At 58.9% G+C, this 93,909-nt stretch carries 74 protein-coding genes and 3 pseudogenes (1 of these 77 only partly in view); 31 read left to right on the forward strand and 46 right to left on the reverse strand.

What is annotated here, in order from left to right; all coding sequences use genetic code 11:
- From KGA89_RS30095 to KGA89_RS30110, 4 genes are all read right to left on the reverse strand, one after another.
- Positions 1–155, reverse strand: partial view of a DUF6644 family protein gene (locus KGA89_RS30095; protein WP_223473251.1) — the beginning only. The gene continues 328 nt to the left of window position 1, outside the view; 155 of the gene's 483 nt are visible here — the first part of the coding sequence; its start codon is at positions 153–155; its stop codon lies beyond the left edge, outside the window.
- Between the two features lie 21 nt (positions 156–176).
- Positions 177–1,685, reverse strand: coding sequence for an alpha/beta hydrolase domain-containing protein (locus KGA89_RS30100; RefSeq protein ID WP_223473252.1), 1,509 nt, complete (start codon positions 1,683–1,685; stop codon positions 177–179).
- A gap of 224 nt (positions 1,686–1,909) precedes the next feature.
- Positions 1,910–2,674, reverse strand: a complete 765-nt coding sequence (locus tag KGA89_RS30105; protein WP_223473253.1) for a hypothetical protein — start codon at positions 2,672–2,674, stop codon at positions 1,910–1,912.
- A 75-nt stretch (positions 2,675–2,749) separates the two neighbouring features.
- Positions 2,750–3,133 carry a DUF6152 family protein gene (locus KGA89_RS30110; protein ID WP_223473254.1) on the reverse strand — a complete coding sequence of 128 codons (384 nt, stop codon included), beginning with the start codon at positions 3,131–3,133 and terminating at the stop codon, positions 2,750–2,752.
- A 237-nt stretch (positions 3,134–3,370) separates the two neighbouring features.
- Between KGA89_RS30110 and KGA89_RS30115 the strand changes: the two genes are divergently transcribed.
- Positions 3,371–4,708, forward strand: coding sequence for an alginate export family protein (locus tag KGA89_RS30115; RefSeq protein ID WP_223473255.1), 1,338 nt, complete (start codon positions 3,371–3,373; stop codon positions 4,706–4,708).
- A 95-nt stretch (positions 4,709–4,803) separates the two neighbouring features.
- Here KGA89_RS30115 and KGA89_RS30120 read toward each other — a convergent pair whose 3' ends face one another.
- From KGA89_RS30120 to KGA89_RS30130, 3 genes are all read right to left on the reverse strand, one after another.
- Positions 4,804–5,367: a cytochrome b gene (locus KGA89_RS30120; protein WP_223473256.1), complete on the reverse strand. Its 564-nt coding sequence runs from the start codon at positions 5,365–5,367 to the stop codon at positions 4,804–4,806.
- Between the two features lie 98 nt (positions 5,368–5,465).
- Positions 5,466–6,920, reverse strand: a complete 1,455-nt coding sequence (locus KGA89_RS30125) for an aldehyde dehydrogenase family protein (protein WP_223473257.1) — start codon at positions 6,918–6,920, stop codon at positions 5,466–5,468.
- A gap of 44 nt (positions 6,921–6,964) precedes the next feature.
- A complete protein-coding gene (locus tag KGA89_RS30130; protein ID WP_223473258.1) occupies positions 6,965–8,338 on the reverse strand; it encodes an aspartate aminotransferase family protein in 1,374 nt (457 codons plus the stop codon).
- Positions 8,339–8,552: 214 nt separating this feature from the next.
- Between KGA89_RS30130 and KGA89_RS30135 the strand changes: the two genes are divergently transcribed.
- The 6 genes and pseudogenes from KGA89_RS30135 to KGA89_RS30160 all read left to right on the forward strand — a co-directional run.
- Entirely contained in the window at positions 8,553–9,521 is a 969-nt protein-coding gene (locus KGA89_RS30135) for a helix-turn-helix domain-containing protein (protein WP_223473259.1), read from the forward strand.
- Positions 9,522–9,578: 57 nt separating this feature from the next.
- Complete coding sequence (locus KGA89_RS30140; protein ID WP_223473260.1) at positions 9,579–10,319, forward strand: IclR family transcriptional regulator; 741 nt, start codon at positions 9,579–9,581, stop codon at positions 10,317–10,319.
- Between the two features lie 205 nt (positions 10,320–10,524).
- A complete protein-coding gene (locus KGA89_RS30145) occupies positions 10,525–11,973 on the forward strand; it encodes an APC family permease (protein WP_223473261.1) in 1,449 nt (482 codons plus the stop codon).
- Between the two features lie 120 nt (positions 11,974–12,093).
- On the forward strand, positions 12,094–12,816 hold the full coding sequence (locus KGA89_RS30150; protein WP_223473262.1) for a haloacid dehalogenase type II: 723 nt from the start codon (positions 12,094–12,096) through the stop codon (positions 12,814–12,816).
- Between the two features lie 339 nt (positions 12,817–13,155).
- A complete protein-coding gene (locus tag KGA89_RS30155; RefSeq protein ID WP_223473263.1) occupies positions 13,156–14,046 on the forward strand; it encodes a universal stress protein in 891 nt (296 codons plus the stop codon).
- A 22-nt stretch (positions 14,047–14,068) separates the two neighbouring features.
- A pseudogene (locus KGA89_RS30160) lies at positions 14,069–15,391 on the forward strand (heavy metal translocating P-type ATPase); the annotation flags it as partial.
- Positions 15,392–15,423: 32 nt separating this feature from the next.
- Here KGA89_RS30160 and KGA89_RS30165 read toward each other — a convergent pair.
- Positions 15,424–16,128 (reverse strand): helix-turn-helix transcriptional regulator, encoded by a 705-nt coding sequence (locus KGA89_RS30165; RefSeq protein WP_039012114.1) that lies wholly within the window; start codon positions 16,126–16,128, stop codon positions 15,424–15,426.
- A 2-nt stretch (positions 16,129–16,130) separates the two neighbouring features.
- On the reverse strand, positions 16,131–17,063 hold the full coding sequence (locus KGA89_RS30170) for an NAD(P)-dependent alcohol dehydrogenase (protein WP_223473264.1): 933 nt from the start codon (positions 17,061–17,063) through the stop codon (positions 16,131–16,133).
- 437 nt (positions 17,064–17,500) lie between these two features.
- On the opposite strand from KGA89_RS30170, the gene KGA89_RS30175 reads away from it, so the two are divergent.
- The 3 genes from KGA89_RS30175 to KGA89_RS30185 are packed head-to-tail and all read left to right on the forward strand — an operon-like array spanning position 17,501 to position 19,702.
- Positions 17,501–18,196, forward strand: coding sequence for a type 1 glutamine amidotransferase domain-containing protein (locus KGA89_RS30175; protein ID WP_223473265.1), 696 nt, complete (start codon positions 17,501–17,503; stop codon positions 18,194–18,196).
- Positions 18,197–18,228: 32 nt separating this feature from the next.
- The gene (locus KGA89_RS30180) at positions 18,229–19,263 is read left to right on the forward strand and encodes an amidohydrolase family protein (protein WP_223473266.1); all 1,035 of its coding nucleotides are present in this window, start codon (positions 18,229–18,231) and stop codon (positions 19,261–19,263) included.
- A 52-nt stretch (positions 19,264–19,315) separates the two neighbouring features.
- Positions 19,316–19,702, forward strand: coding sequence for a putative quinol monooxygenase (locus tag KGA89_RS30185; protein WP_052239522.1), 387 nt, complete (start codon positions 19,316–19,318; stop codon positions 19,700–19,702).
- Between the two features lie 74 nt (positions 19,703–19,776).
- Here KGA89_RS30185 and KGA89_RS30190 read toward each other — a convergent pair whose 3' ends face one another.
- The 3 genes from KGA89_RS30190 to KGA89_RS30200 form a co-directional block, all read right to left on the reverse strand.
- Entirely contained in the window at positions 19,777–20,826 is a 1,050-nt protein-coding gene (locus KGA89_RS30190; protein WP_223473267.1) for an NAD(P)-dependent alcohol dehydrogenase, read from the reverse strand.
- Positions 20,827–20,851: 25 nt separating this feature from the next.
- Entirely contained in the window at positions 20,852–21,088 is a 237-nt protein-coding gene (locus KGA89_RS30195; RefSeq protein ID WP_223473268.1) for a superoxide dismutase, read from the reverse strand.
- 93 nt (positions 21,089–21,181) lie between these two features.
- Positions 21,182–21,751 carry a flavodoxin family protein gene (locus KGA89_RS30200; protein ID WP_039012103.1) on the reverse strand — a complete coding sequence of 190 codons (570 nt, stop codon included), beginning with the start codon at positions 21,749–21,751 and terminating at the stop codon, positions 21,182–21,184.
- Between the two features lie 190 nt (positions 21,752–21,941).
- On the opposite strand from KGA89_RS30200, the gene KGA89_RS30205 reads away from it, so the two are divergent.
- From KGA89_RS30205 to KGA89_RS30230, 6 genes are all read left to right on the forward strand, one after another.
- The gene (locus KGA89_RS30205) at positions 21,942–22,883 is read left to right on the forward strand and encodes a LysR family transcriptional regulator (RefSeq protein ID WP_052239521.1); all 942 of its coding nucleotides are present in this window, start codon (positions 21,942–21,944) and stop codon (positions 22,881–22,883) included.
- An 80-nt stretch (positions 22,884–22,963) separates the two neighbouring features.
- Positions 22,964–23,353, forward strand: coding sequence for a putative quinol monooxygenase (locus KGA89_RS30210; RefSeq protein WP_039012101.1), 390 nt, complete (start codon positions 22,964–22,966; stop codon positions 23,351–23,353).
- 74 nt (positions 23,354–23,427) lie between these two features.
- Positions 23,428–23,823 (forward strand): DUF1330 domain-containing protein, encoded by a 396-nt coding sequence (locus KGA89_RS30215; protein WP_223473269.1) that lies wholly within the window; start codon positions 23,428–23,430, stop codon positions 23,821–23,823.
- A 16-nt stretch (positions 23,824–23,839) separates the two neighbouring features.
- Entirely contained in the window at positions 23,840–24,754 is a 915-nt protein-coding gene (locus KGA89_RS30220; RefSeq protein WP_223473270.1) for a LysR family transcriptional regulator, read from the forward strand.
- 293 nt (positions 24,755–25,047) lie between these two features.
- Entirely contained in the window at positions 25,048–25,791 is a 744-nt protein-coding gene (locus KGA89_RS30225) for an SDR family oxidoreductase (RefSeq protein WP_223473271.1), read from the forward strand.
- A gap of 112 nt (positions 25,792–25,903) precedes the next feature.
- Positions 25,904–26,728, forward strand: coding sequence for an NmrA/HSCARG family protein (locus KGA89_RS30230; protein WP_223473272.1), 825 nt, complete (start codon positions 25,904–25,906; stop codon positions 26,726–26,728).
- A gap of 82 nt (positions 26,729–26,810) precedes the next feature.
- Here the strand turns inward: KGA89_RS30230 and KGA89_RS30235 are convergent, their stop codons facing one another.
- The gene (locus KGA89_RS30235; RefSeq protein WP_223473273.1) at positions 26,811–27,185 is read right to left on the reverse strand and encodes a winged helix-turn-helix transcriptional regulator; all 375 of its coding nucleotides are present in this window, start codon (positions 27,183–27,185) and stop codon (positions 26,811–26,813) included.
- Between the two features lie 102 nt (positions 27,186–27,287).
- Here KGA89_RS30235 and KGA89_RS30240 point away from each other — a divergent pair, with 102 nt between their 5' ends.
- On the forward strand, positions 27,288–28,406 hold the full coding sequence (locus KGA89_RS30240) for an NADH:flavin oxidoreductase (protein WP_223473274.1): 1,119 nt from the start codon (positions 27,288–27,290) through the stop codon (positions 28,404–28,406).
- A 208-nt stretch (positions 28,407–28,614) separates the two neighbouring features.
- Here KGA89_RS30240 and KGA89_RS30245 read toward each other — a convergent pair whose 3' ends face one another.
- Positions 28,615–29,217: a helix-turn-helix domain-containing protein gene (locus KGA89_RS30245; protein WP_223473275.1), complete on the reverse strand. Its 603-nt coding sequence runs from the start codon at positions 29,215–29,217 to the stop codon at positions 28,615–28,617.
- A 161-nt stretch (positions 29,218–29,378) separates the two neighbouring features.
- Between KGA89_RS30245 and KGA89_RS30250 the strand changes: the two genes are divergently transcribed.
- On the forward strand, positions 29,379–30,074 hold the full coding sequence (locus KGA89_RS30250) for a B3/4 domain-containing protein (RefSeq protein ID WP_223473276.1): 696 nt from the start codon (positions 29,379–29,381) through the stop codon (positions 30,072–30,074).
- A 238-nt stretch (positions 30,075–30,312) separates the two neighbouring features.
- On the opposite strand, the gene KGA89_RS30255 is transcribed toward KGA89_RS30250, so the two are convergent.
- From KGA89_RS30255 to KGA89_RS30270, 4 genes are all read right to left on the reverse strand, one after another.
- The gene (locus tag KGA89_RS30255) at positions 30,313–31,335 is read right to left on the reverse strand and encodes a transketolase family protein (protein WP_223473277.1); all 1,023 of its coding nucleotides are present in this window, start codon (positions 31,333–31,335) and stop codon (positions 30,313–30,315) included.
- Positions 31,332–32,180, reverse strand: coding sequence for a transketolase (locus tag KGA89_RS30260; RefSeq protein ID WP_223473278.1), 849 nt, complete (start codon positions 32,178–32,180; stop codon positions 31,332–31,334). The genes KGA89_RS30255 and KGA89_RS30260 overlap by 4 nt, the downstream gene beginning before the upstream one ends.
- Positions 32,181–32,196: 16 nt before the next feature.
- Complete coding sequence (locus KGA89_RS30265) at positions 32,197–33,498, reverse strand: MFS transporter (RefSeq protein ID WP_223473279.1); 1,302 nt, start codon at positions 33,496–33,498, stop codon at positions 32,197–32,199.
- A 95-nt stretch (positions 33,499–33,593) separates the two neighbouring features.
- Positions 33,594–34,343, reverse strand: coding sequence for an SDR family NAD(P)-dependent oxidoreductase (locus tag KGA89_RS30270; RefSeq protein WP_223473280.1), 750 nt, complete (start codon positions 34,341–34,343; stop codon positions 33,594–33,596).
- A gap of 189 nt (positions 34,344–34,532) precedes the next feature.
- Here KGA89_RS30270 and KGA89_RS30275 point away from each other — a divergent pair, with 189 nt between their 5' ends.
- The 3 genes from KGA89_RS30275 to KGA89_RS30285 all read left to right on the forward strand — a co-directional run bounded on the left by KGA89_RS30275 (position 34,533) and on the right by KGA89_RS30285 (position 37,316).
- Entirely contained in the window at positions 34,533–35,450 is a 918-nt protein-coding gene (locus KGA89_RS30275; RefSeq protein ID WP_223473281.1) for a LysR substrate-binding domain-containing protein, read from the forward strand.
- A gap of 269 nt (positions 35,451–35,719) precedes the next feature.
- Complete coding sequence (locus KGA89_RS30280; protein ID WP_223473282.1) at positions 35,720–36,037, forward strand: helix-turn-helix transcriptional regulator; 318 nt, start codon at positions 35,720–35,722, stop codon at positions 36,035–36,037.
- Positions 36,030–37,316 (forward strand): type II toxin-antitoxin system HipA family toxin, encoded by a 1,287-nt coding sequence (locus KGA89_RS30285; protein WP_223473305.1) that lies wholly within the window; start codon positions 36,030–36,032, stop codon positions 37,314–37,316. The genes KGA89_RS30280 and KGA89_RS30285 overlap by 8 nt, the downstream gene beginning before the upstream one ends.
- 654 nt (positions 37,317–37,970) lie before the next feature.
- Here the strand turns inward: KGA89_RS30285 and KGA89_RS30290 are convergent.
- The 7 genes from KGA89_RS30290 to KGA89_RS30320 all read right to left on the reverse strand — a co-directional run bounded on the left by KGA89_RS30290 (position 37,971) and on the right by KGA89_RS30320 (position 46,508).
- On the reverse strand, positions 37,971–38,432 hold the full coding sequence (locus KGA89_RS30290; RefSeq protein ID WP_092250107.1) for a type II toxin-antitoxin system YhaV family toxin: 462 nt from the start codon (positions 38,430–38,432) through the stop codon (positions 37,971–37,973).
- Positions 38,432–38,749 (reverse strand): type II toxin-antitoxin system PrlF family antitoxin, encoded by a 318-nt coding sequence (locus KGA89_RS30295; protein WP_092250104.1) that lies wholly within the window; start codon positions 38,747–38,749, stop codon positions 38,432–38,434. The genes KGA89_RS30290 and KGA89_RS30295 overlap by 1 nt, the downstream gene beginning before the upstream one ends.
- A 167-nt stretch (positions 38,750–38,916) precedes the next feature.
- Positions 38,917–40,083, reverse strand: a complete 1,167-nt coding sequence (locus KGA89_RS30300) for a Wadjet anti-phage system protein JetD domain-containing protein (RefSeq protein WP_223473283.1) — start codon at positions 40,081–40,083, stop codon at positions 38,917–38,919.
- The gene (locus tag KGA89_RS30305; protein ID WP_223473284.1) at positions 40,080–43,526 is read right to left on the reverse strand and encodes an SbcC/MukB-like Walker B domain-containing protein; all 3,447 of its coding nucleotides are present in this window, start codon (positions 43,524–43,526) and stop codon (positions 40,080–40,082) included. Before KGA89_RS30305 ends, KGA89_RS30300 begins: the two co-directional genes overlap by 4 nt.
- Positions 43,523–44,200 carry a DUF4194 domain-containing protein gene (locus KGA89_RS30310; RefSeq protein WP_092250095.1) on the reverse strand — a complete coding sequence of 226 codons (678 nt, stop codon included), beginning with the start codon at positions 44,198–44,200 and terminating at the stop codon, positions 43,523–43,525. Before KGA89_RS30310 ends, KGA89_RS30305 begins: the two co-directional genes overlap by 4 nt.
- A 2-nt stretch (positions 44,201–44,202) precedes the next feature.
- A complete protein-coding gene (locus tag KGA89_RS30315; RefSeq protein ID WP_223473285.1) occupies positions 44,203–45,690 on the reverse strand; it encodes a Wadjet anti-phage system protein JetA family protein in 1,488 nt (495 codons plus the stop codon).
- On the reverse strand, positions 45,672–46,508 hold the full coding sequence (locus KGA89_RS30320; protein ID WP_223473286.1) for a helix-turn-helix transcriptional regulator: 837 nt from the start codon (positions 46,506–46,508) through the stop codon (positions 45,672–45,674). The genes KGA89_RS30315 and KGA89_RS30320 overlap by 19 nt, the downstream gene beginning before the upstream one ends.
- A gap of 399 nt (positions 46,509–46,907) precedes the next feature.
- On the opposite strand from KGA89_RS30320, the gene KGA89_RS30325 reads away from it, so the two are divergent.
- The 4 genes from KGA89_RS30325 to KGA89_RS30345 all read left to right on the forward strand — a co-directional run bounded on the left by KGA89_RS30325 (position 46,908) and on the right by KGA89_RS30345 (position 56,466).
- A complete protein-coding gene (locus KGA89_RS30325) occupies positions 46,908–49,163 on the forward strand; it encodes an AAA family ATPase (protein ID WP_223473287.1) in 2,256 nt (751 codons plus the stop codon).
- Positions 49,160–51,547 carry a UvrD-helicase domain-containing protein gene (locus KGA89_RS30600; protein WP_317846348.1) on the forward strand — a complete coding sequence of 796 codons (2,388 nt, stop codon included), beginning with the start codon at positions 49,160–49,162 and terminating at the stop codon, positions 51,545–51,547. Before KGA89_RS30325 ends, KGA89_RS30600 begins: the two co-directional genes overlap by 4 nt.
- Positions 51,548–51,595: 48 nt before the next feature.
- The gene (locus KGA89_RS30340; RefSeq protein WP_223473288.1) at positions 51,596–52,027 is read left to right on the forward strand and encodes a hypothetical protein; all 432 of its coding nucleotides are present in this window, start codon (positions 51,596–51,598) and stop codon (positions 52,025–52,027) included.
- 383 nt (positions 52,028–52,410) lie between these two features.
- Positions 52,411–56,466, forward strand: a complete 4,056-nt coding sequence (locus tag KGA89_RS30345) for an NACHT domain-containing protein (protein WP_223473289.1) — start codon at positions 52,411–52,413, stop codon at positions 56,464–56,466.
- A gap of 651 nt (positions 56,467–57,117) precedes the next feature.
- Here the strand turns inward: KGA89_RS30345 and KGA89_RS30350 are convergent.
- The 4 genes and pseudogenes from KGA89_RS30350 to KGA89_RS30360 all read right to left on the reverse strand — a co-directional run bounded on the left by KGA89_RS30350 (position 57,118) and on the right by KGA89_RS30360 (position 59,772).
- Positions 57,118–58,020 carry an FRG domain-containing protein gene (locus tag KGA89_RS30350; RefSeq protein WP_092250827.1) on the reverse strand — a complete coding sequence of 301 codons (903 nt, stop codon included), beginning with the start codon at positions 58,018–58,020 and terminating at the stop codon, positions 57,118–57,120.
- A gap of 203 nt (positions 58,021–58,223) precedes the next feature.
- A pseudogene (locus KGA89_RS30605) lies at positions 58,224–58,310 on the reverse strand (type 1 glutamine amidotransferase domain-containing protein); the annotation flags it as partial.
- A gap of 20 nt (positions 58,311–58,330) precedes the next feature.
- Positions 58,331–58,522: pseudogene (locus KGA89_RS30355) on the reverse strand (transposase); the annotation flags it as partial.
- Positions 58,523–58,857: 335 nt separating this feature from the next.
- On the reverse strand, positions 58,858–59,772 hold the full coding sequence (locus KGA89_RS30360) for a LysR family transcriptional regulator (RefSeq protein WP_223473290.1): 915 nt from the start codon (positions 59,770–59,772) through the stop codon (positions 58,858–58,860).
- A 257-nt stretch (positions 59,773–60,029) separates the two neighbouring features.
- Here KGA89_RS30360 and KGA89_RS30365 point away from each other — a divergent pair, with 257 nt between their 5' ends.
- From KGA89_RS30365 to pgm, 4 genes are all read left to right on the forward strand, one after another.
- Positions 60,030–61,055, forward strand: coding sequence for a zinc-dependent alcohol dehydrogenase family protein (locus KGA89_RS30365; RefSeq protein WP_223473291.1), 1,026 nt, complete (start codon positions 60,030–60,032; stop codon positions 61,053–61,055).
- A 680-nt stretch (positions 61,056–61,735) separates the two neighbouring features.
- Positions 61,736–63,226, forward strand: a complete 1,491-nt coding sequence (locus KGA89_RS30370; protein WP_223473292.1) for a hypothetical protein — start codon at positions 61,736–61,738, stop codon at positions 63,224–63,226.
- Between the two features lie 96 nt (positions 63,227–63,322).
- Positions 63,323–64,720: a PLP-dependent aminotransferase family protein gene (locus KGA89_RS30375; RefSeq protein ID WP_013693445.1), complete on the forward strand. Its 1,398-nt coding sequence runs from the start codon at positions 63,323–63,325 to the stop codon at positions 64,718–64,720.
- Positions 64,721–64,811: 91 nt separating this feature from the next.
- Positions 64,812–66,458 (forward strand): phosphoglucomutase (alpha-D-glucose-1,6-bisphosphate-dependent), encoded by a 1,647-nt coding sequence (pgm, locus tag KGA89_RS30380; protein WP_013693444.1) that lies wholly within the window; start codon positions 64,812–64,814, stop codon positions 66,456–66,458.
- Positions 66,459–66,592: 134 nt separating this feature from the next.
- On the opposite strand, the gene KGA89_RS30385 is transcribed toward pgm, so the two are convergent.
- Positions 66,593–67,288: a pirin family protein gene (locus KGA89_RS30385; RefSeq protein ID WP_223473293.1), complete on the reverse strand. Its 696-nt coding sequence runs from the start codon at positions 67,286–67,288 to the stop codon at positions 66,593–66,595.
- 238 nt (positions 67,289–67,526) lie between these two features.
- Here KGA89_RS30385 and KGA89_RS30390 point away from each other — a divergent pair, with 238 nt between their 5' ends.
- A complete protein-coding gene (locus tag KGA89_RS30390) occupies positions 67,527–69,998 on the forward strand; it encodes a UvrD-helicase domain-containing protein (RefSeq protein WP_223473294.1) in 2,472 nt (823 codons plus the stop codon).
- Between the two features lie 47 nt (positions 69,999–70,045).
- On the opposite strand, the gene KGA89_RS30395 is transcribed toward KGA89_RS30390, so the two are convergent.
- A complete protein-coding gene (locus KGA89_RS30395) occupies positions 70,046–70,483 on the reverse strand; it encodes an Lrp/AsnC family transcriptional regulator (RefSeq protein WP_003202176.1) in 438 nt (145 codons plus the stop codon).
- A gap of 133 nt (positions 70,484–70,616) precedes the next feature.
- Between KGA89_RS30395 and KGA89_RS30400 the strand changes: the two genes are divergently transcribed.
- Complete coding sequence (locus KGA89_RS30400; RefSeq protein WP_003202174.1) at positions 70,617–71,510, forward strand: DMT family transporter; 894 nt, start codon at positions 70,617–70,619, stop codon at positions 71,508–71,510.
- 19 nt (positions 71,511–71,529) lie between these two features.
- Here the strand turns inward: KGA89_RS30400 and KGA89_RS30405 are convergent, their stop codons facing one another.
- The 15 genes from KGA89_RS30405 to KGA89_RS30475 form a co-directional block, all read right to left on the reverse strand.
- Entirely contained in the window at positions 71,530–73,155 is a 1,626-nt protein-coding gene (locus tag KGA89_RS30405) for an NADP-dependent glyceraldehyde-3-phosphate dehydrogenase (RefSeq protein WP_223473295.1), read from the reverse strand.
- Between the two features lie 284 nt (positions 73,156–73,439).
- Positions 73,440–74,354: an autotransporter outer membrane beta-barrel domain-containing protein gene (locus KGA89_RS30410; RefSeq protein WP_223473296.1), complete on the reverse strand. Its 915-nt coding sequence runs from the start codon at positions 74,352–74,354 to the stop codon at positions 73,440–73,442.
- A 294-nt stretch (positions 74,355–74,648) separates the two neighbouring features.
- Entirely contained in the window at positions 74,649–77,072 is a 2,424-nt protein-coding gene (locus KGA89_RS30415) for an autotransporter outer membrane beta-barrel domain-containing protein (protein ID WP_223473297.1), read from the reverse strand.
- Between the two features lie 179 nt (positions 77,073–77,251).
- Positions 77,252–78,016, reverse strand: a complete 765-nt coding sequence (locus tag KGA89_RS30420; protein WP_263292988.1) for an endonuclease/exonuclease/phosphatase family protein — start codon at positions 78,014–78,016, stop codon at positions 77,252–77,254.
- A gap of 237 nt (positions 78,017–78,253) precedes the next feature.
- Positions 78,254–79,018: a PIG-L deacetylase family protein gene (locus tag KGA89_RS30425; RefSeq protein ID WP_003202164.1), complete on the reverse strand. Its 765-nt coding sequence runs from the start codon at positions 79,016–79,018 to the stop codon at positions 78,254–78,256.
- Positions 79,019–79,270: 252 nt separating this feature from the next.
- Positions 79,271–81,430: a glycogen debranching protein GlgX gene (glgX, locus tag KGA89_RS30430; RefSeq protein ID WP_003202162.1), complete on the reverse strand. Its 2,160-nt coding sequence runs from the start codon at positions 81,428–81,430 to the stop codon at positions 79,271–79,273.
- Between the two features lie 243 nt (positions 81,431–81,673).
- Positions 81,674–81,997 carry a DUF2934 domain-containing protein gene (locus tag KGA89_RS30435; RefSeq protein WP_013693441.1) on the reverse strand — a complete coding sequence of 108 codons (324 nt, stop codon included), beginning with the start codon at positions 81,995–81,997 and terminating at the stop codon, positions 81,674–81,676.
- 20 nt (positions 81,998–82,017) lie between these two features.
- The gene (locus tag KGA89_RS30440; RefSeq protein ID WP_223473299.1) at positions 82,018–84,804 is read right to left on the reverse strand and encodes a malto-oligosyltrehalose synthase; all 2,787 of its coding nucleotides are present in this window, start codon (positions 84,802–84,804) and stop codon (positions 82,018–82,020) included.
- Positions 84,801–86,879 (reverse strand): 4-alpha-glucanotransferase, encoded by a 2,079-nt coding sequence (gene malQ / locus KGA89_RS30445; protein ID WP_223473300.1) that lies wholly within the window; start codon positions 86,877–86,879, stop codon positions 84,801–84,803. The genes KGA89_RS30440 and malQ overlap by 4 nt, the downstream gene beginning before the upstream one ends.
- Positions 86,876–88,678: a malto-oligosyltrehalose trehalohydrolase gene (gene treZ, locus KGA89_RS30450; RefSeq protein WP_223473301.1), complete on the reverse strand. Its 1,803-nt coding sequence runs from the start codon at positions 88,676–88,678 to the stop codon at positions 86,876–86,878. Before treZ ends, malQ begins: the two co-directional genes overlap by 4 nt.
- A 7-nt stretch (positions 88,679–88,685) precedes the next feature.
- Positions 88,686–90,257, reverse strand: a complete 1,572-nt coding sequence (gene glgA / locus KGA89_RS30455; protein ID WP_003202154.1) for a glycogen synthase GlgA — start codon at positions 90,255–90,257, stop codon at positions 88,686–88,688.
- Between the two features lie 633 nt (positions 90,258–90,890).
- On the reverse strand, positions 90,891–91,853 hold the full coding sequence (locus KGA89_RS30460) for a D-2-hydroxyacid dehydrogenase family protein (protein ID WP_013693437.1): 963 nt from the start codon (positions 91,851–91,853) through the stop codon (positions 90,891–90,893).
- A gap of 11 nt (positions 91,854–91,864) precedes the next feature.
- Positions 91,865–92,896 carry an alpha/beta fold hydrolase gene (locus KGA89_RS30465; protein WP_027911539.1) on the reverse strand — a complete coding sequence of 344 codons (1,032 nt, stop codon included), beginning with the start codon at positions 92,894–92,896 and terminating at the stop codon, positions 91,865–91,867.
- An 85-nt stretch (positions 92,897–92,981) separates the two neighbouring features.
- Positions 92,982–93,416, reverse strand: a complete 435-nt coding sequence (locus tag KGA89_RS30470) for a YqaA family protein (RefSeq protein WP_003202147.1) — start codon at positions 93,414–93,416, stop codon at positions 92,982–92,984.
- Entirely contained in the window at positions 93,416–93,862 is a 447-nt protein-coding gene (locus tag KGA89_RS30475; protein WP_013693435.1) for a DUF411 domain-containing protein, read from the reverse strand. The genes KGA89_RS30470 and KGA89_RS30475 overlap by 1 nt, the downstream gene beginning before the upstream one ends.
- Positions 93,863–93,909: the final 47 nt, after the last annotated feature.

The following is a 93,909-nucleotide window of genomic DNA, read 5'->3' on the forward strand; positions in this document are numbered from 1 at the left end:
GCCAGGCGCAGATCGGAGATCACGGCGGCGCCGAAGATCACCGCGATGGCGACGATATGCACGCTCTGGATGGTCGGCACGACCCAGGACAGGTCCCTGATGGCGGTGCTCAACGGTGATGCATAGATCCAGGCGATGATGAGTTCTGATGACATTTGCTTTGCTTCCGCATGGGGTTAGAAGTCTTGGGGTTTTGCGATCGGACGCAGGCCCGTTGCATCTTCCGGCAGGAGATAGCCTTGCTTGATCGAGAGGCGCTTGGCGTCTTCGAATGCCTGTTCGTAGTGACTGAAGCTGCCGTAGCGTTGGCGCAGCACGTCCTTGGAATAGGGCTCCTTGGTGTCATAGATCAGGCCGCAACCGGTCTCCTGGTCCGTGAGGTAGGCCGCGCTGGGCACCTGGATCCACGGCGGACGCACGCCCCCTTGCAGGTTGCCGCTGGCGGGGTCGCGCACGGCGGCCTTGCCCTCGCGCACGACCCGCGGCGCCTTCGGCATGGTCTTGCCCTCGCGCACCCATTGGTCCATGCCGTCAAGGAGCGCCGAGACGACCAGTTCCGCGGGTTCGTCGTACAGCGTCCGGCACCGTGGGTCGTCGCCCTTGCCGATGTCGGCGGCAAACAGTTCGGTATGTTCCGTACCGAGGTCGGCCAGCCGCAGATGCGGCATGCCAGTCACTTCGTAATAGCGAAGCTGCGGGCTGTCGCTGTCTGGCGGCAGGTCGATGCCTTCGATCACGTCGTGCATCAGTTCGGATTGGCTGTAGACGGTCACGAACGGCACGCCGTCGGGCATCTTGCGGGGTAGTCGGATGACGTCGCCACCCACCTCGCCATAGGCCATGCGCCCGGTCATGTAGGCATCGATCAGCGGCCTTGCGTCGGGCATGCGCCATTGCTGGTGGCGGCCCTGGTCGAGGTAGTCCATCCAGACTTGCGCGGTCACGGCCCAGCTATTGACGTAGACGCGTTGCACGTCGAGGCTGGCCAGCGGCCCTTGCGCTGCATTGGTTTTGAGCAGCAACGCCAGCTGCGCCGCGATCCCCTGTGACTGTGGAACGAACGGATCGGGGCCTTCACCGCGGGTAAAACGCTCCGGATCGTAATAGCTGCCCAGTGGCGCATAGCGTGCATAGTCGAAGCGGCGCATGAACTCGAAGTTGACGATCCGTCCGTACTGGGCGATCTGCTCGGCCTCGGCGACCGGGGTGTCCGAGATGAACTTGGGATCGACGGCCGGCTTGTTCATGTTCAGCGTGTAGCCGACGTACGCGTAGCCACGCCGTAGCAAGTAATCGCGGGTCAGGATCCATCCGGCGCCGCGCTCGCCAAACCAACTGAACGGCTCGATCACCACCGTGCCGTTGAAGCGCGCCGGGTCCGCCGGTTTGCGCACCAGGATGCGCGTGGTGTAAGGCGCCTCGAAGAGGGGCTTGCCCGCGGCGGTAATGGCCGGGGCGACACCTTGCAGGTAAAACTCCTCTTCGATGTAGCCGTACTTGTCGAGGTCGCTGTGTTCGGTGCCCGGACGCTTCGCCGACGACAGCGGTGCCACGCTGGAGGGCGGCACGGCGATGGCCGTGGGCATGCGGGGCACCTCGGCGAACGTGTTCGCGGTGAGAGTCAGCGACAGCAGGGCGCCTTGCAGCGTCGGCCGCAGGAGGCTGATCGTTATTGGTCGTTCCATCCGGTCACCTCCAAGGGAGCAAAGTCAGTCTGGTTTGGGGGCGCTTCGCACCCCAGCGGGAGCAAGCTCCCTCGCCACGGTTTTGTGTTTGGCTGGGTGGTGTGGGGTATTCAGGCATCCATGATGTTGCTCACCAACCTGTGGCAAACGCCGCCCTTTGTGGCGAGGGAGCTTGCTCCCGCTGGGCTGCGCAGCAGCCCCAACACTGACCTCGCGGCGGGGCTTCACTCACGGCTCAGGGACGCCTTGCCTTCGCTGTCGATGACGATCTGGTTGTTCTCGCAGACATACTCTTGGATGGCGTAGTTGGAGCGCTTGTAGTCGAACGTGAACCGATACGGGGTGTTGAGCACCTGCGGGTCCTCGATCACCACCTGGTCTTCCAAGTGATTCGGCCCGCGTAGCCTGATGCGTTCGGTGATCTTCATCTCCTCACTGTGGGGAACGTCATAGAAGGTCACGTCCGTTCGCACGCGTTGTGTCTCTACCACGAGCGTGTCGCCTTCCCAGTGGCCGCGCGAATGGCCCTGGTACTTGGGGTCGAGCTTTTCCTTGGGCGGCAATGCCTGGTTCAGGAGAATCCGGCGCACCTGCTGGAGGTACTCGCCGAGGACGATCACTTGCTTGTCGTCGTGAATGATCTGGATCGGGAAGAGCGCCGCCATCAGCGTCGGCATTCCCTCGGGCAGGCACTTGGAGCTCGTCGTGGCCAGAGGCGTCCCGGCTTCGTTCGCTGCGGCTTGTTTCTTCTTCAGCGCGGCGTATTGGCGGGCATAGGGTTCCTTCAGGTCCATCGGCCCGCCCGGGTGCACCGGATCGTCCGGGTTCTCACCGAACCAGTCGTCCGGGGTTCTTTCCCAGGTGCCGCTGATGTCCGCACGTGCGTTGTTCTGGGTCTTGGACGATGCCGCGTTACACCCCCCGGCGACGGTCACGAGGACCACGCCAAGGAAGAGCGTTGCGGCGCTCAAGGTTCGTGTCGGTTTCATTGAAACGTCTCCACGCTGCTGGCCTGTTTGGTTCGGTTTGATTCGAAGCTCATGAAACTGGGGGAGGGGCTTGGCCTATCCGCCGCCCGAGAGCACGACGTCACCGATCTTGATCTCCACGAGCAGTCCGCCCGGGTCACCGTTTTTCAGCGGCCTGAAGGACACCTCGGCACTCTCGCCAGCCTTGACCGAGTCGGCGCTCCAACCCGCGCGCTGCAAAGCGTTGACGCTGCCGGTCTCGATCTTGAAGCGCTGGGCCGGCGGGCCGGGCGTATCGAGGTAAATCGTGATGTGCGGATTGGTCCAGGCGAAGCGCTCGACGACGCCCTGGACCGTGACCGTCTTGGTCTGGTCGAACAGCGCGAATGAATGGTGGGCAGTGGCCAGGGATGGCAGGGCGCTGCAGGCGGCGAGCATCAGCAGGCAAAGCCCCTGACGTAACGGCGGTAATGGGGTCATGACGGATGCCTCGTTCTTATGCGTTCTTATGGCTCCAGCATAGGGGCGACGCATGGGCAGGCCGTAGCCCAAAACGGCAACCGTTCAAGTCCCTGGACATGTTTTTCGGTGGGGAGAAATGACGCCAGGGAAATGCGCGGCCAACCCTTTGCACATGCTGATTTGGGCTACCGCATGGGCGACCCGAATCGGAACACTCATGACTCGCCTCATAAATATAAGAACAGGAGAGACGTCATGCGCACCCCCCATTACGCCCCATTACTTTCGCTGGTTGCACTCTGCACATTGGAGCCGCAGGCGCAGGCCTATGAGCTCTACAACGAAGACGATGGCGCGACCGTCCTGAATGCCGATCTCTGGGCGGGGTTTGGCTGGTTCGGCAGTGAAAAGAACTACCTCGCCAACCCGCAGGAGGAGCCCGGCAGGATGCGATGGCAGGAAGGCTTCGCCAAGTACGGCGTAAACGGTACGACGGACAAGATCGGTGCAGGTTCGGTCTACGGTGGGTTCAGCCTGATCAGTACAGGGTCATGGGGAGATGGGGACGCGGGAGCAGTCACCGCCGGGAATGAAAGAAGAACGGCAGTGGAAGACGCCTATCTCGGTTGGAAGTCGGGTGACCTGATTCCTGCCTTGGGCGTGGATGGCGTGGACTTCTCCTTTGGCCGGCAGCTGGTGACGGTGGACGGCTTCCTGATCACCGACGACGGGTTCGCGCCCGGAAAGGCCTTTAGCCCCATCCCGGGCGTCGCGGACGGCCGGTTCAATCGCGGCGGCGCCTTTTATCTGGGCCCGCGGTTGGCGTTTGGGAATACGGCAGTGTTGAAGCTGGGCGGTACACAGGGTCTTCACGGCAGCCTGATGTGGCTGAAGTCGGATAACCCCGGACAGTCGGAGACCGAAGTGGCGGCCGCCACCGTCGACTACACGACGCCCATCGGCTCGATCGGCTCGACGTACGTGCATGGCCTGGATGTCAACGAGCGATATGTCTTCGCTGATCGGGGTGAGCGCAAGGGCATGGATATCTACAGCATTCGTGGCCAGGGCAATGCGGGTATCGACAATGCCGATTTCGCGTTCGAGGTGGCGCGCCAGGAAAAGCGTTCAGGGTCGCAGCGGGCGATGTTCTTCGACGCTGGCTACACCTTCGCCGACGTCAAATGGCAACCGGCGGTGAGTTACCGGTATTCGCGTTATTCCGAAGGCTGGGACTTCCTGTTTCAGGGCGGTTTTCGCAAGCGCTACCAAGGTGAAGTCGCAGCGAACTATGCCGGCTCCGTCACCTCGAACATGCAGATCAACGATGTGTTGTTCTCGGTCCAGCCAACCGACAAACTGACGCTTAACGCGATGTATTTCCACTACCACCAACTCGCCGACCGGGATGCCCAAGACTTCAGTGCACGGGAGGTCGACCTGTATCTGGATTGGATGGTGACCGATAACGTCACGCTTTCGCCGCTGGTTGGTCTTTATAAGCCCAGGAAGTGGCTCGGGGATGGTGGCCTGCAGAGCGGGAGCGCCTCAACCAACACTTACTTGCAATTCATCGTGTGGGTGACGTTCTGATACGCCGCTCGCGGCATCTGTTGCAGATAACTTGATCCGGAGGCGCCACCAGCGGTGGCGCATTCCCGGCGGGAGAGGTGATTAATCAGGGGCTGTCACAGCATACGGCGCAGGACGTCGCTTCGAGGGTCCCGGTCGAAGAGCCGGTGTTTGAGGGCACCGGCAATATGCACCACGATCAGGCCGAGCAGGGTGTAGGCGAGCACTTTATGCAGCCATTGGAAGACAACGAACCAGTCGTCATTCTTGCTCAGCAGCTCGGGAAGGTTCACCCCAAAAAAGAACACCCCGTCACTCATCGTGTAGGTGCTCGACATCGAATAGCCCATCAGTGGCACGATCACCAGCAGTGCATACAAGGTGCGGTGCGCAAGCCATGAGCAAACTCTTTCGTAGCGCGCCAGCGTCTCCGGCGGTTGCGGCAGCCTGGGGGTGCGCACGCGCAAGGTGAGCTGAATCAGGGCCAGCAGGAACGCCAACACCCCGAAGGATTTGTGCCACGGGTAATAGAGCTCATATTTGCTCGCCACTTCGTCATCGAGCCCGGTCATGTGCCAGCCTGCCCAGAGGAGGCCGGCGATGAGCACGGCGCGCACCCAGTGCAACATACGCAGGGACGTCGGATACCGATCAATTATTGTTTGATTTTCCGGATTCATCGCGGTCTCTCCATCGATCATCAAGGTATCGAAAATGCACGTTTGAACGGCCACCCTCTATGACACAGGGGTGGTCCGGTCAGTGCGGTTTTTTGTTCTCAGTTGGGTAGCAATACGGTAATGACTTTCTCTTCGGTATAGGCCAACGCGCCGCTAAATCCGCCTTCACGGCCAACGCCACTGGACTTGACGCCGCCCCAGGGCAAGTTGGCGTCCAGCGGGCTCCAGCAGTTGATGCCCACGGCACCGGCCTTGACTGCTGCGGCGACGCGGTGTGCTCGCACCAGGTCGCTTGTCCAGACCGTGGCCGCCAGGCCGTAGTTGGAATCGTTGGCCAGTGCGATCGCCTCGTCCTCGCTGTCGAACGTGATCACCGTGCCGACGGGGCCGAAGATCTCGTCCCGGGCGATCGCCATGTCATTGCTGGCATTGGCGAAGATCGTCGGCCGGACAAACCAGCCCCGCTCAGGGCTCGATACGCCGCCGGCCAACAGGGTGGCACCTTGGTCTATGCCCAGTTGGATGTAACGGTTGACGCGATCCAATTGCGCCTTCTTGGCCACCGGTCCCATCTGTACGTCGGGTTGCCGAGGGTCACCGACCTTGACGGCTCGCGCGGCATCGGCAAGCGCTGCGGCGAAGCGATCAGCGATGTTGCGTTGGACCAGGATGCGCGAGCCAGCCGCGCAGATCTGTCCCTGGTTGGCGAACAGGCCGAGCGAGCAGCCGAACAGCGCGTCCTCGAACGAGGCGTCGTCGAAGACGATCTGTGGGCTTTTGCCGCCCAGCTCCAGTGCCACGTGCTTGAAAAGCACGCCGGCGGTGCGCTGGATCTCGCGTCCGGCCTCGGGGCTGCCGGTGAAGCTGATCTTGGCGACGTGCGGGTGCTCGCACAAGGCGCGCCCCACCTCGGTGCCGTAGCCGGTGACCACGTTGATCACGCCGTCAGGGAAGCCCGCTTCCTGAGCCAGCGCCGCCAGGTGCAAGGCCGACTGTGGCGTCTCTTCCGAAGGCTTGATGACCACGGTGCAGCCGGCCGCCAGCAAAGCGGCGAGCTTCCAGACTGTGATCATCAGCGGCGAGTTCCAGGGAACGATGGCGCCAACCACGCCCACCGGCTCCCGGATCGTGTACGAGAGGGCCTTGGTGCCGAAGTAGCCGCCGGTGGGAATGGTGCGGCCCTCCAGCTGGTTGGCCCAGCCGGCGGCGGCGCGCAGGTTGGCGATGGCGTTGGGTACGTCCAGCCGGCGCGGCTCGATCGGTGAGCGCCCGATGGCATTGGCGTCCAGGTCAGCCAGCACGTCGGTGTCGCGCTCCACCAGGTCCGCCAGCTTCGACAACAGCCGGCCACGCTGGGCGCCGTCGAGCTGGCTCCAGGCGCCACCTTCAAGTTGGGTGAGTGCCGCCGCTACGGCACGGTCCACGTCCTCGACGGTGCCGCGTGCGGAGCTGCCGTAGATCTGTTCTGTCACGGGGTCGACGAGTGTCATGCGACGGCCGTCGGAGGCCTCGAAGGACGCGCCTTCGATGAAGTGGTTCAGGTGTTGAGTCATTTTGCAGTCCCTGATTGATGTGGAGTAGTCGGGGTATACACACCTCATCCCTTGAGGGAGGCCAGGGCGTCGCCAAAGATGTCCAGTGCCTTGAAGAACAGCGCGCGCGAGATCGTCAGCGAGGGCATGACGCGCATCACGTTGCTGTAGCGACCGCAGGGAATCATCAGCACCCCGTGGTTCAACAGGTAGCCCATGAGTTGGCCGATCTTATCCGGTGCCAGTGGCGCCTTGGTGACCGGGTCCTCGACCAGCTCGATCCCGATCATCAGGCCGCGACCACGGACTTCACCGACCAGCGGGCTGTCGAAGCCACGGATACGTTCCTGCGCTTGCAGCCCCAGCGTGTGGGCGCGGTTGAGCAGATCGAGCTCCGGGTCCTGGAGGATGCTGATGTTGGTCAGCGCCACGGCTGCGGACAACGAGTTGGCGGCGAAGGTGTTGGGCATCGATCCGTCAGGAATCTTGGCTGCCAGGTCTGAACGCATGATCAGGCCCGCCATCGGCAGGTCGCTGCCGATGCCCTTGCCGAAGGTGAGCATGTCGGGCTTCACGCCCGAGTGCTCGACCGCCCACATCTTGCCGGTACGCCCCGCGCCGGACTGCACTTCATCGACGATCAGCAGCGCGCCGCTGCGGTCGCAGGCCTTGCGCAACAGTTGCAGGAACTCGGGTGAGGGGGGCACGTAACCGCCTTCGCCCTGCACCGGTTCGACGATCACGGCGGCCACGTCATCGGCGGCGGTGTAGGGGGTGTTCAGCAGGTAATCCACGTAGTCGCCGGCAATCTGCTCGGCGCTTTTGTCCGTGGTGTCGAAGGGGAAACGGTAGGCATAAGGGTAGGGCGCATGAATGACCCCGCCCATCTGGGCGCCATAGCCCTTGCGGTAGGCCGTGCCTGTGGTCAGCGCACCGGAGGCGTTCCACACGCCGTGGTAGCCGCCGTGGAAGGCGATGATCTGGTGCCGTCCGGTGACGCGTTTGGCGAACTTGATCGCCGCCTCCAGCGCATCGCTGCCGCTTTGCGTGAAGAAAGTGATGCAGTCGCCGCGCAAGCCGTCGGGTGCGATCTCGGAGAGCTTGGCGGCCAGTTCGGTGCGCCGGGTGCTGTTGACTTCCAAGGCATGCATCAGCACTTCGGATTGCTCGCGAATGGCCTGCACCACCTTCGGATGGCAGCGGCCTACGCTGCTCACGCCCACGCCAGCGGACAGGTCGATGTAGGTGTTGCCATCGGCGTCCTTGAAGGTCGCGCCGAAGGCCCGGTCCATGGCGACGGGCATGCGTCCGCCGCCGCGAGCCATCGACTCGGTACGTGCCGACAATGCCAGGGCCTCGGTGGCCCTGGGGCCAGGAATGGCGGTGTTGATCCGCGGGGCATCGGCGAAATGGAGGGATTCTAGTTTGGCTTCACTCATGACGGTCTCTCAGGATGTCGGTTTCAGTGTCCCGATCATCCTCGTGGCCCGTTCCAGGCCGGTAGCCCGAATCGGCACATTGGGCGGGCCGCCTCGAGCGTCAGCACCAGAGCACTGCCATGATCAAAGAGAATTTGCATAATTCTCTTAATGTGAGAATATCGCGCAACAAGGCATTCTAAGAACAAGAATATTGGCCGAGGCTCTCGTCATCATGAAAAATCAGAACATCAGCCATTTTCGTGACATCCACGTCCACGCCGCCACCGTCCAGGAGTGGAACCAGGACTACAACCAGCTAACCGCCGGTACGGCCGAGAGTTCGCTCATCCAGTTGACGACGGGGCGTTGCCACGTATTCCGCGAGCAGATCAACCAGCGCGTGGTGCAGCATGGCGTGGCCCCCCGAGGCAAGATGTGCTTTGCCGTGCCGATCACCGTCCCGGGTTCGATTCGGATGCAGGGTCGAGAGGTGGACGAGAGCAGCCTGTTCTTTCTTCATGGCGGTGAGGAGTTCATGTTCCACATGCCGATGGGCATGGAGCTGCTAGCCATTACCTTCGAACGCGAATTGTTCGAACAGGCGTTGGCGCAAACCGCGTCGGCCAAGGAAATCAGCCAGTTACTCCGTCAGCCAGTGATCAGGCTCCCCCCGCAACGCTACGCTGACGCTCGACGTCGGATGCTGGCTGCATTCTCCCAGGCGCTCTCGAACGAAGAACTCGACAATGGGCAGGACCGGGAGCTGGCATTTGAACAGGCCATGCTCGACGAGTTGCTGCAACTCATGACTGACCCGGCCTGTGACAAGCAGCAGCGTTCGCCAAGCTCCACGCGCAGCTTCATTGTCGAGAAATGCCATCGCCTGGCGACCGCGGAACTGAACAACGTGCCCAGCGTCGACGAGTTGTGCCAGCGACTCCAGGTGAGTCGACGTACCGTGCAGAACAGTTTCCGCTCGGTTGCCGAGACAACCCCGATCAATTACTTGCGCTCCGTGCGGCTCAACGGTGTACGCCGGACCTTGATGACCACCCAGGCGTCGCGTCTTTCGATCGGCGATGCCGCCGCCCAATGGGGTTTCTATCACCTCAGCCATTTTGCCGCGGAATATCAGGAACTGTTCGCCGAACTGCCGTCTCAAACCGCGCGTGCTGCCATCAGCGATTGCGTGCTTGCTTGAATATCTGCCTGCTGCACTGCGCACGGGCTGGCTTGATTTCACAAGGATGTAGAAACGATGAATAGCCTTCGGCGCCTGCTCAGAGTCTTCGACTTGTTTCGCCCTGAGCAGCCGGTCATCGATGTGGACATCATTTGCCAGGAGCTCGGCTACACGCCTGCCACCGCCTATCGTTATCTGCGCGAGCTCGGCGACGCGGGTTTCTTGAAGCGGTTGCCGCGCGGCTACGCACTCGGCCCTCGAATCGTCACGCTGGAACATCAGATGGCGAACTACGATCCGTTGCTGGCGTGCAGCCGGGACCTGGTCGACAGGTTGGTCGACGATACCGGCCTGGATGCGCTGGTCAGTGAGTGGCATGGCGATTCAGTGGTCAACGTGCTGATCCAGCGGGGTTCCGATGTCGGCCCGGTCGGTGGCGACAGGGGGCGGCCGATCGACCTTTTCCATAGCGCCACCTCGCGGGTCGTGTTGGCGTATCTGCTGCCGCGCCAGATCCGACGCATCTATGACACTCACGCGATCCCGTCCGGATTGTTGCACCTGGGGTTGGCGTGGAAGCCGTTCACCAAGAGCCTGCTCGCCATCCGCAAGCAGGGCTACTGTATCAGCGAAAGCGAGTTGCACCCGGGACGCAGTGGCGTTGCGGCGCCGATCTTCGACGAAAAACGGCGCGTCCTTGGAAGCATGACCCTGGTCGGGCGCAGTGAACGGTTCCGGGCGTTTCAACCGGGCTACCTGTGCGACCTGGTTACCGGCGCGGCATCGGAACTGACGGCACGTATCGCCTTGCAATGAGGGGGTAGGGGGGGATGGATGATGACCCGCCCGGTTTTTTCCGAGCGCAGGTCTCTGGTTACCGATTTGGGATAGTGGGAGGTTCAGGGAGAGGCATAGGATCGAATCCAGCGTGCGACAAGAACAATAACGCTATCCGGTGACGGTGAGCGGTTGACTGCATCGATCCTACAACACCTGCCTCATACAATAAGGTCAAGAAAACATGAGTGTACCTCTCCCGGTCAACAGCTCCACGGAGCTCAAGCGTGGGGCCCTGGGTGTCGGCTTCATCATCTTCTTCGTGGTTTCGGCGGCGAGCCCCTTGAGTGTCATCGCCGGCGGCTTTCCCATTGGCATCATGCTGGGCAACGGTGCCGGCACACCGGCGTTGCTGATCCTGGCCCTGCTGGTGTTACTGGCGTTCTCGGTCGGCTACACGACCATGTCCCGGCACGTCACCAACGCCGGCGGTTTCTATGCGTTCACCTCGCGCGGCCTGGGTGGCCTGGCCGGTGGCGCGGCGGGGGTGCTGGCGATGTTTGCCTACAACATCCTCCAGGTCGGCCTGTATGGCATGTTCGGTGGGGTGGTCAGCGGCACGATGGAAAGCGTGTTCGGCCTGGTGTTGCCTTGGTGGTCGTACTCGCTGATGGCGATGGCCAGCGTTGCGATTCTCGGCTATCGCAAGATCGACCTGTCGGCGCGGGTGTTGTCGGTCATTGTGATCGCCGAATATCTGGCGATCCTGCTCCTGGACTTCGCCATTCTCAGGACCGGCGGCGACAGTGGCATCAATCTCGACGCGTTTGCGGGCCGCCACGTGTTCAGCGGCACCCCGTCGATCGGCCTGCTGTTCTGTTTCGCCGCGTTCATCGGCTTCGAGGCCACCACCATCTACGGCGAAGAGGCCAAGAACCCGCAACGTACGATCCCGATTGCCACCTACTGTTCGGTCTTGCTGATCGGTGGGTTCTACGCGCTGTCGGTCTGGTCGATGGTGATTGGCGTCGGGGCGGACAAAATCGTCTCCACGCTTCAGGCCTTGCAGGACCCGACGACGTTTATCTATGGCATGTCCGATCACTTTGTCGGCCCGCACCTGACCCAGGTCATCCGCGTGCTGTTCATGGTCAGCATCTACGCCGGGCTGCTGGCGTTCCACAATGCCGCGGCCCGTTATTTCTACGCCATCGGGCGTGACGGCTTGCTGCACAGCCGGTTGGGGACCACCCATCGCGTCCATCAGAGCCCGCACATGGGCTCGGCGCTGCAGAGTTTGATCTCCGCCGTGGTCGTGCTGATTTTCGCCGCGATGGATGCCGATCCGATCCTGCAACTGTTCGCCTGGCTGTCCAACCTGGCGACGCTTTGCGTGATTTTGCTGATGGCGCTCACGTCCGCCGCGGTATGGGCCTTTGCCCGGCGCCACCCCGAGCTCAAGCTGGGGATCTGGCGTGGGCGGATTTTCCCGGGGTTCTCTTGCATCGCGCTACTGGCGGTCCTGTTTATCGCGGTGGTGCATTTCGATGTGCTGACGGGCGCGAGCAAGGCCTTGTCGTACGGCCTCTGCGCCATCATTCCCGCGGCCCTGCTGGCTGGCGTATTCCTCGCGGCGCGACTGCGCAAAGTAGCGCCGCAACGGTATCGGGTGTTGGGCAGTCACAAGCTATAGGCGCCTGCGCAGTATCGATGGCGCTTGACGAGGATAAAGCTAAGCTCATTGATTCCTGCGTTCCAGTGCCCCAGAGGTCGGTGTGCCAGGCTGGGCCGCAAATAGCAGAGGAGTCTTGCGATGACGCTTCCACGAGCGTTGGCATTCGATGTGTTCGGTACCGTGGTTGACTGGCATTCAGGCATCGCACGTGAGGCGAGTACATTCGTGTCGACCTACCTGCCCGCTGTCAGCCCCGCCGAATTTGCAATGCAATGGCGCCGGTTGTATGCGCCAGCGCTGCGCGAGTGCATCAAGGGGCATGGAGGCTTCGTCGTGCTGGACACATTGCACTACGAGACGCTGGTCCAGTTGTTGACAACTTACGGCCTGGAAGTCGACCAGCTTGCCCCCGAGGCATTGCACACGCTTGCCCATGCCTGGCGCCGCCTGGACCCCTGGCCTGACGTGGCCGAGGGCCTGGCCCTGCTGCGCCGACGCTTTGCGGTGGTGACCTTGTCCAATGCCAATGTGGCCTTGATGATCGCTATGAACCGCTACAACGGTTTGCAGTGGGACGCGCTGCTGGGGGCGGAATTCGCGCAAACCTACAAACCGGATCCTGGCGCCTACCTGTCCACGGCAAGGGCGCTGGATCTCAAACCCAATGAACTCTGCCTGGTGGCCTGCCACCACAGCGATCTCGCGGCCGCCAGGGATTGCGGGCTGATGACGGCCTATATCGACCGGCCCATGGAATATGGCGGAGCGCCTGCACCCGATGCAGCCCAAGCCCAGGATTGGGACTGGCAGGCGGACAGTTTCATCGATCTTGATCGCAAGCTTCAGGTGATGTCTACCTGATCAAGCGGTGACTCAAGGGGAGGGAGCGGGTCCTTGAGTCCACATGCCCACAGCTCGAAGTCTCTACCTGTAGCGCGTTGCCCCCTCAGCGGGCGGCGCCATGGCGCACCACCTCAATGCGATCCTTCTCTTCGAAGACGAGGGCGAACCAATAGCCCTTTGGCTTCGCATGCGTCGTTGAATGCCTGACCGACGAAAGTACTTGATATATATCAACGCCACGGGTGCCCTGACAGAGGATGGTGGATCTACAACGAAGGTGCCCGTTGCAGCGGCAGATACGCCAGTGGCCCGCCGTGGCAGGCAGAGACAAACGTGCAAGTTCCATGGAGTCCGATCATGAGCCAGTATCAACGGTTATTGCTGATCATCAACCCGGCCCTGCGCCACTCCCATGCCTTGGGACACGCCGCGGCCCTGGCCAAGGCCTGCGGTGCGAGCTTGCACATCGCCGCCTTGATCCCTTCCTGGAAACTGTTGTCACTGCTTGAAGAAGGTGACCGGGAACAGGCGCGCGAAGGCTACCTGCAAGACCATCGCGATTGGCTCAAGAACCAGGCGAATCACCTGCGCGACACAGGCATCGACGTGACGACGGAGGTGACCTGGGCCGATGACATGCAGCAAGACATCCTCGATCACGTCGCCGAAATGCAGCCTGACCTGCTGATCAAGCAGGTGCGGCACGAATCAGCGTTCAAGCGGGCCTTTCTCACCCCGCTGGACTGGCGCTTGCTGCGGCACTGCCCGGTACCGGTGTACCTGCTGAGTGAAGGTGACCTGCCCTTGCCGCGCAAGGTCGTGGCGGCGGTCGATGCGTCCAATACCCTGGCGCAGGACAACGAGCTCAATGAGCGGATCATCCAACAGGCATGCGGGCTCGCCATCCAATGTGATGCCGAGTTGCACTTGCTGTACGCCTGCGACATCTCGATGGTGTACATGGGCGATATGGGCGGCGGCGGTCTAGCACTCTCGGACCTCGGCGCGCAGTTGCGCAAAGAACATGAAACATCCTTTTTCGACCTGGCTGACCGATATGGCGTGGCTGCTGAGCGACGTCATTTCATTGAAGGGCACCCAGTGGCGGTGTTGAGTGCGTTCGCTGATGAGCAGCATATGGATGTGATTGTGATGGGCAGGGTCCAGTCCCATGGCCTGGAGAAGCTTTTGGGCAGTACGACTGAACATACCCTCTACCAGGTGCCTTGCAGCGTTCTAGCCATCTAGCGCGGCCAGGATCGTCCATAACGAAAGCACTTATGCCGGGATCGTGCGCCTGGCCGAGGCGGCACGCCGTTCTCGCGCGCCTTTCGTACGCCTGGCTGACCGTTACGCACTGTTCTTCATCCATGCCCGCTTGCAGTCGATCGAGACGAACGGCCCCATCGATCCGCAACGCCTGCTTGGCCTCGCCGCTTCGCTCGCGCAGGCTTCAACGCATCCCATCTCCCAGGCCATCGTCGACGCGGCGCATCAGTGCAAACTGCCACTCTGCGTCCCGCAAGGGGTAGAGGAGAGTCCCGGTGCAGGGCTGTCTGGGCAGGTCGACGGGGGTAACGATGCGCCCATGACCGACTGGGCCACCACCATGCTGCGCCACATGGATTACCAGGCATGCAGCGCAAGCTTCATTGCAGTGGATGGCGAGCTCGCTGGCCTGCTGGTCTTCCTCGACACCGTTCGGCGCGAAACCCCGCAAACCCTGCGTCGACTGCGCAATAGAGGGATTGAACGGATCGTCATGCTCACCGGGGATCGCCTGGAAACTGCCGAAATGATTGCCCTGTCCGCCGGGATAGATGAACTGCGCGCCGGGTTGACCCCCGAGGACAAAGTGCAGGCTGTACAGCAGGGTTGCCAGCGCGCCAGCACATTGATGGTCGGTGATGGCATCAACGACGCCCCGCGCTGGCGGCGGCCAACGTTGGCGGTCGAGGCATTGGACATCGCCCGGCATACCCGTTTTATCGCCCGCCAAGGCGTGCTGGTGGGGATGGGAATGTCCTTGCTGGCCATGGCGCTGGCGGCCCTCGGTTATCTACCGCCGTTGATCGGTGCCGTGGTGCAGGAGGGCATCGATGTGGTGATCATCGTCAACGCCTTGCGCGCCTTGGGGCCGTTCTGGGCGCAGGGGAAAAGAAAGCTGGCCGCTGAGCATATTGATCACCTGCAAGCTGAACACCAGCAACTCGGTGCCCTACCGAGCGATCTGCATCGACTGGCCAACGACTTTGCCCGACGAGCGCCTGAGCAGGCGCGGACTGACCTGTCGGAGTTGGTCAACCACCTGCAGACCTCACTGGCGCAGCATGAGCGCGAAGATGAACAGACACTGTATCCACTGCTGGTGCGAAACATGACAGGTGAGGACCCGCTATCGGCCATGAGCCACGTCCACCGGGAGATTTTCCGCCTGATTCATTTGCTGGCGCGCATGAGTGACGACTTCAGTTGTGCCCCCGCCACGGCAACTGCCGATGAGATCCAGCATCAACTGATCCGCCTGGACATCTTGGTGCAACTGCATTTTGAACAAGAGGAGGAGCTGTTTCGTTATCTGGATTGGCGTTAGCGCTCAGGACCACTCCGGCGATGTAGGCCGGATCAGCACACCTCGCCATGGCCGTTACAAGGCAGGATCTCCTGCGCACGCCATTCCTTAATAAGCTGGCGCCGGTTACGACTGTAGCGCTCGACATGTACCTCCAGTTGAGCGATGTCATCCAAAGCAATCACTCGGAACTTATCGTCTGCCTCACACCAGGCCGCCAGGAAGCGCTTGGCGTCGATAAAGCCCAGCATAATCGGCCAGATAACTTGTTTGTCTACAGGGGCATTGGCCGTCGACAAAGTGATAAGCAGTTTGCGCTGGTCGCGCAAGGCAAAGCGGATTTCACTTAGGTCGATTGAAGTGCAGGGGGTGGCGTGGGCGCCTACGTAGAATGTTTCATCTTCGAAGGTGTGACGCATATCCAAAGGCAAGACGGCGTTAATTTTGGCCAAGGCGTTTTTCACGGCGAAGGCAAATTTATCGTCTGTCTGACGACTGACCCACTGAGCACCGACTACAAGTGCCTGTATTTCTTCTTCTGTGAATGAAAGCGGGGGTAGAAGAAATCCGGGCTTCAAAATATAACCCAACCCCGGCTCACCATCGATGTCCGCGCCCATTCCCTGCAATGTCAATACGTCGCGACGTATGGTGCGAAGTGACACCCCCAGCTCCTGGGCAAGTGTTCGCCCCGATACCGTCCTGCGATGTCGGCGAAGCACTTGCATCAGCTCAAACAATCGGTCACTTCTGGCCATTCCTACTCCATCTCGATCACGGCCTTGCCGCCGAGTTTTCGACCTTTTTCGAGTTCCCCGATCAGTTTTCCAGCATCGTTCAGGGAAACAGTTTCTGCTACCGGGATTCTGAAGCGATGCTCACTGGCGGCTTTTGCAAGCTTATCCAGGATTTCACCGCGCGGCGATCCGATAACGGGTTTGAGTCTGCGATCAAAAATAGCTCGAACAAACTTACCCAGGCCGGGGTTCAGGTCCAGAAACACGCCTCCTGCCCGCAACATCGCAACGCCTGTCGAAACCGATAGCGTTGCCGCCGTGTCGTAAACCACGTCGAATCGGGTGGAGATACTCGATGCCTGGGTGTTTCGATAATCATAAACGGTCTGCACACCCAATGACTTTGCTCGCTGGATGTCCTTGGCGCTGCAACTGCCCGAGACTACAGCGCCATGCATCAGCGCAATTTGTACGGCCGCTTCACCAACGGCTCCCGCACAACCATTGACGAAGACGTGCTGGCCCGCTTGAAGCTTAGCCTTGTCTATCAGACCGTTCCAGGCGGTTACACCAGGCGTACCCAGGCAGGCGGCATCCTCGAATGAAACGTCATCAGGCTTACCGGCTAAAAATGCCTCTTTTGTGATAACGGCTTGGCCAAACGCGCCGCTTTCTTTAAATCGGGCGAGTCCAAACACTGGATCTCCGACCTTAAACCGGGTGACCCCCGCGCCGACCGATACAACTGTGCCGGAGAAATCCATACCCATTGCGCGAGGGAATTTCCGACCGGTGACAATTTTCATTTGTCCGATGCGCAGCTTCCAGTCAATTGGATTGATTGCTGCAAACTTGACGCTCACACCGACCTCACCTTCGGCAGGGGAATCCAGCTCAAAGTCATCAATTCGCATGACCTCGGGCCCGCCATACTTGCTGTACTGAATGCGTTTCATGAACTGTCTCCAAACACCAGCATAAGATTAGGGTGATCACGGGCAGAATCTACAGAGCTTGGCGGACAGTTTTTGTCACCATTGATCAGCTAGCGGGCAGTTAGCACCGCCATGAGTGAATCCTAGAAAGCGACCGCCAGGGTTCCCGGGGGCAGCGACGCGTTATGGTGAGAGGACATCAGCGATTTTGCTACATGAATAAAGTGTGTTCACTGGGTATTAGCAAGCGCTGCTTTCTTGCTAAGCATTAATTGTCATCTTGAGCGCTACATAATCAGGATGAACTTTCCCCAATGTTCAATAGCGTTCTACTATAAAGTCTTCTTGTTTGCTGGAAATTAACTGCGTGTTGAATGGGTAATATCGAGCTATCGATATAGGCCGTATTGTTGCGCTGAACATAACCACTGTGCTGTCTTTAAATATGAGCATTCCAAATGACTATTGAAGCATCTCAGCTCAAGCCTGTACTTTTTGTGGTCACCAGTAATAGGTTGAAGGGGGCAACCGGAATTCCGACTGGCTTCAACTTGGCAGAGGTGACGCACCCGCTGGAAAAGCTGCAGACAGCGGGTATTCGTGTAGAGATTGCATCGATTCTGGGGGGCGCCGCGCCTCTGGACGGCCTGGAGGATATGACTGATCCGGTTATTGCTCGCTATTGGGCTGACAGCGATTTTCGCCATGCGTTGGCGAATACGTTAAACATCGGTGAGATAGACCCTTGGCGTTATTCTGCGATTTTTTTCGCCGGCGGCCACGGCACGATGTGGGATTTCCCCGACAACATCGCCGTACAAAACGCCATCCAGAAAATTGATGAGGCCGGTGGCATTGTTTCGGCGGTCTGTCATGGTCCGGCGGCCTTCGTCAACGCGCGCCGTGCCGATGGCACCTTGCTTTTGGCAGGCAAACGCTTGGCTGCGTTTACCGACGAAGAGGAAGAGGAGGTGCAGTCCACTCACGTCGTACCTTTCTTGCTCGCCACAACGCTCAAGTCACGCGGTGCATTGCATCAAAGCGCAGCCAATTGGGCTGATAACGTAGTTGTCGACGGTCGGCTCATTACTGGTCAGAACCCGCAATCAGCAGCGAGCTTGGGAGAAGCGCTGAGAGACGCATTGCTTGCATGATTGACCTCGAGTTTGGGCGTAGGAGCATTCATATGAAGTTAATTTGTGTCGAAGAACATGTCTTGAATCCCGCTATCGGTGCGGCAGCCCAGACGCTTGTGAGCGCAGAAGCCCCCTATCTCTCCGATTGGGGCAGCCGGGTAGTGGATGGCATAAGCACAGTGACTGACCCAAGCAGGCCTCATGTCATTGCGCCTAGCGAGTCTGCTCGCAAAGGGTTCGAGATGGGGGCATCACGCCTTGCTGATATGGATTCAGCCGGCATCGATATGCAAGTCCTCTCCTATGGTGGCTTCCCTCAACTGCTTCCAGCGCAAAAGGCCATTGATTTATGCCGCGCGGCGAACGACAAACTGGCGGACGCAGCGCATGCCAATCCGGAACGCTTCGCAGGTTTTGCCACACTTCCATGGCAGGCGCCGGAGGCGGCAGCGATCGAGTTGGAAAGGGCGGTGACAGAACTCGGCCTGAAAGGCGCGTTGATCAATGGTCGACCTGGCGAAACCTTTCTGGACGACCCGCGTTACACCCCGATACTCGATGCCTTCAATGAGTTGAATGTTGCGCTGTACCTCCATCCAGGCCTTCCGCTGCCCGCTGTACAAGCACCGTATTACGGTGGTTTTGAGCGCGAGCTCAGTGCTCGGCTATCCATGTTTGCGTGGGGGTGGCACAACGAAGCGGGGATCCAGGTAGTCCGTATGCTATTGGCGGGTGTATTCGACCGCTATCCCTCGCTGCAAGTGATCAGCGGCCATTGGGGAGAGATGGTGCCTTTTTTCCTGCAGCGACTTGAAGATTCGATTCCGCAAGAAGCTTCGGGTCTTAAACGGCCGATCGTTCAGACCTATCGTGAGCATGTGTATGTTTCGCCCAGCGGCATGCTGACCATCCCGCATTTTCAATTTATTTATTCGTTGATGGGGGCGGAACGCATCTTGTACTCCATCGATTATCCCTACCAGAGCCTGGACGGTGCGCGAGCATTTATTGAGAACCTGCCAATCAGAGAGGCAGAGAAAGCGCTGATTGCCCACGGCAACGCCGAGAGGCTGCTCAGGCTTTGAATCTGGCCTTGCCAATGCGCGCGTCAATGCCCGAAATCATCGAGGGTTTAAGATGTCTGCCAAACCTCCCGCCACCGACCCAATGCCTCAAGTTGATCATGGCGACAAGGCGCTCGCACCTCTTATTCGTATTGCCCAAATCCAGGTAGATCCCAAACAGCTGGAGCAATACCGGGAGGCTTCCAGGCGTATTGTGGAAGACTCGGTCGCCCAAGAGCCTGGCATCCTGGCTTTTTACGCATTGGAGCGACGCGATGTGCCCGGCAGCTTCTTCGTCGTGGAAATCTATTGCGATGACGAAGCGTATCGGGCGCATCTAGAGACGCAATCGTTCCAACACTACAAGTCGACGGTAGTGGGCATGGTCCAGTCTCTGGAGCTGATCGATACAGACGTTGTAGCGCTGGCAACGAAGCCGTTCAGCCTTGATCAAGTTTGACGAAGCGACCGCTTCCGGCCGCAGCGTATCCGAGTCACCAGGGAATGCGTTTGGCATCCCCAGGAGCCTCTTCTTCACGCGTTCAAGGAGGCCATGTCGATGACGAAGCGATATTTGACGTCGCTCTTCAACATTCGCTCGTAAGCCTCGTTTATCTTTTGAATCGGGATTATTTCGATGTCAGAGACGATCCCGATTTCGCCGCAGAAATCGAGCATTTGCTGGGTTTCTTTCACCCCGCCGATAAAAGAGCCTGTAATGGCTTTTCGACCGCTTACCAGCAAGCCCGCGTTTACAGATGTAGACAGTGGCCCCATATAACCCACTAGAACCAATACGCCTTCCAGCGCAAGGGTGGGTACGTAAGGATTGATGTCGTGATCGTAGGGCACGGTGTCGATGATCACGTCGAATTGGCCAGCCACAGCGCGCATCTGTTCTGGATCGCTCGATACCACGACATGGTCGGCGCCCAGTCGAAATGCATCGTCGGATTTTCCCTCGGACCGGGTGAGCAGACTGACATCTGCACCCAGTGCCTTTGCGAGCTTCAATGCCATATGACCGAGCCCGCCAAGGCCAATGACAGCGACCTTGCTGCCGACACCGACATTCCAGTGCAGCAGCGGTGACCACGTCGTGATACCTGCGCAAAGTAACGGGGCAGCCCCTGCTGGATCGAGGCCAGGGGGAAGGGACAGCACGAATTCTTCGCGTACTACGATGGCCTGCGAATACCCGCCAAAGGTCACGCTGCCATCGCGCCTGTCCTTGCTGTTGTAGGTAAAGGTCGATCCTTCCAGGCAGTTCTGTTCCCACCCGTGCAGGCAGGGCTGGCATTGCTGGCACGAGTCGACCATGCAACCCACCCCGACCAACTGGTCAACTCGGACGCGCGATACCTGTGCGCCGACTTGGCGTACACGGCCGATGATCTCGTGGCCTGGCACGATGGGGTAGGTGGTGAAGCCGCCATGGTTACGGGCCAGGTGCAAGTCGGTGTGGCACACGCCGCAATACAGAATATCGATGATCACATCGTCTTCTCGCAGGGCGCGTCTTGTGAGGGAAAACGGCTCAAGTGACGCTGTGGCCGAGTGAGCTGCGTAGCTCAATACGTTCATGTTGATAATCCTGTTCCGTAGGCGATCAGGCGAGTTGCGGGTCGAACAACGCTTCCCAATTCGTGAAGGGGCCCAGTGGGATTACTTCCCAGCCAATCAAGCCCGCGAGCGCAAGGGGGAATTCGGCAAGTGCGGTCCTGGCAGCTTCAATGGTTTCAAACTCGGCAATGATCGCAACACCCGGCCGATCCTGGCGGAAATAGATGTCACGGATGGCCCCGTCCTTGTAAAACTTCCAGCTGTGACGGACTTCATCTTTCATGTAGGGCTCATACTGGGCCAAGGTAACGCCAGGCTGGGGAACGTCTAGGCAAAGCAGCTTCATGATCTGTGTCCTTAATCGATGATGGAGGGGTTAAACCGGTAGAAAACGAGCGGTAATTTGCGCTACGCGTCGCCCGAAATATTCGGCGGTGCGCAGGTCGCTGTCCGGTGGGGAGAGTTCGGGAGCTTGATCCGTATTGGCTTGGGTCATTACGCCCAGCCAACTGCCCAACCTGTTCAGGTCGGTGGTGGAGCCAGAGCTGCTGCTGTTACCTGGCATCAGGTCGAGTCCAACCCAGATCATTCCATGCTGGGCGGCGAACAGGGCCATCGACACCAGGGAGTTGAGCTTGTCTCCATGTTGAGCTCCGGAATTTGTGAAGCCGGCGGCAATCTTGTTGCGCCACTTCTGTTGAGTCCAGGCGGTCTTGGTGGAGTCTTCGAAAAACTGCTTCAGCTTCGCGCTGATAAGCCCGTTGTAAGTCGGGGAGCCAAAGATAATCGCGTCGCTGTTTTCAAGACGTTCCCAATCGGTAAACCCTTCGCCGACGGCAATAGCCTTGACGTCGCTTCCTTCAACTTGCAGCGCGCCATTGACCACGCGCTCTGCCACGCGCTCGGTATGTCCGTAGCCGCTGTCATACACGATCGTAATATTCATCTGCCGCCCTTGTTTGTGCGATGCGCCTGGCCAAAAAAACCAATAGCGACACGCTGCACGTTAAATGGGAGAAAGCATTTGTTGCTTGTTTCATGCTTACTATAAAGTAGAATTTTGATAACCATTGCTGGCTATTATTCTCGTTAATGGTTCCGATAACTCTACAGTCTGGGCGTTCTGAGGGCTTGCTATGCGGGATATGTTCGATGGTGTGCAATTGTTCGTTGAGGTGGTTGAAGCCGGCGGTTTTGCAAAGGCTGGCGAGCGGTTGTCACTCACGCGCTCAGCCGTCGGGAAGTCCATCGCGCGCCTGGAGGAGCGGCTGGGCGTCCAGCTTTTCAAGCGCACTACCAGGACCCAATGCATCACCGAACACGGTCAGCAGTATTACGAGCAGTGCGTTCGAGCAATAGAGGCGCTGCGCTCTGGCGAGATCATGCTGGAGACAGGTCGTAGGGAAGTGGTCGGTAAGTTGCGAGTGTCGCTTCCGGTGCTGTTCGGACGGTACTGCGTTGCACCGATTCTGCTAGGGTTTGCTCGCGAGCATCCAGGGCTGGAGATCGAACTCAGCTTCAGTGATCGCCAGATAGATCTCGTGTCCGACGGTTTCGACCTGGCAGTGCGCAGTGGCACTCTGGGGAATGGGGCTACATTGCGAGCACGCCGACTGGTCAGCCAACCCAAGTTACTGTGTGCTTCCCCTTTATACCTGACTCAACGTGGGACGCCGGAATCAATTGCAGATCTGTCGAGCCATGAATTGCTTCCCTATTGTCGCAACGGACAGGCGCTACCTTGGAGACTGCCCGACGCAGCCGGTGTTCTGGTCGAGGTTGCCGTGGGTACGCGGGTACGGCTGGATGATCTTGAAATCATCGCCGATGCCGCCGTCTCAGGTATGGGTATTGCCTGGCTTCCATACTGGCTGATTCGACAACGGATTCATCGCGGTGAGCTGGTCGAGATATGGGCCGATCGACCTCGGGCAGTGATGGAGTGCAACGTTGTCTGGCCAGACGCTCAACACCTTCCGTTACGCTCACGACTGGCAATCGACGTGCTTGCCCTTGAACTTCCCAAAAGCCTCGAAAGTCACGCTTCAAATAGCTCGGCATCGCACGCGCACTCATAACAGTTATCTGGTTCGCTCATGAGTGCTCATCGAGCGCGCGCTGTAGCATGACTTCGCTAATAGCCATCAGAGACATATGAATGCGGATTTCAATCCTGTACGCCCCTGTTGTCATGAGTTGTCTTTGGCTGGGCTCAGTGTCCGCCGCGGAGCCGACAGAAAAGGTCGTGCGTATTGCACAACTTGTGATTGATCCGGCTCAACTGGCGGCCTACCAAGTTGCAGTCAAAGAGGAAATGGCCGAGTCCATTCGTATTGAGCCGGGTGTGCTGGCTATTTATTCGGTCGCGGAAAAAGACCACTCCAATCGGCTGCACTTCTTCGAAATCTATGCAGATGAGGCGGCGTATCGAAACCATATTGCCTCCGCACATTTCCAGAAGTACGTGACAACGACCCAGTCGATGATCATGTCCAGAGTGTTAATCGAAACCGATCCGGTTCAACTCAGCACTCAACCCGGTCGATGATCGATTTTCAGTAGGTGGCTGGTCGGTACGCGATTCTCACGCTGAGCAAACTGGTTTTTCAATGGAGGACAGTGATGAAAAATGTGAAGGTGATGGCTGTTGCAATGGTGGGCCTGGCTTTTTTTGCGGCAGGTAGCGGCCGGGTAATCGCATCAGAAGTCCCGTCGGCAACACCCCCAGCCTATTATGTAGCCGAGTTTGAGGTGACCGATCCTGAGGGAATGAAGCCTTACAGTGCACAGGTTGAGGCAACCTTCAAACCCTATGGCGGGCATTTCATTGTCCGTGGCGGCGAGACTATTTCGCTTGAGGGTGTGGCGCCAAAGCGTCGCCGTGTTGTCATTGAGTTTGCGAGCCTCGGAAAAGCCCAGGCTTGGTATAACTCTGTGGAGTACACCCAATTGCGGAAAATTCGCCAGCGTTCAGCCAGGACAGATGTCTATTTGATCGAGGGGGTATCGGCACAATAGTTAAGGAGTTACACGCATGCTGCGCGAGAACGCGAACGACCTACTGGTCTTCATTGCAGTGGCTCGAGAAAGAAGTTTCACGAAAGCGGCTGCACAGCTTCGCGTCTCTCAATCGGCGATGAGCCATACCATCAAGGCGTTCGAAGAAAGGTTAGGGCTGAGGCTTCTGACCCGCACCACGCGCAATGTCACATTGACCGATGCCGGACAGGCGCTTTACGACAGCATGAGCCCTCACTTCGAGGCTATGGAGGTCAATTTCCAGGCACTGTTGGGCCTTCGAGAAAAGCCAGCCGGCACGATACGGATCACCGCAGCGGACTTCAGCTTTCATACGGTGCTATGGCCAGTGCTGGAAACGTTTCTGGCTCGATACCCGGACATCAACGTAGAGGTGAACTGTGACTATCGCCTGGTCGACATCGTTGCCGACCGTTATGACGCAGGCGTCCGGTATGGCGATACTGTGGGGGAGGGGATGATCGCTACACGGATTGCTCCTGACATGCGCATGGCCGTTGTAGCGACGCCAGACTACTTCGCGGCACATGTGCCTCCTGGTGAACCCCACGAGCTTGTCCGCCATAACTGCATCAACATGCGATTCCCCACTCACGGTGGTATCTACACTTGGGAGTTCGAAAAAGAAGGTGTCATCAAGAATGTTCAGGTCAGTGGGCAACTCGTCGTCAATGGCGTTTATCAGACACTTGATGCCTGCCGGAGCGGGGTTGGGTTGGGTTATTTGCCGGAAACACTTGTGCAGCAGCACATCGACACGGGTGACTTGATTCGCGTGTTGCAAGACTGGTGTCCGCCGTTCGCCGGATTTCACCTGTATTACCCCAGTCGCCTTCAATCTTCACCGGCGTTCAGCCTTTTGGTTGAAGCACTACGCTATCCCCGGCGCGTCCAGGGGGGCGAAGATTGAATACCGTCGTGCTGTCACTCATCACTGTCTCCAGCTCAACCAGTGGACTGCGCAGCGTGACTATTGCCAAACACAGCAATTGGTTGTGGTCGGCCAATCAACTCGATAATGTATAGGCTGTCGAAAGAGTGCTGGCCGGATGGTAGCCCGGTCGCCGTTCCACCGAACGGCAACTCCTCCCCCTTAGGGTATCCGCGACACCAAGCCCGGCTTGCCGGTTGCGAAGGTGTGTCCGCTGATTACCTTACGATCGCCGACACCCCTTCCTTAATTAATATGGAAGGAAGACGACGATGAAACTCACCGGCAATACCATTCTGATTACTGGCGGCGCAACAGGCATAGGCTTGGCGCTTGCGAAGCGCTTTTCCAGCGAAGGCAATCAGGTCATTATCTGCGGCCGCAACGAGGCCAGTTTGCAGCAGGCGAAGGCCGAAGTGCCGACGCTGATCACTCACACCTGCGACGTGGCCGACGCGATCAGCCGCCGTACAATGGTTCAGTGGTTGAAGACCCACCATCCGGCGCTGAATGTCCTGATCAACAATGCCGGCATTCAGGCGCGTCGCGATTTCACCACCGATCCTGCAATGGAAAGCCTGGATCAGGAGGTGGCTATCAATTTCACCGCGCCGATCCATCTGATCGCTGACTTGCTGCCTGTGCTCAAGCAACAGGCCCAAGCCTATGTCATCAACGTCAGCTCGGGATTGGCCTTCTCACCCATGGCCGACGTACCGGTCTACTGCGCGACCAAGGCTGCGATCCATTCCTTTACGCTCAGCCTGCGGCACCAACTGAAGACGACAGACATCCGAGTGATGGAGATCGCCCCACCGATTGTCGATACCGGTCTTGGCGGTGGCACCCGCAGTGAAGGCACTGTCAATCACGCGATGATGGTCACCCCTGACGACTTTGCCAAGCAGGCGCTTGAACAGCTAGCCGAAGGCAAGGATGAAGTGTTGATAGGTGTTTCGGCCAAGACACGCGAGCTTGGAGAAGCCATGTTCGAAAGAATGAACAGCCATGGCTGATTCGCACCGAAGACAGCTGTGAGCGATCGCGGCTGCTTGTCGACTCCAGGTCGCGGCCAGGCTCATGCTGGCCCCGACAACAAAATCGAATACGAACTTGGAGAGTATGCTCATGACAATTCTTGTCGTCGGTGCAGCGGGCGAAACCGCAGGCTTGGTCATTCCAGCCCTTATTGAGCGCGGGACCGTCGTCCGCGGGCTTGTCCGTAAGCCTGAACAGATCCCGCGGGCAAAGGCCCGGGGCGCAGCTGAAGTCATGATCGGGGATCTCACAGATCCCGAAAGCCTCGATGCTGCCCTGGTTGGTATTGAGGGCGTGTTCCACATAGGTCCCGTATTCGCGCCGCACGAGGTACAAATGGGTCTGAACATGATTCAAGCCGCGCAGCGCGCTGGAGTGGAGACGTTCGTGTTTTCGTCGGTGATTCACCCCATCCTCGACCTGCCCAACCATGCCGCCAAGGCGCCAGTGGAACGCGCGCTGGTGAGTTCCAAGATGAAGTACACGATCTTGCACCCGACCATGCTGTTTCAGAACTACGCCCAGTCTTGGGGGAAAATTCTGGAGGGGGGGATTCTTGCTGAACCTTGGGCCCCCAAAACTCGCTTCAGCCGTGTGGACTATCGCGACGTTGCCGAAGTGGCGGCCATTGCGTTGACTGAGGATCGACTGGCATACGGTACCTTCGAACTGTGCGCGCCAGGCATCCAGTCTCGCTCCGAAGTCGCCGCGATACTGAGTGAGGTCCTTGGACAAAATATCGGGGTGGGTACGATCGACCGCGCAATGCTCACTGACTCGCCGAGAGATATGATCAGCATGTTCGCGCACTATGATCATGCAGGTCTGCTCGGCAGCGCATTGCCCCTGCGGACGATCCTCGGTCGTGAGCCGCGCACGTTGCGGGCGTACTTTGAAGAACTGGCCCGCCAATAGTACATTCCTGCGAAAGCCGGATTTTCATTAATTACCCCACCTCGCTGCTATAAAGTGACTTTCGCTCGCACTCCTTGATGAGTCAGCTTACCTCCGCAGCCTCGTCAAACTTCAACCGGGCCGCTTCAACCTCAGGCAATTTGTCGAGCGTCCATTTATGCAATTCGCGAAATGGTTGTTGCAGTGTTCGACCAAGTGGGGTGATCTCATACTGGACTGCCACAGGCGAGAACGAGATGACCTTGCGCGAGACGAGGCCATTTCGTTCCAGCCGCCGCAGGCACTGTGTAAGCGCCTTCTGAGTGACGCCTTCCAGACGACGCCTGATGGCGTTAAAGCGATGCGGCCCGTCATCCAGCACCGCCAGAACCATCATGGACCACTTATCTGCGATCTGGTCGAACAGCGCCCGGCTTGGGCACTCCGACGAAAAACATTGTGGCTTTAATTCCAGCATCGAAGTTTCCTCGTGTATACCTAGGCGACTCTAGGTGCCTAATTGACATTTGGTTTACAAAATATACTTATATGGCCTCCCAAAGCAAATGGAGTCCATCCGATGTCAAACCCTGATACCAGCATTTTATTTCGTCCTTTTTCCGTCGGGTCGCTTGAGCTGAAAAACCGGATTGTCATGGCGCCGATGACACGGCAATTTTCGCCGCAGGGCATTCCCGGAGAAGGGAGTGCTGCGTACTACCGGCGGCGGGCTGAAGGTCGGGCCGGATTGATTTTGTCAGAAGGGACCGTCATCGATCGTCCTGCTTCACGTAACGGTTCCGGCATTCCTTATTTCCACGGTGAGGCGGCGCTGGCCGGATGGAAGAACGTGATCGATTCTGTTCACAGTGCTGGTGGTCGTATGGGGCCGCAACTCTGGCACACCGGTGCAGTGCGTGACGTCAGCGGCTGGGAGCCTGATGCGCCAGTTGAAAGCCCATCTGGCCTCGATTCGCCAAACGAGCCGCGCGGTGTGGCAATGAGCGAAGAGGATATTGCTGACACAGTTGCTGCTTTTGCCAAGGCAGCGGCGGATGCCAAGCGCCTGGGTTTCGACACCGTTGAGATCCATGGGGCTCATGGGTATCTGATCGATCAGTTCTTCTGGGCCGGCACCAATCAGCGCACCGATCGTTATGGCGGACCGACGATCAAAGAGCGCTCGCGTTTTGCCGCTGAGATCGTGTCTGCCGTTCGTCATGCGGTTGGCCCCGAATTTCCTATCATCATGCGCGTCAGCCAATGGAAGCAGCAGGACTTTGGGGTGCGCCTCGCCGAGACCCCTGCACTGATGGAGGACTGGCTGCTGCCGTTGGTCGAAGCGGGTGTTGATGTTCTGCATTGCTCGCAGCGACGCTTCTGGGACCCTGAGTTTCCCGAAATTGATGGTGAGAACGGACTGAACTGCGCAGGCTGGGCGAAGAAAGTCACTGGGGCCACAACCATTAGCGTCGGTTCGGTCGGGCTGGATAACGATGTTACTCACGCATTCGCCGGCAAGGGCTCAACCCCTGCGAGCCTGGAGCGGCTCGTCGAGCGTATGGAGCGCGAAGAGTTTGATCTGATTGCTGTAGGGCGTGTTCTGCTGAGTGACAAGGACTGGGTCGCCAAAGTGGAAAAAGGCGATTACGCGGATCTGAAGGGCTTCAATCCGGCATCTTTAGCTGAATTGGTTTGAGTCTGAGTGGAGAGTGTGATGCCACAAAGGTTCTAATCTGAAGGGATCAGAGGTCTGGCCTCGGGTGTTGCGAGGCCGAGATCGTAACCCGCGCAAATAGGATTGTGTTGCAGTGTGGCCCGGGCATTTATGCGCAGGCCACACAGCGTCCCACCCACTGGTTCGCCCACCATACAGAATGTTCGCTGACTGCCAGTCCACCGAGTATCTACTGATGCATCTCCGTCACGGACATGGTGAATACCAACTTGGATCTGCCTGCGTTGGAATAGGAATGAGGTACGTCGGTCTTAGCCACTGCTGAGCTTCCCGCCGGGATGACTAGCTCTGTTTCCCCTACCACGCATTTCAGCGTGCCTTTTTCCACATGAAACAGCTCAAGCGTGCCTTGAGGGTGCCCAGGTGACGCGAAGGATTCGCCAGGATGCATTTCCCAGCGCCACAGTTCGATCATATTGGGGCCGGAAGTGCCCGCCAGAAGTCGCGCCGTCCCTCCCAGGTCCCCGGTCCAGAGAGTGGGGATGTCTTGACTGTCGATGATATGGGCAGATGGGGCTTCGGTCACATTGACGATGTCTGCAACGGACAGGCCCAGTGCGGCTGCGATTTTGCAAAGGATGCCGATGCTGGGATTCGCCGTACATTTTTCTATTTCGACGACCATTCCTTTGCTCACTCCAGAGCGACGGGAAAGCTCATCCAGCGTGATCTTCTGTGCCTTGCGTGCCTGTTTGAGTGTGCGTGCGACAGCCAGGCTGACGGCTTGAGCATCAGCACCTGGGGTCGTCGACAGGCTGGTATTGGTGGTCATTGATGAGGGTCATGAGAAAAAATGTGCTGGGATTCTCGGTCTTTACCAATAGGCCCGTCAATCGGCTCGTTCGTTATAGTAGATGATATTGGTCATTATATTGACTTTGTTCGTCGGCGCTGGATAGCATGAAATGACATTTGGATTCCTGGAGGTTTTTGATGCTGTCCGTACTGCCGTTAATCGATAAAGCCGTTGCAGAACTGGCTCCGGAGTTCCGGGCTCTGAGCATTGTCGTGGAAGCCGCGTCGCTGACCCACCCTGAGGTTGCTCAGGCTGCTCTGGACCGGGCTTGCAAGGCGGTGCGGGAGGGGGGGCCAAGTTGGGGAGAAGCTCATCTGGCAGCGTGGGCCGAGACATTCCGAAAGTTCGGGGCCAAGCCGCAGCGCACGCCTTGCTCAGCCGAGGCGTTGCGTAAACGGGTTTTACGTGACGGTAGCTTGCCGAGCCTGGATCCCATCGTTGATCTCTACAACGCCATCAGTATCGAGTACGCCATCCCCGTCGGCGGGGAGAACATTGAAGCCTATGTGGGCTCCCCGCAGCTGGTAGTCGCCGATGGCACCGAGCCCTTTGACACGATGAAAGAGGGCGCTCCTGCTTTCGAGTATCCAGACGCAGGCGAAGTGGTCTGGCGCGATGACAAAGGCGTGACCTGCCGTCGCTGGAATTGGCGGCAAGGTGTCAGAACCCGTCTCGGTGCTGATGCGAAGTGCATGTGGTTCATTCTGGAGAGTTTGCCGACGATGCCGCTTGAAGCCTTGACGGAAGCGGGGGACAAGCTGATCGAAGGTTTGCGGCAAATGATGCCAGGCGTCCGCATCGAGAGTTCACTGATTGGTCCTGGGGCCAAATAGTCGACAGACAACTGTATGGAGTGATGACGATGTTTACCGGCCTTAGTGCATTTCCCCTCACACCTATGAATGAGTAGGGTGTGGACGAAAATGCTTTTACCCGTCTTGTGCAGCAACAGGTGACGGCGAAAGTAGATTCCATTGGGGCTCTCGGGTCCACCGGAAGTTATGCATATCTTTCTCGAAAAGGGGATGCCCCCCTTGCAGGGGGCTGACTCAGCCCCCTGCAGGTTAAACCCTATAACCAACCCTTGATTTGCGCGCACACAGCCTGGGTGGAAATACCGTAGCGATCGTGCAACGTCGGCAGCGCGCCAGCATCGAGAAACGCGTCCGGCAGTGCTATTTGCCTGAACGTCGGCGTGACTCCATTGCGCAACAGCACGGTTGCCACCGCTTCGCCCAATCCACCAATGATGGAGTGGTTTTCGGCAGTCACTACCAATCGCCCCGGCTTCCTGGCCTCAGCCAGAATAGTCTGCTCATCCAGGGGCTTGATGGTGGGGACGTGAAGCACCGCGACATCCACGCCATCAGCTTGAAGTTCCTTGGCGGCTTCCAGGGCGCGCATTGTCATCAAACCGGTGGAAATGATTAAAACCTCATTGCCCGTACGCAGGGTCTTGGCTTTGCCGATCTCGAATTTATAGCCATATTCATCGAGCACCAGCGGTACGTTGCCGCGCAGTAACCGCATGTAGACTGGCCCTTGATGCGCGGCAATGGCGGGCACTGCCTGTTCGATTTCCAGGGCATCGCAGGGGTCGACGATCATCAGGTTCGGCATGGCCCGGAAGATTGCCAAGTCATCCGTTGCCTGGTGGCTGGGGCCGTACCCGGTGGTCAGTCCAGGCAGGCCGCAGACGATTTTGACGTTGAGGTTTTCCTCGGCAATCGCCATGCAGATGAAGTCATAGGCCCGGCGCGAGGCAAACACCGCGTAAGTGGTCGCGAAGGGCACGAACCCCTCCCGAGCCATGCCCGCTGCCGCGCTCATCAACAGTTGCTCAGCCATGCCCATCTGGTAGAAACGCTCCGGATGTGCTTTCGCAAAAATGTGCAGGTCAGTGTATTTGGACAAGTCAGCCGATAAGCCCACGATATCCTGGCGCTGGTCTGCGAGGGCGGCCAATGCGTGGCCAAAGGGCGCCAATTTGGTGGCCTGACCTTCAGCGGCAATCGAGGCAATCATCGCGGAGGTTGTCAGCTTTTTCTTCGGCGCCTCGGGCGCCTGAGCCGTCGTGTTGGTTGCGTTGCTCATAGGGTCTTGCCTTCTTCGAGGTTGTTCAGGGCCACATCCCATTCATGCTCGTCCACGCGGATGAAGTGAGTCTTTTCACGGTTTTCCAGGAACGGCACGCCTTTGCCCATCTTGGTATCGCAGATGATGACGCGCGGTTGTGCGGCGGGATGGCTGCGGGCCGCGTCGAACGCCTTGACCAAGGCGTCCAGGTCGTTGCCGTCTACCCGCTGGGTGAGCCAGCCAAAGGCTTGCCATCGGTCAACGATGGGTTCAAATGCCAGCACCTCGCTGGAGTGTCCGTCGGCTTGCTGGTTATTGACGTCGACGATGGCGATCAGGTTGTCGAGTTTCCAGTGCGAAGCGGACATCACCGCCTCCCAGGTGGAGCCCTCATTCAGCTCGCCATCCGATAGCAGGTTGTAAACGAATGAGGCGGATTGCTTGCGCTTCAAACCCAGGCAGGCGCCTACCGCGATGCCCAGTCCCTGGCCCAGCGAGCCACCGGTGATTTCCATGCCGGGGGTGTACGCGGCCATGCCGGACATGGGCAGGCGGCTGTCATCCGAACCGTAGGTTTCAAGTTCATCCAGTGGAATGATTTCAGCCTCGATTAGCGCGGCATACAGTGCGATCGCGTAGTGGCCGATGGAGAGGTAAAAGCGATCACGCTGTTCCCACTCGGGGTTATCGGGCTTGTAGTTCAAGGCATGAAAGTACGACACGGCCAGCAAGTCTGCCGCGCCCAGCGCCTGACCAACATAGCCCTGGCCCTGGACTTGTCCCATGCGCAAGGCATGGCGGCGAATGTTATGGGCGCGCTGCACCAGAGTGGTGGACGAGGCGCGAGATAATGTGGCAGTCATGGAATTCTCCGTTAACTCAACGATTGACCGAAGCGGCAGGAATGCGCAGCACCAGACAGGCACCGATGCACAGCACACCGGTAATCAGGTACATGCCGATGGCGCTCGAACCGGTTGTGGTGGTGATCCAACCAATCAGGTAGGGCGAGCAGAACCCCGCAAGATTGGCAAAGCTGTTGATGCCGGCGATCCCCGCAGCGGCGGAGACGCCACCGAGTAATGTGGTAGGCAACATCCAGAACAGTGAAGACGCCGACAGCACGCCTGCTGCTGCAAGGCACAGGCACAACACCGACAGCATCAGGTTGGTGCCGAACACCGCCGCCAACGTGAGGCCCAGTGCGCCGGCAATCATTGGCCCGACCAGGTGCCAGCGGCGCTCCTGGTGCTTGTCGCCGCTACGCCCCATCAGCACCATCGCAACGATGGCGCACAGGTAGGGGAGACTGGTGAGCAAGCCGATGTGCATCGGATCGGCTACGCCTGCGTTACGGATAAGCGTCGGCAGCCAAAAGGTGATCGCGTACTGGCCCATGACCACGCAAAAGTAGATGCAGGCGAGAATCCACAGGCGACGGTCCCGCAGGAACGCCCTGACCGATGCATGGGTGACTTTGCGGCTGTTGTCCTCGGCCAGTTCTTTGCTGATCAGCGTTTTTTCTTCATCGGTGAGCCATGTCGCCTGGTGGACGCCATCTTTGAGGTAGGCCAGCACCATCAGGCCAACGACGACGGTCGGAATGGCTTCGATCACGAACATCCACTGCCAGCCCGCCCAGCCTTGAAAGCCTGCGAACTGGGTCATGATGTAGCCTGAGAGCGGCCCGCCGATCATTCCTGAGAGCGGGATGGCGATGAACCACAGCACGGTCATTTTTGCGCGGCGGTAGGAGGGGAACCAGTAAGTGAGGTAGAGCAGCAGGCCGGGCGCGAGACCCGCTTCAGCAATACCAAGCAGGAAGCGCAGCGTATAGAACTGCCAGGCCGTTTCTACGAAGGCGAAGAGGGCGGAGATGATGCCCCACGAGATCATGATGCGCGCGATCCAGCGACGGGCACCGACCTTGTGGAGGATGAGGTTGCTTGGCACTTCGCAGAGAAAATAACCAAGAAAGAACATGCCCGCGCCGAGCCCGTATACGGTTTCGCTCAGGGACAGGTCGTTCATCATCTGCAGCTTTGCAAACCCGACATTTACCCGGTCCAGGTAAGCGCACAGGTAGCACAGCATCAGGAAAGGCATCAATCGCCAGGCAGTTTTGCGATACGCGCTGGAGCGTACTGTGGACACAGCGTCGAGCGTCATGGTGGTCATCATGAGGGTCTGATCTCTTGTTTTTATAGAACGCCGGGCCTGAAGCCCGACGTATCGTCGATCCAGAACTGAATGGACAGCGGTGGTGACACCTGTTGTCAGTGGATCAACATGCCGCCGTTTACATCGAGCGTGATTCCGGTGAGGTAGGAGGACAAGTCGCTGGCCAGAAACAGCGCCGCATTGGCAACATCCTGCGTTGCGCCAAGCCGGCCCAACGGGATGCTTTCGATGATTGCGTGGCGACGCTCATCCTGCATCAGGCCGCCGGTGATGTCGGTGTGGATCAAACCTGGGGTGATGGAGTTGACGCGAATGTTGTCCGCGCCAAATTCGCGTGCCATGGCCTTGCCCAGTCCGAGCACACCGGCTTTCGCTGCACTGTAGTGCGGGCCACCGAAAATGCCGCCGCCACGTTGGGCCGATACGGATGACATGCAGACGATGCTGCCCGAAGCCTGGGTGCGCATCACTGGGATGACCGCCTGCGACATCAACAGTGTGCCGCGCAGGCTTACATCCAGGACCTTGTCGTAATCGCTCGGGCGAATGTCCAGCGTCTTGATCGGCTGCGTGATACCGGCATTGTTGATGAGTATGTCGATACGGCCGTAGAGCTTGATAACCTTGGCGACGGCTGCTTTGACTTGCACCTCGTCGGCGACGTTGGCAGCCAGACCCAGATGGCCTTCGCCGAGGGTGGCCGCTGCGTCACGGGCGGCGGATTCGTCGAGATCCAGAATGACCACGCGTGCGCCGTGTTTGGCGAAGGTGACAGCCGTTGCACGGCCGATACCTCGTTCGGATGCAGCACCGGTAATAATCGCGACTTTGCCTTGAAGAAGCATAAGGGGTACCTCTGATTGTTTTTATGGTTCGATTCAGCGATCGATGGCTCAGAGTGGTCCCCGTGGACATGCCGAGCAATAACGCAAACGTCACTGCTACATGAATAAAATTCAGCACTCGTCAATGCAGACCGCAGATGCTTGAATGGCACTCCCGCGTTCGAGCCCAAAACAATAGGCTGGATAATGATGCGCCAGGACGATATCCCTTCATCCAAGCTGCCACCGCTGAGAGCCATTCAAGCCTTCGAGCAAACCGCGCGTTTTGGCAACCTGGCAAGAGCCGCCGAAGTGCTGGACCTCACGCCGTCGGCGATCAGCCACCAACTGGCCAAACTGGAGGTCATGATTGGTCGACAGTTGTTTGTGCGGGCAGCGCGTGGGGTGACGCTGACACCGGTGGGTGAGCAGTACTTGAAGGACATTTCCGGTTTGTTGCAAAGCCTTGAGGTCGCTACCGAGCGGGCGGCGAGTGACGTGAGCCTGGATTGCCTGCGGCTGCATTCCTCCCCCAGCTTTGGCTTGCTCTGGCTGATGCCCCGGCTGGAGTCATTTCGCTTGACCAACCCGGACATCCAAATCAATTTGTCTTGTTCCTATGAATCGCTGCATTTCAGCCAGGACAAGATCGATGTCGATATTCGCCACGGCCGGCCGAATTGGCCCAGCTATGAAGTGCGCACCGTGCGTAACGAAAGCTTCGCTGTACTGGCCTCGCCCAAGCTCCTCGCACGCTGTGCGGTAAAAAGCGCAGCCGATCTTCTGGCTGAGGATCTGATTCTTTCCGAAGCGACCTTGCTCAGATGGCCTGAGTGGTTCGCTCAGCATGGCCTGGCGCGCCCCGAAAAACCCTACGCCTTGAGTTTTGACCGATCCTACATGAGCCTGGAAGCGGCGAGCCACGGGTTGGGATTTGCCCTGGAAAGCACGCTGCTGGCGCAAAAATACCTCGCCAGCGGTTCGCTCGTTGAAGTCGCCCCCGAAGCTTTGAGCTCTCCGGTAGCCGCCCACCATTTAGTGTTCCCGAAGGCCCACTCCAGTTTTCCCAGAGTCAGGCGATTTTTGGGTTGGATGGAAGGGGAGTTGGGGCATGGCTTTGTGTTTTAACGTTATGGCTGTCCGAAGGGCGGCCGCTGTGATTTCAGCAATTGAATGCGATTGGTGAGGCGTGTGCGATGTCGCATTAAAGGCTCTCAGGATCGCCGAAGAACATTTCGATATGGCTCTGGGATGGTAGATAAATCCAGCAAATTGTGTCTAATGCTAGAATTTATGCCATAAAACACCGGATTAGGGAATTAAGTTGCTTGATCGGGTGATAGGTTAATTCTATAGTTTTGGGGACTAACTGGCACAGAAAGGGCTAGGTACGCACTATGTTGGATTTAAGCTTCAGCAAGCCGAGCGAGGTCGTCAAGCGCCTCTGCAATCGCTTGCGCACAGAGCGCTTGGCGCTGGACATGACACAAGCCGACTTGGCCGGACGTGCCGGCATCGGCACCAACACCGTGTCCAACCTTGAAGCTGGGCGCAATGTCGGGTTCGAGAACGTGGTTCGGGTGGCGATGGCCCTTGGCCGAACCAAGGAACTCGAAGGCCTGTTCCTGCCAAAGCTGGAAAGTATCGAGGACATTCGGCGCTATGAAAACAGCGCCAATCGTCTCCGTACAAAGAGAAAACCCGGCAATGCTTGAGCAGGTGAACGTCTTCTACGAAGGCTGGGGTGAGCGATGGCAATGGGGCATGCTGGTTTCCACGACCGCCCTGACCGGTCGCCCGCTGATCGTGTTCGAGTACAGCAATGAAGCCAGGCAAAAGGGCTTGGAATTGTCCTCCTACACGCTGCCGTTGGAGGGGACTCAGTTGCGCCGGGATTTTCCAGACCACCAACTGTACTTGCCAGGGCCTGTTTACGACTCGTTGCCGGATGGGTGGGGCATGATGCTGATGGACCGTATGTTCAGGCGGCGCGGGCTCACCACGGCGCGCATCGGTCCACTGGAACGGCTGGCCTACATCGGTAGCAATGCGATGGGGGCCATGACGTTTGAGCCCGTGGCACCCGAAGGGCAGGAATTTGAAGTCCACATCCCGCTGGAACAGCTTGCCGCCGAAGTGCGGGAAGTGCTCCACGGCGACGGTGGCGAGTTCCTGCAGACGTTGCTGCTGGTGGGCGGCTCGCCTCAAGGTGCAAGGCCTAAGGCCCTCGTCTATCGCAATCCCGAAACTGGCGGGTTTACCACTGCCGTCACGCCGGGCTTTGAAGCATGGTTGATTAAATTCCCGGCCAAAGAAGAACATGCCGAGGTGTGCGCTATCGAAATGGTCTATGCCGAATGCTTGCGCATGTGCGGTATCGAGACCGCTGACACGCAGTACTTCAGTCTGCCTGATGGGTTGGCAGCGTTTGCCAGTAAGCGCTTTGACCGCCGGGATGATCTGCGCGTACCCATGCAAAGCCTCGCGGCCTTTACGGGGGCAAATTACCGGTCTCCTGGGGTGTTGGACTACGTCAACTTCTTGCGGGCAACACAGATGTGTACCAACGATGTGCGAGAGATGGCGGTGGCCTTCGAACGTGCCGTCTTCAATGTTGCGTTCAACAACAGAGACGATCATCCCAAGAACTTTGCCTACATCATGTCGCAAGACGGTCAGTGGAGGCTGTCGCCGGCTTACGATGTGACCTTCTGCGAGGGGCCAGGTGGATATCACCAGATGGATGTGATGGGGGAAGCCCTGTCGATTTCCCGCACGCAAATGCTTCGGCTTGCCGAGGAAGCCGAAGTGCCCCCGGACGTTGCAGGCAGAATGATTGACGGCATTTGTGATGTGGCGAGCCGGTTTGCAACCATCGCCGAGGACCTGTACCCACAGGCTATTACCCAAGACACCTTGCGCACGATCCAAGGCAGCATCGATCAGAACGTAGCTCTGCTGCAACACGGTCACGCGGGCAGCAGTCGCCGTTGAAGATCGGGAGGAGCGGGCGATTCTCATCATTGATGCTGTCGTGTGCTTCGAGCACGTAGGGCACTGTGCCGCGGAGGACGCCTAAAGACTCTCAGGGTCGCCAAAAAACATTTTGACTGGGCTCTAGGACGGTGTTTTCAGGCAGAAAAAAGTCAAATATGCCCCCATTATTGCCCCCAACCGCACTGGCTATGTGAGCGATCGCGAATGGCGATTCCTGACAAATTCCAGCATGGCTCCGGGTGGCTTTCAGTGTACGCCCAAACTGGGGTAGGGAAGTGGAACGCCCAGACGTTCTCCCTCGTTGACCTGGAAACCAAAGCTGGTTATGCGCAGCCCAGTTCTTGTTCGGCCCCGCTAACGCAAAGTGGCCGGTGCGGTTTCGACATGTGTCGGGTAGTCAGGCGCAGCTAGCGGGCGGTCGAGTGCGAGCGCCCGCGTGCCTAGGTACCGCTTATGCCGATGTCGGCCTTGGCTCTGCGGTTACATCAGGGACGTCTAGTGCCTTAGTGTCGATGCGGCGGAATAGGAACTCGCCTTTGTTCTGATCGAATACAGAAATAGCAGCTAACGGAACAGCTGTGATCAGAACACCGGTAAGTACATCGGCGACCGCATGATTGAAAAGATTCATCCCTCACCCAGTCGCGCAACTTATGCTTTGGGCTCGTCCCAGTCGCTACGCGTCGCAGCAGTCAGCGCATCCCAGTCATCAGGAGGGTTGCCGCGGCCCAGCATCTTCTCGAATACGGCGTAGGGATCTGATTTGCTGCCTGCGGACCGTAGGGTATTTTCGTCGTTGACCCATGCATAGACGATGACCTTGGACCTTGAGTCGTAGCGAAAGAACAGCCGAAAGCGCCTGCCGATTTTTGCTCGGCGCCAATGTCTGTAGGCGGTGCCCAGCGTGTTGCCTTGGCGGAACTCATCACGGCCTGGGTCGGCAGGTACAGCCTCCATGATCAGATGGCTCAATGCCCGAAACAGCTTGACGTTGGCGTTGCTCTCAAAACCTTGCGGATCGTTCTGTTCAGCTCGGGCGGCGGCTTCGTGCAATTTGCGTAGCTGTAAAGTCACACCTTCATGGAACAACAGGGTCCAGCCATTTCGCAGCATCAGATCGCGACCTCACCATCGATATCTTCGTCCAGGTTTACGGAGTGCTTTGCGTTGGCGAGCATGGTTTGCGCCAAGTCTTCTGGCAGAGTGGTGAGGTTGCGGCCGCCTCGGATATCAGCCTCCAGCAAACCCAGGAACGCACCGATGGCAGGGTCTTCGTGGGTGGTTTCTACGCGGCTGACCACGATTTCACCCCCGCGTACGTCGAATGCAATTTTGCCACCAGTGTCAATGCCCAAAAGCTGGCGAACGGATTTGGGCAGTGTGACCTGTCCCTTCGAGGTTAGCGTTGCGATTTCGTGGATGGCAGGCATGGGCGTTCTCCCGGATGTATTGAGTGAATGGTAAGGAAAAATCCTTACATAGTCAATCTTGGCTTTCTGCTGATCAAGCATAGGCGGGGAGGACGCTCAATAGCGCCGCAGGATGAGTTACACCACTTCCAGGGAAATGATAGGTTTCTCGGGATTGCGTACAGCCCCTAAAGCGCTTCCTGTTCGACAATAAACCCTGCCTCGAACAATTCCTTACCCAGGCTTGCCCAGCCCGCTAATTCTGCGAAATGCTTCATCCGGGTCAGTGTCCGTTTCGAGGCTGGCTTTCTCATGCTCACAGGGACGTGGTCTGGGGTCATGGCATAAGGCATGAGCGCATGACCGGCGGCCGCTGATGTCTTGGCCAGAACAGAGGCGATGCGAAAGCCGCCTTCGTCGACATCCCCCCAGTGATGAACGGGCGTTCCTGGCGCAATGCCCGACAACAATCGCTGATACATAGCCCGCCACGCCGGGGATGGCATGCCAGCTGTGTAGATTAGTAAAGTGGGACGACTAGGATGACGCTTGGCCTCAGAATGGAACGTAGTTAGGTTTTCGATGGTAAGCACGCTTTCTACTGGCCCTGAGATCGACTGAATGGCAGTCGCAGGCAAACCTGTATACGGCTCGTCGAGCATGGCCGTCACCCGAGTCCTGACGATGGCCACGTTGCCGGCCAGCAGTACAGGTTGCTCCTCCTTGAACAGGCCAAGCTCCTGCCAGACCTCTGCGGGTGTTCTCGCCGCCGCTTCAGTCGACCCTTGCAGCAGAACATCCAGTTGGACTGTCAGTTGCTCGATCCTTTTGCTGTTGCGAAGCAGGCGGGCGCTCATTTCGCGCACGGGCGATAGTGTAACGTCCTGCATCTGCAAGCACTGGTCGATTACGGTGATGGCCTCGATCCAGTTGCTTGCGTCTGTCGGTCCGTAACTACGCACATTGGCCATGCGCGACCACCGCTCGATGACTTCCTCCAGCACGTCATACCGCGCCAGATGAGGTGCAAGCAGCTCTCTGGCATCGGCCATGATCTCTTGATGCGTTGTCTGCTTCAAAAAACGGGCGAGTACGGAGGTATCGATCAGCTCAATCCGCTCGATGAGCCCGTCCTCAGGATTGAGTTTGTCGCGCAAGAAGTTGATAGCGCCGGCATCCCGTGCGGCGAGGAAGATTTCCTCGCACTCACGTTTCTGATGCCAGTTTCTCAGCGACCCATAAGGCTTGAGTTTGGCAGCAGTCAGCGCGGGGGCATGCTGACGCACTCCCGCCTCTGATTTGTTACCCATTTTTAGCAGTTTCAGAAGAAGCTCCTGGGCGATCTGTTCTGTCATAGCGCCGCCCCGTCAGGAGAGATCTGAGGGCCGTTTGACTTCGCCTTCATCGACAGCATCTCTTCTTCGATCAGCTCTGGATGAAATTCCCAGAGATCCTCACGGAATTGATCCCGCATCGCCTGGGTAACATCCACTCGATCAACCTGTACCGCGTGGCGCACGGCGTCCTTCTGAATCTCGAAGTAGTTGTCGAGAAATGCGTTGAGGATCCCGAGATTTTCTCCAGGGCTTGCAAGCAGGACCTGCAGGCCAAGCTCCTGCAGATACTTCATCGTGGCCACAATGTTGGAGGTGTCCATTTTGTCGAATGCTTCATCCAGCATGATCAGGCGTAAGCCGTCATTGGCACCATGGTCCATGCGGTACGCGGACCACAGGCCAGCACCGGCGATGACGTACAGCGGAGCACGATGCTCGCCTCCTGAGCCCGAGCCAATCCGCTTGCTCAGATGGCCAATGGTCTTTTCGGTGCCGTCCGGTGCGACCTGCTCGATGCGAATATCGAATTCGTAGAATTCACGATAGTCATCCAGTGGGCTTTTCTCGCCTGCATTGCCAGCAGTGGCCTTTTCCTTGAGTAACTCTTCAAACTCAGGCGGAATGGTGCCAGCCTCACCAAACAGCCCGCCGTCTACGCCGTAGTCAGCGACTTTTTTGATGAAATCGAGCAGAGTTTTGTACTGTGGCCGGGTCTTGTACATGAACTGGTAGCGCTCCCCATTGGTAAACAGTGGAGTACTGCTCAAGGCTGCGTTGAGCCGTTCGAAGGTCTGTCGAAGAAACACAACGTTGGTGTTGAGCGCGATGGCCACGTCCCGCCGAAACGTTTCCTGAGAGGCTTGATACGCATCTTGGGCCTGCGCTTTGTATTCGGGAAGCTCGGTGACTTCGAGCTTTTGTACATAGCTGTCGATCCAGGCCTTGGCGATCCGCCAGTCCTCTAGATCCTGTTGAGTCAGGGACTCTCGGTGTTCCTGAAGGTAGGCCCACAATTGGGTTTGCGCGCTGGTTGCCAGTTTGGTTCCGGCCTGCTCGTCTTGCTGGGACTCTCGGTTGCAATGGGCAACCATCGCCTGTGGCGATTCGAAACGCTCGATCAGTCGGCTCCATTCGGCAGACACGAAACCGGCGTCATAGTCGACCTGCTCACGGCATTGCTGCTTGAGCAGAACGCATTGCTCATAATGAAGCTTGCTGCTGGTATGAGCGGCTACCAGCCCGGGAATAAGTGATTCGCTTCTCGCGGCGGCTGTAGAGGCTGCCCGCTCCTTCAGCTTGAGCTGATTCACGTCACGCTGAAGTGTCGCTATACGTTCGCAGATCTCGAGGTATTCCGCGTCTGCGATGTTGGCCACCCGCTGGTCAGCAAGCTCACTCTGGCGAACGGCTTGTTCGTACGCCGTCATCCGGCTAACGAGCAGGCGGCTGGCAAGCTCGCTGCCGAAACCGTTGGTAAGGTCCAGCGTGTCTTTGACAGCGCTCAGTTGCTCCCGTGTCTGCTTGAGCTTGAGCGTAGCAGATGCCAAGTCGGCCTTGATTCGTTCGGTCTGGCTTCGCGTCCCCGCGCCGATCCGCAGTCTGTCATCATCGAGTTTGAGCCGTTCAAAGTCCCGCGGGCTGACATACATGCCGTCCACGGTCAGAGTTCTTTCACCCTTGAGCGCATCGCCGGTTTTCTCGGCGCGCTTCAGGTTGCCGAGCTGACCGCGCAGATAAGCGACGGCGATGGGATTGGTGCCCTCGATCAATTCTGCGGCCAGACCGTTCAGATTCATAGGGACCACTTTGACTTGGTTGCTGCGAACGATCTTGACACCGAAGGCCGTTCGGCGCCCCTTCAAGCCGCGGTAGATCGCAAACGCCTGCTCTTCCTGATCTTCAGGCAGCAACAAGGCTTCGGTGTTCTTGCCCAGGTAGGCTTCGATTGCCGGTTGCCAACGTACATCGGTGATCTTCACCAGATCGCACACCGGGGTCGGATGGAGCCCCTCATCCCGCAGCTCTTCCAACAGAATCTGGGCATAGTTGCTCAGCGGTGCCCGTCCTTCTTCGGCCCGTTTGAGTGAGCCTTCCAGAATGCGCACCTGATCTGCGAAATCGGACGCCTGATCCGAAAGGTCCTGATGGACGGTCTCCAGCTTTGCCCTGATCTCTTGCCCTAATACTGCCATGGCGTCCAGCGGCGCTCGTAGGGTCTCTACGCTGGCCAAGCCCGGAGTGGCGACCAACAAGCGCAGGCGCGCCGCAAGTGATCGAGCCTGCTCTTGCAGCGCTGTCAGATAAGGCGACTGGGCAACACCCTCCAGTGCGCTGCTGACCTTTTGAAAGTCTCCATTAAATACTTCTGTCTCTCTGGCCAGCTGCTGTTGAGCATTTTGCTGATCCAGCTGGGCGTCTGCATTTTCCTTGTGCGCGGCGTGCAGTTGCTGACGCGTGCTCAGGTGACTGAGTTCGCCCTCCGAGGCAGCCAGCGAATCGCTCATGTGCTGGCTGGCAGTATTGAGCTGTTGAGTCGTTCTTCTGGCCTGTTCAAGAACTTCCTCGGCGGTTTCGCAAGCGAGTTGAGCCTCCTCCTCCTGAGCAATGGCTGCCAGGCCACGCCATGAGACTGCACGGCGTAGCTTGGTCTGTGCCTCGAGGTAGCGGCCGGCGACCTTCTTGCCCTGAGCGATTTTCTTTTCAACGTTTTCGATGAGCAGATTGAGGTGTTTGAAGGTGTCGACAATGGCCTTGAACTTCTTGATGTTCGTCGGCTTTCTCTCCAGCACATCGTTGCGGACGATGTGATCGACAGACTTGTCGAACTTCATCCTCAGCGCGAAGCGGAACGCCCGGATGAAGGCATCGTAGGAGGGTTGCCCATTCCTGCCCCTCAACGCGAACAGGACCTGCTTGGTAAAGCTAGACGGGTCATCGTAGAACGGGTTTTCCCCGAGAATCTTCGCGCGCTCCATCAAGCGGGTGCGAAAACTCTTCCAGGGCAGGGGGGTCAGGTCACCTTCAATGGATTGCAGGTGGTCGGCCATGGCCAGTTCAATGCCGTTGACCACATAGCGACCCACCACCGTCGCATCCTCACTGTCGAGTGAGGCTTCAATGCAGATGCCGGTCGTGGTCGGCTCGTTCGTTTCGGTGTTTCTCCAGGTTAGAGTGATGTAGGTCGTGGCGTTAGGGCGTGCGCACTGGGTGATTTCGTCGCCGTACTGCCCCAGGCAATAGGAGCGAAGCGACCGCGACATCTTGACCCCCGATGAGTCGGCTTGGGCGTTGAAGGCCATGTGATTCTTGTTCGCCCCGAACATCGCAATCTGGACCGCATCCAACGCCGAACTTTTACCGCTGCCGTTGGGACCGAAGATGCCGCTGGTTTCTCCTACAGGGAATTCTTCGCTTTCGTACAATAGAAACTGGACCAGCTTGATGCTTTCAAGGCGCTTCATGGGATGTCGTCCGGGCTAGGCTGTTGGGCATCGCTGTCTTCTGCAGGCGGCAGTTCGACGTCGCGGTCCTTGGCTCCCCACAGGGCAAGCTGCTGCAGAGCGGCTTCGCCGAGGATGACCCGTATGGCGGGGCGGATCGCGATGCCACCATCGTCGGATTCGATGTTCAGTCCTGACAGATGGGTGTCGCCGGCCTCCAGCCGACGAACGATGCCCCACCGTCTGGCCGTGCGGATCAGGGTTTCAAGCTCACCTTTGGGCGGCAGCTCCCGGTTGGTCATCAGGCGGTATTTTTCCTGCAGCTCGATGAAGTCGCAGATGATTTCCCCACTGTCGTCCGACACCTGGCCCGCGCGCATGCCATCCTCATAGAGCCCGCGTAATACCAGGGCGAACATCGTCTGCGGGATCGTTGCTGTCGTGAGGCTGGGGTGTTGGGGAAGGGCATAGGCGTACAGCAACTGACGATCCACACCGATGGTCACTCCCAGCGGTGCCAGAGCCTTGGCGATATGGCGTTCGTACTGGTCGATGATGGAGTAGATCTTTCGCCCTTTTAGGTCTGAGTGATAGATCACTTGATCCGTGACCAAACGATAGGTGGCCGCAGCAAAATCGTCTTCTTCGTAGTATCCATTCGAATTGCTCGCCAGATCTTGCCAGTGGCTGTTCATGGCTATTCCCTTTTGTGGTCGGATTTTGTTTTGCGCAGACGGATTTGAAATGACTGCGCGATGAGGAAGGGGTGCTCGCTCGTACCGTCTTCGTCGCACACCACATCGAAGCCCGGTATCTGCTTTCGGGCCTGTATTCCGGAGGTGGCGATTTTTGATTTGAGAGCCGTCGCCAGACTGTTGAAGCTTTGGTAGGCGCGCAGGTTTTCAATGCTGTCGACGGGCAAGTCCTGGCTTTTGACCTTGTCGTGTTCACCTAACGCTGCCTTGGCATAGTCGCGTAGTTTTGCCGGAGTAATGCGCCTGCGCTCCTGAGCGCGTCGGACTAGATTGCCCACGGCCCGGGTGTGTTCCGACAACACAGCCTTTCGTAGGGGCGCCGGAGGTAGGCGCTGAATTTCCTTGCGCGGTTGTGCAAGCCTGGCAGCGCTCATCAGCGCATCCGGTGCGAACACCTGCGGCAAGGCGTCCATGGCACCTTCAAACCCGCCTTCCAGTCCGCTGCCCAGCAGCCCGTCGATGGCTTGGCGCAGCAGATCGTCAATGGGACGGATCGTTTGAAGTCGATACTGCAAAACGATCAGTGCGCATTTGTTTGCGCTGCGGACCTCATCGTCTAGGCGCTCAAGATACTCCTCGACGCGATTCAGTTCCTCCAGACGTCGCAGGTCGCGGCCAAAAGCCGCAGCGGCTCTTGCCTCGTCTCCGTCGGCCAGTCGAGTGATGTACCAATTCATCAGCTTGGCCCGGTGTTCGGGGATCGTGGCGAGCTTCTCGACCGCCTGCAAAATATGCGGGCGTTTGGCCAAGGGGTGTTCTTGGGTGCGCAGCTCCTTGTAGTCGCCGATGAACATGTTGACGACGTAGTCCTGAAAGAAGCGGCGAGCGTAGTCTGCGGTGGTCTCCTGAGTGGAAATCGAGGCCATCAGGTCGCGTACATTGGTCCCGGTGGTCCTGATGTAGATGAGCAGATTCCGGCATTGCTCTGCTGCCTCGCGAAACAGGTCCCCGCCCCCTTCGCCCTGCATTACTTTGGTGATCAGCGCATCGATGGAGTGGATTTTTCCGGAGACGAAGACCGGGTCCTTGTCCGCGTAATCGATGAGCAACGTGAGCATCTGGTTCACGGGCGGCGCCATCGAAATGGTTTGAGCGAGCCCATGCTTCTCGGTGCGGAACCAGCCGGCCTGTACTAAGCGGCGGAAGTAGTTCGACGCCCGCTGGTCCACGCTAAGCCCTGGACCATCGCCGTCCTCCAGATGCCAATCGGGCGCGTACCGGATATGGTCTTCGACATCCTGTAAAAGGTCCCGCGGGGCAAAGCCGCGGCTCGGTGGTAACGGTGCATCTGGGCCAAAACGGCGTCGGTACAGGTAACACAGGAGCGACCAGTACTGAAGCCGGTTGGTAGAGGCGAGCGGGCTGAACAATCGATCAGGTATGCGCTCGAACAGCTTCGCGCCAGCGCCTCCTACACTGTGAACATCCATTGTCGTAGATCCTCCATGTTCTCGACAGCCAACTGAAACTCCGGAGGGAGCTGTTTCGACGTATCCGTTGCTGCGCGCAGGTCCTGTATGAAGTACGAGACCATCGCTGCACGACAGCGCTCTACCCGCGCCGTCGTACCTGAAAAGTATTCGAACCGGATCATCTCCTGCTGCGCCTGACTCAATCTAGGATGGGCGATCAGCCGAACCTGAAGTTGTGTGTTCCAGGGGTGGTCATCGTCCGCTGACCGTGCGGCAGGGGTGGCCAGCAGCTTTGGGGAGTCAATGCGTCCCAGCGCGAAATCGCGAAACTCCTGGCGGGTCGAACAAAACGCACGCACGTGCCACCGACGGCCGGCTCGCACGATGCTGTGAGGCGAGATCTCGCGCCGATGGGGTCTAGGGTTGCTCATCGAGCGGTAGTTGATTTGGATGCACCGGGAGAGCTCGATGGCTTCGCTGATCTGGGCAAACACACGCGGCACAGGTGTGGAAATGTCGGGAAACGCATTCCATATCGTTTGCTGGCTGGACGACTCGTTCTGGGTATGGGAAATCCCTACCAATGACAGATAACGATCCAGCGATGAAGAGGTGTCGATCTTTGTGCGGTAAGCCGCTGGAGTGGCCCGATAGCTTCGGGCGACGGAGTCCCACTCCATCCAGTTGGGGTGTTCGCTATGAAATTCACTTATGATCTGACTGACGCGAGTGACCTTCATTCCTAACAGTTCACGCAGGCGTGCGTTGCCGAGTCGACCGCCCCACAACAGCAAGGTCTTGAGGAGTTCGGAACGCTGGATTGGCTCGTTGATCATGAGGATTCACTGGCTCGGAGTAATGGTCGCCAACCATGGCGTACATCGAATATAGCTTACGAAAAATGTAGCTTACAAAAAATGTAAAACTATTTTTTACAGGACATTGCATTGTGAATGCTTGGCTGTAATGGCTCAGGCGGCAGGACGGGGGGCTTCAGTGCAGACGAAAACGTCGGCACTAGAGTGGTTTTTCGCAAGTAACAATGCCGAGCGATTTTCATGTTCAGGCAAGGCGCCGCGAGGAGTCGTAGCCCAGCTACGGCGAGGAGCGGCAACGCTTGCTCCTTTGGTTTCAATTGGCCATCATTTGAGCCAGTGGCCGCTACAAAAGCGAGCTAAACTCTGCTCCCTCAGATTGAGCTCCCCCAATGCGGTTGTATTCAAGGAAGAGTATTGATGTCTGGCGAAGAAAAAAATGTTGCTGTCAGCCCACATGTACAGCTCGCGTACGTCGAGATAAATCGCTTTCGTCGATTAGGGGCTATCGAGCTCAAGATTGATCCTCAAACCACTATCTTGGTCGGAGCGAACAACAGCGGGAAGACCTCAATTCTATTGGCCCTGAGGAAATTCTTAGCTGATTCTCCTGCTTTTGGCGCATTTGACTTGAGCGTGGATCAGTGGTCCACGTTACGCAGGCTTGGTGAAGTTTGGGAAGCGCTTGACGAACCACCTGCATCGAGTGATACCAGCCCACAGATCTGGCATCAGTACCTTCAGGATCTTTTGGCGACCATGCCAACGTTAGACCTGTGGTTCAATGCGCAGGCTGGCGCCTACCATGTAGTCAGTCCTTTCCTGCCATCTTTACGATGGGCTGGTGGCGCTGTAGGCGTCCGTTTACGGCTAGAGCCAGCGACTACCATTGATGATCTTCAACAGCTCGCGTGGCGATACCGTGAAGCTCGACAGCTTGTTCGCTCCTTGGATTCTGCTGCAAGGCCATGGCCGACGGATTTGTTGGATTACTGGCTGCGCTTTCCTGGTGATCTCAGCCACGTGATCGCGTATAGGCTAGATCCAGCGAAAGGGCCGTTGTCAGGAAATCCGTCAAGCAAGCCACAGGATCTTTCTCCATACGCGAAACCGATCGAGCGCACGCATCTCTCGTCGTTGATCAAGGTCAATTTTATTGCCGCGCAGCGAGGACTTGGGTCAGAGGAAGCTGATGCACGTCCTGGATCCGACCCGCATCGCGTCGGGCTTTTTTCGAACCAGATGCTGCAATATGCTCGTCGTCATCTGAATAGTTCTACATCTGGCGCTGGGCATCACCCCGAATTGGTACTGGCGGTAGCCAACGCCCAAGGGGCACTTGATGAAAAAATCAGAACTGCCCTAGAGCCTTCGATCAAGGATGTCAGAAAACTTGGTTACCCAGGGCTTCATGATCCTCAGGAAATTCACTTTCGGACTCGAATTCAGACCGCCGACCTGCTAGACCACAGCACCGCTGTGCAGTATCGCCTGGACGGTCAGCCCAATGAGTTTCTTCCCGAGCATGCGATTGGTCTTGGCTACCAGAATCTTCAATCCCTCAGTTACCAATTGGTGTCCTTTCGGGAAACTCGCCTTCGTCCCGAAAAAGGCGCGCCGGCAGCGGTGCATCTTGTCCTAATCGAGGAGCCAGAAGCCCATCTTCATGTTCAGGTTCAGAGGATTTTCCCCAAGAGAGCATTTGAGCTCATCACGCCAAAGGAAATTGCGGACGCTCACCTTTCCAGCCAGATTTTGCTTAGTACTCATTCGAGTCATATGGCCCACTCAGGGAGCTTCAGTCGCCTCCGTTACGTTCGTCGTGTTCGGGCGACCAAGCCTGAAGAAATGCCCAGTGCTGAGGTTATCAACTTGGCGGATACCTTTGGCGCCGACGCAGCTACCCGGATATTTGCGGAGAGATATTTTCAGGTACAACATACTGACCTTCTATTTGCGGACGCCGCTATCTTCGTAGAGGGGACCGCCGAGAGGATGCTTGTTCCGTTTTTCATAGATCGTGACTTTGAGGAATTGAGCAGTCGTTATCTGTCTTTCCTAGGAGTGGGAGGGAGCCATGCTCACCGACTAAAACCATTAGTAGAGCGATTGGGCATACCTACTGTGGTTATCACGGATATTGACCCCGTTAGTGAGTCGAAAAGCGAGAAGGGTAAGACCACCTGGGTCGCGACCGCAATTTCCGATTCGGCAATATTGATGTCGGCAAATGACACGCTTGCTCAATGGCATCCTCAACTAAAGAATTTCTCGAGTTATGCTGAGCTCAAGCTAGATGAGAAGATCTGGACTGGTCATAAGGGTAATCGTGTTTTATTTGCCTGGCAGGTCCCGATTCCAGTTGGCGGTCCATGGCCGAGTTCGTTCGAAGACTCCTTCATCCTAACCAATCTTGAGTGGTTTAAATCCAAAATCGATGAGAAGGGCGCTTTGGGGAGAGCTGCTCGGGAGGTGGAGGAGCATTCCGATCAACAGCTGTTGAACCTGAGTCTGCATAAAATGCTTCGGGGGTCTTTCAAAAAGGGTGATTTTGCTGCGACCCTTTTTGAACAGCTTTCCCTTGGGGCGCCGCTTGCTTGTCCCGGATACATTACTGATGCACTCGCATGGCTGGAATCAGAGTTGAATCCAGTATCAACGGGGGAGCAGCCATGATGCTATTAGAGGGAAATGATCGTGATGCGAGTGTTGTCGACGAAGTCACTGCCTACTTGGCCGCCCCCCAGCCTCGAAGTTTCTTTTTGTTTGCGGGTGCCGGTTCCGGTAAAACACGGACGCTTGTTGAGACCCTGCGCCGGCTGACGGGAGTGGAAGCTCACGACGCTGGTACACAGTTTGCCGCTCGGCTGCGATCCCGCGGGCAATCAATCCGTGTAATCACGTATACCAGAAATGCGATATCCGTGATAAACGGTCGTCTTGGCGAGAATGACCTTACTAAGGTGTCCACCATTCATGGGTTTTGCTGGGGGTTGATCGGGGGATTCGATGACGACATTCGAGAAGCGCTGCTTGGCATCAATGCTCAGAATCTTGAAAAGGCAAAAGAGACCGCTGCGCAGCGGGTGAGAGGCCCTACCCCCAAGGATAAACGTATTCTTGAGGACCTCCAGGAAAAAGCCGAAGCCATCAAAGCCATTCCGAGATTTATCTATCACCCAGACCGTAATACCTATGGTGAAGGTGCCCTACAGCATGCGCAGATCATTGCAATCACGGAATGGCTGCTTTCGGAGCGCCCTACGCTCAGGCAAATTTTAGCGGATCGACATCCGGTAATTCTTATCGACGAATCTCAAGATACGATGAAGGGAATGCTTGGTGCCCTAATGAAAGTAGCGGAAGAAAAGTCAACAAGATTGGCTCTAGGCTTTCTTGGGGACCACCGCCAGCGGATTTATGCTGATGGTCACCAGGATTTACCCGGATTGATACCCGAAGCGTGGGCGCGTCCTGCATTGCAGATGAATCACCGTAGCCAGAAGCGAATCGTGGAGTTGATCAATCACATCTGGGAAACCGAGATGGATGGCCGGACGCAACCGGTGGTAGGCGTGAAGCAACATTCACGAATAGAAAAAAATGCAGGCACCGTACGGATTTTCATCGGTAATACAGCCCAGTCGGCCGACGCAAAGATTGCCGGCGAAGCTCGATGCGCTCAGGCAATGACTGAGATTTCAGGCCATCGCGAATGGGGTAGTCCAAGTAAGGGTTTTCAGATTTTAGCTTTGGAGCACCGACTTGCCGCCCGTCGCGGGGGATTTCTTGAAGTCTTCAATGCACTATTGCTTATAGATCCCGACTCCACTGCTCCGCAAGGCAGTGGTGAGAATACAGGGCCTGCTGCGGTGCGGGTACTCCTACGTGAAGTCACGGCATTGGCTGCTTGCTTCGATGGGCGATCTGATGTGGATGAGTTCTTAGTGATGGAGGTTTTGCACCGATTTGATCGACTAAGCCGGTTATCAATCGATACCGATCTTCAAAAAGAGCAGCTTGCGAAGATGAACATTGCGGTCAAGGAATTTGCAGAGTTATGTGCAAAGACGGATGCGACCGTCAGACAAATCCTCGAGCCAATTATTAGTGCCGGTCTATTCGATATTGATGATCGTCTTGCTAAGGCGTTTCGAGATATCGAGCCGCCTCCCGAAGTTTCTGGTCGTGGCGTCCCGGAGTCTTCTGAAGACAGAAGGCTACGAGGCTGGCATGCTTTGTTCAAAGCGCGCTGGAGTGAAGTTGGGAGATACAAAAGTTATCTTGAGGGAAACTCCAACCTATCTACTCATCAAGTAGTTAAGGGCTCGGAGTTCGAGCATGTCCTAGTTGTCATGGATGATCAGGAAGCAGGCGGCTTTCTGTTTTCTTATGACAAAATATTCGGAGCAGAGGGTTTAAGCGAAACTGATGAAAATAATGTAGAGCAAAAAAGGGAGACGTCCATCGACCGCACGTTGCGCTTGCTCTACGTCACTTGTAGTCGCGCACGTGAAAGCCTGGCTTTAGTGCTCTGGTCGTCAAACCCGGAGTTGGCGCTGGCAAAAATAAAAACAAGTGGCTGGTTCGCGGAGTCGGAGATTAACGTTGTCCCAGACGAACTTTCGGGTGTCGAAAGCTCAGAGATAGTAGAGCGCTCGGATCCTACACGCCTTATACTTTATCGGTCTATCTGCGAGCCAGATCGCGAAGGCCTGAGCTGGAAGCAAGTTTGGGAAGAGTGTGACCGAGGACTGATTAACTGCTGGGAAATTGGCCGCCGACTTGCTCGGAGAGACCCGCAGTTGGCGGAGCAGTGTAGGGCCGGTGTTCTCCCCGTATTGAACTGGAAAGGCGGCGCTTCTCGAACGTTGAAGAAAATGCGAAAGTTCGGTTCATTACGGTACTTGGCACAGTGGCAGGGAATTCGCGGCGATGATTTGAGCGTCAACCTAAATGCAGAGATCTCTTTGACGTGTACCGAAACCGGCACCGTTGTCACCTATACCTCGGATTGGAGCAAACTGGCAAGTCAACCCAGCGGCCAAGAAGAGGGATAGTCAGGTCTTTGAGGCCGGTTGCACTATCTTGAGCGGAAAAGCATCTCTATGACCATAGGAAACAACGAAGGTGGGGCCAACGCGTCCTACTACGGCTACGACTACCAGAAATTGGTGACTGTCTGGGTGGCGTTGCGCCTAATGTTTGGTCCGGGTGCCGTCACTGACCAAGTAGTGGTGGAGCCAGCATCTCACGACGACGTAATGGCGCTTCTAGCAGTGCCGGAGGAAACGGCCGAAGCCAGCCTCAAAATCATCGCTAGCGACGAATTGCATGTGCAAATCAAGTTCAAGGGCGCTGGCGCCTGGAGCGCCAAGGAGTTTGCGAGCGCAGTCAACGAAAAGGGGGCGAAGGGGGGCAAGGGGTCGAAGCCGCGATCCCGAGCCAAAGCTCAGCTGCTTGCCGATAGCAGTCGTCGCTATGTCTTCATTACTAACTCCAGCGTGGACGGTGATTTGGCCAAGGGACGAGTCAGTTAGGCGAAGCCTGCCGGACGCTTACTGCGAAGGGCATAGGCCGCGTGGAAGTCTCGAAGCAATGATCAAAATGGTTGAGACGGCGCGTCAGCGCTAAAAAATCGTATCTTTAGCTGAACCTCATATCTAGGCGGTGCTTGTGATCAGCGCCTCCTAACGGCTAGGGTTGGTCTCGGTCTCTTGGCGGTGCGCGATAGTTCGGAGCAAATGACGATTTGATACTGGCAATCGCCGCATGAGAGGGGGCTGGTAGGGGGGCAGTTACACTGTTGGACCAGCGCGCTTCTCAGGGCACTCATCGGTCAAGTCCCTACCGATAGTTTCTCCATTAGGGCAAAATGCTTCACTTTCGTTGAAGTCCGGTTGCTAAGGAGAGAATGCCGGTCATGGCCCCTACTTACATTTCACGACGTCTCAGCTATCACATTGATAACAAACAGCTGGTAATTGATGAAGCCGGGCTACTCGACGTGAGCGCTCCCAAGATAATTTTGGGCGAACCTGGGATGGGTAAGACCAGACTGATCAGCTCGCTCGCTGCTAAGCTGGGAGTGAAGGCAGTGTCGGCCAGCCGCTTCATGCGGCAATCAGCAGTCCTACAAGGGATTCAGTCCGGCAAGCCACTCTTGATTGACAGTGTGGACGAGGCTATCGCCAGCGACGAATGCGCAGCTGTCGACGAGATTCTGTCGAAGCTGGAAAACCTAGACAATCCCGATTTCATTCTGGCCTGCAGAGCTCGGGAGTGGCCTGACTATGCGCTGGTGAAGCTCGGGGAAGTTTACTCGGAGCAGGCCGTTGTCTTTCATCTGGAGCCTTTGAACCGGGCTGAAGCAGAAGGACTCCTCGCTGAAGTCCTTGACGTCAGCCAGGTCGGCGAAGTGCTCAATCGTATGGATGTCGATTGCATTTCGGAGCTTTATCACAATCCCTTGACGCTGGAAATGATGGGGAAAGTTGCAAGAACCGACGCCCATTTGCCCAGTTCGCGCTCAGCGCTGTTCGAGCGAGTCTGTGGGCTGCTCTGGGCAGAGCATAATGAGGGGCGCGCAGCGGATGCGTTGAGGCATCTAACCACCGAACAAGCACTGGATACAGCAGGTGCACTCATGGCCGGGCTGCTGCTAGCGGGAAAGGAGGCCATTGGTCTGGCCAGGCCTGCATTAGTGGCTGACAGCGATATCGGCTTGGCCCATCTCAGTGCGCTTATCGACCCGGTAGCGGCTGGAGCGATTGTGCGGTGCAAATTGTTCAACAGTGAGGGACTATATCGTGCCAAGCCAATCCATAGGGTGATCGCGGAGTTTCTGGGGGCTCGCTGGCTGAGCCGGCAGGCTGACAATCCTCGTAAGCAACGTCGGTTGCTAGCCCAGTTCCAGGGTAGTGGCAGGGTGCCGGCCAGTTTTCGGGGACTGCATGCCTGGCTGACCGTTCACAGAGATGAACTGGCAGAAGACGTCATAACCGCGGATCCGCTAGGTGTAATGCAATATGCCGATACGACGAAATTGACTAATGCTCAGCTCAAGTATCTACTCAAATCTCTTCAAGCAATTGCGCAAGCGGACCCTTATTTTCGTGATCATGATTGGAAAGGCCTCTCCGCTAAAAGCCTAATGATCGAGGCTATGTTGAGTGAAGTCGATGCAGCTATCAGGTCAAGAGACAATGTGCACTTGTCTTCATTGCTGATAGAAAGTATCCGGGGAACTCTGCTTGCCCGTTCTCTGCAACAAACGTTGTGCGACGTAATGTTGAACGCTGAGCGTACGATGCACGAACGATACGCCTCTGCACTTGCATTAAAGCCACTGTACAAATGCGATGAGTGGGAGGATTTAATTGCTGCATTGCTGCTTCAAATCAGAAGAAACTCCGCCGAGCTTGCCTATCTGATTATCGAAATGCTCGGTTTCACAATAAATTCCGAACTGTTGGTCGAAACTACACTGGCAAGGTTGGGAGTGAGTTTTTGTGAGCTGCCCCGATCGCCGCAGCCCCAAGGGCATAGGCTAGGCGAATATTCATCGCTGTCGGACCAGCTTTCAACGTCTGAACTGGCGCCGGTTTTAGCCTTACTTGCGAATCGTATTGATCTGGTAGATGCTCGGGACTTCACCGCCACCTTCGAAATTCACGAACTCGTTGCCTCGCTGGTGACGCGAGCGATTGCGGAACGAGTTGTCACCCGCAGTAATCCAAGCGTGCTATGGGAGTGGCTTGGCATGCTCTCCCACGCAGACCGCAATGGGCTCGCGATGATGTCTTTGCTACGCCTATTGGCGAGTGATAATCAATTGCGCCGTGCCGTTCAGCACCACGCTCTATTCGGAGACGCACGTAGGTACATCTTCCTCTACCAGGCAACCATCTTGCAGGAGCACCTGATAGAACTAACGGCGGACGACCACCTTCATTTCATGGAGTATCTCGCTACGTTCAGCAACCAGGACGGGGGCATGCGTGAGGATTGGCAGGGTTTGGTTGATTCGGCAGCCTATTCCTGTGGAATTGACCAAGAGCTACGCTCGGCGAGCCTAAAATTTGAAGCGGGTTGCTCACAACTTGCAGATTTTATTGAGCGGAGGATCGACTCAATCGCCCAGTCAGCAGCAAGCTCGAGAGAGCGTGAAGAACTTGCTATTTCGTGTGAGCGCAGAAAAACTCTCCAGGAGAGGCGTTCGCTGCGCTGTTATTATCGTCAGCACAAAAACGAGTTGCGCGCGGGGGAGCTTCCGTTCATCGAACTTCCGGCCAAACACTATCTTGGATCGCTACGCCTTTTCCATACCGCCCTCCCAGCGTTGGAGCGGCTAAAACTTTGGTGCGGCAAGGCTCTGACGCGTGATGCGCTGATCGGTTTTGAGGCTGTGTTACAGCGGACTGATCTGCCATCAGCAGCCGATGTTGCTAAAGCGCTAGCTCAGAATCGGCATTACCTTTTCAATCTACCCATCTTCGCCGCGCTCTTGTGCCGGCTGCGTCGTCAGGTGGGGTTTACCGACCTGTCCCACGATTTATTGAAAACCGGGCTTTTGCTGTGTTATCAGCAGGGGCGAATGCCCAACGACCCAGACCGATACAACCTTAGTCTGGAGCTTGAGAAAATCGTACTTAGCACAGAATACGATCGTGAAGCGTTCGCCCGGCTGTGGATAGAACCAGCGCTGCAAGTTGATCAGAGCGTAATTCCGGGAATTACCCGGTTAGTCACTATTGAAAGTTGGCGATCGACGACGATAGTGTTAGCAGCTGAATGGCTTGCTCGGGCGGGTTCGCTGAATGCGGAAGTAGAAAAGCAGCTATTTCTATTTCTCCTAGATTCAGGAGAGTCAAACAGACTACTCCAGATTGCCAATGCACGCTTGTATGGGAGGGGCAGTGACCCCAAAATTGACTCAAAGTGGTTGGCGTTGAAGGTACTGATCGATTTTGAAGACGCGCAAGCCCAGTTTGCCGACAGGCTGAGTGCACCGGAGTTTATCTGGAAATTGCGCGACGTTTTCACGCTGGAGCGCAACCGACGGTTGGTGGAGCACAGCGCAGGACAGGCCGAGTGGATTGTTTCGCAGTTCCGGCGTTTCTGGCCGATCCTACCCTCAGATGGAAGGGTGCGACATCAAGACGATGCTGACGAGGCGTCTCGCTTCATTATCCTGCTCATCGAACGGCTGTCTGCAGAAACGACCGACGATGCCTGCTGGGCAATCTCCCGATTGGTTTCAGAACCCAGCGACAGCTACAGCGAACTGCTGAAGCACGCACAGGTTAGCCAGCGACAAAAGAATACAGAGGAAATGTTCAGGCCCATCGAGCCAGAGCAGCTGAAGCTACTTCTAAGCGGTGAGCGGCCTTGCAACGCTGAGGATCTCAAGACGCTGATCGTGGAGGAGCTCGCGGTCGTGCAGAACATTTTACAGGGTGATGAGCTTGATCCAGTACGCATGTTCTGGAATGACAGCGAAGAGCCTCGTGAAGAAAACCGCTGTCGCGACGACCTTGCAGGCATGTTGCGATCTCGTCTGGAGAGGTATGAAGTCTCAATGATGAGTGAAGTAGATATGCCCGAAAACAAGCGGGTGGACCTCGCGTTTCGTTGCGGCACTATTCAGCTGCCACTAGAGGTCAAGGGGCAATGGCACTCAAAAGTATGGCATGCGGCAAGTAGCCAGTTGGATCGCCAATACCTGATTGATTGGCGCTCGGACCAAAGGGGTATTTTCTGCGTGCTATGGTTCGGAACACGGGTTTCGCAAAATAGTCTTCCATGCAGCCCCCCAAAGGGAGTTGAGACTCCGACCTCTGCTGAAGAAATGCGTAATGCCTTGATTGAACTTATTCCACAGGAAAGACGTAGTCTGATCCACGTGGTGGTCATGGATCTGACCCGGAGCAACCGGCGTCAGGGGATTTGTTTGGCACAGCCGCTGGATATGCCGTAGCTGGGAATTGAGATCGCGGATATGGGCTTTCCAGGAGCGGTGAGGCGTATGAGAAGCAGCTGCAGAGCCTCCTGAGTGGTAGTTGGGCGGACCTGATCCAATTGCGGAGAAATCCCGAAGTAGCTGAACTACGCAGCTTGCTTACCCACTCGGTTATCGAGTTCTGGGGAGACTTCGATCTAGAGGCGTTTCGGATCTACCGAAGCCTTCTCCAACGTATTCCGCACCTGGTGCTCAGCTCCCTTTACGCAAATCTGCGGGATGTCCTGATGGCGGGCGAAGGGCACGCATACCATCAGATTACTGGTAAGGAGGGGCAGGCCCCGCTGGGGGCTTGTGAGTTTGCGGATCTGCCAGAGGTCCGAGCACTAGCTGAGTTATGTGCTCACCGTGCCTAGATCAGGAGTATCTCTCGTTGCAGGAGATTGCAACTGTTGCCGCCATCAAGAAAGGAAACCGTGAGGTTTCTCAGCGAGTCAGCAGGGGTTGAAGGATCGAGCATGGTGCAGGTACTCCGCGATGAACAGTGCTGCTGGCCCAGACTGGCGGGTACCGTGGCAGGCTGGCTGCCATGGAACGCCGCCAATCGTCAAAATTGGTAGGCAGGTATTGCGCTAGGTTCTACCAGCAGCACCTAACGCAGACTCAGGATCAACGGGCGGATCGTTTAACAGACTTTCTGCTTCGTGTACTGGCGTATGTCTGATTGGCCGCCTTTGCGACGTCTTTGGCGATCGAATCAAGACTGGGATAGATGAAGCTTTCGTTGATGCCTAATTTTCCCAAGCTGGCCAGGATCGCTGTGGTAGACGTGTACGGGATGAAAATCTTTGAGATGAGGTCTTGTAAAGCGTTGTAGTAGTCAAGTGGTGCGATCTGCGCACCATGAAGTGTGAATGTACCGCTCTGGGCCCGGATTCGCGTTGTCATGTGGGGGGCGGTGATACACACCGGTAGCGTGGTTATATCTTTTGCGAAGGGATCGATGTATTTGTCCCAGCTTTCTGCGTGTGAAGCGATATCAATCGTCTTGGACTGCAGAATCGTTTGTTCATTGATCTTCGTCGGTTCAATGGCAAATACCGCGAAGCCTTCCTCACTGAAGTTATCGTCCTCAAATCGCTCGCACTCAGCCTTTCCATCGCCTTCGCGCACTTGAGCGCCCTGGGCTGCAAAATACAATGCCACTAGGGCATTGGTAGACCAGTCGAGCAGTCTCGTCGGCAAGCCGTGATGCTGAGCGATGAACATCCACTCGAACTCGTTCGTGGGTTGCTGCTCCAGAAATGGTCTGCCTAGCTGTTTGAAGTCCTGCAGCATTTTTTCGGAGTTCGGGCCAGAGAAGACTCCTCCACTGCTGAGTCTTACTGCCGTGTCGTCAATCTCTTGGCCAAGGTGGTCGTGAGACTGATGGATATTTCGCAGTGCCCCAGGTATGAGCCGGTGGCTGGCACTCGATTGGCCGCGGAACCACAGTGAATTGGGTTCTTCAGGTTTCAAGCTATCAATGATGCCTACGAATTCTACGAGCGTCCTGGCTGTATAGATTTTCACATTAGCCTCTTGGAATTTCGATTTTTGGATGTGCCACCCTATGCTACACGAGCAGCTCTGCAGCGCGCTTGACCTATGCCAATGTGGGGCTAGGGGGAGGGGAGCACGAAGCCTGTTATGAAAGCAGCGTGCTTTGCGTGATCGCAATCATGGGGGGGCTTTGCCGCGCCTGAACTTTTCACGAATCCAGGCTGACACAGAGATTATTTGAGCTGGGCGACCAGTGCTTTCGCCACAGCTTCAGAGCTCGCCGGATTCTGCCCGGTGGTCAGCTTGCCATCCTCGATTAGGCACTGTACGAAAAGAGATGTCATAAGCACCGCCGGCGGCAGGCCAATGTGATCATGGCCTCATAACTTGTTGTGAGCTTGCAGTAACGCGTGGCCAGCCGGCGGTGCTCTTTCAGCCAGCCAAATAGACGCTCGATGACATCCCGCTCCCGGTACTTGGGCTTGTCGAATACCCGCGGTAGGCCTGGCTTCGGCTTGCGTATCATGACTCGGTAATCTCTGGCCGTTGGTCAGCGCCGATAATCCTCCGCGCCAGTCTGCTGGGGCAGCCTGGTTTTCAAAAATGGTGAGCTTAAGCGGCGGTCTTACTCTCGGGAGCACTCTGGAAAGCGAAAAATCACCGCGAAGACAGTTTCGTCACCCAAGATGAGCAGCGTGGTCGGCAGATTACCGAAAGCGCTGAGCATTTTCGGTTGGGGCATCCTTTTCAAACCATCCAAAGCATGCCCTCAAATATGCCCCAAATTTAGCAATTAGCTGGAAGTAAATGGCTATTCGAGGCTAGAAAAACGCAGAAATGATCAGCTAACAAGCATCCGCGAAGCCCCTAAAGACTGTCAGGGTCGCCAAAAAACATCTGAATCCGCGACCGCAACCACCGCTCCCCAGGGTCGTTGTCCTGGGAACCGCGCCAGGCCATGTGCAGCTCGAAACTGCGCACCGGTATGGGCGGGTCTTCGGCGCGTACGCCGCCGGCGGCGGTCAGCGCGTCGGCCGTGTAGTCGGGCACGATGGCGATGATGTCGGTGCCCGATAATAGCGTGCTCAGGCCGTTGAATTGCGGCACGGCCAGCACCACATGGCGCTTGCGGTCGAGTTTCGCCAGCTCTTCATCGATGAAGCCGCTCAAGTCACCCGCGAAAGACACCAGGGCATGGGGGCGAGCGCAGAATTCGTCCAGGGTCAGTCGTCCTGGGGCGGTGTCAGCCCGTAGTACTTTGGGCATGCTACGCCGCAAGACCTTGCGCTTGGCGTTGGCCGGCAAGTCCTCGGTGTAGCTGACGCCAATGGAGATTTCACCGGATGCCAGCAAACCGGGCATCAGAATGTAGTTGACCCGGCGCACCACCAGCACGATGCCGGGCGCTTCGGCGCGCAGGCGCTTGAGCAGCATCGGCAGCAGGGCAAATTCGGCGTCGTCCGACAGGCCGATGCGAAACACCGAGGTGCTGGTGGCCGGGTCGAATTCCGCTGCACGGCTGACCGCCGTGGAAATCGAATCCAGGGCCGGGGAGAGCAGGGCGAAGATCTCGACCGCCCGGGCCGAAGGCTCCATGCTGCGGCCGGTACGTACGAACAACGGGTCATCGAACAGGCTGCGCAGGCGCGACAGCGCGGCGCTGATGGCCGGTTGGCCTAGGAACAGTTTCTCGGCCGCGCGAGTCACACTGCGTTCATGCATCAATGTTTCGAACACGATCAACAGGTTCAGATCGACACGCCGCAGGTCATTACGATTCATCTGGGGTCCTGGCAGATTCGGTAAGCTTGACGTGAGCGGCCATATGGGAACAATGGCCGGCATGAATCTTACGGGGAAAGGCTGGTACTCTGCACCGGCTAATTGAGTTTTCTTAGGTTAAGTCCTACAGGATTGGTTGGTTTTTCTTACTGCGGAATCAATGACAGGCATGTCGACTATTAATAGCCACTGATGGTCTTGGGTACAAAGCCCGGATAGAGTTCATGGCATTAGAGGTTACTTTGACGAGGTTTGCGATGTCCCGCACGATCCGTTTTCACAAGTTTGGTGGTGCCGAGGTGCTCAAATGCGAAGAGCATGCGGCGGCTCTTCCTGCGCCAGGAGAAGTGCAGGTCCGTGTCGAAGCGATCGGCATCAGTTGGTACGACACCTTGTGGCGCCAGAACCTGGCGTCGTCCCAGGCACGTCTGCCTTCGGGCCTGGGCCATGAAATGGCCGGCGTGGTAACGGCCGTCGGCGACGGCGTCGATGACTTGGCCGTGGGCGACAAGGTCGCCAGTTTCCCGGCCGAGAGCCCGAACGATTATCCGGTGTACGGTGAGGTCATCGTGCTGCCACGCACCGCGCTGACCCGTTATCCCGACGTGCTCAGCCCGATCGAAGCCGCCGTGCATTACACGTCGCTGCTGATCGCATATTTCGCCTACATGGACCTGGCGCGGGTCAAGCCGGGGCAATTCGCCCTGGTCACCGATGCCAGTCATTGCGCCGGCCCTTCCTTCGTACAACTGGGCAAGGCCCTGGGTGTGCGGGTGATCGCGGCCACCAAGACGGCTGACGAGCGTGAGTACCTGTTGTCGCTGGGCGCCGAGAAGGTCATCGTCACCGAAGAGCAGGACTTGCTGATGCAAATCAACAAGCTCACCGACAACCGTGGCGTCGATGTGGTCTTCGACGGCCTCGGCGGGCCCCAGATGTCGCTGCTGGGTGACGTGTTGGCACCGCGTGGCAGCCTGGTGCTGTATGGCTTGCAGGGTGGCAACCAGACGCCGTTTCCAGCCTGCGCGGCGTTCCAGAAGAACATTCAGTTCTTTGTGCACTGCATCGGCAATTTCACTGGCAAGCCGGAACTGGGCATTCTCCAGGACCAGGTGGCCTTGCAACGAGCACTGCGCGATATCAATCAACTGACCGCCGACCGCGTGCTGTTGCCACTCAAGACTCGGGTCTTCCCATTCTCCGAGTTCGTCGAGGCTCACCGTTACATGGGCGAATGCCCTTGCCGTGAACGTGTTGCCCTTCAGGTCGTCGACCCGGCCTGAACCCTGTCTTGCGCAAGAGTCATCGCCCCGGGCTCTTGCGCTGCCTTCGCCCTGACACCCCATCCTTTCTTACGGCACCTCCTGCCTGGCGGTGCTGCGTTCGCACCTCACCATCTCGCGCCTTGAATGGCCTGTCCCGGTTCGCTCAAGACTGAAACGGTCTGTCGGCCAACATCTGAACTGGTTTTTGCCCTCAATCTGTATCTTCTAATCATTGTTTAAGTCTTGATAATTGAACGCTGATTTCCATATCAAGGAAGAAGTCGTGGTGCGGTATAACTTTTTCGAAGGTCTTCATCCTTCAAGATGCATTCAAGGGGTAACGAGCATTAACAGCTGCAGATATATCTATCGACCCTGGAGAAGACAGGGCGGGGTAGACTGCCAATTAAAGTTCGGCAAGTTCTTTGTTTCTTGTGCTCATTGTCTGTGGGACGTTGTCGGAATTCTCCTAGGACGCGCCGTCCGGTCGCTTGGGTCCCGTGTTTTCGGGGCTTTAGGCGGGAGAGTGAAGGGGCGTGAGCCTACTCTCGGTATATGTATCAAATAATTACGACAAGCAATGCTCGAGCGTATTGCTAATACTCTTTGAGTGCTAGAACAACCATCTAGATCAACACGTCGCGCAGTCACGTTGGTGCGGGTGCGACGCCGATAGTTGAATTTCCAGGTAAATGGCTATGAGTGCAATTCATGAGCAGGCAATGACTCACGTGTATCAACAGATACTGCAACGACTGTCAGGTTTTTATTCCCGGGCAGAACGTACCGCGTTGCAGCTTTTGATCCAGCGTTTAATTGTCGCCGCCGGAGGCATCGAGCGGATTGGCGATTACCGAGTGTTGACGGTCCAGAATGGGAGCAGGGAAAGTTTTTATGTGCTGACCGCCTTGCGGGCCGCACAGTTGAGCATCGCAGGGCGACATCCGGTGACCTTCACCTTGCGCGTCGCCACGCCACGCCTGAGCGAAACTACCCAGGCGACGCTGGAAAACATCCACCGCTGCTACAGCGCGCTGTTTGTCTACGATGATCCCCGGGTCGAATTGCTGATGGCCGATAACCGCGAGGTGTTGCCGTTCAATCACCGGCAGCCCCTGTCGATGGCGGGGCACGAAGCCAATCGCATGGACCTGCTGGTCCTGGGGCACCTTCGCGCGGTCGACAGCCCCTTGGAGATTGGGGACGACGGCTACCTGGCGATGGCCGAGTTCTATCGGCACATGGCCCGCTGGGAGTCGGGCGTGGATTCGTTGGTCAGCAGCGATACACCGCGCCAGCAAAAACAATTCATATCGGGCCTGCGCCGCGCGACTCGCAAGATCGGCCTGCTGACCGAGCACGCCTGCGGTTTCGACAACCTTTTTGCCCACCTCGACGCCCTGGGCGGTGATGTCTACCGGCATTTCTATGGGCCGGAGCGCCTCGATGCCTGGAAGCCCGAGGGTCACTTCGAGGCCTGCCGGCGAGTGGGCCACGTCGGCATCGACGACCTGATCGTCGATCGTTCGGAGGGAACCAACTGGCTGCTCTTCAACGAGTTCCTGCGGGTGCAGACCGAGGGGCTTGTGCCATCGGCGCCTGAAAACGAATACATCAGCCCGCTGCTGTCGGCCCATCTGCACGGCCTGCAGGCCTGCTACCTGCACGGACGCAGCTATGAAACCGGCTACGGCGACTACGCGCAGCGGGCGATCATGATCATGCACCGCAAGCAATTGCCGGAACACGTCTGCGAACAGGCTCGGGCGCTGTTCGGCTCGCCGTCGTCGATTCCCGAGCGTCGTGCCTACGCCGCCCTTGAAGCACAAAAGATCCTGGGGCTCAGTGAAACGCAACTGGTGTGCATGCTGTTCGCGCCCTTCGTGGGGCAGGGCACGGGCCTGGAGCATTTCCTGCGTTGCTGCCACCCCGGCATGCTGGTGGCGATGCCGGACCTGCACAAGGCCATGCAGGGCGCGACCGTCGCCGATCAGGTAGCGCAGTGGATGGTCGATGTCAGCGGCTTGCCCATCGACATCCTTGGCAAGCTGTACCGGGCGAGTGTTTCACTGCCGGAACAAGCGGAAAGCGCCCCGGGCGCCGATCCGCAGCAGGCCAATGACGGCGTTGACGCTGCAGAAGGCGGATCGGCTGCCGATGGGTTGCACGAACGCTCGGCAAGGCATTGAGGAACGAGGTTTGACGGACTCATCTACCTCGTCCCCAGTCCTTGTACCCGGCGTTGCGACTGAGCTGACTGCGACCCGCTGTCCTGGCCTGAGCCGATGAAAAATTGCCGGGAGACAGACTTCGCCTATCAGGCGGTTTATCGCTACCTGACCACGCTGATCAACGAGCTGGAGGTTGATGCGCGGGTTCGCCTGCCGTCGCTGCGGCAACTGGCCGAGCGTCTGAACGTGTCGATATCGACCATTCAGTACGCGTATTCGCTGCTGGAAAAGGAAGGGCGGGTCTATTCGATCGCCAAGTCCGGTTACTACGCGCTGCCCGTGCCCAGCATGGCCACCCTGGACGGCGGTGACGATTTACTCGAGACCCTGTACGTCAATGCCCGACGACCAGGTATGCAGGTGCTCAGCGCGGATGAACCGGCGTCGATGCAGCCGTTGGACAGCCCGCTGTTGCTGCTCGAGCGCGAACTGCTGCGCCAGTACCCGCGCTCCTCGCAGACACCCTCGCAACCCTGGGGCGAGCTGGAGCTTCGCACTGCGCTGGCTGCCCGCTACACGTCTTCGCCGGCCCGTTGCTGGAATGCCGATGATGTCTACATTGGCGCCGACCTGCGGGGCGTCCTGGAAATTCTTATCGCGGTGCTGGCACTCAGGGGGGCCACCGTGCTGATCGAATCGCCCTGCGATTGGGCGGTGTTGCGCCTGCTGCAGGCGGCGGAGGTCAACGTCATCGAGCTGCCACTGCTGGCCGGGGGGGAACTCAATGTCGAGCAACTGGAACAGCTGCTGGTGAACGAAACGGTACGCCTGGTGGTGCTGTCGTCGGTCTTGAATATGCCGAGGGGGACACTGGTTCCTGAAGAGAACCGTCGTACCATCGCGCATTTGCTGGAGCGGCACGGGACTTGGGTGCTGGAGAACGACAGCCATACAGACCTGGCGTTCGAGGCAAGGATGACGCCTTTTCGAGACTTGCTCGACCCGGACCGGCTGATCGTCTATTCGACGTTCGAGAAAACCATCGGGCCAGAGGCGCCGTATGGCTACGTGTTGTCGCGCCAGTTGACCCTGCACCTGCAGCGACATTTCCTGTTGCGAGCGTTTCGCTTGTCGCCGATCCGCCAGAAAGCCATCGCCCGGCTGTACAGCAACGGTCGGATTGACCAGCACTTGCTGGTGTTGCGGCGCCTGCTGCGTGAAAGCGCGGTTTCGACTACGCAATTGCTGCGCGAGCGGCTAGGGGATAGCCTGCAATGGGCAGAACCTCAAGGTGGTGCGACGATCTGGATGCAGTCGACGCGACGGGTCGACTTGCGACGGGTTTTCCATCGGCTGCTTGCCCAGCGAATCGTCATCGCGCCGGGGGAGTTGTTCAGCCTCCAGGGCCTGTATGCACAACATATGCGCCTGACCCACGCCCTGAACGGGCCGCAGGACATGGACGCTGCGCTCTGCGCGCTGGCCGACGCCTTGAGGCTCGAACAAGCGTAATCGGCGGCAATGGATCGAACCCATCGCGCCATGGTCGAACTGTCAGTAAACTGCACTCCATTTACCGAGCCACTCCACTCAGAGGTTTTGCATGACAGTCAGTCCATTTGCGGGCAAGCCGGCACCGGCAGAGTTGTTGATCGATATCCCGCGACTGGTGACGGCCTACTACACCGGCCGACCCGATGCCTCGGTTGCAACCCAGCGCGTGGCTTTTGGCACCTCCGGGCACCGTGGCAGCTCCTTCGACCTGGGCTTCAACGAGTGGCACGTGTTGGCCATCAGCCAGGCGATCTGCCTGTACCGCGAAGCCCAGGGCATCAACGGGCCACTGTTCGTCGGCATCGACACTCACGCGCTATCGACCCCGGCGGGTGCCAGTGCGCTGGAAGTATTCGCGGCCAACGGTGTAACCGTCATGATCGCCGAGGGCGATGAATACACCCCGACACCAGCGGTTTCCCACGCCATTCTCTGCTACAACCGTGGCCGCACCTCGGGCCTGGCGGACGGCATCGTCATCACGCCGTCCCACAACCCACCGCAAAGCGGCGGCTACAAGTACAACCCTACCAACGGTGGCCCGGCCGATACCCACATCACCAAATGGATCGAAGCCAAGGCCAACGAACTGCTGGCCGACCAGCTCGCCGGCGTCAAGCGCGTCAGCTACGAGCAAGCCTTGAAGGCCGACACCACCCACCGTCACGACTACGTCAACACCTACGTGGCGGACCTGATCAATGTCATCGATTTCGATGCCATCCGCACCGCCGGGCTGCATTTGGGCGTCGATCCGTTGGGTGGCGCAGGCGTGCGCTACTGGCCGGCCATTGCCGAGCATTACCGCCTGGACCTGGAAGTGGTGAACACTCACGTGGATTCCACCTTCCGTTTCATGACCGTCGACTGGGACGGGCAGATCCGCATGGACCCGTCTTCCAGCCATGCGATGCAAGGGTTGATTGGTCTGAAGGACCGCTTCGACGTGGCCTTTGCCTGCGACCCGGACCATGACCGTCATGGCATCGTGACGCCGTCTGGCGGCCTGTTGGCGCCGAACAACTACCTGGCGGTCTCCATCGACTACCTGTTCCAGAATCGCCCGCAATGGCGCGCCGATGCTGCGGTGGGCAAGACCGTGGTCAGCAGCGGCCTGATCGATCGCGTGGCCAAGCGCCTGGGTCGCCGCCTCTATGAAGTGCCGGTGGGCTTCAAGTGGTTTGCCGACGGCCTGTTCGATGGTTCCCTGGGCTTTGGCGGTGAAGAAAGTGCCGGTGCTTCGTTCCTGCGCAAGGACGGCGGCGTCTGGAGTACCGACAAGGACGGCCTGATCCCGGCGCTGTTGGCAGCTGAAATGACGGCGCGCACCGGTCGCGACCCGAGCCAGGCCTACCGCGCGTTGACTGACGAGCTGGGCGAACCGTTCTCGGTACGCGTCGATGCCAAGGCCAGCCCGCAACAGAAGGCGCTATTGAGCAAGCTGTCGCCCGATCAGGTGACGTCTACCGAATTGGCCGGGGAGAAGATCCAGCACATCCTCAGTCACGCGCCGGGCAATGATCAGGCCATTGGCGGCCTGAAGGTCATGACTGAAAACGGCTGGTTTGCGGCACGCCCGTCCGGGACCGAGGATATCTACAAGATCTACGCCGAAAGCTTCATTGGCGACGCGCACCTCAAGCAATTGGTGGCTGAGGCGCAAACGTTGGTGGATGGGGCTATCACCAGCAAGTGACACCGTCGGCAAGCCTTGTCCCAACTATGTGGGAGCAAGGCTTGCCCGCGATCCAGGCGATGCGGTCTTTAACGCGAGGCCCGTTTCGCGAGCAAGCTTTGCTCCCACACAAATTCCTCTCACCACAAGACCAATCAAGCGAGGTCGACGAGCACGATTTCGCTGTCTTCAATGGCGGTCACCCGCAATATCCGCTCATCTTCAATCGCAACACCGTCTCGAGCTTGTACGCGCAAACCATTGATTTCTGTCAATCCAGTTGCCGGCACAAGATAAGCTCGACGTGCGGCGTCCAGCCGATACTCCGCACTTTCACCCGCCTTGAGATTGGCCGCTACCAGTCGTGCGTCGGCGCGAATGCGCAGGCTTTGGTCATCGCCGGCCTTGCCACTGGCCAAGGTCACGAAGCCTTCGCGCGAGTCCTTGGGAAACGGCTTGGCGCCCCATGACGGTGCCAGGCCTTCTTCGTTGGGGATGATCCAGATCTGGAAAATGCGGGTGGCCGTCGATTCCAGGTTGTACTCGCTATGGGCAATCCCGGTGCCCGCGCTCATGACCTGTACATCACCGGCCTCCGTGCGGCCCTTGTTACCCAGATTGTCCTGGTGGCTGATCGCGCCTTCGCGCACATAGGTGATGATTTCCATGTCCCGGTGCGGGTGTTGGGGAAAACCGCTGCCAGGGGCGATAACATCATCGTTCCAGACCCGCAAGTTGCCCCAGTTCATGCGCCGTGGGTCGTAATATTCGGCGAACGAAAAATGATGGTGGGCATCCAGCCAACCGTGGTTGGCGGCGCCCAAGGTGGCGAAGGGCCTGAGTTCGAGCATGTTCGTGTCCTTTTCGCTGAGCAGCGAAAGCGATGGTTGATGGGGCTATTTTCGCTAAGGAACACATCGATAAAAAGCGTAAAAAACGCGTCAAAGTTATCGTGTATTTAGATATAAAATCGCGAGCCAACTTTCACTTCATCGCCTAAACCCATGACTTAAAAGCTTTTGGGTGGAACCCGGCGGCAAATACAGACACCATAGCCGTCATGGTTCATGAACACCCGGAGTCATCAGCGTGGCGCAACACACTCCCGATCTTCCCCCCGTGCTTTTATCCCTGGCCCAGATGCCGCTGTTCAAGCGCCTGGCAGCCCGGTTCTTCGGCCATGGCCTGACACGCCTGCGAGCCCAACATCGCGCTTCCTGGTTGCATGGCCAGGCCGACGGTTTCCGCAGCGGTCATACCGCTGGTTTTGACTATGGCTACAAGGAAGGCCGGGCCGAAGGGCTTGAGGAGGGTCGTCAGGTCCTGTTGATCCGTGATTCGCGCAGCACGGAGCATCCGGCACCGCAGGTCGATGATCTGCTGTTCGATGACTGGCGCCTGCCGCTGACCGCCGAGCTGAAGAAACGCATCAAGACAGATGTCACCCGATTGCTGCCGGCGCATGCACAACCGAGCGCCGCGCAATGGAAGATGATTTTCAGCGACACGCCCTCGACCTCGGTGGTCGCCGGGGCCGGGGCGGGCAAATCCACCACCCTGGTACTGCGCATTGTGCTGTTGTCCCATTACCTGGGTTTCGAACTGGACTCGATGACCGTGGTGACGTTTACCCGGGAATCGCGCAAGGATTTCATCCAGAAACTGATCGAAGTGTTTGCCCTGTGGGGGCGAACCGTCAGACTCAAGGAAGCCCGTGACCTGGTGCGGACATTCCATTCGCGCATCTTGCCCATGGTTCGCAGCCTGCCCGGGTTCGAACGGCTCCAGGCGTTCGAGACCCTGAGTCATCGCGCCGAAGCGGGTGACGATGATGCCCAGGGCAATCCCTTTGATTTGCGCATCAACGACGCCCAGCGCCAGCAACTCAACGCCTGTTATTACAACCTTTACCAGCGTGACGCGCGTTTCCGTGAGCTGATCCTGCCGTTGTCCCGCCACGCGCTGCAACTCAAGGAGCTGGAACGCGATCACCCGGATGTGCAAAAGCGCGTCGCCGTGACCGAACTGGCAGCCCAGCGCGACGAAGAGTTGTGCGATGCCGTCGAAGACCTGTGGTTCCGCGCCGGTGCCTGGCCGATCAAGGGTATCGAGCCGAAGCGACAAACGTTCGAAATCAATGGTTCGACGTTCCACTGTCATGGCTACGCGCCTTCCCTGGATGCATGGGTGATACTGGGGTTCGATCCACGGGAAGATGCCCGGCTCAATCGTCCGGGCGCCAAGTTGAGCATCCGCGCGGAATGGGCGGTAAAGCGCACCTTGTTTCAAGCTTTTTGCCGTAAGCCACTGATCTGGCTTGAAAGTTATGAGGCGTCAAAACGTGTATTAGCGTCAATGGCCGGCGATGCCAGCGCCGGGCCTGGGTTCGACTACAAGGTCAAGGGCGAGCTGGGTTCAGCGCCATTGCTGGACTGCTTTGTCGCGGCGGCAGGCTTTATCGAGAACCTGGGCCTCGACGTCCCGGATGCCGTGGGGCGGATGTCCTTTGCCCAGGATGATCCCGATCGGTATTTCTTCGAAGCGCTGAGTCGCTACTGGCGGGCACTCGAAGACCATCTGCTCGACCAATCGCCGCCGGTCATGACCTACAACCGCATGTTTGCGCTGTTCAGCGAACATTCGCCGGAAAATTTCAAGTTGCTGGGGGATGCGTTGCTCAGGCCGCTTTCGCACCTGATGGTCGACGAGTTCCAGGACGTGTCGCCGCAGATCGTCTCCTGGCTGCGCGCCAGTCTTCGGGAAATACGCAGCCGTGGTCCCGCGATGCACGTGGGGCGCGGCGCCCAACGCTCTTCATTGTTGTGTGTAGGGGACGATTGGCAATCAATCTATGGCTGGCGCGGCAGCTCGCCGAGCTATTTCATGGCATTCAACAAGCAATTCCCGTCGCCGACGACGACCCGGGTCATGCTCACTGACAACTACCGCAGCCACCAACACATCATCGATGCGGCCGAGCATATTGTTCGCGCCGCTGCGGCTATCCCAGGCAAGAAGGCCAAGGCCAGTGGCGTGTCTCGCTCGTTGAGCCCGGTGAATGTGTTGGATCGCGACGACGAAGGGTTGGCGCGGCGACTGGATGAGCACTATCGCAACGGCGATTCGATCTTGATGTTGTATCGAAAAAGTAGCGATAAGCTATTGATAGAAAAGTATATTCAGCCAACAGTTAATGTTGATTCTAGCTTGCCGTACGACGCGCGACGGCTCAGGCAAATGACTTACCACAGTGCCAAGGGGCTCCAGGCCGATGCGGTGTTCCTGCTGGGCGACTGCCAGCACCTGAGCAGTTCACCCTACAAGAACCAGGTCTATCGAATGGCCGGGCTAGGCCAGGACGGTGACGCCGAACCTTACGACTCGGCGCAAAAGGACGAAATCCTGCGCCTGGCGTATGTGGGCATCACGCGTGCGGTGCAGCACTGTTACTGGTACGTCGATGGCCAGGACGGCCAGGCGGCCAATGGGCCCAAGGCCTCGGATCGTATTGCCACGGATAAGCCCTTTTTCGCTGACCATCGCCGTGTTCGTAAAGGATAAGGCTTGGTGTGTCTATCCGTTGCAAGCGTAACCCTGTGGGAGCGTTCTTACGCCATCGGCGGCAACCGTCGCTTGACGGGTGTTTTCTTGACGATGGCCGTATTGGTCTCGGCGTGGACATTGAGTTTGTCCAGCAAGGTATCCAGCTGTTCCATCGAGCGCACGTGCAGGCGGGCGATGAAGCAGTCGTCGCCGGTTACCTTGTCGCATTCGGTGAATTCGGCGATGGCCTGGATCTGCCGCTCCACTTCCTGCAACTGCCCCGGCAGCGGGCGGATACGCACGATGGCCTGGAGTTGATAGCCGAAGCACTTGGGGTCCACCTCAACGGTGTAGCCCCTGAGCACACCACGTTCTTCGAGCCGGCGAAGGCGCTCGGCGACACTGGGGGAGGACAGGCCACTGAGGTTTGCCAAGGCCTTGAGGGAGCGTCGGGAATCTTCCATCAGGGCACTGATGAGGATCTGGTCAATATCGTCAGTCATTTCAACTCCATTAGGCGAATGTGTGAAGTTGCCTTGATAAAAAAGGTCAAATCGAAGTTTAGCCTTTTTCAAACCATGGAGAAGCCCCCCGTCGGCTCGGCATACTGTGCCCACTTGCTGAAGGAGCCTGAAGATGGACAAGACCTTACGCCGCGGTTCGCTGGAAATGACTGCCGCCATGCTGATCTCCGGAACCATTGGTTGGTTCGTGCTGGTTTCCGGCCTGCCGGTGCTGGATGTGGTGTTCTGGCGCTGCGTGTTCGGCGCCGTGACCTTGCTGCTGATCTGCGCCGGTTTCGGCTTTTTGCGCCCCGGCATCCTCACCCGTACCACGTTCCTGCTGGCGGTCCTCAGCGGCGTAGCGATCGTCGGCAACTGGGTATTGCTGTTTGCCTCCTATTCCCGTGCCTCGATCGCCATCGGCACGGCGGTGTACAACGTCCAGCCGTTCATGTTGGTGGGGTTGGCGGCGTTGTTCCTGGGGGAAAAAATCACCGCGCAGAAACTGTTCTGGCTGGCGGTGTCGTTTCTCGGGATGCTGGCCATCGTCAGTGCCCATGGTGAGCAAGGGCAGGGTGGCGGCGACTATCTGCTGGGCATTGCCTTGGCGCTGGGGGCCGCATTGCTGTACGCCATCGCGGCGTTGATCATCAAGCGCCTGACCGGCACGCCACCTCATCTGATCGCGCTGATCCAGGTCAGCACCGGCGTGTTGCTGCTGGCGCCCTGGGCGAACTTCTCGGCATTGCCGCAACACCCCCAGGCCTGGGTCAGTCTGTTGATCCTGGGCGTGGTGCACACCGGCGTGATGTACGTGTTGCTGTACAGCGCCATACAACGTTTGCCGACTGCATTGACCGGTGCGCTGTCGTTCATCTATCCGATCGCAGCGATCTTCGTCGACTGGTTCGCCTTCGGCCATCGCCTGGAGCCGCTGCAATGGTTGGGCGTGGCTGCGATCCTGCTGGCGGCTGCCGGCATGCAACAGGGCTGGGGCATCAAGTCGCGGCGCCCAGCCCTGTCGTAGCCCACCGTTCGGGCGTGGATCAGAAGATGTAGTCAGTGGTCAGGAAGTTGGAATCCCGCTCACGGATAATGTCGCTGATCAACGCCTTGTTGTTGTCCTGGAACTTGGTTGCCACCAGCGTGCGGATGGAAAAGGTGCGCAGCGCATCGTGGACCGACAAGGTGCCCTCGGCCGAATTCTTCCGGCCATTGAACGGGAACGTGTCCGGGCCCCGTTGGCACTGGGCGTTGATGTTGATGCGTCCGACCTGGTTGGCGAAGGTGTCCACCAGCTTGCCGACTTGTGCCGGGTTGGTGCCGAAAATGCTGAGCTGCTGGCCGAAGTCGGACTCCAGCACGTAGTCGATTACGGTATTGAGGTCGCGGTACGGCACGATGGGCACGACCGGGCCGAACTGTTCCTCATGGTAGACCCGCATCGCCGTGTTCACCGGGTACAGCACCGCCGGGTAGAAAAACGAGCTTCGCGATTCGCCGCCGTGGGCATTCTTCACTTCTGCACCCTTGGCCAGCGCATCGGCGACCAGCGAATGCAAGTAATCGACTTTGCTCGCTTCGGGCAACGGCGTCAGCGCCACACCGTCCTCCCAGGGCATGCCGGGTTTCAGGGTGGCGAGCCTGGCGTTGAACTTCTCGATGAACGCCGGCGCCACATCTTCATGGACAAACAGGATTTTCAGCGCCGTGCAGCGCTGGCCGTTGAATGACAGCGAGCCGGTCAGTGCCTCGTTGACTGCGTTGTCCAGGTCGACGTCTGGCAGCACCAGGCCAGGGTTCTTCGCATCCAGCCCCAGGGCGGCACGCAAGCGGTGTGGCCGCGGGTGAAGCTTCTTCAGGTCACTAGCCGCCTTGTTGGTGCCGATAAAGGCGAAGATGTCGATCTTGCCGCTGGCCATCAGCGCGCTGACAGTTTCCCGGCCGCTGCCGTAGATTACGTTGATCACGCCTGCCGGGAAGCTGTCGCGGAAGGCTTCGAGCAACGGCCGCACCAGCAGGACGCCGAGCTTGGCCGGTTTGAACACCACGGTGTTGCCCATGATCAAGGCCGGGATCAGCGTGGTGAAGGTTTCGTTCAGCGGATAGTTGTAGGGGCCCATGCACAAGGCCACGCCCAAGGGCACGCGTCGGATCTGCCCGAGGGTGTCCTGTTCCAGCTCGAAACGGCTGGAGCGCCGGTCCAGCTCCTTGAGGGCGTTGATGGTGTCGACGATGTAGTCGCAGGTGCGGTCGAATTCCTTCTGGGAGTCCTTGAGGTTCTTGCCGATTTCCCACATCAGCAACTTGACCACGGCCTCGCGTTGCTCGCGCATGCGTGCCAGGAAGGTTTCCACGTGGCGGATGCGCTCGGCGACGCGCATCGTGGGCCACTGGCCCTGGCCGCGATCGTAAGCCCGCACGGCAGCGTCCAGAGCGGTGAGGGCGGTTTCGGCGTCCAGCAGCGGTGTGCTGCCGAGAATCACTTGCTCATCGCCCAGCTCACCCGTCACGTAAACGGGGCTGCGGACGACAGCCAGCGGCCCTTGCCAGGTTTCCAGGACGCCGTCGACCAGGTATTCGCGCTGTTCGATCCGGCCTTCGAGGCGATAGGCCTCCGGGATTTCGGCGGCGCTGGGAAAAAGGTTAGCGAGGAAGGGGTCGGTGGTCATGTCGTTACTCCATCAATGAAATGAGCCAGGGGCAGACGGCTTGCAGGTATGAATCGCTCTTAGCGTTATACGCCTTAATGGAGGTGTTTTTTAAGTGGCGGCAGATTGCTTGCGCCGTGTTTATGTAGGAGCTGCCGAAGGCTGCGATCTTTCGATCTTTCGATCTTTCGATCTTTCGATCTTTCGCTTGGGACTCAAATGTCTGGGGAAAGATCGCAGCCTCGTTGCACTCGACAGCCCCTACACAGTTCCTGCACGCGGGGCTATCGATTACAGAATTGGCATTACCAGCGCATCCGCACCCCCATGCTGGTAATGATACCGTTGAGGTCGTTGTCGTCGACGTCACTGCTGAAGTCGGCGCTGACATACAGGCTTACCGTCGGCGTGACCTGTGCCACCAGGCCCAGGCCGACTTCGACGGTGGAGGTTTTTCGGCTGCTGCTGATCTTGTCGACCTTATCCAGGGACAAGGTATCGGCGCTCTGGACGGTGTGCCACAAGTTGGTTCGCACATAGGGCTCCATGCCGAGGCTGTTGACTCGGTAATTGCCTTTGAGTCGCGCACCGACGCGGCCGCTCCAGCTGCTCAGTTCATTGCCGGTGCCGCTCTCGGCATTCGGTGTGTCGAGGGTGATGCGTTGGTTGATCAGTTGGGCCTGGGGTTCGACGACCCAGTGGGTCCCGATGCCAATCGCAAAGCCCCCTTCGACGGACAGCGTCACCGCATTGCCTTCGGTGGCCTGGCGCTGGCCTTGTTCGGTGCGGCTGTAGCCATTGACCCGGCCGCCGCTGGCGCTCAGGTCCACGTGCCAGCCTGCGGGGCTGGTCAGGCTCCAATAGGCGCCGAGACTCGAGCCTTTCAGGTTCAGGGCGTCTTTGCCCGGTTCGGCCATCGCGGGCGTCACCAGCAGGCCACTGCCCGTTGAAATGATCTGGTTTTGCCCGCTGATCAGGCCCATGCGCTGGGTATGACCGCTGTCGTTTCGCAATGTGAACAGGGCAGAGCTCTTGTCGGAGGCGGGGTCGCTGCCGATGGTTGCGGTATTGCGGTTGCTGGACTGGGCTCGGCCATACCAGGGCTGTGTTGTTTCTTCGTCAGGCCAGGCCTGTACCTCCATGGAGGAAAGCAGCAACAACGAAGTAGAAAGGGTGTGGAAGGTGATGGAGATCTCTTGCGGACGGAGGGAAGTTTTCATGGGGGTCTGCCTTGCAATCGCATGCATTTCTCGCTTTTTGGCGTCTCTCCTACCCCGAATGAGGGGCGACCGAATGGATTGAGGCAAGCCTCTGGCGGCCCGTCTTGGCGGGTTCCAGAGGCCTGCCCCTGACTGTATTTCCGGGGGTAGTACGGTGTAGTCAAGAAGACCGATGGCGCCGCGTCAAGAAAATGAACGATGAATGGCAGGATGAAATCAGAGGTAATAAGACACTGATTTAAAATGCTTATTAAGGGCTGCGTTTGGGCGTCAAATCATCGTCGCAGAGGCTGGCTACCAACTGATCCGTACACCGAGATTGCCCGCCACACTGCGTTGCTGGCTGCTGTCGAGGTTGGTGCTGTAGTCCGCTCCGGCGTATACGCTGACCGTTGGCGCCAGGCTCACGATGACGCCGACACCCAGGTCGCCGGTGGACGCGCGTTGTTGGGTCTTGACCCGTTCAGTGTCGTCGAACGTCACCGTATCGGTACCGGAAAACGTGTGCCAGAGGTTGGCGCGCAGGTATGGCTCCACGGGCATGCCGCTGACCTGGTAGCGGCCCTTTAGGCGAGCGCCGAGGCGACCGGTCCAGGCACTGTCGGAGTCGAACTCTACCTTTGAGACCCCGTCGTCTTGCGTGTCCAGGGAGACCTTCTGGTGGATGATCTGCACCTGGGGTTCCAGGACCCAGTCGGTGACCACCGCGAAGGGGTAACCGGCTTCCGCCGACAGGGTCAGGGCGTGCCCGCGATTGTCAATTTTCAGCCCGCGTTCGGAGCGGTTGTCGCCGTCCAGTCGCGTGCCCATCACCACGGCGTCGACGTAGCCGCCAGAGGGATCGGTGAGCGACCAGTAGAGCCCGTAGCTGTCGCCGTCGAGTTCTATCTTGCCGGCGCGTCGGCTTTTGAAACCCAGGTTGAAACCATCAACGTCGCCGTTCAATTCGGTATGGCCGACGAAGAAACCGATGCATTGGGTCTGTCCACTGGACAGCGGCGAGCTGTACAGGTCATTGCCCACCTGGAAACCCTTGATCGACCCGTCGAACCGCGGCGTAACCGTGCCGGCCCAGGTTTGATCCAGGTCCTTGCCATAGACCCGGCCCCAACCTGCGCCGAACGCACCGTTTTCCGTGAGCAGGCGCTGGTCGCCCTGGCGGTCATGGAACGTGCCCAGGGCCATCAGGGTCAGTTGTGCCGCCGCCGGGGGCAATACCGACCAGGTCGGCACTTCCGGCCGGTACAGAGGGATGGGCGCCGCGCCGGGTATTGCAGCCGGCAGCACGGGCAACGTCGGGCTGGGCGCCGCTATCGGTCCGGCGACCACAGTGGAACGCAGGTACCAGTTGTTTTCATTGCCGGTTACGCCGCCCTTGAACAAGCGATAATCGAATGCCCCGGCCGAGACCGATTGTGCCAGCGAAAAGGCGCCGCTATCACTGATCGCGCCGCCCTGGGCCTGGACCACTTCGATGCCATCCTGAGCCGTCTGTGCGCCCGTGCCGCCCAGGTTCGTGACCGTAATGGCGGTACTGCCTGTGAGTGTCCCGCCATTGACCACCAGCTTGTCACTGGGGGAGTCGTCGGCGCCGAGTACCGTTTGCAGGTGCAACTGGCCGTTGTTGCCAACGTAGTTGCCCTGGACAGTGAGGGTGTCGTTGGTGCGGGTGTTGCCCTGTGCGAGGTCCACCACGCCAGCGTTGTTGAGCGTCGTCAACTGACCGGCAGTAAAAGGGGCAATGACGCCTTGGGTCGACGTTAGCGTGCTGCCGGAGTCTATGTTGAGCGTCCCGGTGGCGGTGGCGCTGTCACCCAAGGTCAGGGTGTCGTCAAGGTCCAGTCGCGAGCCTTGGGTGAGGTTGACTGTTTCCCAGTTGAGGTAGCGAGCGCCGGTGCTGGAGGTGCTGCCACTGAACGTCAACGCGTCCTGGCCCAATCCACCGTCCACGCTGGGTGTAGTGGCGAGGAGGGTTTCATCGAGGTTGCTCAATAACGCAGTGTCGCTACCGTCGCCCATCAGGACGGCCGAATGAATGAGTCCGCCGCTCCACCGAAACTGGTCATCGCCCGCGCTGACCCGGACCTCGCCGAGAATTTCACCACCGCTGACGGTGATGCTGTCATTGCCGCCGCTGACACTGACATTGCCGCCGATGCGGCCTGCGGAGAGGATGATGGTGTCCTGGCCGAAACCGGTCACCAGGTTGCCGATGATATTTCCACCGGACATATCGAAGACGTTGTCATCGAGTTTCATGTCGACCCGGCCGATAGTGCCGCCGGTCATCTTCGCAATGTCGCCATCTTCGAACGCGTCGACGATGGTCCCGTCGGTCATCAGGAACGTATCGAGGCCGTCCCCCTGGGCCAGGGACAAGATCCGGCCGCCATTCATGACGAAATCGTCGGCTGCCGAGCCTTGCTCGACATCACCGTCAATCACGCCGTTGGCATTGATCACGATGCGGTCGACGCCGGTACCGAATGTGACGTCGCCGCTAATGAGACCACTGCCGTTGGCGGGCATTGTCAAGCTGTTGTTACCCGAAAGGTCCGTCAGCCCGGGGCTGGTGCCGCTGTCGCAGACATAAGCGTCATCGCCTGCGGTTGGCGTCAGCGTACAAGCGGCCATGGCGGCCGGGACGGGTAACAGGAAGGGGGCTGATATCCACACAGCGTTGAACAGCCGATTGAATCCTTTATCGTGCCGAATCATGTGCTATCCCTCTGCATCGGCATTTCGCAAATGCCGGTTTCAGCATCGGTTGCACGACAGATGGCACACAGGGCCTGGCAACGCTCGCTGTATGGGATGGCACCCTAGCAATGAAAAGCCAGCGTCGCTACTGTCAGAGCTTACAGGTCCGTGCGCAGAACGAACAGAAAAGACCCGCCCTACAAATGCACTTCCACCGAAAGCGGCAGGTGGTCGCTCAGGTGCGTCCAGGGTTTGTTGCCCAGGATTTGCGGGGCGTGGCTGCTGGCGTTGCGCAGGTAAATACGGTCCAGGCGCAACAGTGGGAAGCGGGCCGGATAGGTCCTGGCGGGGCGACCGTGGTGGTGCTCGAAGGCTTCATGCAGATAGCCACGACGGGCGAGGGCGAGGTTGCCACGCAGTTGCCAGTCGTTGAAGTCGCCGGCGATGATCACCGGGGCATCCTCGGGCAGCGAATCGAGCAGTTGGCAGAGCAGTTTGAGCTGTAATTGGCGATGGCTTTCCAGAAGACTCAGGTGCACGCAGATCGCATGGACAGCGGCGTGCCCGGGCACATCCAGCACACAGTGCAATAACCCGCGCCGCTCCGGGCCGGTGATGGACACATCGAGATTGCGGAACTGGCGGATCGGGTATTTGGAGAGCAAGGCGTTGCCATGGTGGCCATCGGGATAGACCGCATTGCGGCCGTAGGCGAAGTCGCTCCACATGCTGTCGGCGAGGAATTCGTATTGGGAGGTCTGGGGCCAGTTGTCGTAGCGTGATGCGTGGCGGTCATGTTCGCCGAGTACCTCTTGCAGGAACACCAGGTCGGCACCGGTACTGCGCACCGCTTCGCGCAATTCGGGCAGGATGAAGCGACGGTTGAGGGCGGTGAAACCCTTATGGGTATTGACCGTCAGGATCCGCAGCCGATGAACCGCCGCTGGCAGTTCCGATGGCATTGGTTCGACGGGCCGCCAATCGGGATCTTGAGTCACGTTCGCTCCTGAATCAGACGTACCTGTTCATGCGACTGACCCGAGGGGTCGGCAGTTCCGGATTTTTCATGTCCTTGCCGATCGCTTTCGCGAGCAAGCTCGCTCCCACATTGGATTTGCGGGGGTATGCAACATCTCCTGTGGGAGCGAGCTTGCTCGCGATAGCGGTGTATCTGAACCACCGCCATCACAGGCACGTGTTCAGATGAAGACAATCTCATACGGCATGCCCATCCGATCCAGGATGACCCTGGGCACCAGCGGGGCGATGCCGCTCGCCGGTTCGCCGTTGAGTTGGCTGACGTAAGCATGCATGGCGTGACGCTTGCGGGCGGTAGTCCAGACATCCAGGCGCAGTTTGCGGGCCCGGTGCCAGGGGATTTTATTTTGCTCGCGGACCGGCCAGTGCCAGGCCCATACCGGCAGTTCGTTGAACGCCACCCCGATCCTGTCGGCGGCCAGGGCACCGGCGCGCCCGACGGTCTCGTGGTCGCTGTCACCATCCTGGCGCCAGGTGCTGAACACCACGTCACCGGGGCGCAGGTGACGCGCAATAAAGTCGGTGAGTTCGGCCTCGTGTTCGGCCAGGGCCTTTTCCGGGAAGCCGCCGCGCACCCATTGCAGGCCATGGGCGGCTATGCCCAGGCGATGCAGGGCGTCCACGCTTTCCTGCGGGTGAGGGCGGTGTGTACGCAGGCGCTCATCGGTCCACAACGGTGAACCGGGGTGGACCAAGGCTCCATCGGAGACCGAGATCAGCAACATGGGTTGATCCAGGTTGTTCAGCAACTGCAGCAATCCGCCACAGGCGCCGATCTCATCGCCCGGATGCGGGGAGAGGACGACGGCGCGGGCGCCGGCTGGAATGAGCGTCTGGGTACTGATGATCGGGATATCGGCCAGTTGCGCAGCACTGTTCCAGATTTGCGGATGCTGTCGGCCGGGCAAGCGAGAGGCGGGCTTCATGAGAGACGTCCTTGTGTGTGTTCAACCTTCCAGCCATCTACCGGGCCTACTGTCCGATGACGCCCGCGTGGGTATGGCTGCGATTCACAGCGCTCCGAATCCTGGAGACTACCGCATGTGAAGTATTGACCATGTCGGTCGATTCGTCTTGCGAGATGTGTGTCTGAACTGCATTTTTTTCTTCAAACTGGGCTGTGTACATCGAAAAAAACCGCGTCCTTGCGGTCTCTCTGGCTGTTTACAAACGGTACTTCATTCCTCTTCTTCGCGTTGCAGCTCGAACAGCAGCAGCGAGCGCCCGGTGACGGAATATTCGGAATCGAAATCGAAGCGCTCTTGTCCACGAACGGTCGGCTGGTTGGTGTCGACCATGCAGGTCCAGAAGCTGCCCTCGGGGACTTCCGGCAAGCGGAAGTTGACGATGTCATGGTGGGCGTTGACCACCAGCAGCAGCGTCGCATCGCCGGCCTTGCGTCGAATGCCGGTCTCCTGTGCGCGGCCGTCCATCAGCATGCCGAGGCAGCGACCATGGCTGTCCTGCCATTGCTCAATGGTCATTTCGCTGCCGTCCGGGGCCAGCCAGGTGACGTCCTTGACGCCAATGTCCTCGTTGTAGTTACCCACCAGGAACCGCCCGCGCCGCAGGATCGGATAGGTCAGGCGCAACTTGATCAGGCGCTTGACGAACTTGAGCAGCGCCGCGCCATCCTCGCTCAGGTCCCAATTGACCCAACCGATCTCGCTGTCCTGGCAATAGGCGTTGTTATTGCCGTGCTGGGTACGGGCGAATTCGTCGCCGGCGACGATCATCGGCGTGCCTTGGGCCAGCAGCAGGGTGGCGAAGAAGTTGCGCATCTGCCGATGACGCAGCGCGTTGATCTCTGGATCGTCCGTCGGCCCTTCGACGCCATGGTTCCAGGACAGGTTGTTATTGCTGCCGTCCTGGTTGTTCTCGTCGTTGGCCTCGTTGTGCTTGTCGTTGTACGACACCAGGTCATGCAAGGTGAAACCGTCATGGGCGGTGACGAAGTTCACCGAGGCGTACGGACGCCGGCCACGCTGGTTGAACATCTCGCCCGAGGCCGTCATTCGGCTGGCGAAATCGGCAAGCTGGCCGTCGTCGCCCTTCCAGAAGGCCCGCACCGTGTCGCGGAATTTGTCGTTCCACTCGACCCAGCCCGGCGGGAAACGTCCCACCTGGTAGCCCCCGGGGCCGCAATCCCAGGGCTCGGCGATCATTTTTACCTGGCGCAGCACCGGGTCCTGGCGACAGGCCACGAGGAAGCTGTGGCGCTCGTCGAAGCCGTCATGGTAACGGCCCAGAATGGTCGCCAGGTCGAAGCGGAAGCCGTCGACGTGCATCTCCGTGGCCCAATAGCGCAGGGAGTCGGTGACCATTTGCAGCACGCAAGGATGGCTCAGGTCCAGGGTATTACCGGTGCCGGAATCGTTGATGTAATAGCGTTTGTCGTCGGGCATCAGCCGGTAGTACGAGGCGTTATCGATGCCGCGCATGGACAGGGTGGGGCCCTGTTCGTTGCCTTCGGCGGTGTGGTTGTAGACCACGTCGAGGATGACTTCCAGGTTGGCCTCGTGCAGGTGGGCGACCATCTCCTTGAACTCGGCGATCTTGCCGCTGGCCAGGTAGCGTGGGTCCGGGGCAAAGAAGGCGATGCTGTTGTAACCCCAGTAGTTGGTCATGCCTTTGTGCAGCAAGTGCTGGTCATTGACGAAGGCATGGATGGGCAGCAGTTCCACCGACGAGACACCCAGCTTGCGGATATGCTCCAGCACATCGTCGACCATCAGCCCGGCGAACGTACCGCGCAGGTTCTCGGGCACCGAAGGGTGACGCATGGTGAGGCCGCGCACATGGGTCTCATACAGGATGGTCTTGTCCCAGGGGACGCTGACGCGATGGTCGTGACCCCAGGTGTGCGCAGGATCGATGACCTTGCACTTGGGGACGAACGGGGCGCTGTCGCGCTCATCGAAACTGAGGTCGCCATCGGGATGGCCAATGGTGTAGCCAAAGAGGGCTTCGGACCACTTCAACTGGCCGACCAGTTGCTTGGCATACGGGTCGATCAGCAGCTTGTTCGGGTTGAAACGGTGGCCGTTCGCCGGGTCGTATGCACCGTAGACCCGGTAGCCATAGATCAAGCCCGGGTGGGCATCCGGCAGATAGCCGTGGTAAATCTCGTCGGTGTACTCCGGCAGCTCGATGCGTTCGAGTTCGACTTCGCCGGCATCATCGAAGATGCACAGTTCGACCTTGGTGGCATTGGCTGAAAACAGCGCGAAATTGACCCCGAGGCCATCCCAGGTTGCACCCAGTGGAAAAGGCAGCCCTTCACGAATCCGCGAAGCCTCGATCACGGGCGGCGGCGTGTTTTTTTTTGGACGGGTCATAGTTGCTCCTGCAAAAGACAGACAGATTCAGCGATGCGGTTCATTTGGGGTGGGTGGCTCCACCCTTCACTTGTGGCGAGGGGATTTAGCGAAACGTCGCACCGCCCCGCTATGTGGGACAAAGTTGCTTCTCTGTGGGAGCAAGGCTTGCCCGCGAGGAAGCGATGCGCGCCTGCCGAAATCGAGGCACCTGTTTCGCGAGCAGGCGTTGCTCCCACCTGACGAGGAGACCGATAGGATGAATCAAACCGCCGGCGGCTTGCGTGTGGCCCGCGGCTTCTTGTCTGCGGTGGTCGCAGCCGCTTTGGCCGCAGGCTTGGCCTTGGGCGTGGTGGTTTTTGCCGCTGTCTTGGCCGTGGTGCTCTTGGCGGCAGCGGGCTTGGCGCCATCGGTTTTGCTGGCCGCTGATTTGCTCGCCGCCTTGGGTGGCTTGCTGGGCGCCAGCGCTTCGGCTTCGGCCAGTTTGCGCGCCATCTCCCAGTGGCGGTTCTCCTGCCCGGCGGGCTTACCCTCGGACTCCCAGATCTGATAGGCGAATTCGCGAATGCGTTTATCGTCGGTACTCATCGCAGTGCTCCTGATTCAACTCAAGGTTGGATAAAGACATTGACCGGGAAATTCCCCAGCGCGGTGCTGATCAGCAGCTCCCCTTGGGGTGTGACTGTTGCGCTTGAAAAAAGTCCCTTCAGTTTTTCATCCTTGGCGGCGAACGGTAACGACACACGGGTATCGCCCCAATCCGACGCAGCCACCAGCGGCATGGCACTGTTTTCCAGCAACGGCGCCGCATGGACAGGTACAACAATGATCGCCCGTTGTTGCGAGTCTTCGCGCATGAAGGCCAATACTCGCTCGGCTTGCTCGCCGAGCACTTCCAGCGGCTGGTAGCGTCCCTGGCGCCATAGCTGCGGATACTCGGCTCGCACGGCCAGTGTCCTGGCGATCAATGCCTGTTTGACTCGGCCGTCACGCCAATCGCGTATCAGCGCGGCTGGCGTGCTGTCGGCACCTAACGCCTCGCGGCGTGCCTGGAAATCCACCGGACGACGGTTATCCGGGTCCACCAGGCTGAAATCCCACAACTCGTTGCCTTGGTACAGGTCCGGTACGCCGGGTACGGTCATGCGCAGCAAAGTTTGCGCCAGACTGTTGAGGGCGCCCGCCGGAGCGATGGCCTGGACCGCCTCGGCGATGGCGCTGCGCAAGGGCAACCCCTCATCTCCCAGCAGTAGCCGTTCGAGGAACATCTGGGTGGCTTGCTCATAGGCGTCGTTGACCGCCGCCCAGCTGCTTTGCAGCTTGGCTTCGCGCAGGGCCTTGCGTTGCCATTGCCACAAGCGCTCGTTGTACTCGGCCAGGGCCTTGTGGTCCTGGAGGTCGAGGTCCAGCGGCCAGCTGCCGAGCAGTGCCTGGTACAGAATCAGTTCATCACCGGCCGAGGGCGCCGCCGGGTCACTGTGCAGCGAAGGCGAGAGGATGCGCCATTGCTCCACGCAGGCAATGTACCAATCGGCGCGTTCGCTGAGCACCGCCAGCCTGGCGCGGGTGTCTTCGCCGCGCTTGTGGTCGTGGGTGGCGGTGGTGATCAGGTTGTCGGGAAAATGCTCGAGCCGCTCGAGGCAGGCGTGGTGGAACACCTGAGGCGGGGCGCTGAAGCGCTCGGTGTCATAGCCCACGTCATTGCGTGACAACAGCACCGCCGAGCGATAGAGCGCGGTGTCCTCCACCGCTTTGGCGGCGGCCGGCGAGGTCAGTTGCTGGAAGCGCACGCAGGCATGGCGCAGGCGTTTACGCTGGTTGCCGCACGGACGTTGCCGCCAGGGCATCCCACCGAGCCAGCCGGCCAGGCAGTCGAGCACCGGCCAGTCGGCTTCGCTGAGGGTTTGCCGGGCGCCTTCCAGGGCCTGGTTGAAAAACACCTCGTCTTCGGCCGAGCGCCCCAGGGGCGTGATGTAGGTGCGATACACCGGGAAATGCACGATCAGTTCCTGCAAGGCTCGCCGAATCGCGCCCAGGGTCAGGTCGCGGGTCATCACGTCGTCCCGGGCCACTTGCAGCAGGGCCTGGGCGACGCTTTCGAAGTCTCCGGCCAGGGATCCGTTGAGAATCTGCTGGCGGGCCAGGCGGGCTTCTTCGATGAAGTGCGCTGGCCGCTCGCTGTGCCGGCTCCAGAATTCGGCGAGGGGGGCGGCACCGGCCGGGTCATGCTGGAGCAGCGAGACCTGGTTCATGAATTCGTAACCGGTGCTGCCGTCGATGTTCCAGTCCCGCCGCAAGGTCTCGCCATCACCAAGGATCTTCTCGACGAAAATCGGCAGGTGTCGGGTCGGCGACAGTGAATCGACGCGTCTGCGCAATTTGCGGCAGTAACCGCGAGGGTCGGCAAGGCCGTCGATGTGATCGATCCGCAAACCGTCCACCAGGCCTTCGCCGATCAATTGGAAAATCTTGGCATGGGTCGCCTCGAAGACCGCCGGACGCTCGACCCGCAGCCCACCCAGTTCGTTGACATCGAAAAAGCGCCGCCAGTTGATGTCGTCCGCCGCCGTGCGCCAGCTGGCGAGGCGGTAACTCTGGCGCTCGAGTAATTGATGCAGGCGTTCGAAGCCTTCGGGTTGGGTAGAGTCGTAGCCAGCCAGGTTGTTCTGGATGGCGGTGAGGATGTCCGCTTGTGCTGCCAGGTCCTGCAACTCTTTCTGCAGCGGGCGGGCGAGGGTATGGGCATCGGTCTGGTAATTCAGCGTGGTAAAGCGCTCGGCCAGGGTCTTGAGCGATTCGGTTTGCTCGGCAGGCAAGGTTTCGGTGGGTTTGAGCAGTTCGCCGTAGTGCATCGGGCAAATCGGGAAGCGGTGTTCGTAGTGCTCGACGTAGAAGCTGCCTTGGCTGGCATCGAAGTGCAGTTGCAAGGTGCCTTCCTGCAACGCCACGCCGTAGTCGCTGCCGAGGAACGGCAGCAGCAATTGGCCTTCCATCAGTGGGTCGGGGGAGTGCCACTGGATGTCGAAGAACTCACCGTAGGGGCTCAGGCGCCCCCATTCCAGCAAGTCCAGCCACCAGGGGTTGTCATTGCCGCCGACGGCCATGTGATTGGACACGATGTCGAGGATCAAGCCCATCCGATGCTCGCGCAAGGTCGCGACCAGGCGCTTGAGCGCGACTTCGCCGCCCAGTTCGGGGTTGACCAGGGTGGGGTCGACGACATCGTAGCCGTGCATGGACCCGGCCCGGGCCTTGAGCAGCGGCGAGGCATAAATGTGGCTGATGCCCAGCGAGGCGAAGTACGGCACCTGGGGGATGGCATCGTCCAGGGTGAAGCCTTTATGAAACTGCAGGCGCAATGTTGCCCGCAGGGGTTGGATCAACGTCTGTTTCATCGGTCACGCTCGTTCGCCTGAAGTCTCGCACAGGCGAGTATTTCCAGACGCCGGGCAGCGTCCGGGTGATCCAGCAACGCCTGGCTTTGCCCGGCCAGGCGGCGGCGCCAATTGGGGTGGGTGTCGATGGTGCCCGGCAGGTTGGCCTGTTCCTCGATGCCCAGGGCGTCTTCGAGCGGCAACAACACCAGCGGTGCGCGGGTGTGACCGAGAAAGCGCACGCTGGCGTCGAGCACCTGGTCGGTCTCGCGGTGTTCTTCGCGAAAGTTCTGCGGGTCCTGGTTCAGCACGTGGCGCAGGCCTTCGCGTTCGCGCTCGCGGTGTTTGCGCCAGTCCATTTCGGTATGGGAATCGATCAGGTCCAGCCGGGCGTTCCAGTCGATGTCGTGACCGTGCCACCAGCCATTGAGCGTCGGCAAGTCATGGGTGCTGGTGGTGGCCAGGGCATTGTCCGGCCAGTCGAGAATGGGCTTGAAGTGGGTGTTGTCCTGTTCGAACAACAGCACGCGCATGCCCAGGATCGAGCGGGCAATGAGTTTGTCCCGCAGGCCGTCGGGCACGGTACCGAGGTCTTCGCCGAGCACGATGGCCTGGTGCCGATGGGATTCGAGCGCCAATAGGCGCAGCAGGTCGTCTACCGGGTAATACAGGTAGGCGCCATCGCAAGGTGGGGCGTCGTTAGGGATCACCCAGAGCCGTTGCAAGCCCATGACATGGTCGATGCGCAAGCCACCGGCGTGGGCGAAGTTGGCCCGCAGCATTTCAATGAAGGCGCGAAAGCCGTTGCGCACCAGGCCTTCCGGGGAAAATGCCGAGATCCCCCAGCCTTGGCCGGAGCGGTTGAGAATGTCCGGCGGGGCGCCCACGGTCAGCGAGGCGAGCAGTTCGTCCTGCCGGCTCCAGGCCTGGCTGCCACCGCCATCGGCACCCACCGCCAGGTCGGCGATCAGACCGATGCCCATGCCGCTGGATCTGGCTGCGCTCTGGGCGCGCTCCAGGCAGCGGGCGATCAACCATTGGCAAAAAGCGTAGAAGCCGATCTCATCGGCATTTTCCTCGGCGAAATGGGCCAGGGCGGGGCTGCGCGGGTCACGCCATTCTTCCGGCCAGTGGCGCCAGTCGAGGCTTTCTCCCCGGGCGGCGCGTTCGGCCTGCAAGGCCTCGAAGCGGCAATGATTTTCCAGGGCTTCGCCGCTGGTGTGGCGGAAACTGCTGAAGTCTTCATGCAGCGGATGCTCACCCTGGCTGAAGCCGTCGTACAGGGCACGCAGGATTTTCTGCTTGGCCTGGGCGGCGACCGGCCAGTCGATCAGCGGTTGCTCCTCCAGGGTGCGCAGTTGATTGGTCAGGCCGGTGGCGTCGATGGCGGTGCGCAGCGCGCGTTCACCGAGGATGGTGCCCGGCGCGGCGTACAGGCTGTTGAAAAACAGTCGGCTCGACGGTGAGTAGGGGCTGTAGCGCCCGGTGTCGCTGCTGAACATCGCGTGCATCGGGCTGATGGCAACGGCCTCGGCGCCGCGCTCGCCGGCCACCCGCGCCAGCTCCTCCAAAGCCTGGGTGTCACCGAAGCCACCGTCACCGGGACGGCGCAGGGCATACAGTTGCGCGCTCAGTCCCCAGGCCCGTGGCGTCGGGTCGTCCACCGCATCGGCCACGCTGTAGCAACGGGCCGGCGCGACGGCCAGGGTGAAATGCTGGTCCTGGATGCTGATGTGCTGATAACCCACCGGGACCATCCCCGGCAGCTTGGCATCGGCATCGAGGTTCAGGTTCAGTGTCGCGCCATCTTCGAGTTTGATTTCGCAGGGTGTCCCGGCCTCGAAGTAGCGGCTCAAGTCCAGGCTGACCCCGACGTCGGCGGTGATCAGCGGTGGCAATTGATGGTTCTGTTGAGCTTCCTGCAACTGCAGCAGGCTGGCGTCGATCTCCTGGGCGCTGCCGGCCGGATGGCCCAGGCCGGTGAGGACCGAACGCAAGACGGCCGGCGAGACTTTCTGGGCCCGGCCATTGGCATCGATCCAATCCACCGCCAGGCCCGCTCGGCTGGCGAGGATTTCCAGTTGCGCGTCGCTCATAGGCGCTCTCCAGTGATGTTGGGCAAGGTTGTCGCCTGCGTCAGACTGACCAGCGCGCTGTAGGGCGCAAGGACGCCCTGTTGCAACAGACCCATGACCTGCTGCGGATGTTCGAAAAGAATGCGTGCCTCTTCCGGGGCGTTGTGTTCGACGGGCTGATCGCTGAGGTTGAAATCGATGCGCAACACGCTGCCATCGCCCAACCGCCAGCGTGCGCTGATGGCGCCATGGCCCAGCACATCGGTGCCCAGGGCCTGGGCACCGGGCAGGCGCGGGACGATCTCTTCACGGCGGATTTTCAGCAGTTGCCGATACAGCGCCTCGTTGGCCTGCTGCTCCGGACCTTGCGATTCCAGGCTTGGGCGTGAAGCCTCGAAGGTGCTGGCGGCGTTGGGGTCGGGAATTCGTTCGCGCTTCTGCGGATCGGCAAAGGCACTGAAGGCCTTGAACTCGTTGCGTCGGCCTTCGCGCACCAGCTCTGCCAGCTCGCCGTGGTGGCTGGTAAAGAACAGGAACGGTTGTTCGGCCGCCACCTCATCGCCCATGAACAGCAGCGGGATCATCGGTGATAACAGCAACAAGACTGTCGCTGCTTGCAGGGCCTGGGGCGCGGCGAGCTGATGCAGGCGTTCGCCCAGGGCACGGTTGCCGATCTGGTCATGGTTCTGCAGGAACAGCACGAACGCGCTCGGCGGCAGATGGCCGCTGGGCTCGCCCCGGGCTTCGCCATGGCGATTGAGATGGCCCTGGAAGACGAAACCCTGGCTCAGGCAACGGGCCAGTTGTTCGGTCGGCTGCTCGGCATAGTCGGCGTAGTAGGCGTCGGTCTCACCGGTCAGCAGCACGTGCAAGGCATTGTGCCCGTCGTCGTTCCACTGGGCGTCGTAGCCGTGCTCCAGCAGGTGGGCCTGGTTGTGTTCGTTTTCCACGGTCAGCCAGACATGCCGGATCGGGTCCACCTGCTCGCGCACCCTGGTCGCCAGTTCCTGGAGAAAGTCCGGGTCCTCAATGGCGTGTACCGCGTCCAGGCGCAGGCCGTCGAAACGGTACTCCAGCAGCCACATGAGCGCATTGTCGATGAAGAAGTCCCGCACTTCGCGGCGCCGGAAATCAATCGCCGCGCCCCAGGGCGTGTGCTTGTCTTCACGGAAGAAGCCCTTGGCATAGCGGTGCAGGTAGTTGCCATCGGGGCCGAAGTGGTTGTAGACCACATCGAGGATGACGCAGAGCCCATGACCGTGGGCACTGTCGATCAGATGCTTGAGCTGTTCGGGCGTCCCGTAGGAAGCCTGGGGGGCGTAGGGCAGGACGCCATCGTAGCCCCAGTTGCGATCACCGGGAAACTGCGCCAATGGCATCAGCTCGATGGCGGTGATACCCAATCCGGCCAGGTGTGCCAGATGTAGTTCGACGCCGTCGAAACCACCCAGGGCACCCACGTGCAACTCGTAGATTACGGCTTCGTGCCAGGGGCGACCGGACCATTGGGTGTGTCGCCATGGGTAGGCATGCGGGTCGACCACCACGCTGTGGCGGTCGATGTCGCCGGCCTGGGCGCGAGAGGCCGGGTCCGGCACCTCCAGCTCGCCATCGATGTTGTAGCGGTAGCGGGTGCCGGCGGGGCAACGGGTCTGGATCATGAACCAGCCGTCGGCTTGGGGCAGTAGCGGTATTGAATCTCCAGTGTCGAGCTCGACACTGACAAAAAATGCATCCGGGGCCCAGAGGGCGAAGCGGGTGTGCTCGTCATCCAGCATGACCGCCCCGTGGGTCCATGTCTCAGGCGTCCTTGACGTCATTGTTACCTCATTGTCTGGCCGATTTTCCCAGTGACTTAGCCACCAGCTGTTCGTAGAGTTCGGCATAGGGTTCCACGGCCTTGCACCAGTTGAACGGCGCCGACATGGCCCGGCAGCGCATGGCGTTGAGCAGGTCGGGGAACTCGAAGACCTTGAAGGCCCGGCTCAAGGCCTGTTTGTAGCTTTCCACGGTGGACTCATCGAACAGGAAGCCGGTGATGCCATCTTCGATGGTGTCCGCCAACCCTCCGGTATTGCGCGCCACCGGCAGCGAGCCGAAGCGCTGGGCGTACATCTGGCTCAAGCCGCAGGGCTCGTAGCGCGACGGCATCAGCAGGAAGTCGCTGCCGGCGAACATCCGCCGCGCGTCGGTTTCGTTGAAGCCGATACGCACACCGATGCGTCCGGGGAAGCGCAGTGCCAGTTCACGCATGGCCTGTTCTTCCTCCGGTTCGCCACGGCCGATGATGGCGATCTGGCCGCCAGACTCGACGATGAACTCGGCGACCGCTTCGGTCAGGTCCAGGCCTTTCTGGTAGACCAGGCGCGAAACCACGGCGAACAGCGGGCCAGTGGAGTCGTCGAGACCAAACAGCTCACGCACATGGGACGCGTTGACCGCCTTGCCTTCCCAGTCGCCCATGGCGAACTGACGGAACAGGTGCGTGTCGGTGGCTGCATCCCAGCTTTCATCGATGCCGTTGGGGATGCCGCTGAGCAAGCCTTGCTGGGTCTTGGCCGCGAGGAAACCGTCGAGCCCGCAACCAAACGCCGGGGTGGTGATCTCCTGGGCGTAGGTGGCACTGACGGTGGTGATATGGCTGGAGTAAGCCATCCCGGCTTTGAGAAACGACAGTTTGCCGTAGAACTCCATGCCTTCCTGTTGCAGGGCGTGTTCGGGGATGCCCAGCTCCGGGCAGGAGGCCAGGCTGACGACGCCCTGGTACGCCAGGTTGTGAATGGTAAACAGGGTCGGGGTGCGTTGCCCGCGCCAGTGCATATAGGCCGGTGCCAACCCGGCTGGCCAGTCGTGGGCATGGACCAGGTCCGGGCACCAGTGGATCTGCGCAAGGTTGGCGGCGATGTCGGCCGCGGCCAGGCCCAGGCGGGCGAAGCGAATGTGGTTGTCGGGCCAGTCGCGACCGTTGTTGGCACCGTAGGGGGAGCCTTCGCGGGCAAAGAGTTCTGGGCAGATCAGGACGTAGATCACCAGGCCGTCGGCCATGTCCATGCGCCCGATCTTGCAGGGCGGCAGCGCTGCGTGGCCGCCCAGTTCGCCGATGATGTGGATCGGATTGCCGCTGTTCATCACTTGCGGATAACCGGGGATCAGCACCCGGACATCATGCAGCCCGGCCATGGCCCGAGGCAGTGCGGAGGAGACATCGCCCAGGCCGCCGGTCTTTACCAGGTCGGCGATTTCCGAGGTGACGAACAATACTTTCTTGCGGTTGGGATTCTGTCGAACGACGGGGAGCAGTGCCTTGCCGCCGGTGGCCAGCACCGGTGCCGTTGGCGATTCGGCCGCGGGCGGTAGTTGAGAACGGACTTGTTGTGGTTCCAAGGCAGCACTGATCATAAATATCTCCCATTTTCTCGATCTGTTTCCGGCAAGCGCCAGAGCTGTTGTTTCATTGGCCAAATCCTGCGGCCAGGCGCACAAGCGCAACGCAAGGAAACCGAACGGCTACCCAATGCGGCGAAGCGAATCAGCTGAAGGAGCTGTTGCAATGACTAGTGCAAGGACTGCACCAGTCGCGGTTGCCCTACCTCTAACCTGACCTGTCGCCGTTGCGAAAAGTTTCGACTTTTTTTCGTCTGGATGACCGGTTGGTTTTCCCCCCGGTTAGGCAGTCTAGGTCAGAACGTAGAGCGGTGCGGCTCGGTTCGTCGCATTGTCCGACAATCACGGTTTTTGTCGGCAATCTCTTACATGACAAAGGGGGATACGCACCGACGAAGTGCAGTTCTCTGAAACCAAAAGGGTGTAAGGGAACGGCGTTGTTTCATCGGCGTGCGCGATGGAATGGCGTGATGCACCATTGGAGGGCGGGTGGAGTGGAGGCGTTTTGATGGCCAATAAAACACAATGTCTCCTGTGGGAGCGAGCTTGCTCGCGATAGCGGTGTGCCAGTCACAAACCTTGCAACTGATCCGCCGCTATCGCGAGCAAGCTCGCTCCCACAAGGGAAGATGTGTTGATGCTTTAGGTTCAGGCTGCCGGCGTCAGCAACCGAATCGGCTGGCCCGCCGCCCAGGCCAGCAGGTCTTCGATCATCAGCGAATAGAACCGCTGGTAATTCTGCCGGCTGACGTAGCCCACATGTGGTGTGGCCAGTACGTTATCCAGGGTTCGGAACGGATGGGTGGCGGGCAAAGGTTCCTGGGCGAATACGTCCAGGGCGGCGCCGGCCAGGCGCTTGTGTTGCAGCGCGTCGATCAGGGCGGTTTCATCGACGATCGGCCCGCGGGAGGTGTTGACCAGCAGTGCCTCGGGTTTCATCCAGTCCAGGGCCTGGGCATCCACCAGGCCGCGGGTGCGTTCGCCGAGTACCAGGTGAATCGACAGAATGTCGGCCTGCTCGAACAATGCCTGTTTGCTCACGTAGGTCACGCCCACTTCGGCGGCGCGCTCGGCGCTGAGGTTCTGGCTCCAGGCGATGACCCGCATGCCAAACACCTGGCCGAACTGCGCCACCCGCGTACCGATGCTGCCCAGGCCGAGGATCGCCAGCGTCTTGCCGTGCAGGTCGCCGCCCAAGCCTTGCTGCCACAGGCCGGCGCGCAGGGCGTTGGCTTCCTGCACCAGGTTGCGGGTCAGGGCCATGATCAGTGCCCAGGTCAGTTCGGGCGTGGCATGCTTGTAGCTGTCGGTGCCGCACACCTGGATGCCCAGCTCGGCGGCAGCCTTCAGGTCCAGGGCGGCATTGCGCATGCCGCCAGTGAGCAACAGCTTGAGATTGGGCAGGCGACGCAGTAGGCCTTCGTCGAACAACGTGCGTTCACGCATCACGCAGATCACCTCGAAGCGCTGCAAGCGCTCGGCGAGGGTGTCGCGGTCAGCGGGATAGTCATGGAGAAACGTCACCTGGCCGACGCTGTCCAGCACCGACCAGTCCACCACGCCACGTGCCACATCTTGCCAATCGTCTATGACTGCTATTTGCACCGCCATGGAACACCTCGTCAGGGAATGGGTTTGTCCAGCCAGCTCAACAGGGCCTTGTGGAACCGATCCGGCTCTTCCATCTGCGGGGCATGCCCCAGATTGGGGAACTCCACCAGGGTCGAGCGGGGAATCAGCCGGGCGGCCTGCTTGCCCAATACCTCGTAATGACCCAGCGTGGCCTTGACCGCCGGCGGCGCGATGTCGCTGCCGATGGCGGTGGTGTCCGAGGTGCCGATCAGCAGCAGGGTGGGTACCGTCAGGTCCTTGAACTCGTAATAGACCGGCTGGGTGAAGATCATGTCGTAGATCAGCGCCGAGTTCCACGCCACTTGCGTATGACCGGGGCCCTTGTTCAAGCCGGCGAGCATGTCTACCCAGCGCTCGAACTCAGGTTTCCAGCGGCCTGCGTAATAGGTCGTGCGCTCATAGTTGCGGATACCCTCGGCGTTGACTTTCAGCTCCCGCGCGTACCATTGGTCCACGGTGCGATAGGGTACGCCCAAGGCTTTCCAGTCTTCCAGGCCGATGGGGTTGACCATGGCCAGGCGTTCGACCTCGTCGGCAAACTGCAAGGCGTAGCGGGTGGCGAGCATTCCGCCGGTGGAATGGCCGAGGAGGACGGCTTTCTGTACGCCGAGGGCCTTGAGCAAGGCCTGGGTGTTGCTCGCCAGTTGCTGGAAGCTGTACTGGTAATGCTCGGGTTTGCTCGATGTGCAGAAGCCGACCTGATCCGCCGCGATGACCCGGTATCCGGCTTCGCTGAGCACCTTGATCGAATCGCCCCAGGTGGCGGCGCAGAAATTCTTGCCGTGCATCAGCACCACCGTGCGGCCATTGACCTTGCCTTGGGCTGGCACATCCATATAACCCATCTGCAACGACTGGCCCTGGGACTGGAAGGCGAAGTGCTTGAGGGTGTAGGGGTATTCGAAACCCTCCAACTGCGCTCCGTAGGCCGGGCCTTCGGGCGGGTTGGCGGCCTGGGCGAACAGGGGCAGGGCGGCGGTGAGGAACAGGCTGGGCAACCAGCGCGCGGTGGTGCGGGGCATGGTCAATCTCCTTGTGGCCGCCGCCGATCCTGGCGCGGCCCGATTATGGCGACATTAACCACAGGCAACCCAACAGCCAGAACGTTCAGTCCATCCAGCCCAGGGTCGCCAGGGCGAGAACGCCATAGCGCAAACCCTTGGCAAGGCTTACGAGCAACAGGAAACGCCGCCACGGTTCGCCCATCACTCCGGCCACCAGGGTCAACGGATCACCGATGATCGGCAGCCAGCTGAGCAGCAGCGACCAGTGACCGAAGCGTTGGTAATGCACGCGAGCCTTGTCCAGGTGGGCCGGGCTGACCGGAAACCAGCGCCGATCCTTGAAGTGCTCCAGCCGCGAGCCCAGCCACCAGTTCACCAGCGAGCCGAGGACATTGCCGAGCGTGGCAACCGCCAGCAACAGCCAGACCAGATGGCGCTCGCTGAGCAACAAGCCAACCAACACGGCCTCCGATTGCAATGGTAACAGGGTCGCCGCGCCGAAAGCCGCCAGGAACAAGCCGATATAGGCTTCGCCCATCAGTGCGCCGGGTAATCCGCCACTACGGTTTGGGTCCCGTCTTTCTTCAAGCCGATGACCTGGTAGGCATCGCTCATGCCGTCCATTTCCATGCCGGGCGAGCCCATGGGCATGCCCGGCGCGGCGACACCGAGCAGGTCATCGCGCTTGCTCAGCGCCAGCACCTGGTCGGCCGGGACATGGCCTTCGACGAATTTGCCGTTGATCTCGGCGGTGTGACAGGAACGCAGGTTCGGCGCCACGCCCAGGCGTTGCTTGACCGAACTCATGTCGGCCTCGACATGGTCGTTGACCTTGAAGCCGTTTGCTTGTAGATGCGAGATCCACTTTTTGCAACAGCCGCAATTGGCATCGCGGTGTACATCAATGGTGACCGATTCGGCCGCCTGGGCCAGGGTGGTCATGAACAGGGCGCTCAAGGCGAGCAGGTGCAGGGGATGGGCCATGGCGGTGGTCTCGTATCGAACGGTTTGGAGGGAGGATAACAGAGTAG

This window comes from Pseudomonas sp. A-RE-22 (assembly GCF_019956035.1).
GTDB classification, from domain to species: Bacteria; Pseudomonadota; Gammaproteobacteria; order Pseudomonadales; family Pseudomonadaceae; genus Aquipseudomonas; species Aquipseudomonas brassicacearum.

Coding starts and splice junctions, on each gene's coding strand:
- KGA89_RS30170 (WP_223473264.1), bottom strand. CDS start 17,063: ATGAAACGCATTCAGTACAGCAAGTATGGCGGGCCCGAGGTCATGCGA.
- KGA89_RS30205 (WP_052239521.1), top strand. CDS start 21,942: ATGCGGGATATGTTCGATGGTGTGCAATTGTTCGTTGAGGTGGTTGAA.
- KGA89_RS30465 (WP_027911539.1), bottom strand. CDS start 92,896: ATGCCCCGCACCACCGCGCGCTGGTTGCCCAGCCTGTTCCTCACCGCC.
- KGA89_RS30325 (WP_223473287.1), top strand. CDS start 46,908: ATGTCTGGCGAAGAAAAAAATGTTGCTGTCAGCCCACATGTACAGCTC.
- KGA89_RS30600 (WP_317846348.1), top strand. CDS start 49,160: ATGATGCTATTAGAGGGAAATGATCGTGATGCGAGTGTTGTCGACGAA.
- KGA89_RS30245 (WP_223473275.1), bottom strand. CDS start 29,217: ATGACCACCAATACCAGCCTGTCGACGACCCCAGGTGCTGATGCTCAA.
- KGA89_RS30180 (WP_223473266.1), top strand. CDS start 18,229: ATGAAGTTAATTTGTGTCGAAGAACATGTCTTGAATCCCGCTATCGGT.
- KGA89_RS30215 (WP_223473269.1), top strand. CDS start 23,428: ATGAAAAATGTGAAGGTGATGGCTGTTGCAATGGTGGGCCTGGCTTTT.
- KGA89_RS30150 (WP_223473262.1), top strand. CDS start 12,094: ATGACGCTTCCACGAGCGTTGGCATTCGATGTGTTCGGTACCGTGGTT.
- KGA89_RS30270 (WP_223473280.1), bottom strand. CDS start 34,343: ATGCTTCTTCAAGGCAAAGTCGCGATTATTACCGGTGCTGCATCCGAA.
- KGA89_RS30315 (WP_223473285.1), bottom strand. CDS start 45,690: ATGGATGTTCACAGTGTAGGAGGCGCTGGCGCGAAGCTGTTCGAGCGC.
- KGA89_RS30370 (WP_223473292.1), top strand. CDS start 61,736: ATGAGTGCAATTCATGAGCAGGCAATGACTCACGTGTATCAACAGATA.
- KGA89_RS30310 (WP_092250095.1), bottom strand. CDS start 44,200: ATGAACAGCCACTGGCAAGATCTGGCGAGCAATTCGAATGGATACTAC.
- KGA89_RS30475 (WP_013693435.1), bottom strand. CDS start 93,862: ATGGCCCATCCCCTGCACCTGCTCGCCTTGAGCGCCCTGTTCATGACC.
- KGA89_RS30300 (WP_223473283.1), bottom strand. CDS start 40,083: ATGACAGAACAGATCGCCCAGGAGCTTCTTCTGAAACTGCTAAAAATG.
- KGA89_RS30405 (WP_223473295.1), bottom strand. CDS start 73,155: ATGACCACCGACCCCTTCCTCGCTAACCTTTTTCCCAGCGCCGCCGAA.
- KGA89_RS30125 (WP_223473257.1), bottom strand. CDS start 6,920: ATGACTCAACACCTGAACCACTTCATCGAAGGCGCGTCCTTCGAGGCC.
- KGA89_RS30175 (WP_223473265.1), top strand. CDS start 17,501: ATGACTATTGAAGCATCTCAGCTCAAGCCTGTACTTTTTGTGGTCACC.
- KGA89_RS30275 (WP_223473281.1), top strand. CDS start 34,533: ATGCGCCAGGACGATATCCCTTCATCCAAGCTGCCACCGCTGAGAGCC.
- KGA89_RS30115 (WP_223473255.1), top strand. CDS start 3,371: ATGCGCACCCCCCATTACGCCCCATTACTTTCGCTGGTTGCACTCTGC.
- KGA89_RS30110 (WP_223473254.1), bottom strand. CDS start 3,133: ATGACCCCATTACCGCCGTTACGTCAGGGGCTTTGCCTGCTGATGCTC.
- KGA89_RS30105 (WP_223473253.1), bottom strand. CDS start 2,674: ATGAAACCGACACGAACCTTGAGCGCCGCAACGCTCTTCCTTGGCGTG.
- KGA89_RS30135 (WP_223473259.1), top strand. CDS start 8,553: ATGAAAAATCAGAACATCAGCCATTTTCGTGACATCCACGTCCACGCC.
- KGA89_RS30435 (WP_013693441.1), bottom strand. CDS start 81,997: ATGAGTACCGACGATAAACGCATTCGCGAATTCGCCTATCAGATCTGG.
- glgA (WP_003202154.1), bottom strand. CDS start 90,257: ATGATCAGTGCTGCCTTGGAACCACAACAAGTCCGTTCTCAACTACCG.
- KGA89_RS30165 (WP_039012114.1), bottom strand. CDS start 16,128: ATGGCCAGAAGTGACCGATTGTTTGAGCTGATGCAAGTGCTTCGCCGA.
- KGA89_RS30130 (WP_223473258.1), bottom strand. CDS start 8,338: ATGAGTGAAGCCAAACTAGAATCCCTCCATTTCGCCGATGCCCCGCGG.
- KGA89_RS30345 (WP_223473289.1), top strand. CDS start 52,411: ATGGCCCCTACTTACATTTCACGACGTCTCAGCTATCACATTGATAAC.
- KGA89_RS30225 (WP_223473271.1), top strand. CDS start 25,048: ATGAAACTCACCGGCAATACCATTCTGATTACTGGCGGCGCAACAGGC.
- KGA89_RS30305 (WP_223473284.1), bottom strand. CDS start 43,526: ATGAAGCGCCTTGAAAGCATCAAGCTGGTCCAGTTTCTATTGTACGAA.
- KGA89_RS30155 (WP_223473263.1), top strand. CDS start 13,156: ATGAGCCAGTATCAACGGTTATTGCTGATCATCAACCCGGCCCTGCGC.
- KGA89_RS30410 (WP_223473296.1), bottom strand. CDS start 74,354: ATGAAAACTTCCCTCCGTCCGCAAGAGATCTCCATCACCTTCCACACC.
- KGA89_RS30190 (WP_223473267.1), bottom strand. CDS start 20,826: ATGAACGTATTGAGCTACGCAGCTCACTCGGCCACAGCGTCACTTGAG.
- KGA89_RS30255 (WP_223473277.1), bottom strand. CDS start 31,335: ATGAGCAACGCAACCAACACGACGGCTCAGGCGCCCGAGGCGCCGAAG.
- KGA89_RS30250 (WP_223473276.1), top strand. CDS start 29,379: ATGCTGTCCGTACTGCCGTTAATCGATAAAGCCGTTGCAGAACTGGCT.
- pgm (WP_013693444.1), top strand. CDS start 64,812: ATGACAGTCAGTCCATTTGCGGGCAAGCCGGCACCGGCAGAGTTGTTG.
- KGA89_RS30400 (WP_003202174.1), top strand. CDS start 70,617: ATGGACAAGACCTTACGCCGCGGTTCGCTGGAAATGACTGCCGCCATG.
- KGA89_RS30340 (WP_223473288.1), top strand. CDS start 51,596: ATGACCATAGGAAACAACGAAGGTGGGGCCAACGCGTCCTACTACGGC.
- KGA89_RS30100 (WP_223473252.1), bottom strand. CDS start 1,685: ATGGAACGACCAATAACGATCAGCCTCCTGCGGCCGACGCTGCAAGGC.
- treZ (WP_223473301.1), bottom strand. CDS start 88,678: ATGACGTCAAGGACGCCTGAGACATGGACCCACGGGGCGGTCATGCTG.
- KGA89_RS30120 (WP_223473256.1), bottom strand. CDS start 5,367: ATGAATCCGGAAAATCAAACAATAATTGATCGGTATCCGACGTCCCTG.
- KGA89_RS30460 (WP_013693437.1), bottom strand. CDS start 91,853: ATGGCGGTGCAAATAGCAGTCATAGACGATTGGCAAGATGTGGCACGT.
- KGA89_RS30365 (WP_223473291.1), top strand. CDS start 60,030: ATGTCCCGCACGATCCGTTTTCACAAGTTTGGTGGTGCCGAGGTGCTC.
- KGA89_RS30360 (WP_223473290.1), bottom strand. CDS start 59,772: ATGAATCGTAATGACCTGCGGCGTGTCGATCTGAACCTGTTGATCGTG.
- KGA89_RS30200 (WP_039012103.1), bottom strand. CDS start 21,751: ATGAATATTACGATCGTGTATGACAGCGGCTACGGACATACCGAGCGC.
- malQ (WP_223473300.1), bottom strand. CDS start 86,879: ATGAGCGACGCGCAACTGGAAATCCTCGCCAGCCGAGCGGGCCTGGCG.
- KGA89_RS30185 (WP_052239522.1), top strand. CDS start 19,316: ATGTCTGCCAAACCTCCCGCCACCGACCCAATGCCTCAAGTTGATCAT.
- glgX (WP_003202162.1), bottom strand. CDS start 81,430: ATGACCCGTCCAAAAAAAAACACGCCGCCGCCCGTGATCGAGGCTTCG.
- KGA89_RS30265 (WP_223473279.1), bottom strand. CDS start 33,498: ATGATGACCACCATGACGCTCGACGCTGTGTCCACAGTACGCTCCAGC.
- KGA89_RS30375 (WP_013693445.1), top strand. CDS start 63,323: ATGAAAAATTGCCGGGAGACAGACTTCGCCTATCAGGCGGTTTATCGC.
- KGA89_RS30195 (WP_223473268.1), bottom strand. CDS start 21,088: ATGAAAGATGAAGTCCGTCACAGCTGGAAGTTTTACAAGGACGGGGCC.
- KGA89_RS30220 (WP_223473270.1), top strand. CDS start 23,840: ATGCTGCGCGAGAACGCGAACGACCTACTGGTCTTCATTGCAGTGGCT.
- KGA89_RS30285 (WP_223473305.1), top strand. CDS start 36,030: ATGCTTGAGCAGGTGAACGTCTTCTACGAAGGCTGGGGTGAGCGATGG.
- KGA89_RS30320 (WP_223473286.1), bottom strand. CDS start 46,508: ATGATCAACGAGCCAATCCAGCGTTCCGAACTCCTCAAGACCTTGCTG.
- KGA89_RS30230 (WP_223473272.1), top strand. CDS start 25,904: ATGACAATTCTTGTCGTCGGTGCAGCGGGCGAAACCGCAGGCTTGGTC.
- KGA89_RS30385 (WP_223473293.1), bottom strand. CDS start 67,288: ATGCTCGAACTCAGGCCCTTCGCCACCTTGGGCGCCGCCAACCACGGT.
- KGA89_RS30210 (WP_039012101.1), top strand. CDS start 22,964: ATGCGGATTTCAATCCTGTACGCCCCTGTTGTCATGAGTTGTCTTTGG.
- KGA89_RS30425 (WP_003202164.1), bottom strand. CDS start 79,018: ATGAAGCCCGCCTCTCGCTTGCCCGGCCGACAGCATCCGCAAATCTGG.
- KGA89_RS30145 (WP_223473261.1), top strand. CDS start 10,525: ATGAGTGTACCTCTCCCGGTCAACAGCTCCACGGAGCTCAAGCGTGGG.
- KGA89_RS30280 (WP_223473282.1), top strand. CDS start 35,720: ATGTTGGATTTAAGCTTCAGCAAGCCGAGCGAGGTCGTCAAGCGCCTC.
- KGA89_RS30240 (WP_223473274.1), top strand. CDS start 27,288: ATGTCAAACCCTGATACCAGCATTTTATTTCGTCCTTTTTCCGTCGGG.
- KGA89_RS30260 (WP_223473278.1), bottom strand. CDS start 32,180: ATGACTGCCACATTATCTCGCGCCTCGTCCACCACTCTGGTGCAGCGC.
- KGA89_RS30415 (WP_223473297.1), bottom strand. CDS start 77,072: ATGATTCGGCACGATAAAGGATTCAATCGGCTGTTCAACGCTGTGTGG.
- KGA89_RS30395 (WP_003202176.1), bottom strand. CDS start 70,483: ATGACTGACGATATTGACCAGATCCTCATCAGTGCCCTGATGGAAGAT.
- KGA89_RS30470 (WP_003202147.1), bottom strand. CDS start 93,416: ATGGGCGAAGCCTATATCGGCTTGTTCCTGGCGGCTTTCGGCGCGGCG.
- KGA89_RS30420 (WP_263292988.1), bottom strand. CDS start 78,016: ATGCCATCGGAACTGCCAGCGGCGGTTCATCGGCTGCGGATCCTGACG.
- KGA89_RS30235 (WP_223473273.1), bottom strand. CDS start 27,185: ATGCTGGAATTAAAGCCACAATGTTTTTCGTCGGAGTGCCCAAGCCGG.
- KGA89_RS30290 (WP_092250107.1), bottom strand. CDS start 38,432: ATGCTGCGAAATGGCTGGACCCTGTTGTTCCATGAAGGTGTGACTTTA.
- KGA89_RS30295 (WP_092250104.1), bottom strand. CDS start 38,749: ATGCCTGCCATCCACGAAATCGCAACGCTAACCTCGAAGGGACAGGTC.
- KGA89_RS30440 (WP_223473299.1), bottom strand. CDS start 84,804: ATGAAACAGACGTTGATCCAACCCCTGCGGGCAACATTGCGCCTGCAG.
- KGA89_RS30140 (WP_223473260.1), top strand. CDS start 9,579: ATGAATAGCCTTCGGCGCCTGCTCAGAGTCTTCGACTTGTTTCGCCCT.